Source organism: Phyllobacterium sp. YR531, assembly GCF_000282595.1.
In the GTDB taxonomy this organism is placed as follows: Bacteria; Pseudomonadota; Alphaproteobacteria; order Rhizobiales; family Rhizobiaceae; genus Phyllobacterium.
This window is the reverse complement of sequence record NZ_AKIZ01000022.1, coordinates 345,845-461,187: the sequence shown is the minus strand read 5'-3', so window position 1 is coordinate 461,187 and position 115,343 is coordinate 345,845. Positions and strand designations below refer to the sequence as shown.

Annotated in this window: 102 protein-coding genes and 1 pseudogene (2 of these 103 running past the window's edge); 59 read left to right on the top strand and 44 right to left on the bottom strand. The window is 53.6% G+C overall.

The window, feature by feature from the left end; genetic code table 11:
* Window positions 1-276, bottom strand: partial view of a sigma-70 family RNA polymerase sigma factor gene (locus tag PMI41_RS15735; RefSeq protein ID WP_008126458.1) — the 5' portion only. It extends 237 nt beyond the left edge of the window; the window shows 276 of its 513 coding nt (coding positions 1-276); the start codon lies at window positions 274-276; the stop codon falls past the left edge of the window.
* 180 nt (window positions 277-456) lie between these two features.
* Window positions 457-4,209: an autotransporter domain-containing protein gene (locus tag PMI41_RS15730; protein ID WP_008126457.1), complete on the bottom strand. Its 3,753-nt coding sequence runs from the start codon at window positions 4,207-4,209 to the stop codon at window positions 457-459.
* A gap of 140 nt (window positions 4,210-4,349) precedes the next feature.
* On the opposite strand from PMI41_RS15730, the gene PMI41_RS15725 reads away from it, so the two are divergent.
* Window positions 4,350-5,132, top strand: a complete 783-nt coding sequence (locus PMI41_RS15725) for a DeoR/GlpR family DNA-binding transcription regulator (protein WP_348225804.1) — start codon at window positions 4,350-4,352, stop codon at window positions 5,130-5,132.
* 75 nt (window positions 5,133-5,207) lie between these two features.
* Here PMI41_RS15725 and PMI41_RS15720 read toward each other — a convergent pair whose 3' ends face one another.
* On the bottom strand, window positions 5,208-8,168 hold the full coding sequence (locus PMI41_RS15720; protein ID WP_008126455.1) for a type III effector HrpK domain-containing protein: 2,961 nt from the start codon (window positions 8,166-8,168) through the stop codon (window positions 5,208-5,210).
* A gap of 556 nt (window positions 8,169-8,724) precedes the next feature.
* On the opposite strand from PMI41_RS15720, the gene PMI41_RS15715 reads away from it, so the two are divergent.
* Window positions 8,725-9,699, top strand: a complete 975-nt coding sequence (locus tag PMI41_RS15715; RefSeq protein WP_008126454.1) for a DUF2971 domain-containing protein — start codon at window positions 8,725-8,727, stop codon at window positions 9,697-9,699.
* 356 nt (window positions 9,700-10,055) lie between these two features.
* Here PMI41_RS15715 and PMI41_RS15710 read toward each other — a convergent pair whose 3' ends face one another.
* Window positions 10,056-11,819 carry a DUF3857 domain-containing protein gene (locus PMI41_RS15710; protein WP_008126453.1) on the bottom strand — a complete coding sequence of 588 codons (1,764 nt, stop codon included), beginning with the start codon at window positions 11,817-11,819 and terminating at the stop codon, window positions 10,056-10,058.
* A 287-nt stretch (window positions 11,820-12,106) separates the two neighbouring features.
* Here PMI41_RS15710 and PMI41_RS15705 point away from each other — a divergent pair, with 287 nt between their 5' ends.
* From PMI41_RS15705 to PMI41_RS15700, 3 genes and pseudogenes are all read left to right on the top strand, one after another.
* Window positions 12,107-12,286, top strand: coding sequence for a hypothetical protein (locus PMI41_RS15705; protein ID WP_040855067.1), 180 nt, complete (start codon window positions 12,107-12,109; stop codon window positions 12,284-12,286).
* Window positions 12,202-12,471 (top strand): annotated as a pseudogene (locus PMI41_RS25450) (ABC transporter transmembrane domain-containing protein); the annotation flags it as partial. The gene PMI41_RS15705 and the pseudogene PMI41_RS25450, both read left to right, overlap by 85 nt.
* A 55-nt stretch (window positions 12,472-12,526) precedes the next feature.
* Window positions 12,527-12,703 (top strand): hypothetical protein, encoded by a 177-nt coding sequence (locus PMI41_RS15700; RefSeq protein WP_008126452.1) that lies wholly within the window; start codon window positions 12,527-12,529, stop codon window positions 12,701-12,703.
* Window positions 12,704-12,760: 57 nt separating this feature from the next.
* Here PMI41_RS15700 and PMI41_RS15695 read toward each other — a convergent pair whose 3' ends face one another.
* The gene (locus PMI41_RS15695) at window positions 12,761-13,639 is read right to left on the bottom strand and encodes a LysR substrate-binding domain-containing protein (RefSeq protein WP_008126451.1); all 879 of its coding nucleotides are present in this window, start codon (window positions 13,637-13,639) and stop codon (window positions 12,761-12,763) included.
* A gap of 120 nt (window positions 13,640-13,759) precedes the next feature.
* Between PMI41_RS15695 and PMI41_RS15690 the strand changes: the two genes are divergently transcribed.
* The 4 genes from PMI41_RS15690 to PMI41_RS15675 all read left to right on the top strand — a co-directional run bounded on the left by PMI41_RS15690 (window position 13,760) and on the right by PMI41_RS15675 (window position 17,391).
* Window positions 13,760-14,464, top strand: coding sequence for an SDR family oxidoreductase (locus tag PMI41_RS15690; RefSeq protein ID WP_008126449.1), 705 nt, complete (start codon window positions 13,760-13,762; stop codon window positions 14,462-14,464).
* A gap of 130 nt (window positions 14,465-14,594) precedes the next feature.
* Entirely contained in the window at window positions 14,595-15,086 is a 492-nt protein-coding gene (locus PMI41_RS15685; protein ID WP_244423959.1) for a ribonuclease H, read from the top strand.
* 47 nt (window positions 15,087-15,133) lie between these two features.
* Complete coding sequence (locus PMI41_RS15680) at window positions 15,134-16,123, top strand: AraC family transcriptional regulator (protein WP_008126445.1); 990 nt, start codon at window positions 15,134-15,136, stop codon at window positions 16,121-16,123.
* Between the two features lie 59 nt (window positions 16,124-16,182).
* Window positions 16,183-17,391, top strand: a complete 1,209-nt coding sequence (locus PMI41_RS15675) for an MFS transporter (protein ID WP_008126444.1) — start codon at window positions 16,183-16,185, stop codon at window positions 17,389-17,391.
* An 82-nt stretch (window positions 17,392-17,473) separates the two neighbouring features.
* Here the strand turns inward: PMI41_RS15675 and PMI41_RS15670 are convergent, their stop codons facing one another.
* Genes PMI41_RS15670 through PMI41_RS15660 form a run of 3 tightly spaced genes read right to left on the bottom strand, consistent with a single transcriptional unit; the run spans window position 17,474 to window position 21,203 of the window.
* Window positions 17,474-18,520, bottom strand: a complete 1,047-nt coding sequence (locus tag PMI41_RS15670; RefSeq protein WP_008126441.1) for a glutathione synthase — start codon at window positions 18,518-18,520, stop codon at window positions 17,474-17,476.
* Window positions 18,521-18,534: 14 nt separating this feature from the next.
* A complete protein-coding gene (locus tag PMI41_RS15665; protein WP_008126439.1) occupies window positions 18,535-20,409 on the bottom strand; it encodes a flavohemoglobin expression-modulating QEGLA motif protein in 1,875 nt (624 codons plus the stop codon).
* A complete protein-coding gene (locus PMI41_RS15660) occupies window positions 20,406-21,203 on the bottom strand; it encodes an N-formylglutamate amidohydrolase (RefSeq protein ID WP_008126437.1) in 798 nt (265 codons plus the stop codon). Before PMI41_RS15660 ends, PMI41_RS15665 begins: the two co-directional genes overlap by 4 nt.
* Window positions 21,204-21,397: 194 nt before the next feature.
* Between PMI41_RS15660 and PMI41_RS15655 the strand changes: the two genes are divergently transcribed.
* Window positions 21,398-22,597, top strand: coding sequence for an LCP family protein (locus PMI41_RS15655; RefSeq protein WP_008126435.1), 1,200 nt, complete (start codon window positions 21,398-21,400; stop codon window positions 22,595-22,597).
* A gap of 50 nt (window positions 22,598-22,647) precedes the next feature.
* Here the strand turns inward: PMI41_RS15655 and PMI41_RS15650 are convergent, their stop codons facing one another.
* The 4 genes from PMI41_RS15650 to PMI41_RS15635 all read right to left on the bottom strand — a co-directional run bounded on the left by PMI41_RS15650 (window position 22,648) and on the right by PMI41_RS15635 (window position 26,468).
* Complete coding sequence (locus PMI41_RS15650) at window positions 22,648-24,126, bottom strand: sodium:solute symporter family protein (RefSeq protein ID WP_008126433.1); 1,479 nt, start codon at window positions 24,124-24,126, stop codon at window positions 22,648-22,650.
* On the bottom strand, window positions 24,116-24,325 hold the full coding sequence (locus PMI41_RS15645) for a DUF3311 domain-containing protein (RefSeq protein ID WP_008126432.1): 210 nt from the start codon (window positions 24,323-24,325) through the stop codon (window positions 24,116-24,118). The genes PMI41_RS15650 and PMI41_RS15645 overlap by 11 nt, the downstream gene beginning before the upstream one ends.
* Before the next feature lie 122 nt (window positions 24,326-24,447).
* Entirely contained in the window at window positions 24,448-25,092 is a 645-nt protein-coding gene (locus tag PMI41_RS15640) for a response regulator transcription factor (protein ID WP_008126430.1), read from the bottom strand.
* Window positions 25,089-26,468: a cache domain-containing protein gene (locus PMI41_RS15635; protein ID WP_008126428.1), complete on the bottom strand. Its 1,380-nt coding sequence runs from the start codon at window positions 26,466-26,468 to the stop codon at window positions 25,089-25,091. The genes PMI41_RS15640 and PMI41_RS15635 overlap by 4 nt, the downstream gene beginning before the upstream one ends.
* A gap of 148 nt (window positions 26,469-26,616) precedes the next feature.
* Between PMI41_RS15635 and PMI41_RS15630 the strand changes: the two genes are divergently transcribed.
* Entirely contained in the window at window positions 26,617-27,819 is a 1,203-nt protein-coding gene (locus tag PMI41_RS15630) for a calcium-binding protein (RefSeq protein ID WP_008126426.1), read from the top strand.
* Between the two features lie 83 nt (window positions 27,820-27,902).
* Here the strand turns inward: PMI41_RS15630 and PMI41_RS15625 are convergent, their stop codons facing one another.
* On the bottom strand, window positions 27,903-29,564 hold the full coding sequence (locus PMI41_RS15625) for a calcium-binding protein (protein WP_008126424.1): 1,662 nt from the start codon (window positions 29,562-29,564) through the stop codon (window positions 27,903-27,905).
* 242 nt (window positions 29,565-29,806) lie between these two features.
* Here PMI41_RS15625 and PMI41_RS15620 point away from each other — a divergent pair, with 242 nt between their 5' ends.
* Together PMI41_RS15620 and PMI41_RS15615 are read left to right on the top strand one after the other, a co-directional pair.
* Window positions 29,807-30,448, top strand: a complete 642-nt coding sequence (locus tag PMI41_RS15620; RefSeq protein ID WP_008126422.1) for a LysE family transporter — start codon at window positions 29,807-29,809, stop codon at window positions 30,446-30,448.
* Window positions 30,449-30,538: 90 nt separating this feature from the next.
* Complete coding sequence (locus tag PMI41_RS15615; protein ID WP_008126421.1) at window positions 30,539-31,009, top strand: hypothetical protein; 471 nt, start codon at window positions 30,539-30,541, stop codon at window positions 31,007-31,009.
* A gap of 30 nt (window positions 31,010-31,039) precedes the next feature.
* Here the strand turns inward: PMI41_RS15615 and PMI41_RS15610 are convergent, their stop codons facing one another.
* The 6 genes from PMI41_RS15610 to PMI41_RS15585 form a co-directional block, all read right to left on the bottom strand.
* The gene (locus PMI41_RS15610; RefSeq protein ID WP_052025918.1) at window positions 31,040-31,804 is read right to left on the bottom strand and encodes an ATP-binding cassette domain-containing protein; all 765 of its coding nucleotides are present in this window, start codon (window positions 31,802-31,804) and stop codon (window positions 31,040-31,042) included.
* A 105-nt stretch (window positions 31,805-31,909) separates the two neighbouring features.
* Window positions 31,910-32,758 (bottom strand): energy transducer TonB, encoded by an 849-nt coding sequence (locus PMI41_RS15605; RefSeq protein ID WP_008126417.1) that lies wholly within the window; start codon window positions 32,756-32,758, stop codon window positions 31,910-31,912.
* Entirely contained in the window at window positions 32,758-33,210 is a 453-nt protein-coding gene (gene exbD, locus PMI41_RS15600; protein ID WP_008126415.1) for a TonB system transport protein ExbD, read from the bottom strand. Before exbD ends, PMI41_RS15605 begins: the two co-directional genes overlap by 1 nt.
* A gap of 9 nt (window positions 33,211-33,219) precedes the next feature.
* Window positions 33,220-34,275, bottom strand: coding sequence for a tonB-system energizer ExbB (gene exbB, locus PMI41_RS15595; protein ID WP_244423958.1), 1,056 nt, complete (start codon window positions 34,273-34,275; stop codon window positions 33,220-33,222).
* Window positions 34,276-34,577: 302 nt separating this feature from the next.
* Complete coding sequence (locus PMI41_RS15590; protein ID WP_008126412.1) at window positions 34,578-35,771, bottom strand: RHE_PE00001 family protein; 1,194 nt, start codon at window positions 35,769-35,771, stop codon at window positions 34,578-34,580.
* 75 nt (window positions 35,772-35,846) lie between these two features.
* Window positions 35,847-36,587 (bottom strand): L,D-transpeptidase, encoded by a 741-nt coding sequence (locus PMI41_RS15585; RefSeq protein WP_008126410.1) that lies wholly within the window; start codon window positions 36,585-36,587, stop codon window positions 35,847-35,849.
* A gap of 285 nt (window positions 36,588-36,872) precedes the next feature.
* Between PMI41_RS15585 and PMI41_RS15580 the strand changes: the two genes are divergently transcribed.
* Complete coding sequence (locus tag PMI41_RS15580; RefSeq protein ID WP_008126409.1) at window positions 36,873-37,307, top strand: helix-turn-helix domain-containing protein; 435 nt, start codon at window positions 36,873-36,875, stop codon at window positions 37,305-37,307.
* Here the strand turns inward: PMI41_RS15580 and PMI41_RS15575 are convergent, their stop codons facing one another.
* The 12 genes from PMI41_RS15575 to hutI all read right to left on the bottom strand — a co-directional run bounded on the left by PMI41_RS15575 (window position 37,308) and on the right by hutI (window position 49,884).
* On the bottom strand, window positions 37,308-38,081 hold the full coding sequence (locus tag PMI41_RS15575; protein ID WP_008126408.1) for a phosphodiesterase: 774 nt from the start codon (window positions 38,079-38,081) through the stop codon (window positions 37,308-37,310).
* A 12-nt stretch (window positions 38,082-38,093) separates the two neighbouring features.
* Window positions 38,094-39,140 (bottom strand): LacI family DNA-binding transcriptional regulator, encoded by a 1,047-nt coding sequence (locus tag PMI41_RS15570; protein WP_008126406.1) that lies wholly within the window; start codon window positions 39,138-39,140, stop codon window positions 38,094-38,096.
* 2 nt (window positions 39,141-39,142) lie between these two features.
* Window positions 39,143-39,955, bottom strand: coding sequence for an ABC transporter permease subunit (locus PMI41_RS15565; protein ID WP_008126403.1), 813 nt, complete (start codon window positions 39,953-39,955; stop codon window positions 39,143-39,145).
* Window positions 39,952-40,773: an ABC transporter permease subunit gene (locus tag PMI41_RS15560; protein ID WP_008126402.1), complete on the bottom strand. Its 822-nt coding sequence runs from the start codon at window positions 40,771-40,773 to the stop codon at window positions 39,952-39,954. The genes PMI41_RS15565 and PMI41_RS15560 overlap by 4 nt, the downstream gene beginning before the upstream one ends.
* A 64-nt stretch (window positions 40,774-40,837) precedes the next feature.
* Window positions 40,838-41,974 (bottom strand): extracellular solute-binding protein, encoded by a 1,137-nt coding sequence (locus tag PMI41_RS15555; protein WP_008126400.1) that lies wholly within the window; start codon window positions 41,972-41,974, stop codon window positions 40,838-40,840.
* Window positions 41,975-42,049: 75 nt separating this feature from the next.
* Window positions 42,050-43,153 (bottom strand): ABC transporter ATP-binding protein, encoded by a 1,104-nt coding sequence (locus PMI41_RS15550; protein ID WP_008126397.1) that lies wholly within the window; start codon window positions 43,151-43,153, stop codon window positions 42,050-42,052.
* Between the two features lie 124 nt (window positions 43,154-43,277).
* Window positions 43,278-43,976: a histidine utilization repressor gene (hutC, locus tag PMI41_RS15545; protein WP_040855358.1), complete on the bottom strand. Its 699-nt coding sequence runs from the start codon at window positions 43,974-43,976 to the stop codon at window positions 43,278-43,280.
* A 64-nt stretch (window positions 43,977-44,040) separates the two neighbouring features.
* Window positions 44,041-44,622, bottom strand: coding sequence for a HutD family protein (locus PMI41_RS15540; RefSeq protein WP_008126394.1), 582 nt, complete (start codon window positions 44,620-44,622; stop codon window positions 44,041-44,043).
* The gene (hutU, locus tag PMI41_RS15535) at window positions 44,622-46,292 is read right to left on the bottom strand and encodes a urocanate hydratase (protein WP_008126392.1); all 1,671 of its coding nucleotides are present in this window, start codon (window positions 46,290-46,292) and stop codon (window positions 44,622-44,624) included. Before hutU ends, PMI41_RS15540 begins: the two co-directional genes overlap by 1 nt.
* Window positions 46,273-47,094: an N-formylglutamate deformylase gene (gene hutG, locus PMI41_RS15530; RefSeq protein WP_008126389.1), complete on the bottom strand. Its 822-nt coding sequence runs from the start codon at window positions 47,092-47,094 to the stop codon at window positions 46,273-46,275. Before hutG ends, hutU begins: the two co-directional genes overlap by 20 nt.
* A 10-nt stretch (window positions 47,095-47,104) precedes the next feature.
* Window positions 47,105-48,646 (bottom strand): histidine ammonia-lyase, encoded by a 1,542-nt coding sequence (gene hutH, locus PMI41_RS15525; RefSeq protein ID WP_008126388.1) that lies wholly within the window; start codon window positions 48,644-48,646, stop codon window positions 47,105-47,107.
* Window positions 48,643-49,884, bottom strand: a complete 1,242-nt coding sequence (gene hutI / locus PMI41_RS15520; RefSeq protein WP_008126387.1) for an imidazolonepropionase — start codon at window positions 49,882-49,884, stop codon at window positions 48,643-48,645. The genes hutH and hutI overlap by 4 nt, the downstream gene beginning before the upstream one ends.
* A 92-nt stretch (window positions 49,885-49,976) precedes the next feature.
* Between hutI and PMI41_RS15515 the strand changes: the two genes are divergently transcribed.
* From PMI41_RS15515 to PMI41_RS15485, 7 genes are all read left to right on the top strand, one after another.
* Window positions 49,977-51,329 carry a formimidoylglutamate deiminase gene (locus PMI41_RS15515; protein WP_008126384.1) on the top strand — a complete coding sequence of 451 codons (1,353 nt, stop codon included), beginning with the start codon at window positions 49,977-49,979 and terminating at the stop codon, window positions 51,327-51,329.
* 119 nt (window positions 51,330-51,448) lie between these two features.
* Window positions 51,449-52,465, top strand: a complete 1,017-nt coding sequence (locus tag PMI41_RS15510) for a LacI family DNA-binding transcriptional regulator (protein ID WP_040855051.1) — start codon at window positions 51,449-51,451, stop codon at window positions 52,463-52,465.
* Window positions 52,466-52,494: 29 nt separating this feature from the next.
* The gene (locus PMI41_RS15505) at window positions 52,495-53,550 is read left to right on the top strand and encodes a sugar phosphate isomerase/epimerase (RefSeq protein ID WP_008126382.1); all 1,056 of its coding nucleotides are present in this window, start codon (window positions 52,495-52,497) and stop codon (window positions 53,548-53,550) included.
* A gap of 12 nt (window positions 53,551-53,562) precedes the next feature.
* Window positions 53,563-54,735: a Gfo/Idh/MocA family oxidoreductase gene (locus PMI41_RS15500; RefSeq protein WP_008126380.1), complete on the top strand. Its 1,173-nt coding sequence runs from the start codon at window positions 53,563-53,565 to the stop codon at window positions 54,733-54,735.
* Window positions 54,735-56,285 (top strand): sugar ABC transporter ATP-binding protein, encoded by a 1,551-nt coding sequence (locus PMI41_RS15495; protein WP_008126379.1) that lies wholly within the window; start codon window positions 54,735-54,737, stop codon window positions 56,283-56,285. Before PMI41_RS15500 ends, PMI41_RS15495 begins: the two co-directional genes overlap by 1 nt.
* Window positions 56,282-57,292, top strand: a complete 1,011-nt coding sequence (locus PMI41_RS15490) for an ABC transporter permease (protein ID WP_008126378.1) — start codon at window positions 56,282-56,284, stop codon at window positions 57,290-57,292. Before PMI41_RS15495 ends, PMI41_RS15490 begins: the two co-directional genes overlap by 4 nt.
* Window positions 57,293-57,409: 117 nt before the next feature.
* Window positions 57,410-58,354 (top strand): substrate-binding domain-containing protein, encoded by a 945-nt coding sequence (locus PMI41_RS15485; protein ID WP_008126377.1) that lies wholly within the window; start codon window positions 57,410-57,412, stop codon window positions 58,352-58,354.
* 60 nt (window positions 58,355-58,414) lie between these two features.
* Here PMI41_RS15485 and PMI41_RS15480 read toward each other — a convergent pair whose 3' ends face one another.
* A complete protein-coding gene (locus PMI41_RS15480) occupies window positions 58,415-58,864 on the bottom strand; it encodes a hypothetical protein (protein ID WP_008126376.1) in 450 nt (149 codons plus the stop codon).
* Window positions 58,865-59,050: 186 nt separating this feature from the next.
* On the opposite strand from PMI41_RS15480, the gene hemP reads away from it, so the two are divergent.
* The 10 genes from hemP (at window position 59,051) to PMI41_RS15430 (ending at window position 70,233) form a co-directional block, all read left to right on the top strand.
* The gene (gene hemP / locus PMI41_RS15475) at window positions 59,051-59,260 is read left to right on the top strand and encodes a hemin uptake protein HemP (protein WP_008126374.1); all 210 of its coding nucleotides are present in this window, start codon (window positions 59,051-59,053) and stop codon (window positions 59,258-59,260) included.
* Window positions 59,261-59,281: 21 nt separating this feature from the next.
* The gene (locus PMI41_RS15470; RefSeq protein ID WP_008126373.1) at window positions 59,282-60,340 is read left to right on the top strand and encodes a hemin-degrading factor; all 1,059 of its coding nucleotides are present in this window, start codon (window positions 59,282-59,284) and stop codon (window positions 60,338-60,340) included.
* Window position 60,341: 1 nt separating this feature from the next.
* Complete coding sequence (locus tag PMI41_RS15465) at window positions 60,342-61,229, top strand: hemin ABC transporter substrate-binding protein (RefSeq protein WP_040855048.1); 888 nt, start codon at window positions 60,342-60,344, stop codon at window positions 61,227-61,229.
* A 14-nt stretch (window positions 61,230-61,243) separates the two neighbouring features.
* Window positions 61,244-62,347, top strand: coding sequence for an iron chelate uptake ABC transporter family permease subunit (locus PMI41_RS15460; protein WP_008126370.1), 1,104 nt, complete (start codon window positions 61,244-61,246; stop codon window positions 62,345-62,347).
* A 2-nt stretch (window positions 62,348-62,349) separates the two neighbouring features.
* Window positions 62,350-63,141, top strand: coding sequence for a heme ABC transporter ATP-binding protein (locus PMI41_RS15455; RefSeq protein WP_008126368.1), 792 nt, complete (start codon window positions 62,350-62,352; stop codon window positions 63,139-63,141).
* A 192-nt stretch (window positions 63,142-63,333) separates the two neighbouring features.
* Window positions 63,334-67,110 (top strand): methionine synthase, encoded by a 3,777-nt coding sequence (gene metH / locus PMI41_RS15450; RefSeq protein ID WP_008126366.1) that lies wholly within the window; start codon window positions 63,334-63,336, stop codon window positions 67,108-67,110.
* 84 nt (window positions 67,111-67,194) lie between these two features.
* Entirely contained in the window at window positions 67,195-67,677 is a 483-nt protein-coding gene (locus PMI41_RS15445; protein WP_157179404.1) for a hypothetical protein, read from the top strand.
* Window positions 67,655-68,587 (top strand): sterol desaturase family protein, encoded by a 933-nt coding sequence (locus PMI41_RS15440; RefSeq protein ID WP_008126362.1) that lies wholly within the window; start codon window positions 67,655-67,657, stop codon window positions 68,585-68,587. The genes PMI41_RS15445 and PMI41_RS15440 overlap by 23 nt, the downstream gene beginning before the upstream one ends.
* Window positions 68,588-68,604: 17 nt before the next feature.
* Complete coding sequence (locus PMI41_RS15435; protein ID WP_008126360.1) at window positions 68,605-69,282, top strand: lysoplasmalogenase; 678 nt, start codon at window positions 68,605-68,607, stop codon at window positions 69,280-69,282.
* 3 nt (window positions 69,283-69,285) lie between these two features.
* Complete coding sequence (locus tag PMI41_RS15430; protein WP_008126359.1) at window positions 69,286-70,233, top strand: NADP-dependent oxidoreductase; 948 nt, start codon at window positions 69,286-69,288, stop codon at window positions 70,231-70,233.
* 1 nt (window position 70,234) lies between these two features.
* On the opposite strand, the gene PMI41_RS15425 is transcribed toward PMI41_RS15430, so the two are convergent.
* Together PMI41_RS15425 and PMI41_RS15420 are read right to left on the bottom strand one after the other, a co-directional pair.
* Window positions 70,235-71,062, bottom strand: coding sequence for a helix-turn-helix transcriptional regulator (locus tag PMI41_RS15425; protein ID WP_008126358.1), 828 nt, complete (start codon window positions 71,060-71,062; stop codon window positions 70,235-70,237).
* A gap of 60 nt (window positions 71,063-71,122) precedes the next feature.
* Window positions 71,123-71,995 carry a bile acid:sodium symporter family protein gene (locus PMI41_RS15420; RefSeq protein WP_008126357.1) on the bottom strand — a complete coding sequence of 291 codons (873 nt, stop codon included), beginning with the start codon at window positions 71,993-71,995 and terminating at the stop codon, window positions 71,123-71,125.
* Between the two features lie 303 nt (window positions 71,996-72,298).
* Here PMI41_RS15420 and PMI41_RS15410 point away from each other — a divergent pair, with 303 nt between their 5' ends.
* From PMI41_RS15410 to PMI41_RS15400, 3 genes are all read left to right on the top strand, one after another.
* Window positions 72,299-73,519: an MFS transporter gene (locus PMI41_RS15410; protein ID WP_008126355.1), complete on the top strand. Its 1,221-nt coding sequence runs from the start codon at window positions 72,299-72,301 to the stop codon at window positions 73,517-73,519.
* A gap of 205 nt (window positions 73,520-73,724) precedes the next feature.
* Window positions 73,725-74,651 carry an ABC transporter ATP-binding protein gene (locus tag PMI41_RS15405; protein ID WP_008126354.1) on the top strand — a complete coding sequence of 309 codons (927 nt, stop codon included), beginning with the start codon at window positions 73,725-73,727 and terminating at the stop codon, window positions 74,649-74,651.
* Window positions 74,648-75,409: an ABC transporter permease gene (locus PMI41_RS15400; RefSeq protein WP_008126353.1), complete on the top strand. Its 762-nt coding sequence runs from the start codon at window positions 74,648-74,650 to the stop codon at window positions 75,407-75,409. The genes PMI41_RS15405 and PMI41_RS15400 overlap by 4 nt, the downstream gene beginning before the upstream one ends.
* Window position 75,410: 1 nt before the next feature.
* On the opposite strand, the gene PMI41_RS15395 is transcribed toward PMI41_RS15400, so the two are convergent.
* The 4 genes from PMI41_RS15395 to PMI41_RS15380 all read right to left on the bottom strand — a co-directional run bounded on the left by PMI41_RS15395 (window position 75,411) and on the right by PMI41_RS15380 (window position 79,383).
* Window positions 75,411-75,845 (bottom strand): TA system VapC family ribonuclease toxin, encoded by a 435-nt coding sequence (locus PMI41_RS15395; protein WP_008126351.1) that lies wholly within the window; start codon window positions 75,843-75,845, stop codon window positions 75,411-75,413.
* The gene (locus PMI41_RS15390) at window positions 75,845-76,072 is read right to left on the bottom strand and encodes a CopG family transcriptional regulator (protein WP_193372099.1); all 228 of its coding nucleotides are present in this window, start codon (window positions 76,070-76,072) and stop codon (window positions 75,845-75,847) included. Before PMI41_RS15390 ends, PMI41_RS15395 begins: the two co-directional genes overlap by 1 nt.
* Window positions 76,073-76,150: 78 nt before the next feature.
* Window positions 76,151-76,837, bottom strand: coding sequence for a ligase-associated DNA damage response endonuclease PdeM (gene pdeM / locus PMI41_RS15385; RefSeq protein ID WP_244423957.1), 687 nt, complete (start codon window positions 76,835-76,837; stop codon window positions 76,151-76,153).
* Between the two features lie 26 nt (window positions 76,838-76,863).
* Window positions 76,864-79,383, bottom strand: a complete 2,520-nt coding sequence (locus tag PMI41_RS15380; protein WP_040855340.1) for a ligase-associated DNA damage response DEXH box helicase — start codon at window positions 79,381-79,383, stop codon at window positions 76,864-76,866.
* Between the two features lie 356 nt (window positions 79,384-79,739).
* Between PMI41_RS15380 and PMI41_RS15375 the strand changes: the two genes are divergently transcribed.
* On the top strand, window positions 79,740-80,753 hold the full coding sequence (locus PMI41_RS15375) for a ligase-associated DNA damage response exonuclease (RefSeq protein ID WP_040855336.1): 1,014 nt from the start codon (window positions 79,740-79,742) through the stop codon (window positions 80,751-80,753).
* Window positions 80,753-82,378 (top strand): cisplatin damage response ATP-dependent DNA ligase, encoded by a 1,626-nt coding sequence (locus PMI41_RS15370; RefSeq protein WP_008126345.1) that lies wholly within the window; start codon window positions 80,753-80,755, stop codon window positions 82,376-82,378. The genes PMI41_RS15375 and PMI41_RS15370 overlap by 1 nt, the downstream gene beginning before the upstream one ends.
* Here the strand turns inward: PMI41_RS15370 and PMI41_RS24320 are convergent, their stop codons facing one another.
* Window positions 82,379-83,566: a TIGR02281 family clan AA aspartic protease gene (locus PMI41_RS24320; protein ID WP_008126343.1), complete on the bottom strand. Its 1,188-nt coding sequence runs from the start codon at window positions 83,564-83,566 to the stop codon at window positions 82,379-82,381.
* A gap of 168 nt (window positions 83,567-83,734) precedes the next feature.
* Here PMI41_RS24320 and PMI41_RS15360 point away from each other — a divergent pair, with 168 nt between their 5' ends.
* From PMI41_RS15360 to PMI41_RS15330, 7 genes are all read left to right on the top strand, one after another.
* Complete coding sequence (locus PMI41_RS15360; protein ID WP_008126340.1) at window positions 83,735-85,204, top strand: deoxyribodipyrimidine photo-lyase; 1,470 nt, start codon at window positions 83,735-83,737, stop codon at window positions 85,202-85,204.
* 231 nt (window positions 85,205-85,435) lie between these two features.
* On the top strand, window positions 85,436-87,034 hold the full coding sequence (locus PMI41_RS15355; RefSeq protein ID WP_008126338.1) for a peptide ABC transporter substrate-binding protein: 1,599 nt from the start codon (window positions 85,436-85,438) through the stop codon (window positions 87,032-87,034).
* Between the two features lie 202 nt (window positions 87,035-87,236).
* On the top strand, window positions 87,237-88,832 hold the full coding sequence (locus PMI41_RS15350; protein WP_008126336.1) for a peptide ABC transporter substrate-binding protein: 1,596 nt from the start codon (window positions 87,237-87,239) through the stop codon (window positions 88,830-88,832).
* A 57-nt stretch (window positions 88,833-88,889) separates the two neighbouring features.
* Window positions 88,890-90,488 (top strand): peptide ABC transporter substrate-binding protein, encoded by a 1,599-nt coding sequence (locus PMI41_RS15345; protein ID WP_040855044.1) that lies wholly within the window; start codon window positions 88,890-88,892, stop codon window positions 90,486-90,488.
* A 76-nt stretch (window positions 90,489-90,564) separates the two neighbouring features.
* Entirely contained in the window at window positions 90,565-91,488 is a 924-nt protein-coding gene (gene oppB / locus PMI41_RS15340; RefSeq protein ID WP_008126333.1) for an oligopeptide ABC transporter permease OppB, read from the top strand.
* Window positions 91,481-92,611: an ABC transporter permease subunit gene (locus PMI41_RS15335; RefSeq protein WP_008126331.1), complete on the top strand. Its 1,131-nt coding sequence runs from the start codon at window positions 91,481-91,483 to the stop codon at window positions 92,609-92,611. Before oppB ends, PMI41_RS15335 begins: the two co-directional genes overlap by 8 nt.
* 1 nt (window position 92,612) lies before the next feature.
* On the top strand, window positions 92,613-94,217 hold the full coding sequence (locus tag PMI41_RS15330; RefSeq protein ID WP_008126330.1) for an ABC transporter ATP-binding protein: 1,605 nt from the start codon (window positions 92,613-92,615) through the stop codon (window positions 94,215-94,217).
* Between the two features lie 1,116 nt (window positions 94,218-95,333).
* On the opposite strand, the gene PMI41_RS15320 is transcribed toward PMI41_RS15330, so the two are convergent.
* The gene (locus PMI41_RS15320) at window positions 95,334-95,624 is read right to left on the bottom strand and encodes a type II toxin-antitoxin system RelE/ParE family toxin (protein WP_008126329.1); all 291 of its coding nucleotides are present in this window, start codon (window positions 95,622-95,624) and stop codon (window positions 95,334-95,336) included.
* Window positions 95,621-95,866 carry a CopG family ribbon-helix-helix protein gene (locus PMI41_RS15315; protein ID WP_008126327.1) on the bottom strand — a complete coding sequence of 82 codons (246 nt, stop codon included), beginning with the start codon at window positions 95,864-95,866 and terminating at the stop codon, window positions 95,621-95,623. Before PMI41_RS15315 ends, PMI41_RS15320 begins: the two co-directional genes overlap by 4 nt.
* Before the next feature lie 979 nt (window positions 95,867-96,845).
* Between PMI41_RS15315 and PMI41_RS15310 the strand changes: the two genes are divergently transcribed.
* The 9 genes from PMI41_RS15310 to PMI41_RS15270 all read left to right on the top strand — a co-directional run bounded on the left by PMI41_RS15310 (window position 96,846) and on the right by PMI41_RS15270 (window position 105,685).
* Window positions 96,846-97,751 carry a FadR/GntR family transcriptional regulator gene (locus tag PMI41_RS15310; RefSeq protein ID WP_008126326.1) on the top strand — a complete coding sequence of 302 codons (906 nt, stop codon included), beginning with the start codon at window positions 96,846-96,848 and terminating at the stop codon, window positions 97,749-97,751.
* Between the two features lies 1 nt (window position 97,752).
* Window positions 97,753-98,940 carry a PLP-dependent transferase gene (locus PMI41_RS15305; RefSeq protein WP_008126325.1) on the top strand — a complete coding sequence of 396 codons (1,188 nt, stop codon included), beginning with the start codon at window positions 97,753-97,755 and terminating at the stop codon, window positions 98,938-98,940.
* Window positions 98,941-98,977: 37 nt separating this feature from the next.
* Window positions 98,978-100,249 (top strand): sugar ABC transporter substrate-binding protein, encoded by a 1,272-nt coding sequence (locus tag PMI41_RS15300; protein ID WP_040855329.1) that lies wholly within the window; start codon window positions 98,978-98,980, stop codon window positions 100,247-100,249.
* 71 nt (window positions 100,250-100,320) lie between these two features.
* The gene (locus tag PMI41_RS15295) at window positions 100,321-101,247 is read left to right on the top strand and encodes a sugar ABC transporter permease (protein WP_086003533.1); all 927 of its coding nucleotides are present in this window, start codon (window positions 100,321-100,323) and stop codon (window positions 101,245-101,247) included.
* A complete protein-coding gene (locus PMI41_RS15290) occupies window positions 101,247-102,095 on the top strand; it encodes a carbohydrate ABC transporter permease (RefSeq protein WP_008126319.1) in 849 nt (282 codons plus the stop codon). Before PMI41_RS15295 ends, PMI41_RS15290 begins: the two co-directional genes overlap by 1 nt.
* 15 nt (window positions 102,096-102,110) lie before the next feature.
* Entirely contained in the window at window positions 102,111-103,181 is a 1,071-nt protein-coding gene (gene ugpC, locus PMI41_RS15285) for a sn-glycerol-3-phosphate ABC transporter ATP-binding protein UgpC (protein WP_008126317.1), read from the top strand.
* Between the two features lie 197 nt (window positions 103,182-103,378).
* Window positions 103,379-104,149, top strand: coding sequence for an amino acid ABC transporter substrate-binding protein (locus PMI41_RS15280; protein WP_008126315.1), 771 nt, complete (start codon window positions 103,379-103,381; stop codon window positions 104,147-104,149).
* A gap of 85 nt (window positions 104,150-104,234) precedes the next feature.
* On the top strand, window positions 104,235-104,915 hold the full coding sequence (locus PMI41_RS15275) for an amino acid ABC transporter permease (protein WP_008126314.1): 681 nt from the start codon (window positions 104,235-104,237) through the stop codon (window positions 104,913-104,915).
* Complete coding sequence (locus tag PMI41_RS15270; RefSeq protein ID WP_040855323.1) at window positions 104,915-105,685, top strand: amino acid ABC transporter ATP-binding protein; 771 nt, start codon at window positions 104,915-104,917, stop codon at window positions 105,683-105,685. The genes PMI41_RS15275 and PMI41_RS15270 overlap by 1 nt, the downstream gene beginning before the upstream one ends.
* A gap of 11 nt (window positions 105,686-105,696) precedes the next feature.
* Here PMI41_RS15270 and PMI41_RS15265 read toward each other — a convergent pair whose 3' ends face one another.
* The 3 genes from PMI41_RS15265 to PMI41_RS15255 form a co-directional block, all read right to left on the bottom strand.
* The gene (locus PMI41_RS15265; RefSeq protein WP_008126312.1) at window positions 105,697-106,782 is read right to left on the bottom strand and encodes a diguanylate cyclase; all 1,086 of its coding nucleotides are present in this window, start codon (window positions 106,780-106,782) and stop codon (window positions 105,697-105,699) included.
* A gap of 292 nt (window positions 106,783-107,074) precedes the next feature.
* Window positions 107,075-107,659, bottom strand: coding sequence for a glutathione S-transferase C-terminal domain-containing protein (locus PMI41_RS15260; RefSeq protein WP_008126311.1), 585 nt, complete (start codon window positions 107,657-107,659; stop codon window positions 107,075-107,077).
* 2 nt (window positions 107,660-107,661) lie between these two features.
* Entirely contained in the window at window positions 107,662-108,153 is a 492-nt protein-coding gene (locus PMI41_RS15255; protein ID WP_008126308.1) for an SRPBCC domain-containing protein, read from the bottom strand.
* Between the two features lie 172 nt (window positions 108,154-108,325).
* Between PMI41_RS15255 and PMI41_RS15250 the strand changes: the two genes are divergently transcribed.
* The 7 genes from PMI41_RS15250 to PMI41_RS25570 all read left to right on the top strand — a co-directional run.
* Window positions 108,326-109,303 (top strand): helix-turn-helix domain-containing protein, encoded by a 978-nt coding sequence (locus PMI41_RS15250; RefSeq protein ID WP_052025908.1) that lies wholly within the window; start codon window positions 108,326-108,328, stop codon window positions 109,301-109,303.
* Between the two features lie 107 nt (window positions 109,304-109,410).
* Window positions 109,411-110,712 (top strand): MFS transporter, encoded by a 1,302-nt coding sequence (locus PMI41_RS15245; protein WP_008126306.1) that lies wholly within the window; start codon window positions 109,411-109,413, stop codon window positions 110,710-110,712.
* A gap of 155 nt (window positions 110,713-110,867) precedes the next feature.
* Window positions 110,868-111,872: an LLM class flavin-dependent oxidoreductase gene (locus tag PMI41_RS15240; protein ID WP_008126305.1), complete on the top strand. Its 1,005-nt coding sequence runs from the start codon at window positions 110,868-110,870 to the stop codon at window positions 111,870-111,872.
* 15 nt (window positions 111,873-111,887) lie between these two features.
* Window positions 111,888-113,243 carry an LLM class flavin-dependent oxidoreductase gene (locus PMI41_RS15235; RefSeq protein ID WP_008126304.1) on the top strand — a complete coding sequence of 452 codons (1,356 nt, stop codon included), beginning with the start codon at window positions 111,888-111,890 and terminating at the stop codon, window positions 113,241-113,243.
* On the top strand, window positions 113,236-114,426 hold the full coding sequence (locus PMI41_RS15230) for a M20 aminoacylase family protein (RefSeq protein ID WP_040855039.1): 1,191 nt from the start codon (window positions 113,236-113,238) through the stop codon (window positions 114,424-114,426). Before PMI41_RS15235 ends, PMI41_RS15230 begins: the two co-directional genes overlap by 8 nt.
* Before the next feature lie 25 nt (window positions 114,427-114,451).
* Complete coding sequence (locus PMI41_RS15225; protein ID WP_008126302.1) at window positions 114,452-114,994, top strand: GNAT family N-acetyltransferase; 543 nt, start codon at window positions 114,452-114,454, stop codon at window positions 114,992-114,994.
* A 227-nt stretch (window positions 114,995-115,221) separates the two neighbouring features.
* A protein-coding gene (locus PMI41_RS25570) for an amino acid ABC transporter permease/ATP-binding protein (RefSeq protein WP_008126301.1) crosses the window boundary here: on the top strand, window positions 115,222-115,343 show its 5' end (the start). Its footprint extends 1,684 nt past the window's final position; the window shows 122 of its 1,806 coding nt (coding positions 1-122); it begins with the start codon at window positions 115,222-115,224; its stop codon lies beyond the right edge, outside the window.

Genomic DNA, 115,343 nt, shown 5'->3' with positions numbered 1-115,343 from the left:
CACCTGATCTGCAGGTTCGGCTGAACTGAAATAGCGTGCACGAGATGTTTCACTTCGCAGATGATCTATCGCGACATTGTTGGCGACGCGAAAAACATAAGCGCGTGCGCTGTGAACCTGTGTGTCAGAGGGTACATGTTGCAGGCGCAGATAGGTGTCTTGCACCGCATCCTTGGCGGATGCCGCATTGCCGAGTTTTCTCGTCAAGTGTCGAAGGAGCTCGCCATAATGCGACGTAAGAGCGCCGAGCAATGAATCTTTTGCGTCCACGACCATGTTAAACCCGGCGATACATTCAATGATGCCCGGCAACCAACTGCAAGTTGCGGACGATTGTTTCTAGGTGTCTTTGCAGGCCAAGTAAAGTCAGTTCGGGTGTGAAGGTTTTGTATGGCAATCCATCGACAGGCGTCATCACGACCGTCGATGGATTTGTGTTGCGGAGTTTGTAGCGACCTAGAATGCAATCCCCAATCTCGCATTGAAGCCATGCTGCTGGGCATCATTTCCTATCTGACCCTGATAGGAAATGCCAAGCTTGGTTGCGCTGCTGATATTCCAGTCGAAACCAGCCTCGACAAGTGCCGTGTCCTTGTCAATCGGAGCGCCGTCAACGGCAAAAGCTTCAGAACCGTTGAACGCATGCGCGGCCGTTGGTTCGACATCGCCAAATGCGTGCCGCCAGCCCAGCGTACCGTTCAGCGAGCCCGTCATATTGCCGAGTTCCACTGGGGTGGAGGCGCGGAGCCCCAGCGTCGTGTATGTGACATCTGACTTGTCCCTGTTGCCGTGCAGCCCGGCTATACCGTTTTCGTCGTATCCATCCGTACGGAGATTGACATAGGCAATCCCGGCAAATGGTTCGAACGACGCCTGTCCGGCATGGAATGTATAGCTTGCCTCGCCAAAAACCTGAAGTGATCGAGCGTCATAGGAAGATGAAGCATGATCGGCCAACCCGGTGAACTCAATATTCCTCGATACGTCAATGCTGTGCCAGCTATGAGCAACACCAAAACGCAAACCGAGGTCTCTGACCTTGGCACCGGCATATGCGGCAACAGTGTAGCTATCAATGTCAGCGGAGGATGAGCGTCCCTTGGCGTCGAACGACGAATTTCCATACCCGGCCAGAGCGCCAACGCGCCATATCTCGTTGATAGCCGCATCGCCGCCAATAAACAGACCACCGGCATCACGCTCAAGTTTTACCGAATTGTTGTTCCCGTCGGCGCTTCCCCAAGCGCCATATGCCCTTCCCCATACGGCAAACCTGTCCGTGTCTGCCTGGACTGATTGTGCTCCATCCGGCCCGTAAGACAGGACCGGAGCGGAAGGCGAGCCTGCATCGCCAAACGCAGCACGAATGCGATCATTGACCGCATCACGCGCAAAGTGACTTTCGTCGATAAGCGCACCTTTTAATGAAGCATGGATTTCACCTGAAAGCGCATCATACGCAGTGCGGGAGTCGCCTTCGTTGAGAACCAGCAATCTATTGTACAGAGCAAGCGATGAACCGGACTGATCAAGCGTGTCCAGCGCCCGTGCAGTGGCAATCTGGTTATCAGAAATTGCAGTTGCTTCAAAAACAACTGGCGTTTCCGGCTCGGGTTCCGGCTCAACAACAGGAGGTTCCGGCTCAGGCTCAACAACTGGCGGCTCGGGCTCGGGGTTCACTCCTTTGAGGCCGATGTTAAGTTTCACGTCTTTGCTGCCGTAAGTGAGATCAAGATCCAGAAAGGCAGATTGGGTTATCGCCCTGTTGAATGCACCATTCACACCGCCTTGGGCAGTCAGGATCGTATACTTTTTTCCATCCTGATAGCTGGTTTCCGGATCAAGCGCTGCCACAACAACATCACCGCCATTGATGTGTGCAATCCCACCAACCCGCGTAAGATCGCTCGTTCCATCTCCGGAAATTTCCAGCGCATAGCGCGAGCCACGCTCCATGAGCAGGTTGCCGGTAATGTCCAAGGTTCCTATTGAATTGCCCGGAGACAGGACTGCGCCAGAACCAACTGTCAAACCACCTAATGTACCGGAGCCGCCAAGCGTGGTGCCCTCATCCAGTGCGACATTACTTGCAAGGCTCGCCTCCGGGTGCTCGCTGTCACCAACGACCAAACTACCTTCCTTGACCAAAGTTGCGCCGCTGTAGCTGTTCTGACCATTGAGAACCAGACCGCCGGCACCCGACTTTATCAAGCCACCTGTGCCTTCAATCGCTCCATTATAGCGCGTATTGACGGCCTGATTTATTGTGAGCGATCCATCACCAAGATCGACTTTTCCGCCCTTGCCGGAGAACACGGAAGCCGTCAGATCAAATCCGTTCAGATCAAGCGTGCCACCATCGACCGAATAGATGGTGTTATCGATAAAGCCACCTTCAATTGCACTTTGAAGCACACCGTCTTCGACGAATGTTCCTCCGTCGTAACTATTAGCCGCCGAAAAAACCAGCGTACCGGCGCCTTTCTTGGTAAAACTACCAACGCCGCTGATCTCCTGATCGACAGACACGACATTGCCGGCATCCGCAATATCGATCCACCCGGCCTGGTCCAGCAAAATCCGCCGATCAATGCTGTCCATGGTCTGTCCTGCAACCTTCAATCCGCCGTTGGCAAGCCTCAGTGCTGCCTGACTTCCACCCAAAGCCGCATCCTCGTCAATAATGATTGTGCCACCGTCTTTCACGAGCGTTTCACCAATGAAAGAATGATCGTCGATACAGTAATCCTTGATGGCCTGTTGGAAACGCTCGTCGCTACTCTTGCAATCCAGTAGTGTCTGCTTTTCTTCTAGCGTCAGACCCGCCAATATCGGATTACCATCGGCATCGGCGATCTGTCCGAGATATATGTCGTTGCGATTGTTGTTACGCGTCAGGTGAAACTCTTTGTTACGCTCGGCGAATTTATAGGCGTCCTTTCCCCATACCAGGCGCGTCTTTTCCGCACCCTTGTCCTGATATGTCTGTAATTGAGGTCCAATCCAGCGTAGCTCCTGCGCGACAGGTTCGTGGTCAGAAAGTGATCCGCCGGACGGCAAGTGGGCATTGTCGGAAAGGTTGCCGGTGTAATCGCCACTGTCCGCAATTTCCGCCCACTTGGCAAAGGGGCGCGACATCATGATGTGATCAATGGTTACGCGATCCCAGCTTTTCCAGATGTTGGTTGCGTCTTCGCCATCGCTCGTCCATGTCGAGCGCCCGTCTCCAACTGTACTTGGTTGGAATTGTTCACGGTTCCGCTCAAGCTGGAAAAGCTGGTATTGCTTTTTCAAAATATTGAGAGTGACGGGTGTATTGCTGAGGACAGGATAGAGTTCGTCTTGCAGGCCTATATCTTTTCCAGATTTCAGGCCATTTTCCAAAGCCTGCCCCCATTGGGCCCAGGATAATGAATCAATATTTCTTCCCGGGAATTCGTCTTGAATTGCCTGCCGGTATTTATTTTCGTCTGCAAGTGCCAGATATTCATAAGCCAGTTTTCTGTATAACGGATTTTGGCCAACACCTTTAATCAGCAAGATTTGTTGATCGATGCTGTGCAAACCTCTTTCTGATACATCACCCGCATTGAAATCACCCAATATCACAGTGGGAATGGCACTTTCAGCACCAGCACTGACGAGCTCCCTCGCTTCGTTTATGCGATTATCCGGTTCGTCATAATAGTTCATATGAACGCTGTTTACGATTGTATCGGGAAAGCCATTGCCCGGCTTTATGCGGATTTCGTCACCGGGAAGATTGTCAAATGGCACTGAGGAGAAAATACTGCCGCTACCCTTTCCACCTTCGTCGGGATTCTTCTGGGCCGTTGTGAAACTTTGCTGTTTGCGGGGAATACTGTTGAGCACATCAAGCGTATTACTGGAAAACGCATCGGCAACATTCTGTCCTTTAAACAACTTGTCATTATTGTTGAGTTCAGGAAGAACCAACACATCCGGCGACACATCGCGAAGGAGTTTCTGCATTGCTTCGGAATAGACAAGTTTGCCTGCCTGCTTTTGCGCCTGATCCCATATTTTGGAGTTTTCCCCCAGGTTCCAGATATTGAATGCCATGAACTTTACGGAGTGGTTTGCTTCCTGCGAGGATGCAGGCGTGGCAAATGCCAGAAGGGATGCTGCGCTTACCCCCAACATTAACCTGCCAAGTGTCGAGTTCTTTTTCATGCCATATGCAATCATAACAGTCCCCTCTTTCACTCTAACGCCGATGGTCAAAATGTACGTTTTCATACATTAATGGATATATATGTCAGTTTGACAACATGGTTGTGTTAAGTTGCGTGCATTTGTTATAAAATTCAGCAGGTTTGGGGGTTTTCGTGGGCAATACGGACATGAATGAAGAGGGCAAAAAGCAGCGGCGTCAGGCCGCGCTCATTCATTACATTGAGCAGAACAACTATATTTCCGTGGAGGAAATCACCGAACTTTTTTCTGTAACCACTCAGACAGCTCGCCGCGACGTCATCGCATTGGAGGCGATCGGCAAGATAAGGCGGCTGCATGGCGGAGCAGCAAGCATAACGTCGATTGATCCTCTTACATATCGTGCAAGACGTGTGGAAAACGCGGCGCAAAAGGCCAGAATTGGTAAGATTGTCGCTGATATCATTCCGGATGGTGCTGCGCTTTTTATCGATACGGGCACGACATGTGAGGCAATCGCGACAGCCCTCGCGAGTCGGCGCGATTTGAGAATCGTCACCTATAGTCTGAGAGTTGCGACCATATTGTGCGAAAGCCCGACCTTTACGGTTGCTGTTCCAGGCGGCTTTGTGCGGTCAATTGATGGCGGCGTTTTTCGCGAAGATACCGCCCAGTATATCCGCAAGTTCAAATTCGACTATGCCGTCATATCCGTCAGCGGCATCGACAAGGACGGGGACATTTGTGATGACGACCATGCCGAAGTCGCGGCGGTATCGGCTGCATTATTGCAGTCCGAGCGCACAATTCTCGCAGTAGACAGCAGCAAGTTCGGAAAACGTGCACTGGTCAAGCTCGGAACCTTGGACGATGTGGATATTCTCGTGACAGATGCCCTGCCAAATGATGGGTCGGCGTCAAAATGGGCCAATAAGAGCTTGAAGATCCATACATAAAACCCGACTTCGATCTTCAATGCGCTTCTTACTTTCCTTCATTTGCCTATCTGGTCGGGAAAAAGTCCGCCTCATTCAAGAGGCGATCCCGCTATCGCTGTCAGGCCAGGCATCGTCTGGAACATCAAAAATATCCCCATTCGGAACGCCGTCGATCTCGTATTTTGTCAGATAACTGCCAAGCAGTTCACCAAAATTATCGGCTCGGGTTTGTTGTTTGCCTTCTTCGATCAGCCCCGGAAGCAGCATGGCTATGACGCCAACACCAGCGGCGGCCAACCCGAGGACACCCGCCGCGCCAGCAATCGGCAGCGCTCTAAGGACCCCGGGAGCAAATACGCCCAATCCACCTTCCACAGCTGAAGCAAGGCCCGCAAGCGCACCCAAGGAGCCGGAAGTGATGCTGATACCGCCGCCAACAGTATCACCTTTACGGATCGACTGAACTCCGTCGAATATGCCATAGGCACCGGCGACAATGCCTGCGAGACCGCCAATTCCCTTGGCGGCATTTTCCGCTTTGGTCCAATTATCCGTGAGACTTTTGAAATTCGTCTCTGACATTTTGCCGATTTTTTTACCAATCGCAGTGTCAGGATGTTTGTCGGCCACAGTTTTCAGATAATCTTTCCAGGCTTTTATGCCACCTTCGGTCAGAAGCGTTGCAGTCTGGATCGATCCCGTCGTTATGTCGACCTTCTGCCGCTCGGTGGGGTTTCCACCACTCTGAACACCTTTGGAGATTGTGATGCCGGCCATAAAGAGGCCGCTGACACCATGCAGGACGCCTTTATCGGCAGCCGCCTTGGCCGATGGATTCAACAATGTCGGGCCAAGTTCGGCGAGTGATTTGGTGCCTTGTCGCAATACGTCCCAACTGCCCCTGAAACCTGCCAGTATCTGGTCAGTTTTCGCCACTGTTCCGTTTTCATTGACGAGCAGCTCGGGATTATCCTTGTTGATTTGTTCGAGGTAAGATTTTACTTTTTCCTCATCCAGCCTATCGCCCCCATCTACGCCGAATGCCAGTTTCAGATCATCGAATGAAGCATTTTTGAATGCATTTTCTTTCGAGATATTAGAGAAATTCTCGTTCAGTTTACCGTCAAACTTCGCAGTAAATTCGGGATCAAGCGCCGCATTATAGAGTGCCACTTCGGTACTGAACGCGCTGGTCGCCTTATCGAAGGTGTTGTCCTTTAGCAATTCATTCAGGCGGTCCCCGGACGCGAGCGATTTTTCGTAGAAATTCTCAAAGTCACTCTTATGCTTGGAGTTGTTGACGGCGGTCTGTATTTCCCCCGGCTTCTCAAGTCCCAGCGTCTCCTGAAACATTTTTGCCGATCCATAGAATTCAGCAAGTGCTCCCTGCTGGTCGGTTTTGCCATCTTTGGTCTTTGTGTCCCAAAGCTTATCGAGAGCTTTTCCGGATTTGATCTCATCGTCGTAGGTTTTTTGTATTGCCTCCTTCAAACCCTTATTTCCATCCAGCAATTCCGTCATCTGCCTCGAGCTGTTTTCGTTGAGGTACTTTACCACCTCGGGATCTTTCTCAAGGATGCTGATATGATCATTAAGATCCTTCAGCACCTCTTGTGGATCTGGATGTGTTCGGGCGCGGTTGGCGATACTGACTTTCGAATAATCATCCTTCCACATGCCGGATTCAGCGCCCTTGATGATCAATTGCCGCGCGGAAAGCAGTTCTTGAAGGGCAGCAGCTTTTTCTTCCTTTGAGTGCTTGTCGGGGTTCTCGAACAAATCCTTGTTCAGCTTGCTGATGTCCGTGCCGTCCACTACATTCCCATTGGTGACGCCGGAAAGGAATGTAATGGCGGACGTGGCGTCCTTCGGAGCCTGTTTTGTAAGCCAGCTTTTCACATCTTCCCTGCTCAGATCACCATCTGGCTTGAACTTTAAAGGATCCTTTGCCGTTTCTATCTTGTCGAATGCGCCCGGTTGCGACCAGAAGTTAAGCGCTTCCTTGAATTCACTGCTGATCTGGGGATTTTCATCCTTGTACTTCTTCAAAGCGTCGGCGGTCAGCCGATCGCCCGAACCTGTTTTCCCCTTAATCGCATCGTAGTTTTCATCTAGAATGGCGGCATATTTGGCAATCGTCTTTGACGTTTCATCTGCGTCCGGATTTGCTTTCAGGAAATCCTTGTAGCTGCTGATGTCCTCGGGCTTTTTCAGATCTTTTAAAACTTCGAATCCGTACTTTCCGAAATCCTGAAGACGACCTGCTTCAGTCCCGTGTTTTGCTTCGCCGCTCTTTGTGAAACCATCAATGCTGGTGTTGGATACATCGTCTCCCGACAGGGTATTTCCCTTGTCGTCATACATTGTTATCCGATCAAGAATCTGGCTGGCCCGAAATGCGGCATTTGCATCTTTTTCAAAATCGCCAACGCGTTCCTTGAGCATATCCTTGACACCACTTTGGTTTCCCAAATTGGCGAGGAGCGGCGAATCCCCGATAATGTCCTGCGCTGAGCGCTTATCGTCTTGAGGCAACTCCCATTTGATACCCACTTTTTCTGCCTGTTCACGGGCTTCCTTGTTGTCACCCGCAGACGAAACGTCATGAAGTTCGCCTTTCAGATTTGAGAACCCGTATTTGCCGAAATCCTGCAGACGGCCTGCCTCGGTGCCATGCTTCGCATCACCACCCTTGGTGAAGCCATCAATGCGATCATTGTCCACATCTTTGCCGGCAATTCTTTTGCCATTCTCATCAAATCGCTCGACGTGCTCAAGAACCTGCACCGCCCGAAACGCAGCGTCAGCGTCCTTTTCTATGTCGCCACCAACCCTTTCTTCCAGCATGTCCCTGACCCCACTCTGGTTGCCAAGGTCCCGCAAAAGGCGCGTATCGTTGATAATGTCCTGCGCCGAACGGTTATCGCCCTTTGGCCTTTCCCACATGATGCCCGCGTCCTTCGCAGACTTCTGGGCCTCCTCCCATTTGCCGACGGTTTCAGGGTCTACGGTGGCCAGATTAGAACGGTTAACCGGTGCGTTGACTTTCGACATTTAACACGCCTTTCCTGCCGCTGTGACGGTCGATGCTGTATTTTGAGGATCGTGCCAAGCTTAGGCGCTCGTCTGTGAACTGCATGTGACATGCATCCACATTAGCGCCGCGCCTGCCTTAAAGTTGTTGTCAGATGGGAAGTAATTGCGTTTGGCAAAGATGCCATGTGGGATGACGCCGGGCAGCAAGACCGCCTCAAAATATACATACAAAATACTTCTAATTTAAAACTGGATTGCAATTACTCGCGAAATACACCTTGCTGTCGAATAATAAATCCATTCTTTTGTGATAATATATGTTGCAATACAGACAATGCTGATGACTATACCTTTTTTGTGCTTGAGCCTTATCGAGGAGGTCGGGATGTTTGAGCAGCAAGCTCTCAGCTGACAGTTTAACTCTAAAAATCCGAAATTTCTTTATGTATTGGCTGATCGAGTGCAGTCACCCCACCTCTTCGCGAACTTTATCTCAGGCAAGTACAGACCAGCGCCGTAAGACAGTTGTCGGTGTGCTGGCAATGATTATTGGAAGCCCTTTCAGGAGCCGTTAATGGAAAATTGGGACCCGGCAGTTGTCAAGTTGCTTAGCATTTTCATGCCAAGCGCTTTCAAAAGCCGAGCAGCGATCACGCAGGAGTCGCGGTTCGTTCACTACACAACGTCGACAAATTTGCTCAAAATTCTCGATCGTGGAGAAATTGAATTCCGTAACACCAGTGATATGAACGATCATCAAGATGTCGAAGTCGGGATTGAACGCCTCCACCAATGGATTACCCACCCCGACAGCAAGGCGCTGGTGAATGCAATCGATCATTGCGCACCGGGCGTCTGGGCCGAAGGCGTAAAGAAATTTGATGAATGGCTTCCGAAGCTGAAAAACGAGACCTACGTCGTGTCGGTCTCCCAACACAATCCCTCCGAGAACAATACCGGGCGTCTGTCCCTGTGGCGGGCGTTTGACAAAAATGCCGTGGGGGTTGCGGTCGTTGTGCATACATCGCCATTCATGCATGTGGCTGAGGCGTTGAAAGCCTACTCCAGCCCGGTTACCTATTGGACAAGACAAGAGTTCTTTGAAGAGTTTGAGGTTGTTGCGGCATCCGTACTGGCCAACAGGCATTTTCTTTCGCGGACAAACAGGGTTGTCTTGCGCGAAGTCATATTCCTTATGTTGCTCTTCGCAGCCATCTGTTCCAAGCACCCTGGTCTCCGGGACGAGCAGGAGTGGCGCGTTCTGACCAATCCCTTTTTATGGCCTACAGAACTGCTTTTTAAACAAACCACTGGTCTAAAGCGAGACGGTCGGGCCGTATACAATCTTGCTCTCAAAGACCGTCCTGCGGAAGGCATTGTCGGCTTGGAGTTCCCGCAGCTGATCTCGCGTATTATTATCGGCCCGGCACAGAACTCCGAGGCTGTCCGGCAAGAGATCATATCCAAGTTGACCGAAAAAGGCGTTTCCCAACCTGCAACCAAAGTGGTTTTGTCCAAATTGCCATGGCGTCACAAAGCCATGGGTTAAAGGCAATCGGGAATACCGCGGCATCGCGAAGATCGCGGCCCCTTTGGCTGACTGATCCACATATGAATATTGATCTAAGCCGCCTAAAGGACCTGCGAGTTAACGCGACGTAAGTTTGGTGATTATGAAAAGAACCAGCCATATCACAAATATGACGATAGCCGGATTGTAATCAAATTTCCAATTTGGGCTGACTGTAGAGCGTATCTTTCCGAACCGCTCACGTGCCCAGATGTAAAGTGTATTTTCGGATAGCTGCGTCACCACCTCATTATACGCTTTCGAATGGGCGGCGGGAACTGTCCAAGAGTCAATGATCAGTTCTTTAAAGTTTTTGATCGTTGTCCCTTCGATCTTCAGATCGTTGATGAATTTGATACCTGGAAGTTCAGTGACCTGATGCCGCCAGAGCCGCCCCAAGTTCGTGGCATATGCATGGTTAGCGCATATGTCACCTTGCGAGGGCGGCCGACATATATGTCGCATTGCCGTTGCAATCGGCTGATTGCATCTAGCTGTTGGTTTGTGAAGTGATCAACAATTTCAAACTTGAGATTCTCCATGTTTTCTACGTGTTTCCATACGTTTTGGACCTCGTAGATAAAGGTTACGGTAAGGCAATTGCCAATCTGATCGTCACTGATCGAAAGCGGCTCTTTTTCCACCATCGCAGGCCAGGTAGCCTGCAGTTCCTGCAACAGATTCTTGGCGTACTCGGTGGTCCCTTCGTTGGCGAAACGATAACGCAAAGAATTCGCCGCCCAATAAGAATAATCTATGACTCGCCGTAGCGTCATCGGCGATTCTGGCGTTTCACCAAACCGAACTTCTTCCTCACAATGCACAGAATGCAGGGGCCCGGGCGATGGGAGTGTTTCAAGTTGTAAAGCGTCAGATTTCAGCGGCAATGCAAATCCGATATGGGGCTGATGTATCTTCAGCAAACTGCCCGATTGGGCCGACATTGTTGGGTCAAGCCAGTAGCTCGTTCCGTCCAGATGCAGCCGCACGATACAATGATCGAACAGACCGGTATTGGGACTAACTGCATCAAGGAATGGTCCATAGTTCGTCGAAACAAGCGCAGCACAAGCGTCAAGTCCCAGTCGCTGCGCGCCAGCGATGAAGAGACGGGTTGCATCCTTGCAATCCCCGTAGCGACTGCTCCAGATCACATCGACGGGCCGTGGCAGGAGCCCTCCTTCACCAAGTGACAAGGCAAAATAACGCAAGTTGTTTTGAACAAAACGCAGCCACTCGGCCGCGCGTTCTGCCGGATCTGCAAAAGCCTCCGCCACTTTGGCGATTTCGTCGCCAAGCGTGTCGGGGATGTGGTGAGTTTCGTAGAACGGTGCAAATAGCTCAGCAACCTCATGCCAGCTTCCAAACTGGCTGACTTGCACGGATGGGCTAAGTAATTGCCATCCTGCTGTATGTTCTTCGGCTTCACGTTTCGCCTGCCCATGGATGTGCCAACGAGTATCCTCCATCCCCTTTTTTGTGATCGTCTTGGGCTTGGGCATTTCATTGAATGACCTGATATCAATCTCCGACTCTGCACGGCTCAATAATCTGTACCGATTCTCAAGCCACGGATTGAATGAATCGAATACTGCCCAGAAAGAGTGTTTCCCTGCCAGCGCGGGATTGCTGCCGTAGAAGGTGATGCTGATATCAACAATATCGCCCACCCGCACATCGGGAATCAGGAGTGATGCTGTCAAGCATCCATTAAGTGTGAGGCGTTCGATATTGGTTTCGCGGCGGAAAAACTGGAAGGCCGCAGAGCTTGCATGTTCAATAACGTCCTCGCCCCTCAACACACGGACATAGTGCACGTTGATCCGTTCATAAGAGGGGTCAAAATCAACGACGAAATGCGCTACGTCTTCAGCACCTGCACGCGTCCTGACGCGTTTGACCGTACGGGCATGTCGTGCCAGTTCAGGGCCGACCAGATTAACCTGGACATCCCGGAGAAGGCGGAAAACGCCATTGTCCATGAATGCATCTGTACTTTCAGCAGTTTCCAGTTGATATGGTTCATGCAACACCCAATCAGGTATCGCTGTACATAGAATCTTGTCCCTCGACTCTGTCGAGCTGAATTCGTGTTCCAATTTCGGTCCTTAACAATACTGCGAGCAGTCTAATAAATTACTGAACCTATACTACACAGCCGCAGGAGTTCAATGATCTAGAACTCACTTTTTACAAGAGAAACGAGAAACATAGTTTCGCAGTTAGAGAGCGACATGTTGCCTCCAGCGCCGCTACTTTAGACCTATCCTTCTTTGGTGGAATTGAATTGCCTTAGAACCGATGTTAGACCGACGACATCAAAATAATTCGCCAATACATTTAGACTTTAATTTGTTCATTTTCTTACAGCTCATCGGTTATTTACATGAATGACTATGCTATTGCCCCGGATAGTAATCCTGCCGAAGAAGCACCTGAAAAGACTCGTTTTGACACCGGACTGACAGCACTTGTGGCGCCGGGCAGACTGTCGCGCGTGCTCTTGAACTCGAAACGATACGAAACTTTCTCACAGGGCAAGGGCTGTTTTCCGGTCTCGATCTGATATTCACTGTGGTCTTCATCTCTGTGCTTTTCTGCTATTCGTCCAAGCTGGCGTAGATTGTTGTTGCCTCCATTCCTTTTTATCTCGCCATCGGGTTTCTTATTCGCCCTTTTCTGAAAGAGCGAATTGGAGAGAAGTTTAATAGTGGCGCTTATAGCCAGCAGTACGCCATCGCGAGTTTGATGTGGAGAGAGCGCTGGATGCCGCCTTACTGGCGCAAGGGCTATGAAGGTGCTTCTTATGCGGACCTACCACAGACCCGCTAAGCCGGATAAACTTGCTGCATTTCTCATGGCTGTGCTTGACGGCATGGCCGTGCAGGCTAAAGCCGGCCTCAACCGTGAGGTGCTAACAGCTGTCGCGAAACAAGCACTAACCAGCTGGCCTTCGGCTGATGTTGCGCATTCGACAAAATAACCTCAGATAAGAAACGCCTTCGCAACAACCTGACTGATTTTGATTTAATCAGCAAGCCTACGCTCCCCCGGTGATCCAGGCCCGCACTGCATCGAGGGCTTCCGACTTCCGGTATCGTGGCCACACGAGATAGAAGTCGAATGGACCGTATAGCGAGCCTTCCAAAGCCCTTATGAGACGGCCATCGGCTATGTCTCGCGCTACAAAATCGCGATTGGCAAGAACAATGCCCTGCCCCGCAATTGCAGCTTCAATCGCATGCGAGGTCTGGTTGAAACTGATACCCTTGAATATCGACTGTTCGCGATGACCAAACTGCTGTTCGACAAATTCGGGCCAGAAGTTGTGGGCATCGTGCAGGAGCACATAACTGGCCAGATGCTCGGCGGTTCGTGGCGCGCCCAATGCCGAAAGCAGGCTGGGACTGCAAACAGCGACGATCTCCTGCTCGAACAAAAGCTGATGAGCCAAGCCGGGGCCGAATGGCGGCCGGCCATAACGAACCGCCAGATCAACACCATCGACTTGAAAGTTTGATACACGGTCGGTCGCCAGAATATGCAGGTCGAGCCCCGGATACTGGGTCGTGAAATCCGGCAGTCTAGGGATCAGCCACTTTGAGGCAAAGGTTGGTGTCGTGCTGATTGTCAATTTTACCGGCTGCGGGCGAAGCTCTGTCGTTGCTTGCGAAATGATTTCGAACGCCCGCCGGATGTCGGCGATGTAGCGTCTGCCCTCGCCCGTCAAAACCAGCGTTCGCGGCAGGCGTTCAAACAATGAGACGCCAAGTTCAGCTTCCAGCCCCCTGATCTGTTGGGCCACCGCGCCCTGAGTCACACCGATTTCCTCCGCCGCAAGTCGGAAGTTAAGATGCCTCGCCGCCACTTCGAATACTTTGAGGCCGTTGAGGGGTGGAAGTTTTCCTATAGGATTCATATGCAATAGTTTTTCTACTGGAAAATGCGAGGATAACTCTCTCGTTTCTGTTTCTGGAGCCGGTATATTACCTATATTTACTCGGCAATAAAACTGCAAACGCAGAAAGAGAAACTGGAAATGTCTGTAGAAAAAGTAGCAATTATCACGGCAGGTGGCAGTGGAATGGGCGCCGCAGCGGCTCAACGCCTTGCAGCAGATGGTTTCAAGGTCGCAATTCTTTCCTCTTCTGGCAAAGGTGAAGCTCTTGCGAAGCAGCTGGGCGGCATTGGCGTCACCGGCTCGAACCAATCCAATGACGACCTCAAGCGCCTGGTTGATGCGGCGATGGAAAAGTGGGGAAGGATCGACGCACTGGTAAACAGCGCGGGACATGGCCCTCGTGCACCAATCACCGAGATTACCGATGAACAATGGCATACTGGTCTTGATGTTTATCTGATGAACGTTATCCGCCCCGTACGGCTGGTCACCCCCATTATGCAAGCACAGAAATCAGGTGCTATTGTCAATATTTCCACCGCATGGGCTTTTGAGCCTTCCTCCATGTTCCCGACCTCAGCGGTATTCCGGGCTGGTCTTGCATCCTATTCGAAGATCTATGCCGATACCTACGCGGGTGATGGTATCCGCATCAATAATGTTTTGCCCGGTTGGATTGACAGTCTACCCGCCACGGATGAGCGCCGCGACAGTGTTCCCATGGGGCGCTATGGTACCAGTGCTGAAGTCGCCGCGACAATCTCCTTCCTCGTTTCAGAAGGTGCAGGCTATATCACCGGTCAAAACCTTCGGGTCGATGGCGGTATCACCCGCGCCGTATAGTCATGGCAAAGATCACGCGGCGGTTCTTCTTGAAGCGCCGCTGGTGTTAGCGAGGGGCATCGCATAATAAAGTGTCATGCATGATTTGCCCGATCATTATTCTTTAACCGCGCATGACGCGTCGGAGCCGATGCTCCATCGCGGTTTTCATGTCTTCGTCGATGGATGTTTCAAGCCGGTTTCACAGAATGGCGGGTGGGCTTTCGTCGCTTACCGAGATTCTATGGAGATTGCGTGCGACTTTGGTGCTGTGGCCAATTCGTCCAACAATGCCACGGAAGCGGTTGCTGTCTTGCAGGCGATGCGCTGGATCAACGCCAATATCGCTGTAGAACCCGCTGTCATCTGGTCGGACTCCGTCTACGCCGTGACGGGTTGCAATTACTGGCTGCCCATCTGGAAAGCCAATGGCTGGAAGAAGCCTGCGCCAAATCCAAATCTCCGGCGTCGCACCATAGCCAATGATGTAATCTGGAAAGAAATCCATGGTGAGTTGAGCAGAAACCCACTGATCAGTATCGTCTGGTGTAAAGGCCATTCCGGCATCCCGGGCAATGAACGCGCCGATGCGCTGGCCGATGAAGGACGAAGATTTCGTGTTCCCGGCACGGCGGTTGCATAGAAAAACCGCCCCTTGCCTGCCGGACTTTAGGCATATATATTGGTCGGATGCTTAACTATTCGTCCCGGCCAACTTCTCCACCGCATATCCCGTTGGATTCGCTAAGCGAAGTCCTGCAGGACTTCCGCTTGAGTGGTGTTAATTATGGCCGTTGCGAACTGCATCACCCCTGGAGCATTGCCTTTCCGCAACAACAACTTCTTCGTTTTCACTTTGTTAGCCAAGGCCCTTGCTGGATTCATACTGAAGTGCAGGGCTGGCAGGAGTTGCGCGAGGGTGATCTCGTGCTGTTGCCGCAAGGCATCGCCCACAAGCTGGCCAGTGCACCGGATGTTGTAGGCGACTCACTCAAGGGTTGTCAGGTGACCAAATTGGGCAGCAATGTCTGCGAAGTGGTCCGGGAAGGTACAGGCGCGACCAGCACTTTGTTCTGCGGCTCCATGACCTTGGGCGCTTGTGCACTCAATCCGCTTATCACTTTGATGCCGCAAATCATCAAGGGCTGCGATGTGGCAGGCAACGACCCTATCGTCGGCCCATTGCTTACGGCTATGACGACTGAGGCTGCACAACCGCAGATGGGTAGTGCCACCATTCTGTCGCGCATGGCCGATCTGCTCGTGGCGCGGCTTATCCGCTGCTGGGTCAATTGCACGGGTGCCTCTACCACCGGTTGGCTGGCCGCCATCCGCGATCCCCATATCGGCCGCGTTTTGGCAGCCATGCACCGTGACCCCGGCCACAACTGGACCCTCGAAAGCCTCGCTAATCTCGCAGGTCAATCGCGGTCCATTTTCGCTGAACGCTTCAGTGCTGTTTTGGGGGAAGGTGCGGCTCACTATCTTGCGCGTCTGCGTATGCAGCTTGCACGTGAAATGTTGGGGCAGAACGGATTGTCGGTAGCAGAAGTGGCCACCCGTTTGGGCTATGAATCCGAAGCCTCTTTTGCCCGAGCCTTCAAACGCATCACCAGCGTGTCGCCCGGCGTTGTGCGCCGCACAATTTCCGGACGAACGGACATGCATTTCGGATTATAAGATACATATCATCCGAGAAGAGTCGTTTATTAGTGTCTCCAAACCTTGGAGACACTTCAATGACGGATACAACATTACAACTTGATAGCGCGGCGTTGGATATTGATACCGACGCCCCATCCGAATGGAGCGCGGCCACGTGGTTCGCCGTCCTTTCGATGGCGGCTGCCAGCTTCGCGCTGGTATCAGCCGAATTCCTTCCCGCGGGCCTATTGACACCAATGGCGCGCGATCTTGGCATCAGTGAGGGAACAGCCGGACAGGTCGTCACCGCCACCGCCTCGGTCGGCGCGGTCACAGCCCTGTTGAGCAATGTTCTCATTGGCCGCCTCAACCGCAAGGCTGTGCTGGTTGGTCTAAGTGGCCTGGCAATCGGCTCCAACATCCTCGCAGCATTTGCAACAGATTTCTGGCTGCTGTTATTAGGCCGTGCCGGTCTGGGCATCGCCCTCAGTGCGTTCTGGGCACTTTCAGTTGCCGTCGTGGCCAGACTTGTTGGAGCGAATGCAACTGGCCGGGGCATGGCGGTTGTTACTCTCGGCGTCTCGCTCGCTACCATTGCTGCGCCTTCGATGGGCGCGTTGATCAGTGACTGGATAGGCTGGCGCAGCGCCATGGCCATGACAGCAGGGCTTGCCGCGCTTGCAATGCTGATGCAGTTTCTAAGCCTGCCAAGCTTACCTGCAACCACGAGCAACAGTCTTGCAGATGTGTTCCGATTGTTACGTCGGCGCGGCATTCAGCTCGGCATGCTCGCCATACTGCTGCTCATGACAGGACATTTCGCCGGCTCAGTCTATGTCCGTCCCTTCCTCGAACAGGTAACGCTTCTAGCCACCGGTCCCATCGCCTTGGCTTTGCTTGGCTTCGGCATTGCAGCTGTGGTCGGTAATGTTGCCGGTGGCCGCATGGCCGACGCCAATATCCGCATCGCACTGGTTGTCACCGCTGCATTGATGGCCTTGGCAGCCCTCGCTCTTGTACTTTGGGGCGCGAATATGACTGTTGCTTTCGGCTTTGCTACACTTTGGGGCTTTGCCTTCGGCATGGCGCCGGTCGTGCTGCCAACCAATCTGTCCCGTGCAGCGCCTGACGCGCTGGAAGCTGCGGGCAGCCTGATGGTTGCATCTTTCCAGGTTGCCATCACCATCGGCGCGGTCGCTGGCGGTTATGTTGTGGACACTTACGGCGCTACCGGTCCTTTGACCCTCACTGCCGTCCTTGCCGCATCGACAATCGTTCTGGCGCTGCTGCAGCCTCGCAGCTGACCTCTTGCCGTATGCTGCAAAAACTCCATGGCAGGCGACTGCCATGGAGTTTTACTTATCTGAACGCCCAAGTATAATCCCGTCAAAGTGTTGCAAGGCGGCTGTTCGAGAGCGTAGCGGGATAGGCCGCGCGTATACGAATTTTGCTTTCAAGCGACATGATCACACTTTCGGCAAAATCGGTTTTGTACATTTGTGAAATGCTCCACAGCCCGCCCGGTGTGAATACATTTATCTCTAATATCTTGTCACCTACAATGTCGAGGCCAACAAGAAACATCCCGTCCTCTATAAGTTTTGGCCGTACCATCTCGGCGACTTCGAGCATCTTGCTCGTTATCTCGACCTTCTCGGGCGTGCCCGCAACGTGAATGTTGGAGCGCACCTCACCCTTTGCAGGAACGCGCCTGAGAGCGGCATATTTCCCATCACGCTCCAGCGGCTTTCCGTTCATGAGAAAAAGCCTGACATCCCCACTCTTGGCTTCCGGCAGATAGCCTTGTGCAATCAGATATCCTTCACCGCTGACGGCCTCGAATATCTGGTTCAGATTGGCATCTTTCGGCGACTCGATCTTGAAAACGTTTTTCCCGCCCGATCCCTGCAGTGGTTTAACAATCGCACCTTTCGGCTGCTCCTCAATGAAAGCACGTATTTCCTCAATGCTTTTCGAGATCAGGGTAACCGGACGCACCTGCTCCGGGAAATCCTGGAAATAAAGCTTGTTCTGGGCAAGGCTGAGCCCTGCCGGATCGTTGACCACCAGCACTCCCCGCTCCGATGCAAGACGGCCAAACATGGACCCGGCATGTGCCGCCCATGGGCGTTCTATCGCGTCCTGCGATGGATCATTTCGCAGGAAAATCACGTCAATCTCGCGGACATCGATTGTTCTTGCGGTCAGCTTTTCGCTAGCGAAGTCCTTGTGGAAGGTCTCCACTTTTTTATACTTGGCCGCAGGCAAGCCTTTGGCGCTGACCATCAGGCTGTCATCTGGGCGCAGCACGAAATCACCCGGCGTCAAATACAGAATTTCGTGACCTCGGCCTAGCGCAGCAAACGCCAACACCGTCGTGGTGAAATGCGGGGTTTCGGCCTCTATTGAGTTGACGAAAAAAGCGATACGCATAAAAATCCTTTTATTTAGGTCGAGATCATCTCGACGGGGGAAAGTCCGGCACGTGCCCTGTCCAGACCCTTCTTTGCATCTGGATGCGAAAGGAAGGCCGGACTTACAACTGGTGCTCTTAGGAGCCCTCGGGAGTTGAGCTCCTGCATCACGCCAAAATGAGATGCAGCAATCTTCCCCATCCAGAACGGGGTCAGGCTACCGCCATTTTTCAGATGGCCGAGAACCTCAAGCAGGCCGCGCAGATAAATCGCATCCTTGGCAAGACCGCCACCGCGATAAAGCCGGAGCGTCAGGCTGAATGCCCGCGCTTCGGTAAAGCCATACTTGTGAAGCAGCCTGTCGAATGTTTCGACGAAGGATGCGCCATCCAACATGTCGGCGCAAGCAGCAACGCGAGCCGCTATAAGTCTCATACGCGCCAGCGTCATGCCGCCTGCCAGATACTCAGCAAAAACGGCAAGCCCTTCCTGCAGTCCTTCATATCCCGCAAGGCCGGAGCGGAAAATTCTCAAGCCCTGCGCCGCACCATTGAAATAGGTCAACAGATGGACACCAATTTCGTGGCTAAGCAAAGCGTTGAGCCTGCCCCGCGCCATGATCGTACTGCGGGAGATCAACAGGCGCGGCCCTGAAACCATCAAACCGGCAGGAAGATCGTCACGCAGTTCGATTTCCACTTCAAATTCAGGGTGAAGCTGCTGATAAGCAGCTACCATGGCCTGTGCTGCTCTCTCGATCTCGTAGCAATCGGCGCTACCGGTTTCATCGGCAGCCGACTCTTCCATATTTGCGGTTTCCGCCAGTATATTCTCTGCCGCGATCCGCAATTCGGGTTCAACCCGGCCATATAGCGCCCTGCCAAGCTCGACAAAGCGTGGCGTTTCCCGCGCCGAAATCAATGACAGCTGCAGGTCAAGTTCCTGCTGTTTTTCGCGATAGAGATTCGACAACACCGGGTCTTCAAACCTGTCAAAAGGAATGGAAAACAGCCGTTTCTTTTCGACGTCGATTTCCACGCTCAAGGGGCGGTAGAGCAGGCGCGGAGCGCTCTGAAACCTGTCGGATTTGAATTGCTTCCAGGCTGCATCGGCATTGATCGGCGTCACGGCCAGCAGGAAATCGAATGTCGCGGCTATCTCATCAATCGTGCGGTCAGCCTTGGTAACAGGATCAATGAAAGCGCGCCGACCCAAGGCTCGGTAGCTTGGGACCTCCACAGTCCTGCTTGATTCGAGATAGGCAGCAATTGCCTGCAAACCGGCATCAAAAATGTTTGCCACCACCCTGTCCCGCAGGTCCGGATAAATTTCTTCCGATTCAGGTACCCTGTATATGGGCGCAAAACGCACAGTCAGGCACGGCACATCCGGCACTTTCCTCGCCAGAGCAGCATGCTCGTCTGCCACTGCCTCAAGTTTGACCAAACGCGGCACCCGGAACTTGGCGACCACGGCCTCCACCGCCGACCGAAAGCTTTTCAACGCTCCGGCAACCTCCGTATCGCGCGTACCTGACACGGTAATTTCGAAAGGCGGAAGATAGGGTGAATCCTCGTTGAACATCGTGTCCCGTTCAAGCTCTCCCACATCGAAAACAATGAAGGCCCCGAAGTGCTCTTTCAAAAACGCTCCTACGCTTTCAATGGCACGAACGGCCGATCCGAGATCAGGCGCAATAAGATAGGACGCATTTGCAGAAGCCACATCATGCGCTGCTCCCGCATCACGTCCCGTCAAAATGTGGATGCAAAGGAATGGCAAAGGCCGGTCAATATGGATACGCCCACCATTTTCAAGATCGAGGCGTACCGCCTTGCCAGCTTTCAATAATGCCACTGCTTCAGTGAATTCGGCACGGGTTGGGGAAGTTATCTTGATCTGGTTCATCTCACTGTCCGCAAGGCTTCTTCAAGTCCAGCTAATGTCGAAGCGACAAGCATGCGCAGCTCTTTCAATGCGTTCCCGTCCGGCAACCCTGTCCACTCATCCATGAAGATTTTTTTGAATTCTATGGCGATGGCACATCCACTTTCCGGAAAGGCCTCATGAATAAATCGCGTTTGCTCGCCTTTCCCCTGAAAGGATATGTTTTCGCGAACATCCAGAGAGCGTCCGCGGAATTTGAAAGCACGCAGCTTTTCAATGAATGGATCAATCAAAAACGCCCAGCGATCCCTGTCCATGGAGGACGTGCCGATATTTATCTCGGGCATTTCTTTAGGATCGCCATGGGGCGCGTTCGGGCCATCGCGGCGATGATTGTAGCTATGAACGTCGAGTACAACGAAACGGTTATGGCGCTTCTGGTGTTCGGTCAGGAATCCCCGCAACATGCTGTAATAGGCATCGTGCAGTTGCAGGGATTCCTCAATGATGGTTTTACCCGGCTTGTCCTTCCAGACATTTATACCCCAAGCCTGATCCGGCGTTACGTAAACGGCCTTTTCTCTTGCCCGGTTCAGGTCAATTTCAAATCGTGAACGATGGAAGATAATTCGATTGGGAACATCCCGAATGAAGAATCCCGTAAATGGATCTTCTTCGCGCAATCGCTCGGCCTTGGATATGGCCATGAGCTTTTCAGCGGCAGGTCGCACCAGATCGCCGTTATGGATGGCTGTTGCAATGATGGGTGAGGAACCACAATGGACAGACCACCAGTCGGACGCGCCGGGTTCCATCAATCTCTCCCTTGTTTGCTGCCCTACCACTTCCTGGCAATGAATGACGATGTGACGAAACGCATGGCATGCCTTCAGAGTTCCAAAGCTGCAGATATGAAGTCGATCGCCCAATACGCTGACTGATTTCGTTTACCCTTCGCGCATTTGAGACAGGTGCCGTCCGAATTGGGGATTACACGCGCAGCGACCCGATGTATCCTGATGATTGGGGCTATCGCTGGATCATCTGTCAGCGAATTATATGGGCAATGAATTTGATCGATGAGTCACTCAATCCGGAACCGAATCCGCCGAAACCTGTGCGGCGCTGGATATTCTGGTCAATCCTGATTGGAGCCATCATTGCGCTGTTGATTGCTATCGGTTTTGGCACCCTTTATGCGGTAATGATCTCCAATGTCAGGCACGTTGAAGTTACGGACAAAGAGCTGGGTGAAAACCGCCCTGCCAAAGCATCGTCAGCAGCAATGAACATACTGCTCGTCGGGTCTGACCGGCGGGAGGGCAAGGGTGCAGCCCGCCTTGGCGAACGCACTGATACAATCATGCTTGTGCACCTGCCAGCTGATCGCAGCGAACTGGCAGTCATCAGCTTTCCGAGGGATTTGCGGGTTCAATTGCCCAGATGCGTTTCAAAGGAAGGCTTTCCAGGACAACGGGCACAACGCGGCATTATCAACTCATCATATAGCGCGGGCGGTATCGGGTGTATCTGGAAAACCATTGAGACGCTAACCGGCATCCATATAGATCACTTTGTCATGGTTGACTTTACCGGTTTCAAGCAACTGGTAGATGCTGCAGGCGGTGTGGAGGTTTGCCTTCCCCAACCCATCCATGACAAGCTTGTGAAGCTTGACTTGCCTGCCGGAATTCAGGCTCTTCGCGGCGATCAGGCGCTTGCCTATGTCCGGATTCGTCATGGCCTGAGCAATGGAACCGATATAGGACGCATTCAGCGCCAGCAACAATTCCTGTCAGGCCTGTCGAAGAAAGTAATTGGCGGTGGCGTGCTTGCAAATCCCGGCAAGGTGATCAGCCTTTTGAGCGTGGCCAGCAAATCTGTCACGACAGATCCGGACCTTACGCCCGGCCTGATGATGGAACTGGCGCTCGCCGTGCGTGGAATATCCGCCGCGAATATACGCTTTCTCACGACACCCTGGCGAGATTCCAGCGACTATCCCGGGCGGTTGGAATTGCTGGATGGGCCTGCAAAGCGATTGTTCCGTTCGATTGCAGAGGAAGAGCCTTTCAACCGCAACGACCTCAAGAGGTCAGAGCCGGCAATACCTCTCCCAGCTGAGCGGGAGGCCGAACAGGAAAATACCGTTGTGGCACCGCCTTCAAACAGCAAAGCGCCAGCACCATTTCCCTGTCCGCTAATCTAGAACCTATTCGATGGGCAGCGGCGTAATGATGCGCCGCTTCCCAAAGATTATCAGGCTCTGGCAACGACGGTCTTTGCAGGAACCAGCGCGTTGATGATGCACGCGACTGCAATGTTCGCAGCCAATGCCAGCAGACCCGTGTAGATGGTAAACTGGGTGTCGCCAAAACCGATGACATGAAGTGGCTTCCAGTTCGCATCCCAGACCAGATATGTTCCACCGAAAAAGCCGACAAACCATCCTGCCAGAAGGCCAGAGGCACGGAACCAGTTGGTGTAGAGCCCGAACACCAGTGCAGGGAGCGTCTGCAAAATCCAGATACCACCCAAGAGCTGCAGGTCGAGCGCAAACTGGGTTGGCAAAAGCACGATGACAAGCAACGCACCAATTTTGACAAGCAGCGACGTTATCTTAGCAACCTTGGCCTCACCCTCATCAGTCACCTGCGGATTGATATAGGCTTTCCAGAAATTGCGGGTGAACAGATTGGCAGCGCCAATGCTCATGACGGCTGCTGGAACCAGCGCACCAATGGCGATAGCTGCAAAGGCAAAACCTGCAAACCAGCTGGGAAACAAATTCTGGAAAAGAGCCGGAACAACATCATTGGCACTATCGAGTTTCAGACCGGCAGCATGACCCATATAACCAAGCAGGGCGAGCAGACCGAGCAGAAGCGTATAGGCCGGAAGGAGCACGGCATTCTTGCGGATTGTATCGCCGCTGTTGGAAGCGAAAATACCTGTCAATGTGTGCGGATACATGAAGGCCGCAAGTGCTGAACCCAGAGCCAGCGTTGCATAGGCAACATACTGGTTACCGCCAAGAAGCAGGTTGCCGGAACCCTTGGCCTGAAACGCTGCTTCTGCCGATGCAAACACATTGGCATAGCCACCGAGTTTGGAAGGAATAAGCGCAACGGCTGCGATGACCACGATATAGATCATGATATCTTTGACGAATGCGATGAGTGCCGGTGCACGCAATCCCGCTGAATAGGTGTAAACTGCCAGAATGATAAAGGCGATGGCGAGTGGTATTTCGCCATGCAGACCGAGCGCTTTCAGGGCGGCTGTCATTCCAACGAGCTGCAACGCTATGTAAGGCATCGTAGCGATGACGCCGGTTGCCGCTACCGTCAGTTCAAGTGCGCGCGAACCATACTGACCGTGGACAACGTCGCCCGCCGTCACATAACCATGATCTTTGGCGCGCTTCCACAAAAGCGGCATGACAAGAAAGACCAGTGGGTAAACGATGATCGTATAGGGCAACGCGAAGAACCCATATGCACCGACCGTATAAACCAGCGCCGGAACAGCAATAACCGTATAGGCGGTGTAAAAATCTCCCCCAACGAGAAACCATGTGATCCATGTGCCGAACGAACGGCCACCAAGTCCCCATTCATCAATATGGGCAAGTGTTTTTGGCTTGCGCCAGCGCGATGCGACAAAGCCGAGAACAGTCACAAGAACGAAGAAGAACGTGAATACGGCAAGCGCCGTGGTGTCGATATTAGTCGTCATGGCGCACGCTCCTGTAAACGATCCAGGTCAGGAGCGCGGTGAGCGGTACCCAGGCGAGCTGATACCAGTAAAAGAATGGAAATCCGAAAAGCACCGGCTCCACGCGATTGTAGAACGGTACCCAAAGAAGCCCGATATAGGGCAGAATGAGCAGCCAGCGAATGGCCCTCACCCACGGTTTCGATAATAGCTGAGACATGCGTAATCCTCCCCAAAACCAACTGGCCAAGGTTTCTATGGAAGGTATTCTGACGTTACAAGATTGCCGGGCTTCTACCTGCTGCCATCTACCCAGAACTGGGTAAGCAAGCGGGCCAAATCTTATAAATCGCCCTCACTCATGCCATTATCGAGTGCGTAGCGGACCAGTCCGGCGGTGGTGGGAATATGCAGTTTTCGTTTCAGGTTCTTGCGATGTGTCTCGACTGTAGCATTGGAAATACCGAGTTCCGCAGCGATATCGCGGTTACTTTTGCCGGATGCGATCTGCATCAGGATGGACTTCTCACGACTTGTCAACGGCACTGCTTCGTATTTGATGTGTCGCTCAAGCAGCACATCCGGCACACCGGTGGAGAAGAATGTTCCACCTTCTGCAACCACGCTTATCGCCCTTGCGATCTCGTCCGTCGGAACATCTTTCAGCACATAGCCGGAAGCCCCACGCACCACTGAAGACGAGATATATTCGCGGCTATCATGCATCGACAACATGATGATCCGGCAGGTAAGACCTTCCTTGCGGAACATCTCTATCGCTTCGATACCACTGATATTCGGCATATTGATATCCAGCAGCACAACGTCCGGGGCGGTCCGCCGGGCGATCTCTATGGCGTCGTTGGCTGACCCGGCACTGCCGACAATATTAATATGATCATATGTTTGCAGAATTGCCCGAAGGCCATCGGCAACCAACGGATGATTGTCAACGAGTAGCACTTTGATAGCCACTTTTTGTGTCATGCTACGGCTGCCGCCTTCACTTTATAAACGGATGCAGATTTTGGCAGCAGCGCCGTCAGCACAGTTCTTCCCGGTTCGCTCCTTACCAGCAACAGGCCGCCGAAATGGGCCATGCGCTCCTGCATGTTGCGTAACCCAAGTCCACTGCTGTCATGGGCACTATCCTTGGCAAAGCCGACACCATCATCAGTGATAGACAACCGGGCACGGCCTTTCTCGCTCCATATCCTGACGCTCACTTTGCTGGCTTTGGCGTGCCGTTCGATATTGTTGAAGGCTTCCTGCGCCACGCGGTACAATGCTGTGCTGGCTTCCGGTTTCAGGTCATCCAGAAAGCCCGCAGCGGTCAGATCCGTATCTACCCCCGTCCGCCCGAGAAAGTTATTGCACAGGGCGGTAAGGGCAGCTGCCAAACCGAGATCATCGAGAACACGCGGGCGAAGGCCATGTGAAAGTCCGCGAACTTCCTTGATTGCGCTGTTCAGCGCTTCAATGCTGGAATCGATGGCAATTGCGGTCTGATCCGATCCCGTCGCTACTTTTCGTCTTGCCAGATCCATCGCATAGCGCACACCCACCAGGTTTTGTGAAATCCCGTCATGCAGTTCACGCGATATGCGAGCCCTTTCCTCCTCCTGCGTATCAATGACCCTCTGTGTCAACCGTTTGAGTTTGGTATCGGCCAGACGGCGCTCGCGAAGTGTGATCAGCATGCAGGTTGAGAATACGATGATGGTCGCAGGCACAGCGACCAGCGCAACAATCAGGAAAGTGTTACCGATACTCTGGCGCAATTCCGCCTTGGCCGCTGCAGTTTGTGCAAACACATCATCAAGATAGGCACCGGTTCCCAGAACCCATTTCCACTTATCAAGGCCGGTTACAAAGGACAGCTTGTCGGCCAGTTTCCCGGTGGAAGGCTTTTCCCACTTGTATTGATGCAGTCCGCCCCCTGCCTTCGCCGCCGCAATCAGGTTGGCGATGACGTGATCCCCATCCGGATCGGTGATATTGAGCCAATTATGCCCCGATCGGAATTCCTGGCGGGGATGGACAATGCTGTTTCCGTCGTAATCATACACGAAGAAATATCCATCCTGACCATAGTCGAGCCCTTTGAGAATTTCCGTCACTTTGCGCTTGGCATCTTCATCATCGGCACCTGCATTGAGATAGGTGGTGTTGATCGCCGACATGGCCAGTGTTGTCAGGTTGATGATCTCTGTTTCCTTCGATTTCAGCATGTTCTGCTCGAAGGTGTCGATGCTGCTCCTGACAAGGCTGGTGGATTGCCAGGTGATGAATATCGTTACGGACAAGATAGCGACAACCAGCGGTATGATCGCTAACGCAATGATTTGAAGCCGCAGATTCAAAACGCATCTCCTTCCCGCTTTTACGGCAGATCACCGGATACCCGATGAGATAGTTTTTATAGCCTGTTTACGAACCGGATGAGTAGACGCTAAATTCGGTGCCTTGTGCCGCTATAAAGCGCCCCGTCTGACAGCAGAGGAAACACCCATGCCGCCCATCTATCTGACTGAAGAGGACGATATCTATAATCCCGCCGTTACGACGCCGCAGACCATTTACGGTTTGGGAGGCAATGACTCGATCGGGGGTGGCACGGCAGACGACGTTATCTATGGCGGCACCGGTCAGGATTTTCTCGTCGGTTATAGTGGCAACGACACGCTCTGGGGCGACGAAGGGAATGACCGGCTAATGGGCGATGAAGGCAATGATCTTCTCGACGGCGGAAACGGCACGGATATTCTTTACGGTGATCAGGGCGATGACACCCTGCTCGGCGGTGCTGACTATGACATCCTCGAAGGCGGCGAAGGCAATGACATACTGAACGGTGGTTCCGGCTTCGATGATCTGAAAGGTGGAAATGGCAATGACATCTATCACTTCGACCATGCCGATGACATTGCCAACGAAGAGAACACCAACGGAATAGATACGATCTACGCCTCTGTAACAGTTAGCCTGGCCGATGGCTCACGCGTCAGGGGACCTGTCGAAAACCTTACCCTGACCGGTTCCGGCAATATCAATGCCAGCGGCAATGCCCTTGCCAACGTCTTGATCGGCAATAGTGGAAACAATTCACTGAACGGCGGAGCAGGCGCGGACAGCATGAGTGGTGGTGCAGGTGCCGACAAATATTACGTCGATGACGCCGGTGACCGCGTATATGAAGGTAATGTGGCCGGCGTCGATATTGTATCGAGTTCCGTATCTTTCGCTGCCGGCGGTCAGTTTATAGAGAATATTCTGCTGACGGGTTCCGCCAGTATCAATGCTACCGGCAATGCCTTGAACAATTATCTGGTTGGCAACTCCGGTGCCAATATTATCAGTGGTGGCAATGGCAATGACCTGCTTACAGGTGGCGACGGTCGCGATGCGTTTGTTTTCAACACCGCTCCCAGCAGTGCCGCCAACCGTGACACGATCACCGATTTCAATGTCGTTGCAGATACGGTCTGGCTGGAAAATGCGATATTCACCGCGCTTGGCGCAACCGGAGCTTTGGTCGCCGCCGCATTCCATGTCGGAACGTCCGCAGCAGATGCGACTGACCGTATCATCTATAACTCGTCCACGGGTGCATTATATTATGATGCCGACGGCTCCGGTTCGGGTACGGCAGTGCAGTTGGCAAGTCTGACCAAAGGGCTCGCTCTGACAAATGCAGATTTTCTGGTCATTTGATTGTGTTGAAGACCAAAAGCCCAGGCATCTTGCGATTCCCGGGCTTTTCAGGGCTACATAAATCCGGCGATCGCTATTCCTTGTCACACGATGAGGAAATCCGCGCTGGTTAAAGCCAACCCTGCACTCAATTTGGCAAATTGCACAGAACCGCCGTTAAACGAGCCGTTCGTGTCATAATAAAGCGCACCTGTGGATGAATTGTAGATGATACGGTCGTTGGAATCTGCAGCCGCTTCGCCAATGTGAAATGCTCCTGTGGGAAGAGAGCCATTTCCCCATAGCGTAAAGATTGCCTTGTCGAGCCAGATCGTATCTGCCACCACGTTAAAATCAGTAATCGTATCGCAGTTGCTATTACTGTTGAGTGCTGTGTTGAATACGAAAGTATCGCTTCCCGTCCCACCGGCAAGAGTATCGTTGCCGCCGCCTCCGCTGATGATATTAGCACCCGAATTCCCGACGAGGTAATTGTTCAACGCATTCCCTGATGCGTTAATGTTACCCGTTCCTGTCAGAAGGATATTCTCGACGTGCTGTCCGCCGAGTGCGAAGGAAATTGAACTGGCAACCACATCTGTACCGGCGCCGTTATCTTCCAATATGATTGAGCCCGCATCATCGACATAGTATTTGTCGTTTCCTGCTCCTCCAGCCATGGTGTCTGTTCCAGCGCCGCCGCCCAGACTGTCGTCTCCATCGCCGCCCAGCAGTTCGTCGTCGCCTGCCCCTCCAACCAGCGTGTCATTACCGGCACCGCCGACAAGTTTGTCATCGCCACCTTCACCATGCAGGATATCAATGCCAGCGCCGCCATCTATGATATTTGAGCCTGAATTCCCGACCAGATAATTGTTCAAGGCATTGCCCGTAGCATTGATACTGGCTGAGCCCGTCAGCAGAATGTTTTCAATATGTTGCCCGCCGAGCGCGAAAGATATTGAACTTGAAACAACATCAATACCAACGACGCTGTCTTCAAATACGCGGTCACCAACATTGTCAACATAGTATTTGTCGTTGCCGACATTACCGGCCATCATGTCCGCGCCTGTGCCGCCATCATGGATGTCGTCACCCAATCCGCCCCACAATGTGTCGTCACCATCTCCGCCATAGAGGCCATCATTATCGACTCTACCGAACAGCGTATCGTTTCCCTCATTACCATTGAGGATGTCATTGCCATTACCACCGTCAAGCGAGTCGTTTCCCCCATTGCCGATCAGCGTGTCATTCCCGTTACCGCCTCTCAAATTGTCGACGAACGTATTACCCGTCATCACATTGTCCAGGTCGTTCCCGTAAACACTACCATTGGTACCGGGAAGAATGGTTACATTCTCAACTGCATTATTATAGCCCTTGTCAGAAAGGCTGAATGTCACCAAACCCAATCCATTGGGGTCAATGAAAACGGTGTCTATGCCACCCGATTTGTCCGTGCTTTCGTAAATCTCGATGCTTAAATTTTCAATCGCATCAAGCAGGTAGTATTGATCGTTTCCTGCACCTCCGGCGGCATAATTATTTTGAGAGACATGCAAAATGTCATTTCCGTCGCCCCCATCGAGATAATTTTTGCCATCCCCCCCATCCAGGATGTCATCCCCTGCGCCGCCGACGAGATAATCATCCCCGTCGCCACCATTGATGATATCATTTCCCCCGAGTCCATAGACGGTTTCCGGCGCTTCTGTGCCATTCCAAACGTCATCGCCCTCTGTCAGTATGATATCGGCCATCTCTTTCATCCCTTCGTAGAAAGCATTCGCTAAATGTGGACCTGTCAGTGTTACACATAACTGGCACCATCGCACCTAGTTCATCCGTGCGAACCGTCATAAGGGTTGCAGCCTCAACAACTTCGCGACCATGTTGTGACCGATAGCCGGGAGATATCGCTGGTGATTGGCTGATATCTTCATTGACAATCAGCCTCCTCACATCACTATGATGTGTCCACCATGACGCTGGAGGATGATCGATGGACGCGCTTGCAATTCTCGCCAGTATTGTCGCGGCAATGGCAATTGGTGCCATGAGCCCCGGTCCAAGCTTTGTTCTTGTTTCGCGCATTGCGCTGTCCAGCTCGCGTACCCATGGTCTGGCTTCCGCATTGGGCATGGGCGTGGGCGGATTGATCTTTGCTTCTTTGGCAGTGCTCGGGCTTACCGCGCTGTTGATGCAGTTCGAATGGCTCTATCTCGCCTTCAAGGTGATGGGCGGCCTTTACCTTGTATATATGGCTTACCGCATATGCCGGGGTGCTTCAGCGCCTTTGGACACAGGAAAATCCGTTCATGGTGCCAAGGAAATGACGGTGCAACGTGCATTTTTCGTCGGATTGATTACCCAGCTCAGCAATCCGAAAACCTCGATTTTCTATGCCAGTATTTTTGCCGCCGTCTTGCCTGCTGATCCTGTGAAATGGCTATTGTTTGCTATCCCGGCATCGCTCTTTCTGGTCGAAGCCGGATGGTACTCAATCGTCGCCCTGACATTTTCCGGATTCCGCATGCGCGCATTATATGGCCGCCTGAAGAAATGGCTCGATTACACCGCAGGAACAGTCATGGGCCTGTTAGGCACAAAGCTGATTATCGAAGCCTTCAATCGCAAGATCTGATTGAGCAACGCTTTGCGAAGATGACCGCCTAGCAATGTCTCACTAACGCTTTCGCACAGATTGTTGCGGTCCGGGCGTTGTGACACATTCATGGCCATGAAGCAGATCGCCCTCGCACTCATCCTCTGTATTACTGCCAGTTCTGCATCTTTTGCGCAGTTTGCGCTTGATGTTGACAAGGAAGAGGTTCGCAAGAAAGCCGGTATCCGCCTTTTGAGTGATTTGCCGGTCGGCGAAAAAGCAGTTGTAAGGTTCCCTACATATTGCGCAGACAATGGGCGTCTCATGATGCAGGCCAGCGCTGAACTGGACGATGATGCAGGCGTCACCTACTCCATTAACTGGATCGTCAAACGGGTCAGCGAAAAGTCAATCGTGATCGAAGCCGATACCACAGCGCGACAGAGGTCGCGGATAAAAAGCGATATTATGCGCCGGCTTTGGCGGGTCTATAATTGCCGTGATCCGAAAAAGCCCGAGGAAGAACCACCCTTGGTTTACGAGGTTCTTTCCATCGCCGGTGCCAAGAGCACATCCGAGGTTTTCGCACTCCCGGACTAAGCCGTGAATCGCCGCATCGAGGAAGTGGCCTTATCTTACAAAGCTGACAGGCACACCGGACGATGGATGGCGGATGACATCCATGTCGATACCATAGATGGCGCCAAGGCTTTCGGAGGTCATAATTTCGTCCGGAGTACCCCGTGCGATCAGCTTGCCCGAATGGAGCGCTATAATCTCGTCGCAGTAGCGGGCAGCCATGTTCACATCATGCAGGACCACCACGACGCCAAGTCCCTTCTGGCGTGACAGGCGGTGTACGAGCGATAGGATTTCAACCTGATGGGCTACATCCAGAGCCGAGATCGGCTCGTCGAGCAGCAACCATTCGGCGTCCTGCGCCACCAGCATTGCCAGCCAGACACGTTGGCGCTCGCCGCCGGAAAGCGTATCAACCAGCCGGTCGGCAAAACCGCCAATATCCGTCAGTTCAATGGCCTCTTCAACCTTTTCGCGGTCCTGCTTGCCAAAGCGACCAAGCGCACCATGCCAAGGGTAACGTCCCAATGCCACCAGTTCCTTGACCAACATGCCATCGGCTTGCGGTGTGTATTGCGGCAGATAGGCAACTTTGCGGGCGAAGGGTCTGGCGCCCCATTCCTCAATCGCCTTGCCCTCAAACCGCACAGTGCCGGAACTCGGCGGCTGCTGGCGGGCAAGGATTTTGACCAGTGTCGATTTCCCCGAGCCATTATGACCAATCAGGCCGGTGACGCGGCGCGATTGCAGTTTCAGCGAAAGCGGCTGCAATAATGTTCGTGACTCGATGGCAAAACTCACATCGCCCAGTTCCATCAAAGCATTGCTTGCCTCAAGATTGGATGACTGCATCTGGTTCTGTCCGGCGCTTTCGGTCATTGACCATTCCTTGGGGCGATAGTTGATTGTTGAGACCGTACCTTACTGAATACGGAAGGGTACGGTGAAGCTCTGTCGTGATACCGTAACTTCATCGGGAGCAGAAGGGACAGGTGAAGCATTGCGAACAGTGCTAAGCAATTTCTCGTCGATTTCACCCATTCCTGAACTGCCGACTATGCGTGCCGAGATAATGTCGCCCGAGCGCGCCACGATAAAGGTGACAGTCACTGTGCCCTTACTTCCAGAAGATCGGACATTCTTTGCCCGGCGAACCAGATAGGCTTGCACCCTCGAACTCCACTTTTGAGCCTGACGGGCAGACGCAGCACTTGGCGCTGCCTGCCGCTTTTCCTCGACCGGCTTGTCATTCTCGACCTTCGCGGTCACAGGTTTTTCAACCTTGCGGACGACCTTCTTTTCTACCGGTTTTTTCGGCTTTTCCTGCTGGGGCTTTACAACCGGCAAGGGCACTTCCACTTCCGGCAACTGGACCAGCTCTTCCGTCTGCTCTTCGAGCGGCTCTACCTCTTCAGGTTCCGGTTCAGCTTCAGCTACTTCCTCTACCGGTTCAATTTGCGGCTCCGGTTCCGGCACAGCTTCCGGCGTCGCAGCTTCCTGCTCTGCAACTTCCGGTTCAATCGGCTCCGGCTCGATTGCCGGCTCTTCCTTTACCGGCTGTGCAACAACTGGGGCCGGCATGGGCTCCATATCGAGCATGATCGGAGCGGCGATATCGCCGCCTTCGTCTTCCGGCTGATAAGCGTGGATTGCGAGCGCTGCACCGGCATGGACACCTACCACGACAACTCCGGCGATTGCCCAGCGTCCGACTTCCCGCCAATCCGGGTGCAGCAGTCCGCCATTGAGGCTATTTGGCCTGCCCGCCATTACTGGGCGCTTCCGCCGGGTGCAGCAAGCGGTGCGCTTTCAAGCCCGACAAGCGCGATCTTGAGATAGCCGTTTGAGCGCAGATTATTCATCAGGTCCATCAGCGCGCCATAATCGACAGCGCGGTCAGCCCGCAGGAAAACACGGGTTTCCTTGTCGCCCTTGGTCTGCTGGTCGATGAAGCTGCCAAGCGTATCGGCCGTTACCGTATTGTTGCCGATTGCAATGGTCTTGTCTTCCTTGAGCGTCAGATAAAGCGGCTGATCCGGGCGCGGCACCGGCGTTGCCGTGGAAGCGGGAAGATCAACATTGATATCGACTGTCGCCAGAGGAGCCGCGACCATGAAGATGATGAGCAGGACCAGCATGACATCGATAAACGGTGTCACGTTGATTTCGTGGTTTTCCTGCAATTCGTCGTCAGAAACATTGTGCCTGATACCGCCAGCCATTTTGCGATCCTACTCGGCTGCGGCAGGACGAACCTGCCTTGCTGCTGGAGCTGGAACGCGGGCAAAATCCACGTCGCGGCTGACGAGGCGTTCAACGCCTGCTGAAGCATCTGCCAGCAACTGGCGATAGCCGGTGATCGAGCGGGCAAAGACGTTATAGATGACAACAGCTGGAATAGCCGCGACCAGACCGATGGCCGTTGCCAGAAGCGCTTCAGCAATACCCGGCGCAACGATGGCGAGATTGGTCGTCTGCGATTGCGAGATGCCGATAAAGGAATTCATGATACCCCAGACCGTACCGAAAAGACCAACGAAAGGTGCCGTCGAACCGATGGTGGCGAGCACGCCTGTGCCACGGCTCATCCGGCGGCCAGCCTGCGCTTCGATGCGGGAGAGACGTGAAGCAACACGCTCTTTCAAACCGTCGGCGCTTGTGTGAGCCTGTGTCTCCTGCGAGAGCAGCACTTCTTCCTGTGCGGCGGTGACGAGCAAAGCGCCCGGCCCTCCCCTACCCTCAAGTGCGCGCTCGGCGTCCCTGAGGGTGCGCGCATTTCCGATTGCATTGAGTGCACGATAGGCACGCATTCTCGCGCCTGCAAGTTCAAGTGTCTTGGCAAGCCAGACAGTCCAAGTGACCAATGAGGCGAAAGCCAGGCCGATCATGACGCCCTTGACCACCCAGTCAGCTGCCATGAACATGCCCCATGGCGAAAGGTTATGCGGCAGTGTTGCCTTGGCTGTTTCTGCTGCTGGAGCAGCGGCGGCTGCGTTGGTTGCTCCAGGAGCGGTGGCTTCCGGTGCCGGAGGCGTCGCTGGCGTCGCGCTACCTGCAGGCGGTGTTGCCTGCATGGAAGGAGCAGCTTCCATTGCCTGGGGTGCTGAGGGTGGGGGTGTAGAAGGTTCTGCCGAAGGGTTGACCCGCTCCTGTGTAACCGGCGGCGTTGCCGGAGCCAGATTTTCCTGTGCGGTGGCGATTGATGAAACAAGACCGGCGGCGATCAGTGCCAGACCAAAAGCTCCTGCCTTCAAGCCATACAAATTTGAACCTGATGGTATACGCATCGTGGCCATTGCTCGCATCTTCTCGCTATCCTTGTTTTGTCTCTGCGCGGCTCGCCCAGGTTGCCGGACGGATTGTTTACGCTCGGAGCGCAGTCGCATGGGCGGCTTAATATTTATGACTTTAACAATCAAGTATTTTTTAAGGAAAATCAATCTGTGAGGAAAAGGATTGACTCCACATTCCTAAAACCAGCGATGGGGTGACAGAATTCCAGCAAATATCTTTGTAATGACAGCAAAATCATCGAATTTGCGAGTAAAAATGCAATCGCTACGAGTAATTTAGTTGTGTTGGGTAGAATTCAGATAATACCCCAAGCCCTGTAGCGGCCCCGACCTGTCATTTCACGCAGGCCAAGTTCCCCGATAAGATTGAGGGCTCCACGCTGCGATACTTTCAATTCCTTGGAAACCAGACCTGCTGAAATCATCGGCCGCGACAATGCAAGATCGATCATGCCCGGCAGACTGGAGGTGGATCGCCGGTCCTTCAACTTACGCTCCATCTGTATTCTCGCGAGCCCCAAACGCTCTATTTCCTTGAGGTTTGCAATGCTCGCTGCCTCTACCGCTCCCAGAAATGCGGCAAGCCTTATCCCGCGATCCTTGGCGCGGCGACGGTCCCGCGGAATGTTACGCAAGCCGGAATTGAACGCCGCCAAGTGCGATCTGGTTTTGCCCCGTTCCCTCAGCATTGCAGAAACCAGCATTGGTCCAAGCCAGTGCTGATGCTGAAGCGGCTCTATATCTTCCCACGCATCCCACAGTAGCGCCGCTGCCAGAAGTGGCGGCAGATCGCGCGTCATATCATGTACAACCAGCCATCGCCCGATACGTTCATCTTCATTCCAACCGGGATCATAAACCAAGGGGTCGCCATCGGAAGTCACATAATCGGAGGTTGGCTTTATCTCCAGCCTCCCCTCCACTCTCGGATGCGTAGCGCTTGCCGGTGTCAGCAATGTCTGACTTGTCCGGTCCAGTAGCGCATCAAAGCGCGCGAGTTCATCCTCAAAGGCGTTTTCTGCCTCGGTCTTGATCTCGGTTTCATAATCGGCATTTGCGACCGGCGAAGGAATGACCTCCGGTGTGACTGTCTCGGTTACCCATCGGCCTCGCAGGCTTGCGATGCCTTTGGCACTGAGCGCCCATGACGGTGGGTTTGCAGCGATCTGCCTGCGGACACGCAGGATATTATGCGCCCGCGTCAATTCATGGGTCGGCGCACGTATATCCATTCGAGCGTCGTGGAGAACCAGATCCTCCACATGCACAAGCTCACCAGCAAGCCACAAAGCGTTGCAGGCTTCCATGAAATGGGAGCGTGCAATCCAGCCCTCATTCTCGCGCATCAGACCGTCGCCGGAACGTCGAGAGATTTCGTTCAGATCGCTTTTGCGGGCAATTCTTTCATCCAGCCGAGCCAGCGCATCTTCTGCTGCGACGACTGGCCTGAACAGATCATTGATGGATAAGTCATTAGAATCATAAACCATTGTTATTATGGTAAATGATGAGGCAAACAGAAGATAGTGGGGCTTTAACTTCTCTTTCTGGTGGCTGTTTATCCCTTAAACAACCACAACCGTTGCCTTGCCCGGCACCCGATTATACAAATCAATTATATCCTGATTGATAAGACGTACGCAACCCGAAGACATGGATTGCCCAATCGACCACCACTCCGGCGAGCCGTGAATACGATAACCCGTATCCACCCCATCCTTGAAGATATAAAGGGCTCGTGCGCCCAATGGATTTTGCGGTCCCGGCTCTTGGCCATTCTGATATTTAATCAGCTCTGGCTTGCGCTCAATCATTTCACGTGGGGGCGTCCAACGCGGCCATTCCTTCTTGTACTGTATATTGGCTCGCCCATTCCAAAGGAAACCGGCCTTGCCAATACCAACACCATAGCGAATTGCGTCGCCACCCGGTTGGACGAGATAGAGAAAGCGCTGCTGCAGATGAACAACAATCGTCCCGGGTTGCTCACCCGTAGGATCAACAACCACCTGCCTGCGGAATTGTGCCGGCACTTTTTGATAAGGAACAGCAGGCAGACTGTAAGGCCCCTCCTGCACAGCTGCATACATTACATCGGGAACTGTAACCGTCCTGTCGATGCTGATCTGTGGCCGCACCCCGTTCGTCGACATGGGGTCGATATTCATTTCCGGCAGACCGAATGATGTTTGCGTACAACCTGACGCGCCAAGCACTGCTACGGAACCGAATCCCAATAGCAAATGACGCCGCGAAATGGCTGGAGTAGACAAATCGGTGAGAGCTGCCTTCGAACGCTGTGACAAGATCGTACTCGCTTACAATTAGTGGCAATGGCTCAAACTGTAAGGAAATGTGGTTTATAAAGGATGAACGCCAACTCCCTGGCCTTGCAAGTTGACAGCTGTCAACGCATAGCGCCCTCCCCTGAAGAGTTGTCAGCTGTCAACATCCCATCCAAATCCGCTAAGCCGAAGGTTCAATTTCAATTCAGCAGGGACTGCGCTAACGCTATACAATTATTGATTACATTGATTGCTATTTAACAACCATCAATTGCACCGCACCTAAACCATTTCAGGGATTTGCCTATGGCTTCAGAGGAACCATCCTATAGTGAAATCACACAGTTCGACACACCGTATCCGAACAATTCAAGCCATACAGTAAATGGCGACTATAACACTCTCGACATCGCAGAGGCCTTCATAAAGGCCAACATAACCAATCCAGTGGTCGCCTCAGATATCGCCGCCGCCGCCGGGGTAAATATTCGGGCGCTACAGCGTCTCTTTCGAAAAGCATACGCCTCAACGCCAACGCAGGTTCTGTTGAGCACACGAGTCGCAGTTGCCCGCGAGATGATCTTGCGGGGCGAAGCACGCTCCGTCAGGCAGATCGCGGCTACGTTGCAATTTTCAAACCCCAGCCGGTTTTCAAAACTATATCGAAAAATCTACGCGCATATACCTTCTCAGGAAATACGCGAACGCCAGACCGGTGATGATGGCACTATGCAGGATTGATCAGTAATACGCGGCAGTCGTGTCGAGAAAGTCGTGCGAGTGCACGATCACGGTTTCGCGGTCTATAAAGATGACCCCGTAAACCGGCGGTTCATGCGTAATCGCAACGCGGTGAGGATCGAAACCGAGTGCTGATTGATGGTTGGTACCGCGCAGCACACTAACCGGAATGCCGCGCCAACTTCCGGCAACCGGGCGATGAGCGTGACCTGCAAAGATATGCCGGACATTCCCGTGCTCCCGAAGAAGCGCAAAAAGCGCATCAGCGTCAATGAGGCCAATCGGGTCCAGATGAGGCATATGGATTGGAAAAGGCGGGTGGTGGGTGAAAACATATACCGGTTGACCCTGCGCAATATGCAACTGGTGTTTCAACCACGTCAGGCGTGCATCATCGAGCCGCCCTTCCACTTTGCCTGTCATCAGCGTATCGAGCAAAATGAACTTACCCTCTGGCGTATCCAATGCGCTTTGAACAAAGCCATCCTGCGGCACTATGGACGCAAATGTTTTTAGGAAAACATCTCTGTCGTCGTGGTTTCCCATCATCAAATGGTACGGCACGGCCAGTCTTTCCAATTCGGCCGCCAGAGCAACATAAGTATCTTCCGTTCCCGTATCGCTCAGGTCACCGGTAAAGATCACCATATCCGCATCTGCATGGTGCCTGTTGATGTCGTCAATACACTTTTGCAGTCTGGTCAAAGGGTTCAAGCCGCACAGGAGTTCGCCCGGCGTAACAAGATGCAAATCAGTAACCTGGATAATCTTCATCGTAATCTGCCCTTATGAACGGAGATTGGCGGGCAGGCGGGCGCTGCCACGCAGAACGAGGCTGGTGGCCAGTCTTTCATGTGCAGGCGGGCGATCCGGATCAGCCTCGCGCTTTTCCAGAAGGGAAACGGCGTGCTGCGCCATGATGGCGGCATCCTGCCGGAACGTTGTAAGGTTATAAGCGTCCCAGGCAGCTTCCGGAATATCGTCAAAACCAATAACCGAAAGATCTTCCGGTATGGACAGTTTGGTATTGCGCCGCACGTAATCGATCAACCCAAAAGCAACCAGGTCATTGGTGCAAAAAACCGCTTCTGGCGGAGTATCGCTGGTAAACAATTGCAGTGCGGCATCCTGACCACCATGATAATCGGAATTGCTGCCATTTCCGACAATGACGGTTGCGCCGTTTTTCTCGGCTTCATCACGAAAGCCAAATTCCCGTTCAATGGTCGTCGGTGTGCGGACAAGCGTCGCTGCGAAAGCCAGTCTCTTCAAACCATTGTCGAGGAAGAAACGTGCGGCCGTGCGGCCAGCGCCTTCATTATCAATATTGACGTCATCCGCGCCTGTTTCCGATCGTCCAAGCACGATAAGCGGCTGTCCATTGCGGCTAGCCAGTTCGACAAAGGAGGAGGGCGGCGATCCTGAAAGTATTATCGTCGCCTCGGCACGATAACCGAACAATGTTTTCTGTGCCGCAGTCAGCTCTTCTTCTGTACGCCCGGTGTTGATGACGATGGGAACACTGCCGCGGTGGATCAGAGCCTTGGTCAAGGCAGCAACGAGATGCGACCTGTAGCCAAGCTCTGGATTGGTAACAACGAGGCCAACCAGTCGGCTTTTTCGGGCCAGCAGACCGCGCGCCAGATCATTGACCTGATAGCCAAGTTCTTCCGCCGCCACCAAAATCTTTTCGCGTTTCTTAGCGGAAACACTGGCACCGGGCGTGAATGCTCGGGAGACGGCAGATCGTGAAACACCAGCGCGCTTGGCCACCTGCAAAGCACTGACATACTGGTTGCTTTCCTTGGCGGATGTTTTCTTCTTGGATGTCATTCTCAATGTCCAACTTTCGAAAGCACGTCGGCGCGCAAGAATCGCTCCACCACCAGCATGAAACCTATCGAAGGTATGAGCAACAGCAAGGCTGTTATGGAGGCAATCTGATAATTTCCACCTGAGCTTGCAGTATAAAGCAAGAGCGGCAGGGTATTAACATCCGGCGCACCTACAAAATAGCTGCCGGTGAATTCGTCCAGCGATTCAAGAAACACAAAAATCGCGCTCGCCAGAAGTCCCGGAGCGGCGAGGGGAAGCGTTATATCCCGGAAGGCCCGCAGTGGCCCGGCACCAATGGAACGCGCCGCTTCCTCAAGGTCAATCTGGACAGCCGAAAATGCGGCGGTAGCGATCCAGACCGCATAGACCAGTCCATGCGTCACATGCACCATGACAACACCTGCGACAGTGCCGTTCAATCCAATCTGATAGAAGAAACGGGCAATATTGACGTATACCGGCAGGTTCGGAAACGCTTGCGGAATAAGAAAAGCGAGGAGGATGAGACCTCTGAAGGGCAGTTTCAGTCGAGACAACGCATAGCCCGCCGGAACAGCGAGCGCCAATGAAACCACCACTGTCAGCGATGCAACCAGAATACTGGTCGCCAATGAACCCATGGCATTGCCGCGGGGTGAAAATACCCGCTCCCAAAAGCTGAAGCCATATTCCAGCGGCAGCATGTGCGGGAAATACCATTTCTCCGCAACGGTCCAGAGCAACAGGTTGGTTAGAGGGCCGAAAATTATGAATGCGAGCAGGCCAAGAATAAGGGCACGGGGCAACCACCAGAAGTCGAAGCGCCACATCATGAACGCTCCTTCATGGTTTGCCTCAGATATATCAGAGCAACCCCAGTCGTCAGGATGAGTGATATCATTCCGAGCGCATTCGCTACGCCATAGTCGCCATGGGCGTTGATTCGGAAAGCAATATCGGCCGTAAGCATGGTGGGTGATTGGGCATTGATCATCAGCGGGACAGAAAGCACCGACATCATGGTAACGAAAGACAGGATCAAGCCCACCAGCAGCGTGCCTGCGATTTGCGGCACAACGATTTCAATAAGAATACGAAGGCGCGAAGCACCGAGATTACGCGCGGCCTCAATGGTACTGCGGTCCAGAGATGCCATCGCACCGGCCACAAGTAACGTAACGAAGGGCGTCTGCTTCCAGACAAAGGCGATAACAATGCCTCGCCAGTCAAGAAAACCCACCGTTTGTAACGGAGTGAGCAGGCCGAGACTGACGAGGATATTGTTCATCAAACCGTTCTTGGCGAGAAATGTACGCAGGATCTGGCCAACAACGATGAACGGAATAAACATGGGCCAGCGATAGAGCCAACGCAGGATAGCGACAGCACGCGGATTTTCGCCAAGCGTCAAATATCCGCCGATAGCCACTGAAAACAGGCCGATAAGCGCCGTGGAGACAGTGACGATAACCACGGTGAATATCATGTCACTGGAATAGAGTTCGAAAGATTTGCGGAAATTACCCAAACCCCAGGCATCGCCAACCTCGAATGCACCGAGAATGGACGCAATCAACGGCACGATAAAAAACAGCACAATCATTACCAGCGCAGGCAAGACGAGCAGTATGGCCAGGAGCTTATTCCGCATGGGTATTCGCCTTCATAGGGAAGGGGAGGGGCCATCGCGAACGATGGCCCCGGTTTGCCGACAATCAGTTCGCTACGTTCTTCTCATAGGCCTCAAGAATGGCTGAGTTATACGGAGCGATCGGGAAAGGTTTGGCTTTGGTCGAAAGGTCATCGGGTGAAATATCGACGAACAGCTTGTCCCAGCTTGCTTTATCGAGTTCGGGTTGCACGAACTTAGCGTCAATGCCCGGATACCAGTTAAAACGCTTTACGATACCTTCAGCCTGAACCTTTGGACTGGTTGCGAGTGCAACAAACTTTTCAGCGAGTTCAGTATTGGGGCTCTTTGCTGGAATAACGTAGTGCATTGGCTGTCCCGGCATACCCGGCGCTGGCAGGAACAGTTTCATTTCTGGCGGCAGCTTGCCATCGGCCTGCCAGGAATAGAACATGTCCACCCAAACCGGACCCATGGCAATTTCACCGCGGCTCAGCATATCCAGCGTTCCGGCATTGCCCGGCGTAAGGGTCGCATTGGTGGTGAAATCCTTCAAGCTGGCAAATGCCTTGTCCCACTTCTTGGTTTCAGCCTCTTCAAATGGGCCATTCATGAGCTTCTTTGCGTCGCCATCCCCGAAGGCGTAAATCCAGCCCATGACAAAGCTCACGCCGGAAGCACCACCCTTTATACCGTTATAGCCAAACTGTTTGGGGTTCTCCTTTGCCCAGGTGACAAGCTCCTCATAGCTCTTCGGGGGCGTCGGTATGAGCGCGGGATTGTAAGCGATTGCAGTCTGGCTGGAAAACATCGGCATGACATAGCCATCGACGTTTGAACCCAGCGCCATCTTTGCCTTTTCACTCGTTACCATCTCTCCCGAGGCTATCTTGGACCGGTAGGACTCAAGATACCCGTCCTTGACCATAGGGCCGGCAAACTTCTCGTGGACAACTGCAACGTCAGCGTCCCACTTTTCAACATTGGCCTTGGATTGCGCATCGAAGCGCTCGACGATCTTCTGCGAACCCGCATCACCGGGGCCGGTGCCCACAACCCTGACAGTCGTGCCGGGGTTTTCCTTCTCGAAAAGCGGCCCCAGATAATCATTGATATAGTCAACCATATTCTGGTCGCCAGCGGTCAAAACGGTCAAATCTGCCGCAGCCGCCGGGCTCGCCGCTAATCCGAGTATGAGAGAAGCCTGTAGAAGCGTTTTCATGTGTAACTCCCTGAGCAAGTTGGTGTTTTGTTGGTATAAGATACAACAGAAGCTAAGCGATATTTCACTTCAGTTTTATGATGGTTTTGCCGTATTTGTTGAGGTATTGAAAATAAAGAGAGATTCCGCCGGTATGCGCACTTTTACCGTTTCGCCCTGATTAAAAGGCGCGTCCGCGTCCACAAGGATTTCGCGGTCTCCAAGCCGGACGGCATGACGCCAATGCCCGCCGGGATAACTTACGCTTACTATTTGGCCCCGCAGTTCGAGATGGCCGACCCCCTGCATTGCGGTGTCATGATTGCGGGCGAGCCGTGCCGCCTCCGCACGAAACCGCAGTTCCACCGGACCAGTTGCTAAAGGCCGCCCCGAACGAGCTGTGACCGATGTTTGGTTAAACTCGCCTTCGGCCAGTTCAATCTGATCGCCCTGCACGCGCGCTTGCATGGACAGCAGATTTTCAGCCCCCATGAAGGCGGCCACAAAAGGCGAGGCAGGTTTGTTATAAACTTCCTCGGGCGGTCCCTGCTGTTCGATCCGCCCAGCATTCATGATGACAATGCGGTCAGCCATAACCATTGCTTCTTCGCGGTCATGCGTAACGTGGACTGCCGTGATGCCAAGACGCTTTTGCAGCGAGCGGATTTCATGACGGACAGTCAGGCGGATACGCGCATCCAGATTTGAAAGCGGCTCATCAAGCAGGAGAATTTCCGGATCAATTGCAAGAGCCCTGCCGAGGGCAACGCGTTGACGCTGACCGCCCGAAAGCTGCGCGGGCTTGCGATTGCCCAGACCCGATAGGCCGAGCAGTTCCTGCATTTCATCAACGCGGCTATCAATCGTTTCGCGTGGCCGTTTTTGCAGCTTCAGACCATAGCCGATATTCTGGGAGACAGTCATGTGGGGCCATAGCGCGTAAGACTGAAATACAAGCGCCATGCCGCGCTTGTCAGGTGGCAGCTGGGTTACATCCCGCCCGGCAACTTCAATGCTCCCAGAGAATGGCTTTGCAAACCCGGCAATCGTGCGCAGCAAAGTTGTCTTGCCGCAGCCGGACGAGCCAAGGAGAGCAACAAACTCACCCTTTGCAATATCCAGATCGAGATTATCCAGAACAGTTGTCGAACCATAGCCGACACTCATCCCAGCCACTCTAAGGAAAGCCTGATCGTCCATTTTCATCCCCTATTGCACAGCTGCGCAATTTTTTCTTTGTACTGTCTGTTTATAACAGCGGGATGACAAGCAAAATTTTCAAGACGTCCAAAAACAGGCCAGGAACAGCGCTTTCAAGGCGTGTTCAATTGCCTTTGGGACTGAAGTGAGCCACCAGTCGATAGGTATCACCGGGATAATACATGCGGACTGCGGTAATGGGTTGTGCGCCCCGCCATGTGGAGCGTTCTACCTGCAGACAGGCAGCCCCTTCCTTGACGCCGAGATGGGCTGACAAAGCAGCATCAGCATTCAAGGCACTGATACGGTTCTCAGCTTCCGACCAGGGAACATGCTCACGCAGCCAGGTGCCGGGAGGGTCTTTTTCGAATGTCAGTTCAGCTGCGTCCGGAACGCTTACCAGATCAATCAGGCGATCTTCAAATGCGTGCACGCGCTTGCCCGCAAGATGGCGGCAAAGCACAGCCAGCACGGGGCGAGGCGTCTGTACATCAAGCCGCTTCATATCCGATGCCGTACTGGTACGCTGACGCCGCGAAAGAATTTCCAGCGAATAGGTCTGCCCGATAGCTTCCACTTCCGCTCTTACATCCGAAATCTCGATGACGGCAGACTGTACAAGCGGCTGGGAAACAAAACTGCCCGCACGGCGACGGCGCTCTATTAGACCCGATGCTGCAAGCGCCACCAGTGCCTTGTTCACAGTCATGCGCGCACAGTCGTAAGTTTCCATCAGCTCGCGTTCAATCGGGATACGATATCCCGGAGCCCATTCCCCTGAAAGTATGCGCCGCTCAATATCGCTGCGGATGCGAGCTGACAGCTGGCCTTTTGATTGGTCAGCTTCAACAGATGGGGGAGGGGTAACTTTATTCAAAACGGCCTCTTCAAATAACCGGCAGGTTTTGTGAAAGGCGGATGATTATAATGTCCGCAGAGCCCCCGACAGCCATCGTGCCCATATCATCCGCTTCGCCGACAAACAACGCATCATGTTTGCTGAGGGTGGCGTCCTGCGGGAGTTCAAGCGTTCCATCGCAGCAAAAAACGATACCGACCCCGGGACCGCTTCTCACAAAACAGGGCACGCTAACAGTCTGCCGCTCCACCGTTGCAAGCCACTGACCTCGCCGGGTCATGACATTCAGATCGACAATGGTGCCGGAAACGAGCTTTGCCGAGGTTGTCGCGTCCCCCGGAAATGCAAAAGGTGCGGAGGCGGCTGTTAGGCGAGTAGGCTCCATTCCCGCCACATCGAGATCCATTCCTGCACCTTCCAGAACCGTGAGGATGCGATCAATGTTTTCGAATGACGAGAAAGGTCCGTCTGATGCGACGGTCGCCATGCTGACACGCCAGTGAAACTCACCCGCATCTGCGCCTACAGGGGCGATGGCGATCTCTGTGGTGACACCGCCCCCGTTTTTCCAGGGCATCTGTTTGTGATCACTGGCGCGCAATATATGCATCAGCCCAATATTCCCGGAAGGTTGAGGCCTTTTTCCTTGGCGCAATCAATTGCGATCTCGTAGCCCGCATCAGCATGACGCATAACGCCCGTCGCCGGATCGTTCCACAGCACACGCTTGATACGGTCTGCCGCATCATCGGTGCCATCACAGCAGATGACCATGCCGGAATGCTGCGAGAAACCCATGCCTACGCCGCCGCCATGATGCAGCGATACCCAGGTTGCTCCAGATGCGGTGTTGAGAAGCGCATTCAACAGCGGCCAGTCGGACACGGCATCCGAGCCGTCTTTCATCGCTTCCGTTTCACGATTGGGGGATGCAACAGAACCTGAATCGAGATGATCGCGGCCAATCACGATCGGCGCTTTCAATTCACCCGTGCGCACCATCTCATTGAAGGCGAGACCAAGCCGGTCACGATCACCCAGACCGACCCAGCAGATGCGCGCTGGCAGACCCTGGAACGCGATGCGGTCGCGTGCCATATCCAGCCAGTTGTGCAAATGTGTATTGCCCGGCGTCAGTTCCTTGACCTTGGCATCTGTCTTGTAAATGTCTTCCGGGTCGCCTGAAAGTGCCGCCCAGCGGAATGGACCAACGCCCCGGCAAAACAGCGGGCGGATATAGGCAGGCACGAAGCCCGGGAAAGCAAAGGCGTTTTCAAGCCCTTCATCCTTGGCGACCTGGCGAATATTATTGCCGTAGTCGAGAGTAGGAATGCCCTGATCCCAGAATGCAATCATGGCTTCCACATGTTCGCGCATTGAAGCCCGTGCCGCCTTTTCGACAGCCTTCGGATCACTTTCACGCTTGGCCCGCCATTCGGCCATGGTCCAGCCCTTGGGCAGATAACCATTGATAGGGTCATGCGCCGATGTCTGGTCCGTAACGATATCGGGACGCACACCACGGCGTACCAGCTCAGGCAAGATTTCAGCGGCATTGCCAAGAAGACCAACTGACTTGGCTTCCCCCGCCTTGGTCCAGCGATCGATCATTTCGAGCGCTTCATCAAGCGTTTCAGCCTTGGCGTCCACATAACGGGTGCGCAGGCGGAAATCGATAGAGTCAGGATTGCATTCGACAGCAAGACAGCAGGCACCTGCCATGACAGCGGCAAGCGGCTGAGCGCCGCCCATGCCACCAAGACCCCCGGTCAAAATCCATTTGCCTTTGAGGCTGCCGCCATAATGTTGGCGACCGGCCTCGACAAAGGTTTCATATGTGCCTTGCACGATGCCTTGAGTGCCGATGTAAATCCACGAGCCGGCAGTCATTTGGCCATACATGGCCAAGCCCTTCTTATCCAGTTCATTGAAATGATCCCATGTCGCCCAATGCGGAACCAGATTGGAATTCGCGATCAATACGCGTGGTGCATTGGAATGCGTTTTGAAAACGCCGACAGGCTTGCCGGACTGCACGAGGAGCGTTTCATCCTCGTTCAGCGTTTTCAAAGTAGATACGATCTTGTCGAAATCATCCCACGTACGGGCGGCACGGCCAATACCGCCATAGACAACCAGCTCATTCGGGTTCTCGGCGACATCCGGGTCCAGATTGTTCATCAACATGCGCAAAGGCGCTTCGGTCATCCAGGATTTTGCATTGAGTTCGTTGCCGCGAGGGCTGCGTATCTCGCGGATATTATGCCTTGGGTTGTTCATATCTGCTCCCCAGTTTGATTGCAGTCTGTTCCAGAATTTCGAGAATATCTTTCAGGTGCCTGCGCAGCTTTTCCGCCTTTGCCTCATCATATTCGAAAGGCAGCGCCTCACTCGCCAGATGCGAGGATTGCGTCAGCTCCATCTGTATCGCGTGAATGTTTTTCTCAGGCTGTCCATAATGCCGGGTTGTCCACCCGCCTTTAAACCGCCCATTGATCACGGCGTCATAACCGGAAGCGGCAAATGCAATTCGCCCCACAGCCGAAGCAATCTCCGGCGAACAGCTCTTGCCCTCACTGGTTCCAATATTGAAGTCGGGCAGTTTGCCTTGGAACAGGAAAGGGATGTGCGAGCGTATGGAGTGGCAGTCGTAAAGAATGCACAGTCCGTGCATCTCTTGAACCCGCTTGATCTCTGCGGCCAAAGCATCGTGATAAGGACGATGAAACGTCTCCAGCCTCAGCTTGATATCGGCTGCGGTTGGTTTTTCCTTGTCGCGCCAGATGGGCTTGCCGTCAAAGTCCGTTTCAGGAACCAGTGTCGTCGTGTTCTGCCCGGGATAAAGGCTCTTGCCCTCCGGGTCGCGATTGGCATCGATCACATAACGATGAAACGTAGCGCGAACCGTAGTTACGTTCGGCAAAAGGCCATCATATAGCTGGTCGATATGCCAATCCGTATCCGCCAGCATCTGACCGTTCTCGTTAAGACGGGCAAAAATGTCTGGCGGCACGTCGGTTCCCGTATGCGGAAACCCGAGAATGATCGGGGATGTTCCCTGTTTTACTTCGACAACGCTCATTGGCCGATCCTCACAAGCTTGTATCAAGCGGTGGCAGGATATCGGATGAGATCGCAGCGTTCAGGGCGCCTGATGCAACAACATCTGAAACAGCTTTCAGATCAGGCGCCATATAGCGATCCTCTTCCAATGTGGGCACCGCTGCTCGGATAACGCCATGGGCGCGGCTGAGTTCCGGGCTGGTCTGGAGCGGCGCTCGCAGATCAATTCCCTGTGCTGCGGTCAGCGCCTCGATGCCAATGATCGAGAACAGATTATCCGTCATCTGCAGAAGACGTCGCGCACCATGGCAGGCCATCGAAACGTGATCTTCCTGATTGGCAGAGGTCGGCGTTGAATCAACAGATGCCGGATGCGACATCTGCTTGTTTTCCGACATCAGTGCAGCGGATGTCACCTCTGCAATCATCAGCCCCGAATTCAAACCGGGCTTGCGGGCAAGAAATGCCGGCAAGCCATAGCTCAGGGCAGGATCGACCAGCAAAGCAATACGGCGTTGGGCGATTGATCCGATCTCGCAGATTGCCAGCGCAATCTGATCAGCGGCAAATGCAACGGGCTCGGCATGGAAGTTGCCGCCGGAGACGACCGAGCCATCGCTGAGAACCAGCGGATTGTCAGTCACGGCATTGGCTTCTATTTCCAGCGTACGTGCCGCCATTCTCAACAGATCAAGACATGCTCCATCAACCTGCGGCTGGCAGCGGATGCAATAAGGGTCCTGTACGCGCTCATCGCCTTCAATATGACTTTCGCGGATCGGGGAGTTTTCCAGCAGACGCCGCAATGCGGCACCCGTATCAATCTGACCGCGATGGCCGCGAAGCGAATGTATGTCGGCATGGAAGGGAGCCGAAGAGCCCATAGCTGCATCCGTCGAAAGAGCACCTGTTATCAATGCCGATTGACCGGCGCGATGCGCGCGGAATAGTCCCGCCAATGCCAATGCCGTAGAAACCTGCGTGCCATTGATAAGCGCAAGGCCTTCCTTGGCTGCAAGCACGACCGGTTTGAGACCGGCTTTGGCAAGCCCATCGCCAGCAGGCAATTGCTTGCCATCGAATATGACATCGCCTTCGCCGATCATCGCCGCAGCCATATGCGCCAAGGGAGCCAGATCACCGGAAGCGCCGACCGAGCCTTTTTCGGGAATGACAGGGATAACACCTTTTTCGAGCATCGCCTCAATGAGCGTGATCAATTCAAACCGCACACCGGAAGCACCGCGACCAAGCGATATGAGCTTCAACGCCATAATCAGGCGAACAATGTTTTCTGGCAAAGCATTACCCACGCCGCAGCAGTGTGAGAGGATCAGATTGCGCTGCAATGTTCCAACATCGGCGGCGTCAATCCTGATAGACGCCAGCTTCCCAAACCCTGTATTGATACCGTAGACCGGGGCGTTCCCGGCGACGATTTCAGCAATGCGCCGTGCAGCAGCTTCAATTCCTGCGTGGTATGAAGGATCGAGCTTCACAGGCGTGCCTTGCCAGTAAATGGTTTCCAGAGTGCTCAGCGAAACTTTGCCCGGATGAAGTATAACGGTCATTGAGTAATCCTTTGTCCCCGGAATATGCGTGCGTGGAGAGGGTTGAAGCCGATGCGGTAAACAAGTTCAGCAGGGCTGGTTGCATTCCAGACTGCAAAGTCAGCCGACTTTCCCGCTTTGATCGTACCCGTTTCATTCAATATGCCAAGCGCACGCGCCGCCTCACGCGTTGTGCCGGAAAGCACTTCATCGACAGTCAGGCGGAAGAGTGTGCACGCCATATTCATTGTCAGAAGCAGCGAAGTAAGCGGCGATGTACCGGGATTGCAGTCCGTCGCGACAGCAATGTGAACGCCTGCATCACGCAGGACCCGTACGGGCGGAGCCTGCTCTTCGCGCAATGTATAAAAGGCACCCGGCAAAAGAACTGCAACAGTTCCTGCTGCCGCCATGGCTTTCGCCCCTTCTTCATCGAGATACTCAAGATGGTCGGCGGAGAGCGCACCATAGGACGCCGCAAGTTTGGCGCCGCCAAGATTGGACAGTTGCTCCGCATGCAGTTTGACGGGAATGCCGAGGGCTTTCGCCTTGTCAAAAACGCGGCTTATCTGAGCGGGTGAAAACGCGATCCCTTCACAGAACCCGTCCACCGCATCGACAAGCCCTTCTCTATGAGCTGCATTAAGTCCGGGCAGGACTACATCAGTAATGTAATCATCGGGGCGGCCGCGATACTCAACCGGCACTGCATGGGCGGCAAGATAGCTCGTATGAATGCGCACGGGGCGCAACGTTGCCAACCGGCGCGCGACCCGCAGCATTTTCAACTCGGCTTCAATGTTCAGCCCGTAGCCGGATTTGATCTCGATAGTGGATATCCCTTCGCTTAACAGCGTATCGAGCCGTGGCAGGCTCTGCGCGAGCAGATCGTCTTCACTTAGGGCGTTAGTGGCCTTAACGGATGAGACGATACCGCCACCTGCGCGCGCGACTTCTTCGTAAGTTGCCCCTTCAAGCCGCATTTCGAACTCGCGAGCCCGATTGCCGCCATAGACCAGATGGGTATGACAATCGACAAGTGCCGGAGTGACCAGCTTTCCCTCAAGGTCGACAGCTTCAATTGTCCGCGCTTCCTGAGGAAGTTCACTTTCAGCTCCTGCAAAGACAATCCGGCCGTCCTTTACGAGAATGGCCGCTTGCTCGATAATCGCAGTCGCGTTCTCTTCGCAGGTTACCAAACGCATGTTGCGCCATAGCTGAAAACCAACGCCATTGTCTGAGATTATATTTCCACCCATGAGCTTTACGCCTTTTCTTCTCCTGTTAATATGTATAGACATAATTGAGATCAACGCAAACAGTTTTTCTGTCACTTCGGGAGGATTCACAATTGACGCATGTTTTTGCACAGGCAGCCCTTACGCCTTCCGGCTGGCAGCAGGACGTTCGCATAAGCTTTGACGAAACCGGAATTACAGCCATGCAGCCGGGAGCCAGCGCGGCACCCGATGACGAGCGCCATACGATCATTCTTCCCGGCATGCCGAACCTGCATAGCCACGCTTTTCAGCGCGGCATGGCAGGACTGGCGGAAAGCCGTGGCCCCGGCTCTGACAGTTTCTGGAGCTGGCGCAATGTCATGTATCGCTTCGCCTTGACCATGTCGCCAGAACAAATGGAGGCTGTTGCCGCCCAGCTTTATATGGAAATGCTGGAGGCCGGCTTCATTCGCGTTGGCGAATTTCACTATCTCCACCATGATGTTGACGGGCAGCCCTACGCCAATATTGCGGAAATGGCCGAACGTATCGCAGCAGCGGCAAGCCAGACCGGTATTGGCCTGACTCTGCTTCCAGTCTTCTATGCGCACTCAACATTTGGAGGCGCTGCTCCTTCCGAAGGGCAGCGACGCTTTATAAACTCGCTGGACTCTTATGAGCGGATCCATGCCGGTTGCCTCAATTCCGTCAAGAGCCTGACTGGCGGTAATGTCGGCGTAGCGCCGCACAGTCTGCGGGCGGTTACCCCGGACGAACTTGCAGCCGTTACAGCCATTGCCGGTAGCAATCCGAAACATATCCATGTGGCGGAGCAGGTGAAGGAAGTTGAGGACTGTATTGCCTGGTCCGGTGCCCGCCCGGTTGAGTGGCTCCTGCAAAATGCCGATTTGGATGCCACCTGGTGCCTGATCCACGCAACCCATATGACGGATGATGAAACCAGTGGGATGGCACGCAGTGGCGCGGTTGCTGGGCTTTGCCCGATAACGGAGGCTAATCTTGGCGACGGTACATTTTCTGCGGATTTGTTTACCCAAACGGGAGGCAGGTTCGGCATTGGTTCAGATTCTAACGTTCTCATCGGAATAGCAGACGAGTTGCGTCAACTGGAATATTCTCAGCGTCTGGCACATCGTTCCCGCAACGTGCTCGCGCCAGCGGGGGGATCGACCGGCCGCACCATTTTCGACCATGCGGCTCATGGCGGCAGCGTCGCCCTTGGCAGCGAGACAGGTCTCGCAGTTGGCAGACCAGCAGACTTCATCAGCATCCAGCAGCAAACGGCTGGTATCTTCTCCGGCGACGTCGCACTCGACTCGTGGATATTTGCCAATGGTGCCAAAGTGGACAGCACTTGGGTATCCGGCATCAAGCAGGTTGAGGGTGGCCGCCACAAGCTCCGCGACCAGATCGAACAAAAGTTCGGGAAAGTGATGCAAGAACTGATGTCCGCCAGTTTCTAAAACAGCTTCCGATCAATCAGACTACCTGTCAAATTTCCCATCAGAAAAGCTCAAAAAGAGTTGCACACCTCATTTGGCTGAATTAGTATATCAGCCGGAGGAGAATTCTCGTGGTGAAAATGACGCTCGAAGACGTCGCCCGAGAAGCCGGTGTCAGTCTTGCAACGGTTGATCGCGTGGTGAACGGGAGAATAGGTGTGCATGCGCGCACCATTCAGCGCGTCAACGCGGCTATCAAACAGCTGGGTTTCCTGCCAGATCCGCACGCTTCCAGATTGGCTCGCGGCCGCGATTATGATTTCCGCATCATTCTCCCGACCGGCGAAAATGAATTCATGCAGGCTCTTGCTGCCGAGTTCCGCGCAACGCGCGAACGCCAGTTGCAGGAGCGGGTGCGCCTGACCATTCAGTATGTCGATACGTTTGATGGCGAGGCGTTGGCATCGGCCTTGGAAAAGCTTCCGAGCGGAATTGATGGTGTCGCAGTCGTTGCGCTAGATCATCCTGCCGTCACCGAAGCCATCAATGCACTTGCGGATTCCGGTGTCGTGGTTCTCACGCTGGTTTCGGACGTGCCAAACTCAAGGCGCGCACATTATGTTGGTATCGATAATTTCGCTGCGGGCCGCACTGCTGCGTCGCTGATCGGCCGCTTTGTCGGCTCACGCAAGGGTAAGGTTGGCATGATCGCCGGATCTCTGGCGCTGCGTGATCATGTCGAGCGGCAGTTTGGTTTCGAACAGGTTCTTGCACGTGAATATCCTAATTTGAATGTTCTTCCCGTCCGAGAAGCGCGTGACGAGAATGCGCGGGTCGAGGCAGTCACCAAATCCTTGTTGCAGGATCACCCTGATACGGTTGCGATCTACAATGCCGGAGGCGGGCAGGCGGGTGTCATTGCAGCATTGGAGGCCGCCAATCGCGGTTCCGACATGATTTTTGTAGCGCACGAGCTGACCCCCTCAACGCGCCGCCATCTCGTGCGCGGTACGATCGACGCGATCATAAATCAGGATGTGGGTCACATGGCGCGCAGCACCGCGCGCATTCTTACTGCGCTGAAAGAGGGCCGCCCGATTGTTTCGGGGCAGGAACACATTCGCATCGACATCTTTCTCAGGGACAACATGCCCTGACGGCTACAATTGGTATTGGGAGGAAACACATGAAGACGATCAAGGGACCAGCTATTTTCCTCGCACAGTTTGCGGGTGATGAAGCTCCGTTCAATACATTGGATGCAATGTGTGGATGGGCGGCAGGACTTGGCTATAAGGGCATTCAGATTCCGGCGTGGGATGCGCGTCTCATTGATCTGAAGAAAGCTTCCGACTCCAAAGATTATTGCGATGAGATCGCGGGGACAGCCGCAAAACATGGTCTGACAATCACCGAACTCGCGACCCATCTTCAGGGGCAGCTTGTCGCTGTTCATCCGGTCTATGATGAACTCATGGATGGTTTTGCAGCACCGGAAGTGCAAGGCAATCCGGCGGCACGTCAGGAATGGGCCGTCGATCAGTTGAAGCGTGCGGCACGGGCTTCAAAACATCTTGGTCTCAAAGTGGTGCCTACATTTTCGGGCGCACTTGCATGGCCATTTCTTTATCCTTTCCCGCAGCGGCCTGCAGGTCTGGCTGAAGCGGCTTTTGATGAGTTGGCAAAGCGTTGGACACCCATCCTCAATTACTTTGATGAGCAGGGTGTTGATGCGGCCTACGAAATCCATCCGGGCGAAGACCTTCATGACGGCATTACCTATGAAATGTTTCTGGAGCGCGTGAACAATCACTCCCGGGCAAACCTGCTGTATGATCCGTCTCATTTCGTGCTGCAGCAGCTCGATTATCTTGATTACATCGATATCTATCATGAGCGGATCAAAGCCTTCCACGTGAAGGATGCCGAATTCAATCCGACAGGACGCCAAGGTGTCTATGGCGGTTTCCAATCCTGGGTAGACCGCGCCGGTCGTTTCCGCTCCCTTGGTGACGGACAGGTTGATTTCGGGGCGATCTTCTCCAAACTGACCGCTTATGATTTCGATGGCTGGGCAGTGCTGGAATGGGAGTGCGCCTTGAAGCATCCGGAGGATGGCGCGCGCGAAGGTGCTCAATTCATTGATGCGCATCTGATCCGCGTTACCGAGCGGGCATTCGATGATTTTGCCGGGTCCGGCACGGACGACGCGGCCAACCGCCGTATTCTTGGTTTGAAGTAAGAGGGTAAAGCAATGGCCATTGGAGCATCGAAAGAAAAGTCTGCGAGCAACCGCATTCGTATCGGCATGGTCGGCGGCGGGCAGGGCGCATTCATCGGCGCGGTCCATCGTATCGCACTGCGCATGGATGACCAGTTTGAACTGGTGGCAGGTGCGCTCTCGTCAGACCCGGATCGTGCCAAGGCCTCAGCAAGAGAAATCGGCATTGCCGATGACCGCGCCTATACCTCCTTTGAAGAAATGGCCAAGGCTGAAGCCAAGCGCCCGGATGGCATTGAAGCAGTTTCAATTGTTACGCCAAACCATATGCATGCACCCGCTGCAAAAGCGTTTCTCAAGGCCGGTATTCATGTAATCTGCGACAAGCCCCTGACCACCACGGTCAAGGAAGCAAAGGAGCTTGTCTCTCTGGTCAACAAAACCGGCAAGCTGTTCGTGGTCACCCACAATTATACCGGCTATCCGATGATGCGGCAGGCACGGGCAATGGTGGAGAAAGGCCTACTCGGCACTATCCGCGTGGTGCAGGCCGAATATCCGCAGGATTGGATGACGGAAAGCACTGAGAAGTCCGGCTCGAAACAGGCTGAATGGCGCGTTGATCCAAAGCGTTCAGGCGCTGGCGGCGCTATCGGCGATATTGGCACGCACGCCTATAATCTCGCCTGTTTCGTATCCGGCCTGAAGCTCAAGCAGCTTTGCGCTGAACTGACCAGCTTTGGCGAAGGCCGCGTTCTTGACGACGACGTGCAGATTCTCATGCGTTTCGATGGCGGTGCCAAGGGCATGATCTGGGCAAGTCAGGTCGCGCCGGGCAATGAGAATGGTCTGAAGCTGCGGATATACGGAACCAAGGGCGGCCTTGAATGGACACAGGCCGATCCGAATTATCTCTGGCACACGCCGTTCGGTAAACCAAAGCAGTTGCTGACCCGCGGTGGTGCCGGTGCATCGCCCGAGTCTGCCCGCGTTACCCGCGTTCCCGGCGGTCATCCCGAAGGTTATCTTGAGGGCTTTGCCAATATCTATACGGAAGCCGCGCAGGCAATACTTGCTGCCCGCAACGGCAAGAAGCTGCCCAAGGATGTTATCTACCCAACCGTGCAGGACGGGCTTGCCGGAATGGAATTCATTGAAGCTGCGGTCAAGTCTTCCAAGGCTGGCGGCGTCTGGACGAAGGTGTGATGGCAACAAACCAACCTTTAAATGCCCCGAACGTGCCCGTGCTGGAAGCGCGCGGCATTGCCAAGGCATTCGGGCCGGTCGAGGTGCTGACCGATATCAGCCTGACCATCATGCCCGGCGAGGTCCATGCGATCATCGGCGAAAATGGTGCGGGCAAGTCGACACTGATGAAGCTGCTCAGCGGACACCTGAAGCCAACACGCGGTAGCGTCGCTATCGATAATGAGCCGGTCAGCTTTGCCGGGCCGGTCGATGCGGAACATCGCGGCCTGGTTCTGGTGCATCAGGAAATCCTTCTTGCGCCAGACCTGACCGTCGCCCAGAACATTTTCATGGGGCGTGAACTGAAGCGTGGCCTCATGGTCAATGACCGCGAAATGAACAGGCAATCAGCTGAAGCAGTCCGCAGTCTCGGCGCGGAGATTGACCCGACCACGCAAATAGCCCGGCTCTCCATCGCGCGACGTCAATTGGTGCAGATCGCCCGCGCATTGCAGGTGCCACATCGCGTTGTGATTTTCGACGAGCCGACTGCTTCGCTGACGCCGATTGAGACGGATGCGCTGCTCAAGGTTATCCGCGATCTGCGCGACAAGGGCGTGGCCATTCTTTACATCTCGCATCGCCTGCCGGAAGTTGCGGCCATTGCAGATCGCATAACAGTCTTGCGCGATGGTAAGCTCATTGCAACCCGCAACGCGTCCGAATTGCAGCCCGTTGACATGGCACGGTTGATGGTCGGGCGGGATATGTCAAAACTCTATCCCGAACGTGAGGACACCGCCGCGCATGAAACCGTGCTCGACGTCAAGAATTTCGATGTGCCAGGCTATGCCCGCGATGCATCTTTCTCTCTGCGTAAAGGTGAAATCCTCGGCTTTGCCGGTTTGATTGGCGCCGGTCGTACGGAACTGCTTGAAGGCATTGTCGGGCTTCGCACCGCTCATGGCCAGATAGTATTCAATGGCAAGCCCACCAAATTCAACACAGTGCGCGACAGCATGGCCGCAGGCATTGTCTATCTGAGTGAAGACCGAAAGGGTAAGGGTCTTTTGCTGGCACAGGATTTGCGAACCAACCTGACATTGGCGACCCTCGACAAGTTTTCCAAAGGGCCGCTGATCGAACGCAAGCGCGAAGATCAAAGCCTCGACAAAGCCATCAGCGATTTTGATATACGTGCGCGCCGTCGCGACCTTCTTGCCGGCCAGCTATCTGGCGGCAACCAGCAAAAGCTGCTGCTTGCCAAGATGATGCTGCTCGAACCGAGTATCGTCATTATCGACGAGCCGACGCGCGGTATCGATATCGGTACGAAAGAACAGATCTATAAATTCATTGCCGACCTCGCCAAGGCGGGGAAATCCGTCATCGTGATCTCGTCCGAGATGCAAGAACTCATCGGCATCTGTCACCGCATTCTTGTCATGCGTTCGTCCCGTATTGTTGGCGAGGTGACAGGAGATGCAATGACTGAAGAAGAAATCGTCGTCCACGCCACAGGCGTCAAAATCAACGAAGCAGAGCTTTACAGTGCGGGGAACGCATGAGCGACTCAACGACAAATACCGATACGCGCGGGTTCGCCCGCAAGCTGGCTGATCTCGACATGACAGCCGTTGCGCCATTCCTTGCGCTCGCTGCGCTATTCGTGCTTGGTGCACTCATCAACCCGAATTTCCTGTCCATCGACAATCTGCTCAATGTGCTCACGCGATCTTCTTTCATCGCGATCATTGCCGTTGGTGCAACATTCGTCATCTCCGCCGGCGGCCTTGATTTGTCAGTCGGCTCGATGGCGGCACTTGTTGCAGGCATCATGCTGCTGTTTCTCAACTCCGCAGCCATTGATGGCGATATGGCGATGCTGTGCGTGGGTGTCGTTGTTGCCATTGGCGTGGGCGCATTGGCTGGATTGCTCAATGGCGCTGTCATCACAATCGGCAGGATCGAACCCTTTATCGTAACGCTGGGAACCATGGCGATCTTCCGGTCGGTCACAATCTGGCTTGCAGATGGCGGTTCCATTGCCATGAAATCCACGTCAATGCGGGCGCTTTTCCGGCCCGTCTATACCGGCACATTTATCGGACTTCCGATCCCCGTATGGATCATCGCTGTTGTTGGTATTCTTGCTGCCTTCATTCTCTACAAGACCTCTTTCGGCAGGCATGTGATCGCCGTCGGCTCCAACGAAGACGTCGCTAAATATTCGGGCATCCACGTCAACCGCGTGCGCGCAATGACCTATGTCTTGCAAGGTATTTGCGTGGCGATTGCGGTCATTGTTTATATCCCGCGCCTCGGTGCAGCGACCACCACGACCGGGATGCTATGGGAGTTGCAGGCCATCACTGCCGTGGTGATCGGCGGCACTGCGCTGCGCGGTGGTGTTGGTCGCATATGGGGCACGATCTGCGGTGCCTTCATGCTGGAGATCGTCGGCAATATCATGGTGCTTTCGAACATCGTCAGTGAATATCTCATCGGTGCTGTTCAGGGCACGATCATTATCATTGCAATGCTTGTCCAACGGACGCTGCAAAAGAAGAAGTGACCGCCAGTGGTCACAAAGGAATAGGGGCGGGAGGCTGCCTCTTCTAACGGGACGGGGGAAAAGGGGCCACCCACCGAGCCGCAACCAAGGCCCGAACGAAAAATTGGGAGAGAACACATGCGTAAACTTATGATGGGTCTGGTTGGGGCGGCACTCGCTTCGACAATGACCTTCGCCTACGCTCAGGATAAACAGGTCAACATCGCCGTTTCGATTCCGGCTGCCGATCACGGTTGGACAGGCGGCGTCGTCTATCACGCGGAACGCGCGGCAAAGTTGCTCGAAAAGGCACATCCGGGCCTGAAGATCACTGTGAAGACTTCGCCGGACGGCGCTTCACAAGCCAATGCGCTGGAAGATCTGACCACCCAAGGCATGGACGCACTTGTAACCCTGCCGCACAATTCCGATGAACTGACCGATCCACTTCGTCAGGTCAAGGAAAAGGGAGTTTTCGTTACGGTTGTGGATCGTGCGCTGTCTGATCCGACAGTTCAGGACCTCTATGTTGCCGGCAACAACCCGGAGCTTGGCCGTGTTGCGGGTACATATCTCAAGGACACACTGAAGACCGGTGATGTTGTTGTTATTCGCGGTCTGCCAATCGTTATCGATGAAGAACGCCAGAAGGGTTTCGATGATGCGATTGCAGGCAGTGGCATCAAGGTTCTGGACAAGCAGTTCGGCAACTGGTCACGCGATGATGCTTTCAAGGTCATGCAGGACTATCTGACCAAGTTCCCGAAGATCGATGCGGTCTGGTGTCAGGATGACGATATGGCGGTTGGCGTTCTTGAAGCCATCAGCCAGGCGAAACGCACCGATATCAAGCTGGTTATCGGCGGTGCGGGCATGAAGGACATGATCAAGCGTGTTGCCGATGGCGATGCAATGACACCGATCAATGTGCTTTATCCGCCATCAATGATCGCGACAGCCATGGAACTGACAGTAGCCAACTTCTACGATCAGGTTCCTGTACGGGGCAGCTACATCCTTGATGCGACCCTTGTCACCAAGGACAATGCGGCTGAATTCTACTTCCCGGATTCACCCTTCTGATCCAATCGGCATCAGATATCAGAAATGCGAAGGGCCCACTAAGGGCCCTTCTTTTTTGGATCAGCTTCCAAACTGGATGCCGGACTTTGTCGTCGGGTTCAGCTGGCGGATACAGGCTTTCGGGTCAATGCCTGTGCCCGCGCACTCAGTCGAATCGTTGACGAGAACGCGCGTTACTTTCGTACAATCAAGCTCGCCAAGGTCGAAACGGCGCACTTTGGTTTTTCCCTGCGGCAGTTCCTTGAAGTCCAGCACCGTGATGCGATCGACAACCTGAGCCTGATTGAACAAGGCGATCTCAAATCCAACCTTGTCCAATGCCGCTTCCAGATTATTGGTCACGACAAAAGTGAGCCGGCAGCCTTTTTCTGATGGCTGCAATGCGTTCAGCTCCAATGTCAGCGTGGATTTTGCAGCATTTTCCTGTGCGGGTGCAATTCCGGTTGCGGCGAGGACCAGCAAAGCCGTGGCCGCGATCAGGCCATAACAATGGCGCGCTAGAAATCTCATGAATTCACCCTCTGTCTTTTGCACGATTACACCCGTTTTCTGATCACAGTTTCGTCAATTTTGAAACATGACTCATTGACTCTTATTTGGTTTGAGTAATAAAGATGAAACTTGTAGTCAAGTTTAAATGAGGGGGTGTTCGCTCACCCGATACCCTTGGAAAAAGGCACGAAAAGGCCCATTGCCATGTCGCGACGCCAAATCATCGATCTGCAGGTTCGCCTTCCCAATGTGTCACCCATCAGAGCAGACTACCGCCGCCCCGTACAATCAGATATTCGAGTGTTTGGCAGTGACATTTTATTCGACGGATCAAGCGAGGTCGGCATTGAACATGCTGGCTCGCTTTACCGTTTGAAGATCACGCGCCAAGGCAAACTCATATTGAATAAATGATTGAATAAAAAAGGTTTTGAGATGACACACGTTACAAAAATGACGGCGGAAGCGATTCGCCAGGCAAGAGCAGAGAATCCCAAGATGCGTGAGCGCGATCTGGCGCAGCAACTGGAAATCTCGGAAGCAGATTTCGTTGCAGCCTATTGCGGCATCAGTGCCATCCGCATCTCGCCGCGGATCGAGACTTTCCTGACGGAAATCGAGGCACTGGGCGAAGTCATGGCGCTTACACGCAACGAGAGTGCGGTTCACGAAAAGATCGGAGTCTACGACAAACCCATCGTCGGCAAGCATGCATCGATGATGCTTGGCGAGCAGATTGACCTGCGCCTGTTCCCCAACTCCTGGACCCATGCATTTGCCGTGGAAAAAGAAGATGGCGACGCCATCCGCCGCAGCCTGCAATTCTTCGATGCAGCAGGTGAGGCGATCCACAAAATTCACCTGCGTCCTTCATCCAATCTGGAAGCCTATGCGGCTCTGGTAGCAAAGCTGAGACTTGAAGATCAGTCCCAGTCCATCGAAACAACCGAGCTGCCAAAGCCTGAGCAGAAAAAGCACGAACTCGACGAACTTGATGCCGCCAGTCTCCGTGAGCGCTGGACACAGATGAAGGATGTTCACGAGTTTTTCGGCATTCTGAACTCTCTGGAAATGACCCGCCATCAGGCCGTTCAGGTCATTGGTCAGGACTATGCCTGGCAGTTGGACAACGATGCCCTGACGGCAATGTTGCACCATGCGGCACAGGAAGAACTGCCAATCATGTGCTTTGTCGGCAATCGCGGCTGCATTCAGATTCACTCCGGGCCGGTTGAAAACATCAAGCCCATGGGACCGTGGATCAATATTATGGATGAGACTTTCCATATGCATCTCAGGACCGATCATATTGCCGAGCTTTGGGCCGTACGCAAACCAACCAAGGATGGGCATGTGACATCGCTGGAAGCCTATGGTGCCGATGGCGACATGATTATCCAGTTCTTCGGCAAGCGCCATGAGGGCAATCACGAGCGTACCGATTGGCGCAATCTCGTCGAGAGCCTGCCTCGTTTGATGCGCGTGGCTGCATAAAATGAAAAAGCCTTTCAAATTTGCAGCATTGGCCGGACTCCTCGGAATGCTGGCTCTTGCCGGTCACGCAGTTGCCGAGGAAGTTTCCGGACCTCTCGCCGATACCAGCCGGGTCGTGTCCATAGGCGGCTCAATTACCGAGATCATCTTTGCACTTGGAGAACAAAGCCGCCTCGTAGGACGCGATACGACCAGCGTATATCCAAAGGAGGCTTTTGCGCTTCCTGATGTGGGCTACATGCGGGCTCTGTCGCCAGAGGGTGTCCTTTCGATCAACCCGACGGCCATCATCGCCGTTGAAGGCAGCGGACCTGAGCAGGCCATTGACCTGTTGAAGAAGGCGAGCGTGCCTTTCGTTTTTGTACCGGAAAACTACTCAGCCACCAGCGTTTCCGAAAAGATCAGGATTGTTGGTAAAGCGCTTGGCGTGGAAGACAAGGCAAACAAACTAGCCGAGAAGGTGGATGCGGATCTTGCCGCTGTTCAGGCGGAAACGAAAGACATCAAGACGCGCAAGCGCGTTCTGTTTGTCCTCAGCGTGCAAGGCGGGAAGATCATGGCTGCGGGCACGCAGACGGCGGCCAATGGCATTATCAAACTTGCAGGTGCCGAGAACGCTGTAGGAGGTTTTACCGGCTACAAGGCGCTGAGTGATGAAAGCATCCTGATCGCCAATCCGGATGTTATTCTCGTGATGAATCGTGGCGACAACCATGCCACTGCCGAGACCGAACTGCTGGCCAACAAGGCAGTTGCTGCTACACCTGCCGGTGCGAACAAGGCAATCATACGCATGGACGGCCAATATCTGCTGGGCTTTGGACCGCGCACGGCAAGTGCCGTGCACGATCTTTCCAAGTCATTCTACGGCGACAAAGCAATCCAATGAGCGAGGCCGTTCTTATGAAGCCTGCTGCCCTGCATTCAAAGCAGGACGGCAGGAAAGGTCGCGCCGATGGCGATCGCTCCTTTCTGGCAAAGATTGTCATTGCCATACTCGCGGTAGCATTTGCAGTAACATTCCTGTTCAGCCTGGCCGCCGGCGCTTCTGATGCATCGGTGATTTCCGTCATTGGATCGCTGCTACAGGAAACGCGCGGTGTTCCCGATGCCCTGTCAGTGCGCGACAGCATCATCATTTATGACATTCGTCTTCCGCGCGTCATTCTGGGAGCCTTGATTGGCGCATCGCTTGCAGTCTCCGGTGCAGTCATGCAGGGGCTGTTCCGTAACCCCTTGGCTGATCCGGGCATTGTCGGTGTTTCTGCCGGTGCGGGCCTCGGAGCACTGAGCATAATCGTACTGGGCGGCAGCGTGTTCGCTCCGGTTATTGCACTGCTGGGCCTTTATGCCTTGCCGCTTGCAGCATTCAGCAGTGCCCTGCTCTTCACCTTCATTTTGTATGGTGTGGCCACGCGACGGGGGCAGACTTCCATCGCAACCATGCTTTTGGCCGGCATTGCGCTTGGGGCAATGGCCATGGCCTATATGGGGCTGCTCACTTACATCGCCGATGATCGCCAGTTGCGTGACCTGACGTTCTGGCTCATGGGTTCGCTTGCCGGTGCCAGCTGGATGAAAATCGCCGCAACAAGTCCGTTCATTGTCATGGCCTTGCTCATTTCACCCTTTCTGGCTCGGGGTCTCAATGGGCTTGCATTGGGTGAAGCCACCGCCAGCCATCTTGGCATTCCCGTGCAGCGCTTCAAGATCATCGCCATCATTGCGGTCGCCGCAGCCACCGGCGCTTCCGTGGCTGTCAGTGGCGTCATTGGTTTTATCGGCGTCGTCGTTCCGCATCTGCTACGGCTCGCCATAGGGCCGGACCATCGCTATCTCCTGCCTGCTTCTGCTTTGCTTGGAGGAAGCCTCCTGCTTCTCGCCGATGCCGTCAGCCGCACAATCGTTGCGCCTGCAGAACTGCCGATAGGCATCGTCACGGCAGCTGTCGGTGCCCCGGTCTTCCTTTGGATATTGTTGCGCAAGCGCGGCATTCTGGACCTATGACCATGATTCACATCTCAGACCTCGGCGTCCATCTGGGCCGTTCTCAAATCGTGCATAATGCGGCTTTCGATGCTCTTGCCGGAGAGATAACAGTCATTGTCGGACCCAATGGCTCTGCCAAGACAACCCTCATGCGCGCTCTTTCCGGTGATCTGCCCTATACCGGAACAGTGTCCATCAATGGACATTCCGTAAAGCACCTGAAGCTCTGGCAGATGGCAGCAATGCGCGCCATCCTGCCCCAAGCCACATCACTGGCATTTCCGTTCACGGTACACGAGATCATAAAGCTCGGGCTGACCAGCGGACGCTCTCTCGGCTCGGCAAAGAACATCGCGCATCTGCCTGAAGAGGCTCTGGAGCTGGTTGATCTTGCCGGGTTCGGTGGCCGTTTCTATCAGGAATTGTCTGGCGGTGAGCAGCAACGTGTGCAACTGGCTCGTGTTCTATGCCAGGTTTGGCAGCCCGTGGTGGACAATCAGCCACGGTTCCTGTTTCTGGACGAACCCGTATCCAGTCTCGATATCAAGCATCAGCTGATCATTATGGAAATTGCTCGGTCCTTTGCAAAACGGGGCGGCGGTGTCATTGCAATTCTGCACGATCTCAACCTGACATCCATGTATGCGGATCGTGTTGTCGTTATGCATAAAGGGCGCGTGGATGCCGTGGGTGCTCCGCAGGAAATCCTTACGGACGAGCGCATTTTACGCGTCTATGAATGCGCGCTCAAAGTTGGCGTTCTGCCTGCTGCCCATGTGCCGTTTATCTTGCCGCAATCTGCGGTCACCTGATTACTGTCCGGGTTTTCATCCAACACATACTCATCGCATTACAACTCACGGCAATGGTCGCGCAGCAGTGCTCAACCTCTATATTCAGCTGCGACATAACATGCCGCATGCAGAATTGATTTGTTGACATAAACATATCTTTATGTGATCTTGAGACCTCACCCAAATATTGGTTTTGAGGCGTGTCGAGTTATGAATAATGCGGTTGATAATCTTTTTGGTCCCATGGGCGCTCCTCGGGATGGAAAAGAAGTTTTCGCGGCCCTGACCAAGGCTGCAAAAGAACGCATACTTATACTTGATGGTGCCATGGGCACACAGATTCAGGGGCTGAACCTTAACGAGCAGGATTTCCGCGGAGACCGCTTTGGAGACTGCTCGTGCCACCTGCAAGGCAATAACGACCTGCTGATTCTCACACAGCCGCAGGCGATTGAAGATATCCACTACGCCTATGCAATGGCGGGTGCGGATATTCTGGAAACCAATACGTTTTCATCGACCACAATTGCCCAGGCTGATTACAGCATGGAAGAGGTGGTTTATGAACTGAACCGGGATGGTGCGCGCCTTGCGCGGCGTGCGGCGATCAAAGCTGAGCAGAAGGATGGCCGCAGGCGCTTCGTCGCTGGTGCGCTTGGCCCGACAAATCGCACCGCCTCCATGTCCCCGGATGTCAACAACCCTGGCTACCGCGCTGTTACCTTCGATGATTTGCGCATTGCCTATGCCGATCAGGTTCGTGGTCTGATTGACGGCGGTGCCGATATCATCCTGATCGAAACCATCTTCGATACGCTCAATGCAAAGGCTGCAATCTTCGCAACCAACGAAGTTTTCGAGGAAAAGGGAATAGTCCTTCCGGTGATGATTTCCGGGACAATTACCGATTTGTCCGGGCGTACACTTTCCGGCCAGACACCGACTGCTTTCTGGAACTCGGTGCGCCATGCGCAGCCCTTTACGATCGGGCTGAATTGCGCATTGGGTGCAAACGCCATGCGCGCGCATCTTGCCGAAATTTCAAATGTTGCCGATACGTTCGTCTGCGCCTATCCGAATGCCGGTCTGCCTAACGAATTCGGTCAGTATGACGAAAGCCCTGAGGCCATGGCAGCTCAGCTTGAAGGCTTTGCCAGTGAAGGCCTTCTCAACATTGTCGGCGGCTGCTGTGGCTCGACGCCGGAACACATCAAGGCCATTGCCGAGGCTGTCGGAAAATACCCGCCGCGCGCGGTGCCCGATATTGCCATCCATATGCGGCTGTCGGGTCTGGAGCCTTTTACGCTCACCAAGGATATTCCGTTCGTGAATGTCGGTGAGCGTACAAACATCACCGGCTCTGCAAAATTCCGCAAGCTGATCACCGCGGGCGATTATGCGACGGCGCTGGATGTCGCCCGTGATCAGGTGGCCAATGGCGCGCAGATTATCGACATCAACATGGATGAAGGTCTGATCGACAGCGAAAAGGCGATGATCGAATTCCTTAACCTGATCGCAGCCGAGCCTGATATCGCGCGTGTTCCGGTGATGATCGATTCTTCCAAATGGGATGTCATCGAGGCGGGTTTGAAATGCGTTCAGGGCAAGCCCCTGGTCAACTCCATTTCCATGAAGGAAGGCGAAGAGGCATTCCTATATTACGCAAAGAGAGTGCGAGCCTATGGCGCCGCTGTTGTCGTCATGGCCTTCGATACGGAAGGGCAGGCGGATACACTGGAGCGCAAAGTTGAAATCTGCACCCGCGCCTACGAGCTGCTCACCAAAGAAGCCGGTTTCCCGCCGGAAGACATTATCTTTGATCCCAACGTCTTTGCTGTCGCCACCGGCATTGAAGAGCATAATGGCTATGGCGTTGCCTTTATCGAGGCAACGAAGCAGATCACAGAAACCTTGCCGCATGTTCACATCTCCGGCGGCATTTCCAATCTTTCCTTCTCGTTCCGTGGCAATGAGCCGGTGCGCGAAGCCATGCATGCTGTCTTCCTCTACCATGCCATTCAGGTCGGCATGGATATGGGTATTGTCAATGCAGGCCAGCTCGCAGTCTATGAATCGATCGATCCTGAGCTGCGTGAGGCGTGCGAAGATGTCGTGCTCAACCGGCGCGATGATGGGACCGAGCGTCTGCTTGACCTTGCAGAACGCTACAAGGGTTCAGCGGGCAAGGAGACACGCGAGCGTGACCTTGCATGGCGCGAATGGACTGTTGGCAAACGCATTGAACATGCGCTGGTCAATGGCATCACAGAATTCATCGACATCGATACGGATGAGGCCCGGCTTGAATCAGCCCGGCCCCTGCATGTCATTGAAGGGCCGCTGATGGCGGGCATGAATGTTGTCGGCGATCTTTTCGGTGCCGGTAAAATGTTCCTCCCTCAAGTGGTGAAATCCGCCCGCGTGATGAAACAGGCCGTGGCCGTGCTTCTGCCCCATATGGAAGCAGAAAAACTGGCCAATGGCGGTACGGGCGAGCGCGAAAGCGCTGGCAAGGTTTTGATGGCAACCGTGAAGGGCGATGTGCACGATATTGGCAAGAACATTGTTGGCGTCGTGCTTGCCTGCAACAATTACGAGATCATTGATCTTGGCGTCATGGTACCTGCAACCAAGATTCTGCAAACGGCTCGTGAGCAGAATGTGGATATTATCGGCCTTTCGGGACTGATCACGCCCTCTCTGGATGAGATGGTGCATGTAGCCGCTGAAATGGAACGGGAAGGCTTCGACATTCCGTTGCTGATCGGCGGGGCAACGACAAGCCGTGTGCATACGGCAGTCAAGATCAACCCCCGCTATAATCAGGGACAGACCATCTATGTAACGGATGCGAGCCGCGCCGTCGGCGTTGTCTCCAACCTTTTGTCGAAAGACATCAAACCCGGCTATGTAGAAACAATCCGCGCCGAATATGCAAAGGTTGCCGACGCCCATGCCCGCAATGAAGCCGATAAACAGCGGCTGCCGCTGGCAAAAGCCCGGGCCAATGCACACAAGATTGACTGGTCAGAGTACACACCACCCAAGCCGGGTTTTATCGGTACGCGCATCTTCGAGAATTATGATCTTCAAGAGATCGCCAATTACATCGATTGGACACCCTTCTTCCAGACGTGGGAATTGAAGGGACGCTATCCGGCTATTCTTGAAGATGAAAAGCAGGGCGCTGCAGCCCGTCAATTGTTCGACGATGCACAGGCAATGCTGACCAAGATCATTGCTGAAAAATGGTTCAATCCGAAAGCCGTCATTGGCCTTTGGCCTGCTGGTGCGGAAGGCGACGACATTCGCGTCTTCACCGATGAACAGCGCAGTGAAGAACTGGCGACCTTTTATACATTGCGCCAGCAGCTATCGAAGCGCGATGGCCGCCCGAATGTCGCGCTCAGCGACTTTGTTGCGCCGCTGGATAGCGGCAAGCAGGATTATATCGGCGCTTTTGTTGTTACGGCAGGCATTGAGGAAATCGCCATTGCCGAGCGTTTCGAGCGTGCCAATGACGATTATTCGTCAATCCTCGTCAAGGCTCTGGCTGACCGTTTTGCCGAGGCCTTTGCCGAGTTGATGCATGAGCGGGTGCGAAAGGAATATTGGGGCTATGCGCCCGATGAGCAGCTTGCGCCCGAAGAGCTGATTGGCGAGCCCTATCGCGGCATTCGTCCAGCTCCCGGCTATCCGGCACAGCCAGATCATACGGAAAAGGAGACGCTGTTCCGTATTCTCGATGCAGAAGCAAGGATTAATGTCCGCCTCACGGAAAGCTATGCCATGTGGCCGGGCTCATCCGTTTCCGGTATTTATCTTGCGCATCCGGAATCCTACTATTTCGGCGTTGCCAAGGTAGAGCGGGATCAGGTTGAAGATTATTCCGAGCGTAAATCCATGCCGGTTGAAGATGTCGAGCGCTGGCTTGGTCCTATTCTAAATTACGTCCCTCAACCGCGCATCTTAGCAGCGGAATAGAAGCTCCAAGGCCTCCCAAGCCTGTCGAACACCTCATATCCGTATTGACTTTTACGTAATATGGATATGAGGTGGCTGCGGGGAGTGACTATCCATATCGGGAGTAATGGATTGATGGGGCTGGGCACGCTGATCATCATGATCATGATTGGTTTGCCGGTGGCGATCCTTGCTACGCATTTTGCGGGTGGCAGCCGCCGCCCATCCCTTCAAACCGATGATCAGACGGCGTCTATTTTCCAGCAGGATTTCCCCGAAGAAACGATCAGCCGTATCATCTATTCATCTGATCGTCGTACAGCTTTCCTGTTGTTGACGAATGACCGTATTGGCATTGTCCATGGTTTTGGAAATCGCTTTCTGACCCGCGATTTTGCACGTGACGATATTCTTTCGGCAGAGCCGATAGGACAGGCTGGCCTGAAACTGACAATTCGCGATTTCACCTGGCCCGGCAGCACATTTTCTTTCAGCGATACAGCCAGCCGGGATGTTGCACTGGGCTGGCTTGCAACGAAATTTAACCCTGCGGAGGATATGGCACATGACCGAATCGCAGTTCTTTGATGTTACGAAACTCGCCGTTCCCTTTTATATCGTCGCGATTCTAATCGAGCTGGTGGCGATCCGTTATCTACGGCGCAAGGGCGATTTCGAAACAAAGGATACCGCCACCAGCCTTCTGATGGGCGTCGGCAGCGTGGTTGCGGCTCTTCTGCTCGGCTTTGTCTCTCTCACTGCCCTTTTATGGATTTGGCAGTTCCGATTCTATGATCTTGGCTTGAGCTGGTGGGTGCTGCTGCTCGCCTTCCTGCTTGATGATCTGCGCTATTACTGGGTGCACCGCATTGAGCATCGGATGCGCTGGGGGTGGGCCTCCCACGTCAATCATCATTCCAGCCAGCATTACAATCTTTCAACGGCCCTGCGCCAATCATGGACCGGTGAATTCACCGGCATGTTTATCCTGTCGATACCCTTGGTACTATTAGGGTTTCACCCCGCCGCCCTCGCTTTTGTGTTCGGCTTCAATCTTGTCTACCAGTTCTGGATTCACACCGAGACAATAGGAAAACTGTGGCGTCCAATTGAACTTGTCTTCAACACACCATCGCATCATCGCGTCCACCACGGCACGAACCCGCGTTATCTCGATGCCAATTATGCAGGCGTGCTGATCATATGGGACAGGATGTTCGGCACCTTCGTTGCAGAGCTGGAAGAAGACGCGCCTCGTTATGGCATTGTCCACAATGTTGCGACGTTCAACCCGTTGCGCGTCGCATTCCATGAGTGGGTTGGAATGTTCAAGGATGCGTTTTCACCCGGTCTCACATTGCGCCAGCGGCTGCTCTATCTGTTTGCGCCTCCCGGCTGGAGTCATGATGGCAGCCGCAAGACGTCCGAACATTTGAAGGCTGATTATGTCCGGCTTCACCCCGAAGAGGCGGGCAAGGCTGGCTTGCCAAAGCTTTAGGGTCAGGAGAAAATAATATGGCCGTTGAACTGCAGACGAAGCCCGGCACCTTCAAGAGCCTGAATATAGTGTTCGCGATTGTCGCTGTGACGGCAATTTTGACAAGAATAGCGGGCCCGGACTGGAGCTGGCTGCATTACATCGCAAAGCCGCTGGCAATTGTTCTGCTGCTGGTCATCGTTCTCACAGCATCCGCAGGGGTTCCGGCACGCTATAGATGGTCTATCCTTGCCGGATTGGCTTTTTCGCTATGCGGCGATGTTTTTCTGATGCTGCCGCAGGATTACTTCATACAGGGTCTCGTTTGCTTTCTCGTGGCGCATTGCTGCTATATTGCAGCATTCACCAGCGATGTCCGTTTTGGGGCACGCCAGCTGACTTTCCTTATCTGCCTCATCCTCGCAGTCGCCATGGTGAGCGGCCTTTGGTCTGTCCTGCCATCGAATATCAAGGCCCCGGTAGTGGTCTATGCCATCGTTCTGGCGTTGATGGCGGCTCAGGCAATTGCTCGAACGCAAATCCTGGCAAACAGCGCTTCGCGATCCGCCGCCACTGGTGCAATATTATTTATGATAAGCGATAGCATCCTTGCCTATGGCAAGTTCCGTTTTGATATTCCGCTGGAAGGACTTTGGGTTCTTTCCACCTATTTTGCCGCTCAATGGTTCATTGCGCGGTCATCAGTCTGGAGATGATCTATGCGTGCTGCAGCCGTCCCGTCATTTGGCGCGAAAGTGGAACTCATTGAGGTTACTAAACCTCAGCCCAAGAATGACCAGATACTCGTCAAGATACTCGTGGCCGCCATCAATCCGTTTGACTGGAAAGTGGCTGATGGAATTCTAGAGGGTAAGGCACCTCATGTCTTTCCTCTGGTGCTTGGCAATGATGCTGCCGGTATCGTTGAATCCTGCGGCGCGGACGTTACCAATTTTTCCGCTGGCGATACGATATTCGGCCAGTTCCTGCATATGCCGCTCGGCGAAGGCCCCTATGCGGAATATGCCCGCGTTCCCGCCTCCAATCTGTTGAAGAAATTGCCTGGCACCTTGGATATTCTTCAGGCCGCAGCACTTCCCACTGCCGGTATGACCGCACTCCAGATGATTGAACAACTGGAACTGCCAAAGGGATCGACCGTGCTGATCGTCGGCGCAACCGGCGGAGTGGGCTCCTTTGCAGTTCAGCTGGCCTCTACTTTGGGACTCAAGGTTATTGCAACGGCTCGCGCCGCCAAAGCCGCGCATATGAGTGAGTTTGGAGCGACTGCCACGATTGATCACACGTCCTCTGCCGTCTCAGAACAGCTGCGCCAACTTTACCCGGAAGGCATTGACGGGTTGATCGACCTGATGAGCGATGCAGCGGAATTCTCTGCTCTTGCCTCGCAGGTCAGGAAAGGCGGTACGGCTTTCACAACCGCGTTCGTCGCCAATGATTCCGAATTGCAGAAGCTTTCGCTGAAAGGCGGAAATTTTGAACTGTCAGCGGATCATGAACTTCTGGATCGTCTGGTGGATCATGTGGTGAAAGGCGGCGTCATTGTTCCTGTAGACAAGGTCATCTCTCTCGACGAGGTGCCCGAGACGGTTGAACAAAGCCGCAAGGGCCGCTCTGCAGGTAAAACCCTCATCAAGCTCGGCTGAATCAGGTACCCGCATAGAGATAGCTGCGCGGCGCGGTTCCCAGCATTCGTTTGAACATGGTGGTAAAGGCCGGAACACTATTGTAGCCGAGGTCAAGCGCAACACTGGTCACCTGCTCACCCTCGGTCAGGCGCGGCAAGGCCGCAAGCAGACATGCCTGCTGCCGCCATGTGGAAAGGCTTATGCCTGTTTCACGCCGGAACACTCTGGTGAAAGTGCGCCTGCTCATGCCAAGCTCATCGGCCCAATGATCTATATTCGTGTGCGGCGAGGGGGCTTTGAGAAAATCATGGCAAAGCGCCGCCAACCGGCGATCTGTCGGAAAGGGCAGTCCCAGAGGGCGTTCGGGCAGATTTGGTATCTCATGCAGCAACAACCCCATCACAAACGCCGCGCGCGTGTTGGCAGCAGCATTTGCTGGCAGGTTCACGGCTTCGCGGATAAGATTGTCCATGAGCGGTGTCAGGCCGACCACATGCAAGTGGTCCTTTAGCCCATCGACCGATTCCGGCCGCACATAGATTGAATGCATGGATACATCACCGAACATGTCGACAGCATGTTCAATGCCCGCTGGCAGCCACAGGGCATGATGCGGAGGCACCATCCATCGCCCGAACTTCGTCGTAACCATCACGACCCCGCACACTGCATGCAGCAACTGTGATTGATTGTGATGATGATGGGGAATGTGCTGCCCGGCGGGGTATGCGGTTGCCAGCGCGAGCACATCGCCTTCCGTCTGGTCCAGCCATGTCAGCCGCAACTGGTGGAGGTTCTCCAGCTCCAGTGCGGTAGAGGCTGTGCCCGGAAAAGTCTTGTAGCGCATGAATTTGGCTCACTCTCGTAAGAAATGAACCAAATCACGAAAGCTGACGCTACTCAATGTTTATATATGAGCTGCGCCCCTCGTCTTCAGCCAGTAGCCGAAGAGCGCTGCCGTAATAAAGGCGATCAGCCCGTAAATTGCTGCAGGCACCGCCATGGTCGGGTTGTTCAGCAGGAAGGGGCTGAGTGCAATGGCGATGGCAAGCGTACCATTGTGAATGCCTATCTCCATCCCGATTGCCGTGGCTTGCCGATTATCGATACCGACCGTCCTTGGCACAAAATAGCCGACAGCCAGACTGACCAGATTGAAGGCTAGAGCGGCAAGCCCGACGATTGGAGCCCAGATCCGCAATGTCTCCCATTCCTGTACGAGCGCTACAAGAACGACCAGCAACAGGAAGATAAGGGACAAAGTTTTGACGGGACGCTCCATCCTCTTGGCAAAATCCGGATAACGGTGGCGCAGCCACATGCCGATAATCACCGGCCCAAGCACAATGACGAATACCTGTATCACCTTGGAGAACTGCAGCGGGATTGCTTGTCCTTCAGAAAAGAAATGCGCCAGAGACCAATTTACAATCAACGGCAGCGTGATGATGGAAAGCGCGGAATTCACAGCTGTCAGAGAGATATTCAGTGCCACATCCCCACCCGCAAGATGGCTGTAGAGATTGGCGGAAGTACCGCCCGGGCTTGCCGCCAGCAACATCATCCCGACTGCGAGCGCTGGTTCAAGATTGAACAGGTAAACAAGACCAAGGCAGGCAAGCGGCAGAATGAATGTCTGGCAGAAAAGTGCCACAAGAACCGCTTTCGGCGCCTTGAGCACATTGTGAAAATCTTTTGATGTCAGGGCCAGTCCCAGCCCAAGCATGATGACACCCAGTGACACGGGCAAGAATATTGTCAGCGCCAGATTATCTTCCATGGTTCCCCCTCGAATACTTCCTCCCTTTACACGTCAGTACAGCGCGAAAGGATGCTCATCACTCCCCAATAAGCTGTAGCCACTCAACGTCATATCGGCTTCGAATACAACTTGTATCGGCGCGATGGCGGCATCTGATATCCCCCGCAAATCCTGGCCCGGAATACCGGGCAGAAGTGCATTTGGCCCACTCGCGAAAGAAATGGACCAAACCACGAAAGCAGGTGTCATACAACTTCTATATGAGGATTGGTTGAGGCGTCGGATAACTGCCTCTTGCTCGAATCTCGATGGACTGTTCCTATGACCGACACAGCTATGCCTGCGCAGCGTTCTTCCGCTGAAACAACCGTCTTTGCAATCATTTTTGCCGTCAGTTTCTGTCACCTGCTCAATGACATGATGCAGTCGCTTCTTGCGGCCATCTATCCGATGCTGAAAGAGAATTATGGCCTCAATTTCAAGCAGATCGGTTTTCTGACATTGACCTTTCAGGTCACGGCATCGCTGCTGCAACCAATCGTAGGTACTTATACCGACAAGCACCCCATGCCCTATTCGTTGCCTGTCGGGATGGCGTTTTCGCTGGTAGGTCTCGGCATTCTCTCCATAGCCACCCATTATGCGATGCTGCTTGCCGGTGCTGCGTTCATTGGCATTGGTTCTTCGATATTCCATCCGGAATCGTCGCGCGTTGCCCGTCTGGCATCAGGTGGACGGCATGGACTGGCCCAATCCTTCTTTCAGGTTGGCGGAAATTTCGGCACGGCGCTTGGTCCATTGCTGGCAGCATTCATCGTTTTGCCACGCGGTCAGCAAAGCATTGCCTGGTTTTCGGCCGCCGCTCTTGTCGGCATGATCATCCTTTATCAGGTCGGCAACTGGTATCAGCGTTACCGCGCCGCGAATGCGAACAAGCCAGCTGCGAGCCGGGTCTTGAAGCTGCCACGCGGCAAGGTCATCACATCGCTGATAATCCTCACCTTGCTGGTCTTCACCAAGAATATCTATCTGGCCAGTATCTCCAGCTATTACACCTTCTATGTCATCCACAAGTTCGCGATCACGGTACAGCAGTCGCAAATGATGTTGTTCCTGTTCCTCGGCGCGGCTGCCTTGGGCACAGTGCTCGGTGGACCCATTGGCGACAAGATCGGCACAAAGGCGGTGATCTGGTTCTCCATTCTTGGCGTCCTGCCATTTACCCTGATGATGCCCTATGCCAGCCTGTTCTGGACGGGCGTGCTGACAGTCATCATCGGCTTTATTCTCTCGTCCGCCTTTCCTGCCATCGTTGTGTTCGCTCAGGAACTGGTTCCGGGCCGGGTTGGAATGATTGCCGGTATTTTCTTCGGGTTTGCATTTGGCATGGCCGGCATTGCGGCAGCTGTTCTGGGTTTTGTTGCCGATATCAAGGGCATCGACTTTGTGTATGCTGTCTGCGCCTATTTGCCATTCCTCGGATTGCTGACGATTTTCCTGCCAAGTATGCGGGAAGTCCGGGGCGAGACCGCCAAGGCCTGAATGGACAGATCCTAGAGAGTGCGTGGTTCGCCCTTCGACAAGCTCAGGAGGGCGAACCTGACCTCCTGACGCCATTTGTCATGATGGTGGTTTGAATTTCCGCTTTTATCACCATATAAGGAACATCGTTCCTCAGATGCTCCGCATCGGGCGATCTGGTTTGCTTTGCAGAACAGATCGTACAAAGTTCTTTCCGGATAAAATCATGTCCTCAGCAATTTCCGTCACCAGCCTCAACAAGACCTATGAATCCGGTTTTCAGGCGCTGAAGAATATCAATCTTGATATACGTCACGGCGAGATATTCGCGCTGCTCGGCCCGAATGGCGCGGGCAAGACGACGCTGATCAGTATCATCTGCGGTATCGTCAACCCGACCTCGGGCACAATTCTGGCCGATGGCCATGACATCATCAAGGAATATCGGGCATCGCGCACCAAGATCGGCCTTGTCCCGCAAGAACTGACGACAGACTCTTTCGAGACCGTCTGGGCGACAGTCAGCTTCAGCCGGGGTCTCTTCGGCAAGCCTGCCAACCCGGCTCATATCGAAAAGATTCTCAAGGAATTGTCGCTTTGGGAGAAGAAGGATTCAAAGATCATGACCCTTTCCGGGGGCATGAAACGCCGCGTCATGATCGCCAAGGCATTGTCGCACGAACCTGAAATCCTGTTCCTTGACGAGCCCACAGCTGGCGTTGATGTCGAGTTGCGGCGCGATATGTGGAATGTGGTGCGGGCATTGCGGGAGTCTGGCGTCACAATCATCCTGACAACCCACTACATTGAAGAAGCTCAGCAGATGGCCGATCGTATCGGCGTCATCAATCACGGCGAAATCATCCTGATCGAAGAGAAGGATGAGCTGATGCGCTCGCTCGGCAAAAAGCAGCTACGCCTCAAGCTCTCTGAAACGCGGCAGGACATTCCTGAAGGACTGGCGAAATATGAGCTTGAACTGTCGCAAGATGGCGGCGAGCTGGTTTACACCTACGACACCCAGAAAGAGCGAACCGGCATAACATCCTTACTCAAGGATCTCGACAAGGCTGCAGTCCGCTTCAACGATATTCAGACCAAGGAAAGCTCGCTTGAAGAAATCTTCGTGAGCCTGGTGAGAGAACGCAAATGAATCTTTATGCGGTCAAGGCAATCTATCTTTTCGAAATGCACCGTACATGGCGCACGATCATGCAGAGCGTCATTTCACCTGTCATATCGACCAGTCTTTACTTTGTCGTGTTCGGCTCCGCCATCGGCGGAAGGATTCCGGAAATCAACGGCATCAGTTATGGCGCATTCATCGTCCCCGGTCTGATCATGCTGTCGCTTCTGACGCAAAGCATATCCAATGCTTCGTTCGGTATCTATTTCCCGAAATTTGTCGGCACAATTTACGAGCTGCTCTCGGCTCCGGTTTCCTATGTGGAAATTGTCATAGCCTATGTCGGCGCTGCGGCAACGAAGTCCATCATACTTGGGCTGATCATCCTCGCCACTGCTGCTCTGTTCGTGCCGCTGCGTATCGAACACCCGTTCATCATGCTGCTGTTTCTCGTTCTGACAGCGGTCACATTCAGCATGTTCGGCTTTATCATCGGCATATGGGCTGATGGTTTTGAAAAGCTGCAACTTGTGCCGCTCATGATCGTCACGCCACTGACATTCCTCGGAGGCAGTTTTTACTCAATCGACATGCTGCCGGATTTCTGGCGAACCGTTACGCTTTTCAACCCCGTTGTTTATCTCATCAGCGGTTTTCGCTGGAGCTTCTACGGCCAATCGGACGTCCACATCGGCACAAGCCTTGCGATGACAGCCGTGTTCCTCATCGCCTGCATGCTGATACTGCGGTGGATCTTCAAGACAGGTTATCGCCTGAAGAGCTGAGCTAGAGGCCAATCAAATGGAGGCTGTCTTTACCTCCCTGCACGCCGTCCGTAACAAGGCGACGATCGAATGTCGCTAGTTGTCCGCCATGGGTTTTAGCAAGCGCAAGCAGATAAGTATCCGTAATTTGGCTTGAGCTTAGGAGCCGCGTTGCATCTATCTGATCAGAGTTCACAAGGCTAATATCGTCTGGCCAGAAGATATGGCCGGGCAAAGATACCAGACCTGAAAGCAAGGTCATCACCGTCGCTGGTGTGCCGGGGGTATTTGGATAGCGCGGATTGCCAATAATCCTCAGCACTCCATTTTCAGTTAGCGGGCACGTTGCCCAAGACATCTTACCTACGCGGTCAAACCACTCGTGCGCAGCATCGTGGTGAACGTGTACGGGATCAAACAAGGCAATCAGCACATTGACGTCGAGTAGAAAGGTCATCAGGGAAGTTCATCGCGAAGCTGGTTTACGAGTTCCATCGTAACTGGCGTCGTGTCTTTTACACTCAATAAAGGCACGCCATTTCGCTTGCTTTTCCCTGAGCCCGGAGCCTGAAGCGATTGACGGGCGAGTGTCGAAATCACTTCTCCGACAGTCTTGTGCTGTCTCGCGGCCAACCCTTTCGCCGCAGCAAGCACATCATCATCTATAGCCAGTGTCGTTCGCATCTCGTCACCCACATCACGCATCAGTCATCACGCATCACATATAATGCAGGTGCTCTGTTTTTTCAATTATGCTGCTGATCAAATATAAAGAGTCTTGGCGGTCATGGGATAGACCCGCTTGCTGCCAAGCATATAGGCCATGATGGCCTGCGCGTCGAAAAGCCCGTGAAACGGCCGGCTGAGGATATTCATGCCGCCCGTATAAGCGCCGAAGGCTGGCATGATCATGCGTGTTTGGTCGCTGACAAAGCAGCGGCGTTGCACTGCCTGCCCGCGCCGGACGACTTTGGCAGCCGGATGCAGATGACCAGCAATTTCTCCTGAGCATGGCTTTTTCGATGGCTCGTGCCGGAAAACGAGATTGCCGAATGCAAGTTCGGTAAATGTTTCGCCCGGCAGGTCAGCGGGGTGCTCAGGGTCATGGTTGCCCGTAATCCATATCCATTCGCGGCCGGCCATCAACTGGCCAAGCGCTGACGCATATTGCTCCGGCAAACGCGCGGCAGCCTGACCATCATGGAAGCTGTCGCCAAGGCTGATCACGCTGGCGGGGTTGTAGCGCGCGATAACTCTTCCCAAGGCTGCAAGAGTGTTTGCCGTGTCATAGGGCGGCAGCAGCATGCCGCGCCGCGCAAAGGATGAGCCCTTTTCGAAATGCAGGTCCGAAACGACGAGTATACGGTCATCTTCCAGATACATGGCACCGGAAGGATCGCAAACGCATCTATGCCCGGCGACGACCATTTCCGCCGCGCCATGCAACATCGTTTTGGTTATTTGCGATACCAGATTCATGAATGGTCTGACATTTCTCTAGTCAACTCGTCGGCGATTTCTTCCAGCAGCGTTTCATGTGCTTCGCCGGGTACACGTTCCTTGCCAATTTCCATCATCACCGGAACGGCAAGCGGCGAAATCTGGTCCAGATCCTTGTGAACGATATGGCCTTTGATTCGGCTTAGCATATCGCTGAGACGGCGAATGTCCAGAAGTCCGGTCGCCGCATCGGCGCGCGTTGCCTGGATAAGAATGTGGTCCGGCTCGTGTTCACGCAGCACGTCGTAAATCAGATCGGTTGAAACCGTGACCTGCCGCCCGGTCTTTTCCTGTCCGGGGTGACGTTTTTCAACAAGGCCGGAAATCAGCGCGCAATTGCGAAAGGTACGCTTCAGCATGAAGCTTTCCGAAAGCCATGCCTCCAGATCATCACCAAGCATATCTTCGTCAAAAAGTTCCGAAAGCGGCAATTCCCCCTTTTTGAACATACGGCCCATATCGCGCAGGCCCCAGATCGACAGCGCATAGTCAGTCGCAATGAAGCCGAGTGGCCGCGCCTTCGCCCGCTCCAGCCGCCGCGTCAGCAGCATGCCCAGCGTCTGGTGTGCCAGCCTGCCTTCAAACGGATAGATGACCATGTAGGAGCGTTCGCCACGCGGGAAGGTTTCCACCAGAAGACTACCCGGTTGCGGCAATACCGATTTCTCTTTCTGGATGCGCAGCCAGTCGCTCACCTGGTCGGGCAGGGCGCCCCAGCGGGCCGGGTCGGCCAGCATGCTTCGCACCTGATCGGCCAGATAGGTGGTCAGCGGAAACTTTCCTCCCGCATAGGAGGGTATCTTGGCGTCAAAGCCTTCCGCGTTGGAAACGATGCATTCATTCTCGCGAATACCTTCAAAGCGCAGGACGCGCCCGGAAAAGAAAAACGTATCGCCGGGTGTAAGCGCTTCCAGGAAATGCTCTTCGACCTTGCCCAGAACCGGACCGCCACGGGCATTTGCACCCTTGCCGCGCTGCCGCGTCAGCCGCACATTCAGCGAGGGAGCTTCGATGATCGTGCCGACATTCAAGCGGTACTGCTGGGCAATACGCGGATGCGTAACCCGCCATGAACCATCTGCCGTCTGGCGTATTTTCGCAAACCGCTCATAGCTTTTCAGCGCGTATCCACCCGTCGCCACAAACTCGATGATACGGTCGAATGTATCGCGCGGCAAAGCGGCATAGGGCAGGGCGGTCCTCACTTCGGCGTAAAGATCATCTGCCTGAAATGGCTCGGCACAGGCCATGCCAAGCACATGCTGCGCCAGCACGTCCAGCGAACCTTCGCCCAATGGCGGGGTATCCTGCGCACCGATATAGTTTGCATCAAGCGCGGCCTGACATTCCATGACCTCGAAGCGATTGGCCGGAACGAGTATCGCACGCGATGGTTCATCCATGCGGTGATTGGAGCGTCCTATACGTTGCGCCAGACGGCTGGCACCCTTAGGCGCACCCACGTGTATGACAAGATCAACATCACCCCAGTCGATACCAAGGTCAAGTGTTGAGGTTGCAACCACCGCGCGCAAGGCATTTGCAGCCATGGCCTGCTCAACCTTGCGGCGCTTGCTGACATCAAGCGAGCCGTGATGCAGCGCAATCGCCAGATTATCATCATTCGCCATCCACAGATCGTGAAACAGCCGCTCCGCCTGACTGCGCGTGTTGACGAATATCAGCGTCGTAGCGTGACGTTTGATCGCTTCGTAAATACCCGGCAAGGCATAGACCGCCGAGTGCCCCGCCCACGGAACACGGTCTTCCGTTTCCAGAATCGTGATGTGCGGCTTGGCTCCACCTTCGACTTTGACAAGACTGGCCAAAGCGGAACCACCTGTTTGCGGCACAAGCCAGCCGCGCAGTTCATCAGGCTCGGCCACTGTGGCAGACAAGCCGATGGTTTGCACCCCCGGTTGCAGGCGGCGCAAGCGTGCCAAACCAAGAGAGAGGAGATAGCCGCGTTTTGATGTGACGAGTGAATGCAGCTCATCGAAAATGACAAAACGCAAATCTTCAAAAAAACGCCCTGCATCTTTGCTTGCAATCAACAGCGCCAATTGCTCCGGCGTTGTCAGCAATATATCCGGCGGTGCCAGCTTCTGCCGCTGCCGTTTATAGGCGGGCGTATCGCCTGTGCGCGTCTCAAGGGTTACATTGAGCCCCATTTCCTCAATTGGCTTGGCAAGGTTGCGCTGGATATCAACAGCAAGTGCTTTCAGCGGTGAAATATAAAGCGTGTGAATGCCCCGGCTTGGGGCGTTGCTTTTGCCGCGCTGGGCCAGATCGACCAAGGTGGGAAGAAAGCCCGCCAATGTTTTGCCCGCACCCGTAGGCGCGATCAAAAGGGCTGAATTTCCAGCCTGCGCTTGCTCAAGCAATTGCAGTTGGTGCGCGCGCGGCGACCAGCCCTTTGCCTGAAACCAGTTCAGAAAAAGCGGTGGTAAAAGAGTTGCGCCGGAATCGGCAATGGGTGCGTTGCTGATGCTCACTACGGTCAATGTAATGATCCATTGTAACCGCGCCAAGTTTTCTTTGATGCCAACTGACATTTACAAGGATTGCGTGGAGCCAAATGTGACCTATCTTCGTTCATGGTACGTGTTGCTTGTTGCACCGCGTTGGTGAGGGTGGTTTGCAATGCCCTCTGTGCGTGGTTCGACGGGGCTCACCATGAGGAAAATTGATGATTGCATGGAGCCACGGTGTACAGGGCGTCGGTACTGATGCAACTCTCTACCTTCCTCATGGTGAGCCCCGTCGAACCACGCACACAGTTGATGCAGTGGGCTAAAAATATTCACTGCACCGAGCATTTGATGAACACGGGAACGGAGAACGCAGTTTGTTGAAACGTCCGGAAGAGCTCTTGCGATCCACGCCTGCCGGTCTCTATTCGCCAGCGGGTGATTTCTACATTGATCCCATCCGCCCTGTTGACCGCGCGCTTATCACCCACGGCCACTCGGATCATGCGCGTTCCGGCCATCGCAAGGTCATGGCCACACAGCAGACGCTCGATATCATGGCGCTGCGCTATGGAGCCGACTTTGCCGAGGAGACCCAGACAGCGGAGCTTGGCAAATCAACAGAGGTTAATGGTGTCACCATCAGCTTTCATCCAGCCGGGCATGTGCTTGGCTCTGCCCAAATTGCCGTAGAAAAAGAAGGCATGCGCATCGTTGCGTCGGGTGATTACAAACGCCGCGCTGACCCGACATGCCTCGGCTTCGAACCCGTGGCCTGCGATGTCTTCATCACCGAAGCCACATTCGCCTTGCCGGTGTTTCGCCACCCAAACAGCCGCGATGAAATCGCCAAGCTGCTCAAATCAGTCGAGCAGTTTCCGGAGCGCTCGCATCTCGTCGGCGCTTATGCGCTCGGTAAGGCACAACGCGTCATACGCCTGCTGCGCGATGCCGGATATGACCGCACGATTTACATTCACGGTGCACTGGCAAAGCTCTGTGACTATTACGAAACGCAAGGCATAAAACTCGGTCCGCTGGCCCCGGCAACAATTGAAAAGGGCAGTGTGGCAGATTTTGCCGGCGCGATCGTGGTGGGTCCGCCTTCCGCCTTTCTCGACAGGTGGGCCCGGCGGTTCCCTGATCCCGTTTCATGTTTCGCTTCCGGCTGGATGCGTATTCGCCAGCGCGCACGCCAAGGCGGTGTCGAACTTCCGATCATACTTTCCGATCATTGCGACTGGGATGAACTGACAGACACCATCACCGAGCTTCATCCCTCGCAAGTCTGGGCCACGCATGGCCGCGAGGAAGCTCTTGTCCGCTGGTGTGATCTCAATGGATATGCGGCCCGTCCGCTGCATCTCGTCGGCTATGAAGATGAGGGCGATTGATGGAAGAGTTTGCCGCACTTCTCGACCGCCTTGTCCTGACGCCCGCTCGCAATGGAAAGCTGAAACTTCTGGCTGACTATTTCCGCGATACGCCCGATCCCGATCGCGGGCTGGCGCTCGCTGCAATTACCGGCGATCTGAATATTGCCAATGTCAAACCGGCCATGCTCCGCGCTCTTATCGCCGAACGCATGGATCAGCAGCTTTTCGCCTATTCCTATGATTATGTCGGCGATCTTGCCGAAACCATTTCGCTTGTCTGGTCAGCGGATGAGCCTTTGCGCTCCAACAGCGTGCCGACGCTTGGAGATGTGGTCACGGCGCTTGAGCGGGCCTCCCGCAGTGATGCCGTCAGAATGGTCGAAAAATGGCTGGATCAGCTTGATGCATCGGCGCGCTATGCTCTCTTGAAACTGGTGACCGGAGGCCTGCGCATTGGTGTATCGGCTCGGCTTGCAAAGCAGGCATTGGCACAGTTCGGCGAGGTGGATGTCACGGAAATTGAAGAACTGTGGCATGGTCTGACACCGCCCTATCAGCCACTCTTTGCATGGCTGGAAAAAACCGCGGAAAAGCCGGAAAGCCTCAGCCTCGCACCCTTCCGGCCAGTCATGCTTTCGACCCCGCTTGAGGAGCCGGACCATGCACGCATCAATGCGCAAGAATATGCCGCCGAATGGAAGTGGGATGGTATCAGGGTTCAGCTGACATCGGAGAAGGGCCAGCGCCGCATATATTCGCGAACGGGCGATGACATTTCCCACGCTTTTCCCGACATTGCCGATTTCATGACATTTGAAGGCACGCTGGACGGTGAATTGCTGGTAGCACGCAGCAATGATACCGAGATGGAAATAGGTGCATTTGGTGATCTCCAGCAACGGCTCAATCGCAAGACTGTCTCAGCCAAGCAACTGGAAAGTCATCCAGCCTTTGTTCGCGTTTACGATCTGCTGTTTGATGGTGCGGAAGACATTCGTGCACTGCCGTTTGGCGAACGCCGCAGGCGGCTGGAAGCTTTTGTGAAACAGCTTGAGCCCACGCGCTTTGACCTGTCACCCCTGATAGGTTTTGAAACCTTTGAAGACCTCGCCCGCTATCGCAAGAACCCTCCGCATCCCATCATCGAAGGGCTGATGCTGAAGCAATATACCTCCGCCTATGTGCCTGGACGACCAAAGGGTCCATGGTTCAAATGGAAGCGCGATCCCTTCATCATCGATGCGGTGCTCGTCTATGCGCAGCGTGGGCATGGCAAGCGCTCCAGCTATTATTCCGACTATACATTTGCAGTCTGGACAGGCCCCGAAACCGACCCGCACCTTGTACCGGTGGGCAAGGCCTATTTCGGCTTCACCGACGAAGAGCTGAAACAACTCGATGCCTTTGTGCGAAACAACACGACCGAGCGCTTCGGGCCTGTTCGCTCGGTAAGGGCGGAACCCAAGCATGGGCTGGTGCTTGAGGTAGCCTTCGAAGGGCTCAACCGTTCCAAACGGCACAAGTCCGGCGTTGCCATGCGCTTCCCGCGTATTTCACGTCTGCGTTGGGACAAACCCCCAATCGAAGCCGACCGGCTGGAAACGCTTGAAGCCCTGCTGCGTGATACGCAAAATCCGGAATAGTCATTGCTTGCTCTGGATTTCCCAGGCATCTGCACCGAAAATTACGTTGAATCTGGAAAGGAAGGAGCGGCCCAAAAGTCCGTCTATCTCGCTGCCCAGCGCTTTCTCGTCCGCCATGACAATCATTGCCACATCATTGGCTTCCACTTTACCGATCTTGACCTTGGATGCGGAACTGCGTTGAGCCCAGGAAACGCCGTTGGCAGTCTGCATGCGCACCGAATAATCCTCAGTAAGAGGTAATTTTATACGTGCAGCAAAATCCCTGCTTATAGACACAAAGCTGGCACCCGTATCGACGATGAAGTTTCCGGGAACACCATTTATGCTGACCTTGGCAGTAATGACATCCTTGCCCCGGCTGGGAAAGCGGTCATTGCCGGTTGCATAGCGTTGTTCACATTTGCCCTTCGAGGTATAGTCCTTGAGCATGGTCTGAGACCGCACCGTATCGTTCTTTGCGGGATCAATAGATATCCATGTCTGGATCGGGGTAATGGCGCCGCAATAATCGCCCAGTGCCGCATAGCTCAGCGAAATCTGGCGGAAGACTTCCCCGCTCATTGATGTCAGATCATCCGACAGGCCTATCGTGGATTCGTATGCGTTGATTGCTTCCTTGTGACGCTTTGCATCGCTTAATATTTGTGCCTTGAGATAGTAGGACTGCGCCAGATCAGGTGACATGACAAGCAAGTCATCCATCACCTTGAGTGCGCCGTCGAAATCGCTCAATCCGTACAGGGCATCTGCTGCATTATAGAGCGCAACATCGGATGGTCTGCATTTGTTTGAGTATGCCTGAAACACTTTGGCCGTGTCGCGGCTATATCCAGCCTTTTGCAGCGCTACAGCGAAATCATAGGTGACGTTCCAGTCACAAGGCTCGCGCTGAAGCTTTGTGATGTAGCCGGATATCGGGACTTTTTTGACCAATGTTGCCGGAAGCGCTTCCATTTCGTAACGCTCATATAATTTGGCAAGCAATGGATCAGGCGCTGTTTCGGGCAGTGCCGCCGGTGTGTTTTGGGTTAATTGTTGGAGTGCCGGAAGCATGTCCTTGCCCCAATAGAAAAACGCACCACCTGCAACAAAAAGGCCGATAATGAACGCGATTATCGCATATTCGCGCCAGGCACTGTAATGAGGGGGACCGCCATTGCGGTCTTCCATGTCAGCTTTAAGCATAAAAATCTCTTTAATATCAATATATTGGCAATTAACAGGCAACAAAAATCATGTTTGCTTGTTTATTACAAAGCGGATTGCCCGGCAATCAAAAACAATACACACAGAAAGAGAGCTGTTCGCACTGCGCTCAGTATATTGGCAGCTACCTCAATGAGGAAATATGTGATGACGACAATCGGCAAGGACGAAAACGATGCGAAGGAAAATCCTGTCATCGTCCTGTTCCGCCATGATTTGCGGCTCGCGGACAACAGGGCGCTTTATGCGGCCGCGCAAACCGGTAAGCCTGTCATCACCGTCTTTATCCGCGATGAGGAAACGAGCAAATCCGTGCGGCCACTTGGAGGTGCGCGTCAATGGTGGCTGCATCACTCACTGGTTTCACTCACCCGATCTCTCGCTAAATTGGACCAGAAGCTGATCCTGCGAAAAGGTGCAACGCAAGCCATCGTCAGAAACCTGCTAGATGATACCAAGGCCGACATGGTTCTATGGAACCGCAGATATGATCCTGCAGGCATCGAGGTGGATACCGCACTCAAAGCGGAACTGCTCGAACGAAAGATTACAGCAGAAAGTTTTGACGGGCATTTGTTGCACGAGCCCTATAAACTCAAGACCGGAGCAGGCGGGTACTACCGCGTTTTCACACCCTTCTGGCGGGCCTGTCTGAATGGTCCTGAACCACGCAACCCAGTTCCCGAACCGAAAAAGCTGAGAAACTGGTCAAGCGACATTACCTCTGACGAGCTGGACGATTGGGCGCTGCTGCCAACGAAGCCCGATTGGGCAAAAGGATTCGATGAGAACTGGACACCCGGCGAAGAGGGCGCGAGGGAAAAGCTTTCAGACTTCCTCGACGACAGGGTGCCATCCTATAAAAACGGTCGCGATATTCCCGGCACGGAAGCGACCTCGCGTCTGTCGCCACATCTTGCCCACGGCGAAATCACGCCATTCCAAATCTGGCATGCATCGAAATCCCCTGCCATAAAAGATCAGAATGGCGGTCTGGATACGTTCCTGAAAGAGGTTGGCTGGCGGGAGTTTTCCTATCACCTGCTTTTCAACAATCCGAAGCTTCACACGGAGAATTTCAACAAATCCTTTGACGGCTTTGAATGGAGCAGGAAGGTCTCACATTTCGATGCCTGGAAACAGGGCAATACGGGCTATCCCATTGTCGATGCCGGCATGCGTCAGCTTTGGCAGACTGGCTGGATGCATAATCGGGTGCGGATGATCGCGGCCTCGTTCCTGATCAAGCATCTGCTGATCGACTGGCGCAAAGGAGAAGAGTGGTTCTGGGACACGCTTGTCGATGCGGACCCGGCCAGCAATGCGGCAAGCTGGCAATGGGTGGCCGGATCTGGAGCCGATGCTGCTCCTTACTTCCGTGTATTCAACCCGATCATCCAGGGCGAAAAATTCGACCCCAACGGGCGGTATGTCAGGCAGTTCATCCCCATCCTTAAAGACCTGCCCGACAAGTATCTGCACAAACCGTGGACCGCCCCGGCAGCTACCTTGAAAGCTGCCAATATAGATCTGGGAAAGGACTATCCCGAACCTATCGTCGAGCATGGAACTGCCAGAAACCGGGCATTGGAGGCTTATTCGCGTATGCGGGATTGAGTTTTCCACAAAAACGCGAAAGATTATTTCGCGCGCTTTGTTGGCGCATCCACACCCAAAAGTGGCGTAAAATGGCCCCTGGGTCCATATAGTGCAATATTTTTTGACGTGGCCGTCAGCCATATTCCACTAAAATATTATATCGAAAGTGCCGGAGCCTCCTTGCCTTTGGGCAAATTTTGGCATTTGTTCAACCCTTCGCAATTCTCTTAGAGGGGAAGGAACAGAAAAATGACCCTAATGAAGCTTAATTTCCGCACCGCGCTATTGCTCGGTTCACTTATGCTGGGTGCAAGCCCGGCTCTGGCCGAGGCAGTGCTCCATCGCGGCAATAGCGGTGAGCCGCAAACGCTCGACCAGTCCCAGACATCGATCGATATCGAAGCGTTCATCGTCAAGGACCTTTATGAGGGTCTCACAGTATATGACGCCAATGGCAAAATTGTGCCGGGCGCAGCAGAAAGCTGGACTGTTTCCGATGATGGCCTCGTATACACATTCAAGATTCGTGCAGATGCAAAATGGTCCGATGGCTCGCCGGTAACGGCTGAAGACTTCGTATTCTCGATGCGACGCGTCGAAGACCCCAAGACTGCAGCTGGCTACGCCAATATTCTTTATCCGATCAAGAATGCGCAGAAGGTCAACAAGGGCGAAGCCAAGATTGAAGAACTGGGCGTAAAAGGCGTTGACGAAAAGACCCTTGAGATCACGCTTGAACAGCCAACTCCATTCTTCATCGAATTGCTGTCCCACCAGACTGCTCTGCCCATCAACAAGGCAAGCTTTGAGAAGAACGGCGCTGAGTTCGTCAAACCGGGCAAGCTGGTCGGCAACGGCGCATTCAAGCTCACCGAGCACGTTCCAAACGATCACCTGACCGTTGTGAAGAATGAAAACTATTGGGATGCGGCCAACGTCAAGCTCGACAAGGTAATCTTCTACCCGATCGACGATCAGGCTGCGAACGTCCGCCGCTACGAAGCTGGCGAACTCGATCTCGTCTACAACTTCTCGTCCGACCAGATCGATCGTCTTCGCGCGGCAAATCCAAAGCAGGTGCACGTTACTCCAGCGGCTGCGACCTATTACTACCCCTTCGATACGCGTACAGAGCCATTCAATGACGTGCGCGTCCGACGAGCGCTTTCCATGTCCGTGGATCGCGACTTCCTTGCCAACGACATTTATGACGGCACGAAGCTGCCGGTCTATTCACTCGTTCCTCCGGGTCTTGAGTCCTATGGCGAACCTTCCAAGGCGGATTTTGCCGGACTTTCGCAGCTTGACCGCGAAGACAAGGCTGTCGAGTTGATGAAGGAAGCCGGCTTTGGCGAAGGCGGCAAGAAGCTCAATATCGAAATCCGCTACAACACCAATCCGAACCATGAACGCGTTGCAACTGCTGTTGCCGATATGTGGAAGAAGACCTTTGGTGCCAATGTAACGCTGATGAATCTCGATATCTCGTCGCATTATGCTTACTTGCAGGAAGGCGGCAAATTCAACGTAGCACGTGCCGGCTGGACTGCCGACTATGCGGATGCTGAAAACTTCCTCAACCTCAATGTCAGCACCAACAAGACATTCAATTACGGACATTATGAAAATCCGGAATTTGATGCGTTGATGAAGAAGTCCTATGCGGAGCGTGACCCTGCGGCACGTTCCAAGATTCTGCACGAAGCGGAAGCGTTGATCATGCGTGATCAACCAATTGCACCTCTGATGAACGATGCCAATCTCTGGCTTGTTTCCGACAAGGTCAAAGGCTGGGGTGACAACCCCAACAACGAACATCTGAGCAAATATTTGAGCATCGCAGAATAAGGAAAGCTTGAATGCGGGTGACCCCTTCGGGTTGCCCGCATTCCGCTTACCGATTTCCCGTGCCACACTCGTCATTCGAAAATTTACGAGCTGCATACCCCCGAACACTGCCCCTTTAACGAGGCGGTGATCGCGGGATTTTGCCTATCCAATTGATTTGGTAGCCGTTGTCGAATGCGATCAGAATAGGAGCTAGTTCACGATGTTCTTTTCGAAGTTCACTCTATCAACCGCACTTGCCGGATCGCTCTTGCTGGGAGCTGCACCGGCATTTGCCGAAGCGGTCCTGCACCGGGGCAATAGCGGCGAACCGCAAACCCTCGATCCGTCCCAGACCTCGCTGGAAATCGAAGCCTTCATCCTCAAGGACCTTTATGAGGGTCTTACGTCCTATGACGCAGCAGGAAATATCGTTCCCGGTGCCGCCGAAAGCTGGACCCTGTCTGATGATGGTACGGTCTACACCTTCAAGATAAATGACAAGGCCAATTGGTCAGACGGTACGCCCGTTACCGCTGAGGATTTTGTCTTCTCCTTCCGCCGTGTTGAAGACCCGAAGACTGCTGCGGGCTACTCCAATATTCTTTACCCGATCAAAAATGCCGAGAAGGTGAACAAAGGCGAGGCCAAGCTTGAAGAGCTGGGCATGAAAGCCATTGACGCCAAGACCCTCGAAATAACTCTCGAACGCCCCACACCATTCTTCCTGCAATTGCTGGCGCATCAAACTGCTTTGCCGGTTAACAGGGTGAGCCTGGAAAAGAACGGCGCGGAATTCATCAAGCCCGGCAAGCTCGTCTCCAATGGCGCTTTCGAACTGGTTGAGCATGTACAGAACGATCACCTGACTGCGGTCAAAAACCCGGATTACTGGGACGCCGCCAATGTGAAGCTTGATAAGGTCATCTTCTATCCGGCCGAAGATCAGGCGGCCGCTGTACGCCGTTTTGAAGCTGGCGAGATACAGCTCGTCTATAATTTTTCCGCCGATCAGATCGAGCGCCTGCGTGCATCGCATGGCGATCAGGTTCACGTGAATCCTGCTCTCTCAACCTATTTCTATTCTTTCGATACGCGCGTTGAACCCTTCAGCGATGTGCGGGTGCGGCGCGCGCTTTCCATGGCGATCGACCGCGATTTCCTCTCACAGGAAATCTACAAGGGCGCACAGCTGCCGGCCTATTCATTGGTGCCGCTTGGCATCACCAATTATGGCAAGCCGGAAGAGCCGGATTTTGCCACGTGGACCCAGATTGATCGCGAAGACAAGGCGGTCGAGCTGATGAAGGAAGCCGGTTATGGCAAAGATGCCAAGCCGCTTGAAATTGAAATCAGGTACAATACCAACCCCAATCATGAAGCAGTGGCGACAGCTGTTGCGGATATGTGGAAGACCGTTTTCGGTGCCAAGGTCACCCTTTCGCAAATCGATATCAGCGCTCACTACGCCTATCTTAAAGAGGGTGGAAAATTCAACGTGGCACGCGCCGGTTGGACCGCGGATTACGCCGATGCGGAAAACTTCATGACGATCAACATGAAGAAGAATCCGACCTTCAATTACGGGCGCTATGACAATCCCGAATATGACGCTCTGGTAGAAAAGTCCTACACGGAGAAAGATCCGGCTGCTCGTTCCAAACTCCTGCATGAAGCAGAGGCAATGGTTTTGCGGGATCAGCCTATCGCCCCGATGATGAATTTCGGCCAGCTCTGGCTTGTGTCAAACAAGGTCAAGGGCTGGGTGGATAACGGGTCGAATGATCACCTCAGCAAGTATTTCAGCATTCAAGAGTAAATTGCCTGCCCGCTGCGCACCGCGCAACGTGTTCGTACAGGAACAGAAAGGACAATAATTATGTCTGCCAAATTCAATTTACGGGTCGCAGCACTCCTTGGCACGCTGATGCTTGCCGCAAGTCCAGCTCTTGCAGAAGCTGTTTTGCATCGCGGCAATAGCGGCGAACCCAATACGCTCGACCAATCCCAGACATCCATTGATATCGAGGCTTTCATCGTCAAGGACCTCTATGAGGGTCTGACAATCTACGATGCCAGCGGCAAAATTATTCCCGGCGCTGCAGAAAGCTGGAAAGTATCCGACGATGGCACGGTCTACACCTTCAAGCTACGTGACAAGGCAAACTGGTCCGACGGTACGCCGGTAACGGCAGAAGACTTTGCCTTCTCTTACCGCCGTATTGAGGACCCGAAAACGGCAGCCAAATATGCCAACCTGCTTTACCCCATCAAAAATGCCGAAAAGATCAACAAGGGTGAGTTGCCTGCTGACCAGCTTGGTGTAAAGGCCGTCGATGCCAAGACATTTGAAGTGACGCTCGAACGTTCAACCCCGTTCTTTCTGGAGCTTTTGGCGCATCAGACTGCGCTTCCAGTGAACAAGGCAAGCTTCGAGAAAAATGGTGCCGAGTTCGTCAAACCGGGCAAACTGGTCAGCAATGGCGCTTTCAAGCTGGTAGAACATGTTCCCAACGATCACCTGACTCTTGGGAAAAACCCCGAATATTGGGACGCTGCCAACGTCAAGCTGGACAAGGTGGTTTTCTACCCTCTGGAAGATATGGCAGCGGCAGTTCGGCGCTATGAAGCGCGTGAGCTTAATCTGATCTATGACTTCTCTGCCGACCAGATAGAGCGTTTGCGCAAATCCGTTGGCGATGAAGTGCATATTACGCCCAAACTCGGCACCTACTATTATGCCTTCGACTCGCGCAACGCACCATTCGATGATGTGCGCGTACGCAATGCGCTGTCCATGGCTATCGACCGGGATTTCCTTGCCAATAAAATCTACAATGGCGCGCAATTGCCGGGCTATTCGCTCGTTCCGCCCGGCATAGCCAGTTACGGCGAACCGTCCAAACCGGCCTATGCGGACTTGTCGCAGCTGGACCGCGAGGATCAGGCCATCAAGTTGATGGCTGAAGCCGGATATGGCCCGGGTGGCAAGCCGCTCAATATTGAAATCCGTTACAATACCAGTGCCAATCACGAACGCGTCGCCACAGCCGTTGCCGATATGTGGAAGAAAACGTTTGGTGCCAATACCAGTCTGGTCAATCTCGATGTCTCGTCCCACTACGCATATTTGCAGGAGGGCGGGAAATATAATGTTGCGCGGGCAGGATGGATCGCTGATTACGCCGATGCCGAAACGTTTCTGGCGCTGAATATCAGTACCAACAAGACATTCAATTACGGATACTACAACAATCCCGAATTTGATGCCCTGATGAAGAAATCCTATGATGAGCGCGATCCGGAAGCACGCTCGAAAATTCTGCATCAGGCAGAAGCCCTGCTGGCACGCGATACCCCTGTTGCACCGCTGATGACCAGCGCCAATCAGTGGCTTGTGTCGAGCAAAATCAAAGGTTGGGTTGATAATGCGCCCAACGAGCATCTGAGCAAATTTCTGAGCCTTGCGGAATGATTATGATGGAAGCAGCGGTTCAATAGAGTGAGTAGGTGCAGCTGCTGAAGCTGCACAGGAGAGAGAGTATATCTCAATGTTTCATTTTGTCCTTCGCCGACTGGCGAGTGCTGTGCCGACATTGTTTATTGTCGTCACGATTTCGTTTTTCCTGATGCGCTTTGCACCCGGAGGGCCTTTCAATCTTGAGCGACCATTGCCGCCGGCGACGATGGAAAACCTCATGAAGGCCTACCATCTGGATCAGCCCTTATGGAACCAGTATCTCAACTATCTGAAAAATGCCGTCACCGGCGATTTCGGACCGAGCTATATCTATAAGGACAATACAATTGCCGAGCTTATCGGCAAGGGTCTGCCCTATTCGGTCAAGCTGGGAAGTTTCGCACTTCTGTTCGCGCTCATTGGCGGCGTTCTGGTTGGAACCCTTGCAGCCTTGCGTCAGAATTCGTTCTTTGACTTTCTGACCATGTCTGTCGCAACCACCGGTGTCACCGTTCCAAACTTCGTTGTCGGGCCGGTACTTCTGCTGATCTTTTCACTGACATTTTCGCTTCTGCCCGGGGGAGGGTGGGGAGATGGCTCATGGCCGTTCCTCATACTGCCCGTCATAACGCTCGGGCTTCCGCAATTGGCGGTTTTTGCCAGGCTGACGCGCGGCTCGATGATTGAAGCCCTGCACGCGGATCATATCCGTACGGCCAAGGCCTACGGCTTGCCTTCACGTACTGTCGTGATCACCCATGCCATGCGCGGCGCTCTTCTACCGGTGGTTTCATATCTCGCACCATGCGCGGCAGCGTTGCTCACCGGTTCCGCCGTTGTTGAAAGCATTTTCACCATCCCCGGCGTCGGACGTTACTTCGTCCTCGGCGCCATTAATCGTGACTACACACTGGTCATGGGAACTGTTGTTCTCGTCGCCATTTTCGTCATCGTCTTCAACCTAGTGGTCGATATTCTCTACGGCCTTCTCGATCCGAGGGTTCGTCATGACTGATATTCCTGCAACGATCATTCCACCGGAAGAGTCCAAAGGGCGCAGCCTTTTTCAGCTTGCCGCCATCCGCTTCCGCCGCAACCGCGCAGCGATGACGGGGAGTGTGCTGCTCTTCCTGATCACGGTTTTCTCGTTCTTTGGCCCCTATGTGATCAGCCACACCTATGACCAGGTGTTCTCGTCCTATGTTGCCATTCCGCCAAGCATCGAACCGCTTCCCAAAGCCGACAGTCTCGGCGATGTCATGAAGGGCGTTGCTGACCGGGCAAGGGTTGAGCTGCGTGAGTTTGCCGTCGACGGCAATACTTTCACCGCAACAATCCATTCCGACAAACCCATTGATCCGCGTTCGACCCGTTACTTCGACCGCGCCAATGAATTCGACAACACGCAGGTTACAGCCACCGAAGAGGATGGTGCCACACTAAAACTGACCGGCACCGTCAATCGTGAGTATTTCCCATTCGGCACGGATAATAACGGCCGCGATATGCTCGCCCGCGTCATGCTGGGCGGCCAGATTTCGCTTGCAGTCGGCTTCCTCGCCAGTCTCGTTTCACTGGCGGTCGGCGTGACCTATGGTGCAATATCGGGTTACCTCGGCGGGCGTGTTGACAACGTGATGATGCGTCTCATCGAAATTCTCTATTCGCTGCCATTCGTGTTCCTCGTCGTCGTGCTCGTTGTGTTCTTCGGTCGAAGTTTCATACTGATCTTCCTTGTCATCGGTGCCGTGGAATGGCTGGATATGGCCCGTATCGTGCGTGGTCAGACACTGGCTTTGAAACGGCGGGAATTCATAGGCGCAGCGCAGGCATTGGGACTGACTGACTGGCAGATTATCCGTCGTCACATCATTCCCAATACGATTGGACCGGTCATCGTGTTCGTGACAGTGGTGGTGCCAAAGGTAATTCTGCTGGAAAGCTTTCTGTCGTTCCTTGGGCTTGGCGTCCAAGCGCCTTTGACAAGCTGGGGAGCATTGATCTCGGAAGGAGCAAACAAGATGCAATCTGCACCCTGGCTGCTGATTTTCCCCGCTGTCTTCTTTGTCGTCACACTGTTCTCGCTGAACTTCATCGGCGATGGACTGCGCGATGCACTCGATCCAAAGGACCGCTAAGATGACGGACAAGATTGAAACTGTACTGTCCGTACGCGGGCTTAAAGTAGACTTCACAACCCCTGACGGCGACGTGAACGCCGTAAAGGGTATCGATCTCGATGTGAAACCCGGTGAGACGCTGGCTGTTGTCGGGGAATCCGGGTCTGGCAAAAGCCAAACCATGATGGGCATTATGGGTCTGCTTGCTTCCAACGGCAAGGTAACCGGCTCTGCCGAATATCGTGGCAAGCAACTGATCGGGCTTCCGCTGAAAGCGCTCAATACTGTCCGCGGCTCAAAGATCACCATGATCTTTCAGGAGCCCATGACCTCGCTTGATCCTCTCTATACGATCGGGCGACAGATCGCCGAGCCCATCGTTCATCACAAAGGCACCAGCTTCAAGCAGGCAAAAGTGCGGGTGCTGGAACTGCTCAAACTGGTCGGCATTCCCGAACCGGAGCGGCGTATGAACAGCTATCCGCACGAGCTGTCTGGCGGTCAGCGTCAGCGTGTCATGATCGCCATGGCACTTGCCAACGAGCCGGATCTGCTGATTGCCGATGAGCCAACCACGGCGCTGGATGTGACCATTCAGGCTCAGATATTGGACTTGCTTCGCGACCTGCAAAAGCGCTTCGGCATGGCCATCGTCCTGATTACCCACGACCTTGGCGTGGTCAAACACTTTGCCGAACGTGTTGTCGTAATGCGTAAGGGCGAAGTGGTTGAAAAAGGCACTGTGGAAGATATTTTTGAGCGCCCGCAGGAAGACTACACAAAAATGCTGTTGGCCGCCGAACCAAGCGGCGGCAAGGAACCACCGGCCGATACTGCTCCAGTCGTGCTGGAAGGGCGCAATGTTTCAGTCGATTTTGCGATTGGCGGCGGGTTCTTCTCCAGTGCGCACACGCTTTTCCGCGCTGTCGATGGCGTCACCATCCGTTTGCAGGAAGGCCAGACTATCGGCATTGTAGGTGAGTCCGGTTCGGGCAAATCCACCTTGGGGCGGGCGCTCTTGCGTCTGTTACCGAGTAGCGGGCACTACCATTTCGCCGACAAGAACATTTCGAGTTTTGGCCGCTCTGCAATGCGCCCGTTGCGCAAACAATTGCAGCTCGTGTTTCAGGACCCCTATGGCTCGCTTTCACCGCGGCAGACTGTCGGTGAAATTATCACCGAAGGCCTGCTTATCCACGAACCGCAGCTGACTCGGGCAGACCGTGACAAGCGGGCGATTGCTGCCTTGAAAGAGGTGAACCTGGACCCTGCTTCCCGTAACCGTTATCCGCATGAGTTTTCAGGCGGACAACGGCAACGTATCGCGATTGCCCGTGCTGTCATTCTAAAGCCTAAAGTCATCATTCTCGATGAGCCGACATCCGCATTGGATCGCTCGGTGCAAGGACAGGTCATTGATCTGTTGCGTGATCTTCAGGCAAAGCATGGGTTGTCCTATATTTTCATCAGTCACGATCTGGCAGTCATCAAAGCCATGTCGGACTATGTGGTTGTGATGAAGAACGGCAAGATTGTTGAAGAGGGTCAGACGGACGACATATTCGATAATCCGCATCATGAATATACAAAGACATTGATCGGCGCCGCGTTCGATCTCGATTGATTGTTACATCAGTTAAGGGCGAGTCCTCCTTCGCGGGGCCTCGCCCTTTTTTTATTGCAGGCCTGACGCGCGCGCTATCCACAGCCGCTTAATAGTATAGTTTTCGCTCGCTGAGAAGTCCGGAGCCGTCAAGCATAATACACTTATAGCCTTGGCAACTCGATACTATTCAGCGCGCCCGATCATGGAAGCATCAAAGTGCCGGGATCTACAAAAACATTTCGCCAAAACGTCAAATCAGAAGCAAGCAGCGTGGTGTCAGGCATTAAACCGGCAAAGTGTAGCTGCGCAACGCTGCCATTCCCGGCAGGGTCAAAGTACAAATTGCTATGACCGCGCCGCACTTCGAGTGCAATAAAACAGAGCACCAAACGTAAGTGCTGTCGCCACATTTATTTGCCATGAAATAGCCCACACAGAAACTGGCACATCGTCTCTCATGAAATCAAATAAGATCGCTGTGGTACAGGTTTTGTTGCAGCAAATTTCCTAAGTTGCAGTCACATGATCTTCGTCATCATCCAGCGATCTCAGTATAACGACCAATCTTTCATCAAGCCCCTCTAATGCAGACATGGTATTTTGAAAACTGTCCATCGCCTCAAGTTCGTTACTGGCAATAGTACACCAGTACATGCTGCCTTGAACGTACCAATTAGATCGCGCAATTTATTGTCACGCACCCTCACCCACAACAAGGTAATCTTGATTGTGGCTGCAAGCGACCCTTCATTGATGTCGTCTGGCAACTTACTGCGATGCCATACGCCGGACTTTCGCGAATTGATGGTATCGTGATAATGAATCTGACCGTAGCTCGCCCTAGTTGCGGAATCGCCTCTCTCAGTTCCAAAAGCGTAGCACGTTGGAATTCAGCCCTCCGCAGACGATTGCATCACGACGTTGTTCACGTCGTGCCTTGCGCTCCCGTTCGCGGGTCCGACGATCTGTAAGTGCGTCGAATGCTCCTTTGAGGACCAAACCTAGAACAAGCGTGACTACCGGAAACCAAGTTTGAGACGATATATTGAAATCCATCATGCCGACCCATAATGATAAAGGGCAATCGGGTTCAATGATGAAACGACTACCTGGTTAAATTGAAACCGGACACGGTTAAAATGTCTGCGGCCAGCGCTGATGAGCATGCATGATGGTGAGAATCTCGATGTCCCGACTAATGCGATACGGGATGATGTAAGGAATATCCGCAAGAGCAATCTCGCGGGTGCCTTTGATGCGACCTGGCCGACCGCTTGCCGGAAATTCCGCGAGAATATCCACGGCCGCCACGATCCTTGCGACCACGCGAGCTGCCGCATCGGGATTGTCCTGCTCTATGTAACTGCCGATTTCATCGAGCCGTCTCAGCGCCCTCAACGTCCAGCGGATTCTCATCCCACTCATGATTGACGGGCAGACTTCACGTACTTCCTCACTACCTTCGCCAGATCTTCAGCGCTGGCGAATTCTCCATGATTGGCCTCGATCAATCCAGCTTCAATTTCAGCAAGCTGCCATTCTTCGCGGGCTATGTAGTCCTCGATGGCCTGCGCAGCCATGTATGAGCGTGAGCGGTCAAGTTTTTCCGCGAGCTGATCGAGTTTGGTCGCGGTCTCATCTGGTACGCGAACGGTGAAAGCAGTCATGAGAATAACCTCCTTGGTTCACTTAGATTATTGTGTAACCATTTTGGTTCGTCAAGGTTCTAGCCGCATATGGTTTCAGGCAATTATAGAAATGCCTCCCCAAAATAAGTCTCGACCTAAAGTGTTGTGGAGCTTCAATTCTGTGTCAGGTTGATAGGCGAGGAATTTGTAGTAACTACCAAATAACTGATCACTGCCTGCTCCACCGTATCAATTTCGGTTGGCAATCCGCGCGCGGAAGAACAGCTCAAGAGTGGAAATTTCGCTTACTCGCATCCGAAGTCTATATTTGCGTGAGCCATTGGATAACCCAGACCTTAGTCGAAGGCGCTCGCCATTTCCGATTGTCAGAGAGGTCTGCAATTGAACGCACCGCAAAGGCGTTCCGAATTCCGGCCAACAAAAGTTGCCGTGGTGGGTCGCGGTTCGACCCCAATCGCCCAACAATTTTCACATGCATAATCTGGTGTAAGCAACCCGACGAGGCCGGGGGGCATATTCCACCTTACGATAAAATTGAGCATCCGGGTGCAAGCCCGTTGTTGCATTGGATGGAGCGACCGATCGGGACCACTGCTTCTGGTTTGATCGGGCGTTGTGTCTCGATACCGAGGGCGTTCATTACCACACCTCAAGGTGCGGGTATCGCGCTGACACAACGGTCGGTTGTGGCCCACATGAAGTTTGCCTCCTATGGCGAGCCAAGAACAGATTTTTCGAGTTGGTTTCCCTCAATATTAAGATGGGTGCGAGCAAATGAACGGATTGGGGGAGCAAACAAGCCAAATTTGGAAGTAAAATTGTAATCTCAGGCTGTATTTTAGTTGTTGTGAGTTGCAAAACGACCCGTTTTTGCGCGTGTAGCGTTCAATTGCACTGATTGAGTCCCTGGTTTCAAGGAGTGTGTCGTCACTCAAAAATGACCTTCTGAATTTCCATATACGTCCTCTTGTTGTTAGCGCGGTCATGCGAAAAATTCATGAACCAGCCTCAGGAGGCCATTTCATTATCAACCACCCGGGTCAAGAAAAAAGACAATTTCCAACGCGGTTTAAATCAATATTGCCGTTTGACTCCCTGTTCGTTTCGTGTTGAATTGGCACAATGGTCCAACCAATTTAGAAAGCGTGTTCACTTGATCAGTCCGATCCTTTCTCCAGTGCATACACATTCGCGCGATGACGCGGTGCTGCAGGCGCTTGTGGGATTTGTGACGGATGAAGGGTTGGCTCCCGGCGACAGATTGCCGACTGAACGTGTCCTTGCCGAACGTCTGAAAGTAAGCAGAACCACCGTGCGCGAAGCTCTTACGCGCTGGCAGGAACTGGGCCTTGTGGAACGGCGGCAAGGCAGTGGCACTTACTTGAAAGCTGCCGTCACCCGCAACATGCTGCACATGCCTTTAACCTTGGCATCCGGCAATGATTTCAATAGCTTGATGCATACTCTGGAAATCCGCAGGGGTCTAGAGGCGGAGGCTGCGGCCCTGTCTGCCGAACGCGTCAGCGATAATGACATCGCGATGATCGAGCAGAAATTGATCAAGATGGAAGAAGCTTTTCACGAGCGGCATGGTATGTCCGCTGACGAAGATTGGGACTTCCACCTCGCTGTTTTTCGCACCTCTGGTAACCCACTGTTCGAGCAGATCATCGCTGCGATGTATGAGATGTTTCACCGGTTCTGGGAGCATCCGCTCGGCGTGCGCGACTTTGGTCACGCCAGCTTTCCTTATCATCGCACCTTGTACAATGCGATTGCGGCGCGCGATCCTATCGCGGCCCGCGCCGAAGCATTGAAGCTCATCGCCACGGTCGAAGACGATCTGAAGCGCGGTGCAGCCAACCTGAAAAAGCAAACCCAGAAAAGCCGAGTTCGAGTGTAGAATGAGCGATAATCCTTACTTCCACGATCAAGACATGATGGCGCAAGCTGCAACCCTTCTCGCGCATGATGATCCTTTTCCTGGTGGTTCGGTTGTACCGCCGATCTATCAGACCTCGCTTTTCACCTTTTCAAACTACGCCGAAATGGCCGACGCTTTTGCCGGTCGTAAAAAACAACCAATGTACTCCCGCGGCGATAATCCGACCGTTATGGAGTTTGAAAACAAGATTGCTGCGCTGGAAGGCGCTGAGGCTGCAAGGGCATTTTCCAGCGGCATGGGCGCTATCAGCGCAATGGTTTTAGCCTTTGTGGGAGCAGGGGATCGCATCGTTTCGGTCCGCAATTGTTACGGTGATGCCTACCGCCTGTTTGAGCGTTTATTGCCTCATCTTGGCATCAAGGTTGACTATGTGGATGGCTCCGACCCGGATGCGGTAGCGGCAGCTTTGCCGGGTGCCAAGCTGCTCTATCTTGAGAGCCCAAGCTCGATGATGTTTGAACTGCAAGACATCGCCCATTATGCGCGTCTTGCCAAACAGCATGGCGTTGTAACGACCATTGACAATTCTTGGGCAACGCCGCTTTTCCAGAAACCGATCAGCCATGGCATTGATCTTGTTATGCATTCCGCATCCAAATATCTTGGCGGTCATAGCGATACTGTTGCAGGTGTTGTTTCCGGCTCGCGCGAGATGATCGACCGTATCAATGGGCGCACCTACTCTTATCTCGGCGCAAAACTTTCGCCTTTTGAAGCCTGGCTGCTGCTGCGCGGTCTGCGTACGCTGACGTTGCGGCTGCCGCATCACATGAAGAGCGGCCTTACCATAGCAGAGCGGTTGAAGGCCCACGGCAATGTCGAGCGCGTCATGCATCCGGTCTATTCCAACCATCCCGGCAAAGCCACGCTCAGCGGTTATTCTGGACTGTTTTCATTCGAGGTTACAGACGATATCGACGTGCCCGCTTTCGTCGATACGCTCAAATTGTTCCGCATCGGCGTCAGCTGGGGCGGGCATGAAAGCCTTGTGGTTCCGGCGCTCGCTTCGTTGCAGCAGACGCCGGATGCAAACTCGATCGGGCGCTTTGGCGTAAGCCCCCGAACGATCCGCCTGCATGTCGGGCTTGAAAATGTTGAGGAGCTTTGGGCGGACCTCGCTAACGCATTCACCTCGGCAAAACGCTGAACTTAAAACAAAATGGGAGCATAAAATGCAAAAGAAAATGGGAACATTTCTGGCCAGTGCGATCGCCGCATTGTCCATGACCGTATCGGCAGCCTTTGCCGACACGACAATCAAGATGGTGGAGGTTATTACCAGCCCCCCACGTACGGAACTCTTGAAGAAACAGATTGCGAGCTTCGAACAGGCCAACCCTGGCACCAAGGTGGAACTCGTATCGCTTCCATGGGGGCAGGCTTTTGAAAAATTTCTGACCATGGTTCAGGCTGGTGACACGCCGGATATTGTCGAGATGCCGGAGCGCTGGATGGGCCTTTATGCCAATAACGCCCAGCTTGAAGATCTTGGGCCCTATCTCGCCAAGTGGAAAGATGCAGGAACGCTCGGCGATCGCGCCAAGCAGTTCGGCTCGGTTGTCGATAACAAGCAATATATGATCCCTTACGGCTATTATATTCGCGCCATGTTCTGGAACAAGAAGCTCTTCGCCGAGGCCGGACTTAAAGAAGCTCCGAAGACGCTCGACGAGTTCATGGAAGCCAACAAGAAGATTTCTGCAATCCAAGGCAAGTACGGTTATTGCCTTCGCGGAGGTCCGGGCGGCTTCAATGGCGTTCAGATGTTCATGAATATTGCGAATGGCAAGGGCGGTTATTTCAATGCCGACGGAACCGCCACGATCAACGAAGAAGGCTCTGTAAAAGGCCTTCAGATGCTGGCCGATATCTATAAAAACGGTTACGCCCCAAAAGACAGCGTAAGCTGGGGATTCAATGAAATTGTCACCGGTTTTTATTCCGGAACCTGCGCAATGCTTGATCAGGACCCCGATGCGCTCATCGGTATTGCTGAAAAGATGAAGGCGGAAGACTTCGGCGTTGCTCCTTTGCCAACCGGACCAAACGGCAAATCCTATCCAACACTGGGCTATGCGGGCTGGGCGATGTTCGCAGATTCGGAAGTCAAGGATGATGCCTGGAAGCTGATGGCCACCTTGCTTTCACCTGAGGACAATATCGAGTTTGCCAAGAACGTTGGCGTCCTGCCTATTCATAATGGTGCGGACAAGGACCCATATTTCGGCGCGGAAGCTTTCAAAGGATGGTTTGAAGAAATCAACGATCCGAAGACTTTCGAACTTGTTACGCCGCCAACCCATCTGGAAAACCTTGGCAATTTCTACGACTCCGTTTCAGTCAAGAATTTCCAGGAAGTTCTGTTGGGACAGAAAACCCCAAAAACTGTTGCTGACGAATGGGCCGCTTTCCTCACCGAACAGCAGCAAGCCTGGATGGCCAAAAACAAGAAATAATCTGAGTTAAATGAATGCTCCGGCGCACTGTGTCGGAGCATTTCCATTATTGAGGGGCCCTATACATGGTCATGCAATCAACAGCGGCAGGCTTGCCGCAGGGAAATGGCCGGGAAGTTGGCAAGCGCCGCTTCGCGACTGTTTTCGAACCATGGCTCTACCTGAGCCCCGCACTTGTTTTGCTTCTGCTTGTGCTCGTTGTCCCGCTGATATTCGGTATCAGCTATTCATTCCGCAAGTTTTCGGCGTTCAAGTCTGAGTTTGTCGGTCTCGGACAGTATGAGGCGCTTCTACACGATGCCAATCTTGGTCAGGCATTGATGAATACGCTGTGGTGGACAGTTGCCAGCCTCGTCCTGCAGTTCTTTCTCGGCCTTGGATTGGCGCTCCTGCTTGACCGGGATTTCTATGGCAAGAAAATCGTTCAGGCGATTGTATTTCTGCCATGGGCAGTGCCATCTTTCCTATCAGGTCTCACATGGGCATGGCTTTTCAATCCCATTGTCGGTCCATTGCCGCACTGGCTTGTTGCGTTGGGATTGAAGTCCGAACCCACCAATATCCTTGCCGATCCAGCTACCGCAATGTGGGGCCCAATCATCGCAAATGTCTGGTTCGGCGTGCCATTCTTCGCCATCACGTTGCTGGCTGCCTTGAAGTCCATTCCGGGAGAGTTGCACGAAGCAGCTGCTATCGATGGCGCAAGTCCATGGCAGCGCTTTATGAAAGTGACGCTCCCGTTCCTTGCGCCGACCATCGCCATTACGGTCATGCTGCGCACGATCTGGATCGCCACATTTGCCGACCTGATCTACGTCATGACTGAAGGCGGGCCTGCCGGGTCAACCAATACCGTCGCGACCTACATTTACGTCAGTGCTTTCAAGACGCTGGACAAGGGTTACGCGTCCGCCGTTGCAGTGCTTTTGCTTGCACTTCTCATCCTCTACGCGATCGTCTTGATCCGCATCCGCAAATCTCTCGTGAGGTATTCCTGATGATCGCCGGTCGCTCACGCAAAGCCAAGATTCTTGGCGGAATAGGTCTTTATGGTGCGGTCGCTGCCTATGTGATCTTTGCACTCTTTCCACTGTTCTGGACGCTTAAAATTTCGGTTACCCCGCAGTCTCTTCTCTATTCCGAAGGCATAACACTTTGGCCCTCTTCGGCAACATGGGAGAATTACACGACTGTTTTGCGCGCTACGGATTTTCCGCGCTATTTCGTCAACAGCGTAATCGTCTCTGTCATTACTGCAGTGCTTGTTACAATCATTGCCTCGGCAGCCGGCTATGCCATGTCACGCTTCTCTTTCCGCGGCAAAACAACTGTGGCTGTTACGCTGCTTCTGACGCAAACCTTTCCATTGGTCATGGTCATTCCACCCATCTATCGCATTATGGGCCAACTTGGGCTCACGAATAGCCTGACCGGTCTCATCATCATTTACACAGCCTTCAACATCGCCTTCGCAACATTCCTGATGCAGTCATTCTTCGATGGCATTCCAAAAGATCTGGAAGAAGCAGCGATGATCGATGGCTGCAACCGCAGTCAGGCTTTGCGCCGCGTCATCATTCCTCTCACCTTGCCGGGCATGGGTGCCACATTAGGGTTCGTTTTCACTGCCGCATGGAGCGAGTTGCTCTTCGCATTGATGCTTATCAGCAGTGACAGCCAGAAAACCTTTGCCGTGGGCCTGCTCACATTCATCGGCAAGTTCGCGGTGGACTGGGGTCAGATGATGGCTGCTTCGGTGCTCGCTTTAATACCCGCATGTATCTTCTTCGCCTTCCTGCAACGATACCTCGTCACAGGCCTCACGGCCGGTGCGGTGAAGGGCTAATAGGGACTTAACGATATGGCTTCTGTCACAATTACCAACGTTCAGAAAAGTTATGGAGCGATGAATGTGCTCTCGGCTGTCGATCTTGATATTCCCGATGGCGAGTTTGTCGTGCTCGTCGGCCCGTCCGGCTGCGGAAAATCAACCCTGCTGCGCATGATTGCCGGGCTTGAAGAAATCTCTGCAGGGGAGATCAAAATCGGTGACCGCGTCGTCAATGACGTTGCACCAAAGGATCGCGACATTGCAATGGTGTTTCAATCCTATGCGCTCTATCCGCATATGGATGTTGGTTCGAACATGGGCTTCAGCCTGATGCTGCGGAAGACCGCCAAGGAACTGGTTTTGGATCGTGTCAGCAGTGCGGCCAAACGGCTGGGGCTGGACGTGCTTTTACAGCGTCTTCCGCGCCAGCTTTCCGGCGGCCAGCGCCAGCGTGTTGCCATGGGCCGAGCCATTGTGCGCGATCCCAAAGTGTTTCTTTTTGATGAGCCACTATCCAATCTCGATGCAAAGCTTCGCGTCCATATGCGCACCGAAATCAAGGCTTTGCACCAGCAATTGAAAACGACTTCGGTCTATGTAACCCATGATCAGATCGAAGCAATGACCATGGCTGACCGGATAGTCGTCATGCATGACGGTGTCATCCAGCAAGTCGGAACTCCACTGGAATTGTATGACCACCCAGCCAATATTTTCGTAGCCGGGTTCATCGGCTCTCCGGGTATGAATTTCCTGCCGGCTGTTGTGCGTCGCCAAGGCGATAAAGCCTGGGCTGAACTGAGTGACGGCCAGACCATTGATTTGCTGCCTGAATTGAAAGTCGAAGACAGCGAACGGGTGACTATTGGAATTCGTCCGGAAAACATCGAGGTAGGCGGCGGTAACGGCCTGAAGGCACAGATAGAAGTGATCGAGCCACTGGGGCTATCGACACAATTCTATACGAAACTTTCTGGTCATCAGACTTGCATATTCGCAATGGGCAGAACAGATCGGGGGCCGGGAGATACAATTGGTCTTGGCATCAAGGCCGCAGATGCCCACCTTTTCCACGGTACTACGGGTCTGCGTATTGTTTAAAAGAACTTCCTCGTTCTAACGACTTCATGGGCAGAAATAATATTCCTGATATCACCTAAAATGTGGTATCAGTTTCGCATAAAGTTGAAATCAAGACGCATGAATGCCTATACAGGCGATCTCGAAAGTGACATTTTCCAATCATTAGCCTAAATGCGTACAACAAACGCATGGCATAGAAATCGGATGGAAACAAAATGAACTGGCTGAAATCAATCGTTGTCGTAGGCGCCCTCGCAATAGCACCTGCACACGCACTGGCAGGGTCGAACCTTGAAGAAATCAAATCGGCAGGCGTTCTCAAGATCGGTACCGAAGGCACCTATGCGCCATTCACCTATCATGACGCCGCCGGCAAACTTGTAGGCTTCGACGTGGAGATTGGCGAGGCCATCGCCAAGGACCTTGGTGTTAAGGCCGAGTTCCTCGAAGGCAAGTGGGACGGTTTGATTGCCGGTCTTGACGCAAAACGCTACGATACGGTTATTAATCAGGTCGGAATTACTGAAGCCCGCAAGGCAAAGTATGACTTCTCTGAGCCTTACATCGCCTCCAAGGCAGTGCTGATCGTGAAGAGTGACAATGAAGAAATCAAAGACTTTGCTGACCTGAAGGGCAAGAAATCCGCTCAGTCGCTTTCCAGCAACTTTGGCAAGATTGCCCAGAGCAATGGTGCAGAGCTCGTTGGCACAGATGGTTTTGACCAGTCCATTCAGCTTTTGCTCAGTGGCCGTGCAGACGCCACCGTCAATGACAGTCTTTCCTTCCTCGATTTCAAGAAGCACAAGCCGGATGCCAATGTAAAAATTGCAGCTGAGCAGAAGGATGCAGACTTCTCGGGCATCATCATCCGCAAGGGCGAGCCTGAATTGCTGGCGCAAATCAACAAATCGCTTGAGAAAATCAAGGCGGATGGCACTTACAAACAGATTGCCGACAAATATTTCGGTCAGGACGTTTCCAAGTAATCATCGTTTACGGCGAACGAAATTTACGCTCTAACAGGGCAGGGGTTTGTTCCCCTGCCTTTGTTTTTCAGGGGAGAGCAGGTCCGTGCCCGGTTGGCTGAATTTGATGCTTGAATCTTTGCCGTCGCTGTTATGGGCCGGCTTGATCTTCACTATTCCACTGACGCTTTTGTCCTTCGTGCTCGGGCTGACTGTGGGTCTTATCGCCGCGCTTGTCCGGCTTTTTGCGCCGGCGCCTTTTGCAGCCATCGTCAAGTTCTACGTCTGGATCATTCGCGGCACCCCGCTTCTGGTCCAGCTCTTCCTGATCTTTTACGGTCTGCCAAGTGGTGGGATCGTTCTGGATGCCTTTACCGCTGCATTGATCGGCTTCACGTTGAACATTGGCGCATATACCTCAGAAATTCTTCGCGCCGTCATTTCCTCCGTCCCAAAGGGACAGTGGGAAGCGGCCTATTCGATTGGCATGAACTGGTCGCAAGCCATGCGGCGAACGATCCTGCCACAAGCTGCCCGCGTTGCCGTGCCACCCTTGTCGAATACGTTTATATCGCTCGTGAAGGACACGTCTCTCGCTGCCGCAATTACCGTGCCCGAGCTTTTCCAAGCGGCACAGAGGATCGTGGCTACCACCTATGAGCCTCTTATTCTCTATATAGAAGCTGCAATCATCTATCTGATCCTGAGTTCCGTACTCTCATCGCTACAGGCGAGGCTGGAAACGCGTCTCAATCGCTATGGTGGCTTTCTGGAGGCCCGGTCATGATGATTCAACTGAAGAACATCGAAAAGAACTTCGGCGACCTTCAGGTCCTCAAGAGCGTTTCTTTAGATGTTGCGGAAGGCGCAGTAATGGCGCTCGTCGGCCCATCGGGAGGTGGCAAAAGCACCTTGCTCCGCTGCATCAATCTTCTCGAAATACCCACCGCAGGCAGTGTTGAAATTGCGGGAGACCGACTCGAATTCCAGGCGGGCAGCAGACCTGCCATGAAGCAAATTCAACTGTTGCGGCGTCATACGGGGATGGTGTTTCAAAACTTCCAGCTTTTTCCTCACCGGACAGTTATCGAAAACGTCACCGAGGGGCTGACAACCGTTCTCAAATGGCCAAAGGAAAAAGCGAGGGAGCGCGCAACAGCTCTTCTGGAAAAAGTCGGCCTTGCTCATAAAGCCGAGGTCTGGCCCTCAACGCTTTCCGGTGGACAGCAACAGCGCGTGGCAATTGCCCGCGCTTTGGCGCCATCGCCGAAAGTGCTTCTTTGTGACGAACCAACCTCAGCCCTTGACCCTGAGCTATCCGGTGAAGTGGTCGACGTGCTGGCCCAATTGGCACGGGAAGGCACGACGATGGTCATGGCCACGCATGATTTGCGCCTGGCGTCGCGCATTGCGAATGAAGTGATCGTACTTGATGGCGGGGTTATCGTTGAAACGGGCTCTTCGCGTGATATCTTCACTCAGCCGAAGCAGGAGCGCACCAAGCGTTTCATCGCAACATTGACCCATGAAGGGCACACGCATGGTGAGGGCATTTAGAGCCCTTTCGCTCAAGCTACTTCCACGCGATTTCGGCCACTCAATTTTGCGTGGTAGAGCGCCTTGTCGGCAGCCTTGAGCAAGGCTTCCATACTTGCATATTTATCACCGAGACTGGCTACACCCGCGCTTACGGTCACGTGAACGCTTTCCTGCCCAGTGAGGAAGTCCGTGTTTTCAATCTCGCTTCTCACACGTTCCGCCAGTTCATTGGCAACGTCCTGTTCTGTATCAGTGAGCAAGAGCAATATTTCCTCGCCGCCATAGCGCACGACGACGTCGGTAAGTCGTACATTCTTCTGGATTATAGCAGCAACATCGGCCAGTACCGTATCGCCCGTATAATGCCCCAGCCTGTCATTGATGGTTTTAAAATGGTCGATATCGATCATTATCAGCGAACAATGGGTCGAGTTTGCGCGGTTATCATTCATTGCCCTGAGCGCTGCTTTATCGAATGCCCGGCGGTTTTGCAGTTTGGTCAAGGGGTCAACCGAAGCTTCGTGCTCCAAGGCGCGAATTATTCTCAAGCGGGATTTTTCCCTCTCCAAGAAGTCGACGATGATGACGACATTGAGGATATTGGCCACGACGATCGCGATCAAAGGTGGTCCGATAATTGTTTCCACGACCTGCTCGGGCAGCAGAAGAACCGAAACTATCGAAATGGAGGCAGCAAGTCCGGTCAATACAGAGCGCCCAATGCCGATTGGAATCTTTCTGACCGGAATACGGGTCATTGCATAGCTGATGATGCAGAGGAGCGTGATTGAAGCCAGACCGGGCACTGCACCAATTCCGCCAAGCCATATGCGATAACCCGCTATCAAAACTGCGGCGATCACTGTCCCGATTGGTCCGCCGTAAGGATAGACAATCGCCAGCAGCGCTGTGCGTCCATCGAAGAACACGCCCGGCGCTATTGTTACCGGATCGTTCATCGACAAAATAGCACCGACAGCGAAAAGCACGCCAACCGCCGCGCCCTTTTTCCAACCTTTCGGAAAATTGCGAATGACTATCGAATAGGAAAGGATGACGAGCGCGGTTACCCCGAGTATCCGCACAATCCCCGTTGCCAGTATGCTTAGATCCATTTCATTCTCAACACGCACATAACCCGTAGCCGGTTTAACACCCGGTATTTGAAACCTCGTCAGCGGGACAAAAAAACAAACGTTCAAATGCCAACAAGAGTTTCATATCATCTTTGCCCGCAATCAAAACACCTGATTGGTTAAGGTTTTACCCGACAAAACCGACGATTTTGCCTATGATAGATATCATCCACAAAATCGTCAGCTATTGAAAAGAATTCTGATGAAACTTCTGTGAACTATGGCCTGACCTCTCATATCGGGTTTTAGAGAGGCCGGAACCACGATCTCATCAGGTAGCCAATCCTTCTTCCTGCAATGCCCGCTGTACCGAGGGCAATTGCTCAATTGTGTCCCGATACTCCAGAAGCCGAGTCGACACCTCCATGTTCACCATGCGGGCCCAGCGGAGCATCACATAGAGAAACGCGTCAGCCACACTAAAGTCATTGCCCAACAGGAATTTTTTGTCATGCACTTGGGTAAGATAGGCAAACCGTCCGGCGACCATTTCACTCAAGTCTTTTTTCGCTTCATCGCCGGGTAGAAAAAAGGAAAAGACAAACGGCTTTTGAATTTCACTCGATATGAAAGCCAACGTTTCCGTAAGCCTGTCATCGTCCGGTGGCGATTTTGAGAAGCGTTCTGAATTTTTAGAAATCCAACGAAGGATTGCAACGTTCTCTGTAAGTTTCCTGCCGTCGTCAAACTCCAGCAAAGGCACATAACCCTTGGGATTTACGTTATTGTAGTCCCCGGGCTCATTGATCGTTCTGGTGAAAACATCGACCTTGATAAGTTCCGGTTCATGACCTGCTTCGGCAAGGGCGATATGCCCGGCTAAAGCACAGGTGTCGGGAGAATAGAAATACCTCATTATTAAACCCTCTCCATTTGACGCGTTGCGCCCGCTTTAAGTTCAACATAAGCCGCGAGGCCATCAAGCATCGCTTCCCATCCGGCCTCGTGTCCCTCCGGCGTATCAGCGCCATCGAAGTAAAAGCCTGATTCAGTAAATTGCAACAGCGTTTCATGACCTTTGTCGTTAAGTGTGATGATCACGGTTCCAACAAAGATCAGTGCACCGGCATGCGAGATCGTCGCGGTGTAAACGATACGCTCATCGGTTCGAATGTCTTCATATCGAACGGTGTTAATGTAAGGCACTGTGCCGGTTACTCCGAAGGTGCAGATATCCGTATGTCCTGTCCGGAAATCGAACTCATCATAGGACATTTCCCACGCTTCGCCCGGGGCACTCCATTGCATAATGGCGTCCTTATCTGCCCAGGCCGCAAACACATTGTTGACATGTGCTCTAATGCGGCGTTCAGCTGTTACTGTGGCATAGGCTATGGTCTTGTCGAGCATCACGTCCTCCTTGATTAAGCACTGGCAGGAGGTTACGTGTTCGAGCTACCTCGGGTTAGAGGCGAGATGGACAAAACCGGGGCATTCATGCCATTTTGGCCTTATGTTTCCTAAAAGACTTCCCGCTGCGCCATTGACTGTCAGTATCCTCGTTTTGCCTGAAACAGCACCAATGGCTGTCTTCGGTCTGTTCGAAGTCCTGGGGTCTGTCGGCAATATCTGGCCGTTGCTGACCGGGGAAGTCACGGAAGTACGGTCAATAAAGCCGCAGATCGTCGCTCGCCAATCACAGGGCTTCACGTCGGCCATTGGCATCCCGATAACTCCACATGCGGTTATCGGACCAGACCACCGTCCGGACGTTATCATTGTCTGTGACATTGAGTTGCCGTTAAAGGGCGGCCCTGAGGGGCGTTGGCGGGGTGAAATCTTATGGGTACGTGAGCAGGTGAAACGGGGAGCCGTTGTCTGCTCGACATGCAGCGGTTCAGTTCTTCTGGCAGAGGCCGGGTTGCTGGACGGCCAGAATGCAACGTCGCATTGGAGCGCGTCCGAACTTTTCCGCGATCGCTACACTGCCGTGAAGTTCCGACCGGAGCGCATTCTATGTGACAGCGGTCACGATGGCCGGTTGATCACGACAGGTGGAGCTTCATCCTGGCAGGATCTCGCTCTCTATCTGATCGGCCGTTACTGCGGACCGGCTGAAGCAGTGCGGGCCTCAAAGATTTTCGTCATCGGCGACCGAAGCGATGGACAATTGCCGTTTGCGGCGATGACCCGCCCTCGACAACACGAAGACATGGCAATCGCGCAATGTCAGGTATGGATTGCAGATCATTACGCAGAGCCCGCGCCGGTCACACGTATGGTACAGCAAACCGGCTTGCCTGAACGCAGCTTCAAGCGACGCTTCAAAATCGCGACCGGATATACCCCTGTCGATTATGTTCAAGCGCTTCGCATAGAAGAGGCGAAACAGATGCTGGAGACAACCGACAAGGGCATCGAAGATATCGCAGCCGAAGTAGGTTATGAAGACCCTTCCTTTTTCCGGCGCATTTTCAAGCGTCAGGCCGGCCTGAGCCCGGCTCAATATAGAAGGCGGTTTGGCGTGATAGCAGCGGTTCATGGGGAAAACATTTCTTGAGGGGTGGACCAATCCAGAACTGGGGGATCAACTGATCCTTATGCGAGTCCCTGTGCGGACAGGCCACAACTTCCGTTGACGAGAAACACCCCCTGAAAGGATACATCATGCAGAATCCTCATAAAGTGCCGGTGCGTAACCTCGCGGCCGCCGTCATTGGCAACGCACTCGAATGGTACGACTTTCTCGTCTTCGCCTTTATGACACCCATCATTGCGCGTTTGTTTTTCCCGGTCGATCCATCTGCATCCAGCAGTGACCTTAACGCCATTCTCATGACAACCGCCATCTTTGGCGTCGGGTTTTTGATGCGTCCGGTCGGGGGCATTGTCCTTGGACTCTACGGTGACAAACATGGTCGCAAGGCCGCCATGGTGCTGATTACGTCGCTCATGGCCGTGTCGATGGCAATAATTACATTTGCTCCGACTTATCAGGCAGCCGGTGTTTTGGCACCACTGCTGATCCTCATTGCACGCCTGGTACAAGGCTTTTCGGCAGGGGGTGAGTTCGGCACGGCAACTGCACTACTCATCGAAATGGCACCTCGTGAAAAGCGTGGCTTTTACGGTTCGTGGCAAATGACCGGCCAGATGATCGGACTATTGATCGGTGCTGCAGCCGGAACCTTGATGACTGTCTATTTCAATCAGGAGCAAATCGAGGCTTGGGCCTGGCGCATTCCATTTTTTGTCGGCCTGATCATTATTCCCGTTGCCGTCTACATTCGCCAGCGCCTTGACGAGACAGAAGTATTTCGCAATGCCAAGCGCGAGGAGGCTGTCAAAGGCACGCACATCAGCATCGGTGAATTGTTGGCGAACTCGTGGCGTGAGACTATTCTTGGAATCGGACTTGTGGCCGCTGCTACGGTTACGGTTTACATCACTTTCACCTATCTGGTGACCTTTGCAACCAAGATACTCCTGTTACCACTTCAGAAAACTTTTGAGGTGCAGATGCTTGGCGCATTCTGGGTCGTCGTCCTGACGCCCTTGATGGGCATTCTCTCGGACAAGATCGGCCGCAGCAAGCTGCTTATTACTTCGCTGGCGCTGTACCTGGTCATATTGTTTCCGCTTTACTCATGGCTGACAGCCGCCCCCACGATCGGCAGACTGATCGTGGTTCAATTGGCAACGGGGCTGTGTGCAGCTGCATTCTTCGCCGTGTTCAGCACGGTTATGGCCGTGCTCTTTCCAACACGCGTAAGGTCTTTGGGGCTATCTATCTCCTACAACGTCGCCGTCATGCTTATTGGCGGCTTTGCGCAGTTTATTGTGACATGGTTGATCCAGAAAACCGGATCGCCCATGGCTCCAACCTATTACGTCATGTTCGGCGTGGCGCTTGGTCTGATTGCGGCAGTCGTCCTTGGTAAGCGGGCAGATAGCGACGAGCATTTCTGACAAATGCGGCAGAGATAGTAATTCTGTAGTTCATTGAATTTTTAGCAAGCTGTTCTTTGACGACTGGCTTGTTAAAGGAAAATCTGGGTGCCTCTGAAAACTGCAATCTTCCGAGCCGGAAGGTTGCCTTTATGCAATGGAGGCCATTTTCAAAAATGGGCTATGCACTCAGTCTGCTTGATAAAAGTCCGGTTTTTAATGGTGAGACAGCCCATGCTGCCTTGAAGCGCTCAGTCGCTTTGGCCAGACAGGCTGAAGAATGGGGATTTCACAGGTTCTGGGTTGCTGAACATCATGATACGCCCGACGTAGCCAGTTCTTCACCGGAAGTCCTCATTGCGTTCATTGCTGCGCATACTTCTACCATCCGTATCGGTTCGGGCGGCGTGATGCTGCAGCACTACAGCCCGTATAAGGTCGCAGAGAATTTCAATGTTCTGGCAAGCCTTGCACCGGGCCGTATTGATCTTGGTGTCGGCAAGGCACCCGGCGGTCTTCCTTTCTCCACACGAGCCTTACAGGGCTTGTTGCCGCGAGCAGAGAAGCAGGATTTTGCAGCGCAACTCGAACAGCTCGGCGCTTTTCTCGACGATGGCTTGCCGGTGAGTCATCCTTTGGCAAGCGTGCGGGCAACCCCGCTGCCTGCCGCTGCGGCGGAGAGGTTTCTGCTGGGAGCAAGCCCGGACAGTGCAATTCTTGCAGCCACGCAGGGTTGGAATTTTGTCTTTGCCAGTCATTTGAATGGCGACGAAGAAGTTCTCAAACAGACCCTGGATATCTACACTGGAAAATCGCAGGGGCAAAAACCACTGCTCGCCGTCGGCGTCGTTGCGGCAGAAACCGATAGTGAAGCTGAGCAGCTTGTTGGCGATATTCAGCATTTCAAAGTGCATGTGGAAGGCGGCCAGAGCGTAACTGTCGGCAGTGTCGAACAGGCAGAAGAATATGCGCGGCAGGCCGGTGCGAGCAGCTATCGGATCGAAAAGAAAACACCAAATGTCATCCGCGGTTCGGCGCGCAAGGTTCTCTGCGAGCTTGATCGACTGCACAAGCGTTTTGGTATTGGCGAGTTTGTCATAGACACACCGATCCGGGATGCCGCCAAGCGCCTTTCATCAATCCAGTTGCTGGCTCAAGCACAACATGCACTCGCCGCGTGACCGTGGAGAATTACAATGAGTAAAAAACCAATCCACTTTGGAATCATGCTGCAAGGCCCCGGCGGCCACATGAATTCATGGAAACACCCGAGCTCGCCGCCGGATGCCAGCATCAATTTCCCTTTCTATCTCGAACAGGCCCGGAAAGCCGAAAGTGCGGGCATTGCCTTCGCTTTCATCGCAGACGGGCTCTATATCAACGAAAAATCAATTCCGCATTTTCTCAATCGGTTCGAACCCATTGCCATTCTTTCAGCACTGGCAGCGACCACATCGAAACTTGGTCTCGTTGGCACATTGTCAACCTCTTACAGTGATCCATTTACCGTTGCGCGACAGTTCGGCTCCATTGACAAGATCAGTAACGGGCGCGCCGGCTGGAACGCGGTTACATCTCCACTGGAAGGGTCCGGAAAGAATTATGGACGCGATCATCCCGACCATGCCCTGCGCTACGAGATAGCTGAAGAGCATCTTGATGTGGTCAAGGGGCTATGGGATTCCTGGGATGATGATGCATTTACACGCGACCGGGTAAACGGACAGTTTTTCGACCCCGCCAAATTACACAAGTTGAACCATCACGGACGCTTCTTCAATTCGGAAGGACCATTGAACATTGGGCGTTCGCAACAGGGGCAGCCGGTTGTCTTTCAGGCCGGGGCTTCCGACGACGGCATCAAATTGGCTGGAAAACATGCGGATGGCGTTTTCACAAATCTTGTACCGATTGAGGATGCGCAAGTTCTTTACCGGCAGTTGAAAAAAAGTGCAGTCGCGAATGGCCGCAATGCTGATGAAATTCTGATTTTCCCCGGTATTGCTCCAATTGTCGGTTCCACCGAGGCCGAAGCTGAAGCGAAATATCGGGAGATCCGTGATCTTGTGACGATAGAGGAAGCGCTGGCCTATCTTGGCCGCTTTTTCGATCACCACGATTTCAGTGCGTATCCGCTCGACAAGCCATTCCCGGAACTCGGTGATATCGGAAAGAATAATTTCCGTTCAACCACCGACCGGATAAAGCGCGATGCCAAGGTAAAAGGTCAGACCTTGCGCGAGGTAGCACTCGAAGTCACCACGCCGCGCAATGGCTTCACAGGAACACCGGACAAGATTGCCGACGAGCTAATCCGCTGGATAGACAATGATGCGGCTGACGGCTTTATTCTGGGCTTCCAGATTCTCGCTGCAGGGCTTGATGATTTTGCCCGCGAAGTTCTGCCTATTCTGGAAGCTCGCGGCTATCACCGTCCCACCCTGCAGGGTACGACCTTGCGCGATAATCTTGGCCTGCCGTTCCGCGAAAGCCGTTACACCAAAGCCGCGGCAGGCCCATCCAATCGCTCGGTCGTAAAGGAAAATGCCTAGAATGACTGCAACTCCCGATACAGTTCAGGAGTCCATCGAGCGAACCCTCGGCGAGGCTGTGGCTTTACGCCATGATCTGCATCGCCATCCGGAACTCGCCTATGATGAACACCGTACCAGCGAGTTGGTGGCCGATAAACTCCGTGCTTGGGGCTACGATGTCACAACCGGTATAGGGGGTACCGGCGTTGTCGGGAAACTGCAGAATGGCAACGGACCAAAGAAGGTTGGCATCCGTGCTGACATGGACGCACTGCCGATTGAAGAAGCCACGGGCCTGCCCTATGCCAGTACGATAAAGGGCAAGATGCATGCTTGCGGCCATGACGGGCACACGACCATACTCCTTCACAGCGCCCGTCATCTGGCAGAAACACGTAACTTCTCTGGCACACTGAATGTCATTTTTCAGCCTGCCGAAGAAGGTGGCGCTGGCGCTCGCCGTATGATCAAAGATGGTTTGTTTGACCGTTTCCCCTGCGACGCCGTTTTTGGTCTTCACAATTGGCCAGGTGTCGCGGCAGGGCAGTTTGGCTTTATATCAGGGCCTGCCATGGCCTCGGTGGATCTGGTCAGAGTACGCATCACGGGTAAGGGTGGGCATGGCGCAAGGCCGCAGGAAACAATCGATCCCGTGGTCGCCAGCGCGTCGTTCATTCTCGCCCTGCAAAGTATCGTGTCGCGTAACATCGACCCACTCGACGCGGCGGTTATCACTGTCGGCACCATCCATGCAGGCATAGCGCCGAACGTGATCCCCGACAGCGTGCAGCTTGAGCTGACTGTGCGGACGTTTCGCTCTGAGGTGCGGGAAAAGATTAAAGAGCGAATCACGGCATTGGCACGATCACAGGCAGAAAGTTATGGCGCGTCTGCCGAAGTGGATTACCCGCGGGGCTACCCGGTTCTAGTCAACCATCCGGCGGAGACAGAGTTTGCCCGACAGACGGCAATCACCCATTTCGGTGCTGAAAAGGTTGAGAGCAACTTCCGCCCGATTTCGGCAAGCGAAGATTTTGCCTTCATGCTCGAAGCGCGACCCGGTAGCTATCTCTTCATCGGCAATGGCGACAGCGCCCCGCTTCACAGCCCGAACTACAACTTCAATGACGAGATTATCGGTCCGGCTTCCCGTTATTGGGTGAAGCTGACTGAAGATTATCTCGGCAAGAACCCATCCTGAATTTGCGAAAGGACGCGAACCAGGCATGACTGACGTGTTTGTTTATACCACTCCGGACGATGAACGTTCCCAGCCACTGATAGAAGCGCTCATTGAGGAATATGAAGGGCGCTATGGGGACTATTTCGGCGAACCCGCACGCAATGAACTCAGCCGCTATCCAGCTTCATATTTTGCGCAACCGGACGGGGCGTTTCTGCTGCTGATCCGAGATGGAGAGACGATTGGCGGAGGGGCTTTCAAGCGGTATGACGAACGCACAGCCGAGCTGAAGCGCATCTGGACTCACTCCCGCCTGCGCCAGCAGGGGTTGGCACGAAAGGTCGTCTATGAACTTGAAGCGCAGGCATTTCGGCAAGGCTATACGCGTATCTATCTCACAACCGGATTCCGGCAACCGGAAGCCACGCAGCTCTATTTGAGATCAGGCTACACAGCACTGTTTGATGTGAATGTCGATCCGGAAATCTATCGCCATCTCGCTTTTGAGAAAGACATCAGCCATCTGCTGACCGACGGTGTGCCGCTAGCCCGCGAGGAAGCCAATAACAAAACACAGGCGGCCTGACGGCAGTCCTGAGCCCCCGACCTGTGCGCGATACGATAATGGGATTTCATACTAAAGAAGCAGAAAACTTTGCAACAATGCTTCTCATTCGACACTCCATACGCAGCATCCATCTTTGACGAGGCTCTTTAAAAACTACTAAATCAGTCGAGTAAAATTACCTACATCAGAATATTATTTCTGGGTGTTGAAATTCGGCAAAGTGGTTTGAAGAGGAATGTAATCGTATGGCGATCGCGACAGACTATTCGAGCGCTCATTCACTGAAGGTAACTCCTAGTTCCAACGAGGATTACACTCATTACAAGATCGTCAAAGCGAAATATCCCACTCGTTTCTTTGGAACACT

Excerpts from the sequence above, each read along its gene's own strand:
- PMI41_RS15730 (WP_008126457.1), bottom strand. The coding sequence starts at position 4,209 with ATGATTGCATATGGCATGAAAAAGAACTCGACACTTGGCAGGTTAATG.
- PMI41_RS15720 (WP_008126455.1), bottom strand. The coding sequence starts at position 8,168 with ATGTCGAAAGTCAACGCACCGGTTAACCGTTCTAATCTGGCCACCGTA.
- PMI41_RS15715 (WP_008126454.1), top strand. The coding sequence starts at position 8,725 with ATGGAAAATTGGGACCCGGCAGTTGTCAAGTTGCTTAGCATTTTCATG.
- PMI41_RS15705 (WP_040855067.1), top strand. The coding sequence starts at position 12,107 with ATGAATGACTATGCTATTGCCCCGGATAGTAATCCTGCCGAAGAAGCA.
- PMI41_RS15700 (WP_008126452.1), top strand. The coding sequence starts at position 12,527 with ATGCGGACCTACCACAGACCCGCTAAGCCGGATAAACTTGCTGCATTT.
- PMI41_RS15695 (WP_008126451.1), bottom strand. The coding sequence starts at position 13,639 with ATGAATCCTATAGGAAAACTTCCACCCCTCAACGGCCTCAAAGTATTC.
- PMI41_RS15690 (WP_008126449.1), top strand. The coding sequence starts at position 13,760 with ATGTCTGTAGAAAAAGTAGCAATTATCACGGCAGGTGGCAGTGGAATG.
- PMI41_RS15685 (WP_244423959.1), top strand. The coding sequence starts at position 14,595 with ATGCTCCATCGCGGTTTTCATGTCTTCGTCGATGGATGTTTCAAGCCG.
- PMI41_RS15680 (WP_008126445.1), top strand. The coding sequence starts at position 15,134 with ATGCTTAACTATTCGTCCCGGCCAACTTCTCCACCGCATATCCCGTTG.
- PMI41_RS15675 (WP_008126444.1), top strand. The coding sequence starts at position 16,183 with ATGACGGATACAACATTACAACTTGATAGCGCGGCGTTGGATATTGAT.
- PMI41_RS15670 (WP_008126441.1), bottom strand. The coding sequence starts at position 18,520 with ATGCGTATCGCTTTTTTCGTCAACTCAATAGAGGCCGAAACCCCGCAT.
- PMI41_RS15665 (WP_008126439.1), bottom strand. The coding sequence starts at position 20,409 with ATGAACCAGATCAAGATAACTTCCCCAACCCGTGCCGAATTCACTGAA.
- PMI41_RS15660 (WP_008126437.1), bottom strand. The coding sequence starts at position 21,203 with ATGGAACCCGGCGCGTCCGACTGGTGGTCTGTCCATTGTGGTTCCTCA.
- PMI41_RS15655 (WP_008126435.1), top strand. The coding sequence starts at position 21,398 with ATGTATCCTGATGATTGGGGCTATCGCTGGATCATCTGTCAGCGAATT.
- PMI41_RS15650 (WP_008126433.1), bottom strand. The coding sequence starts at position 24,126 with ATGACGACTAATATCGACACCACGGCGCTTGCCGTATTCACGTTCTTC.
- PMI41_RS15645 (WP_008126432.1), bottom strand. The coding sequence starts at position 24,325 with ATGTCTCAGCTATTATCGAAACCGTGGGTGAGGGCCATTCGCTGGCTG.
- PMI41_RS15640 (WP_008126430.1), bottom strand. The coding sequence starts at position 25,092 with ATGACACAAAAAGTGGCTATCAAAGTGCTACTCGTTGACAATCATCCG.
- PMI41_RS15630 (WP_008126426.1), top strand. The coding sequence starts at position 26,617 with ATGCCGCCCATCTATCTGACTGAAGAGGACGATATCTATAATCCCGCC.
- PMI41_RS15625 (WP_008126424.1), bottom strand. The coding sequence starts at position 29,564 with ATGGCCGATATCATACTGACAGAGGGCGATGACGTTTGGAATGGCACA.
- PMI41_RS15620 (WP_008126422.1), top strand. The coding sequence starts at position 29,807 with ATGGACGCGCTTGCAATTCTCGCCAGTATTGTCGCGGCAATGGCAATT.
- PMI41_RS15615 (WP_008126421.1), top strand. The coding sequence starts at position 30,539 with ATGGCCATGAAGCAGATCGCCCTCGCACTCATCCTCTGTATTACTGCC.
- PMI41_RS15610 (WP_052025918.1), bottom strand. The coding sequence starts at position 31,804 with ATGGAACTGGGCGATGTGAGTTTTGCCATCGAGTCACGAACATTATTG.
- PMI41_RS15605 (WP_008126417.1), bottom strand. The coding sequence starts at position 32,758 with ATGGCGGGCAGGCCAAATAGCCTCAATGGCGGACTGCTGCACCCGGAT.
- exbD (WP_008126415.1), bottom strand. The coding sequence starts at position 33,210 with ATGGCTGGCGGTATCAGGCACAATGTTTCTGACGACGAATTGCAGGAA.
- exbB (WP_244423958.1), bottom strand. The coding sequence starts at position 34,275 with ATGCGTATACCATCAGGTTCAAATTTGTATGGCTTGAAGGCAGGAGCT.
- PMI41_RS15590 (WP_008126412.1), bottom strand. The coding sequence starts at position 35,771 with ATGGTTTATGATTCTAATGACTTATCCATCAATGATCTGTTCAGGCCA.
- PMI41_RS15580 (WP_008126409.1), top strand. The coding sequence starts at position 36,873 with ATGGCTTCAGAGGAACCATCCTATAGTGAAATCACACAGTTCGACACA.
- PMI41_RS15575 (WP_008126408.1), bottom strand. The coding sequence starts at position 38,081 with ATGAAGATTATCCAGGTTACTGATTTGCATCTTGTTACGCCGGGCGAA.
- PMI41_RS15570 (WP_008126406.1), bottom strand. The coding sequence starts at position 39,140 with ATGACATCCAAGAAGAAAACATCCGCCAAGGAAAGCAACCAGTATGTC.
- PMI41_RS15565 (WP_008126403.1), bottom strand. The coding sequence starts at position 39,955 with ATGATGTGGCGCTTCGACTTCTGGTGGTTGCCCCGTGCCCTTATTCTT.
- PMI41_RS15560 (WP_008126402.1), bottom strand. The coding sequence starts at position 40,773 with ATGCGGAATAAGCTCCTGGCCATACTGCTCGTCTTGCCTGCGCTGGTA.
- PMI41_RS15555 (WP_008126400.1), bottom strand. The coding sequence starts at position 41,974 with ATGAAAACGCTTCTACAGGCTTCTCTCATACTCGGATTAGCGGCGAGC.
- PMI41_RS15550 (WP_008126397.1), bottom strand. The coding sequence starts at position 43,153 with ATGGACGATCAGGCTTTCCTTAGAGTGGCTGGGATGAGTGTCGGCTAT.
- PMI41_RS15540 (WP_008126394.1), bottom strand. The coding sequence starts at position 44,622 with ATGCATATATTGCGCGCCAGTGATCACAAACAGATGCCCTGGAAAAAC.
- hutU (WP_008126392.1), bottom strand. The coding sequence starts at position 46,292 with ATGAACAACCCAAGGCATAATATCCGCGAGATACGCAGCCCTCGCGGC.
- hutG (WP_008126389.1), bottom strand. The coding sequence starts at position 47,094 with ATGAGCGTTGTCGAAGTAAAACAGGGAACATCCCCGATCATTCTCGGG.
- hutH (WP_008126388.1), bottom strand. The coding sequence starts at position 48,646 with ATGACCGTTATACTTCATCCGGGCAAAGTTTCGCTGAGCACTCTGGAA.
- hutI (WP_008126387.1), bottom strand. The coding sequence starts at position 49,884 with ATGGGTGGAAATATAATCTCAGACAATGGCGTTGGTTTTCAGCTATGG.
- PMI41_RS15510 (WP_040855051.1), top strand. The coding sequence starts at position 51,449 with ATGACGCTCGAAGACGTCGCCCGAGAAGCCGGTGTCAGTCTTGCAACG.
- PMI41_RS15505 (WP_008126382.1), top strand. The coding sequence starts at position 52,495 with ATGAAGACGATCAAGGGACCAGCTATTTTCCTCGCACAGTTTGCGGGT.
- PMI41_RS15500 (WP_008126380.1), top strand. The coding sequence starts at position 53,563 with ATGGCCATTGGAGCATCGAAAGAAAAGTCTGCGAGCAACCGCATTCGT.
- PMI41_RS15495 (WP_008126379.1), top strand. The coding sequence starts at position 54,735 with ATGGCAACAAACCAACCTTTAAATGCCCCGAACGTGCCCGTGCTGGAA.
- PMI41_RS15490 (WP_008126378.1), top strand. The coding sequence starts at position 56,282 with ATGAGCGACTCAACGACAAATACCGATACGCGCGGGTTCGCCCGCAAG.
- PMI41_RS15485 (WP_008126377.1), top strand. The coding sequence starts at position 57,410 with ATGCGTAAACTTATGATGGGTCTGGTTGGGGCGGCACTCGCTTCGACA.
- PMI41_RS15480 (WP_008126376.1), bottom strand. The coding sequence starts at position 58,864 with ATGAGATTTCTAGCGCGCCATTGTTATGGCCTGATCGCGGCCACGGCT.
- hemP (WP_008126374.1), top strand. The coding sequence starts at position 59,051 with ATGTCGCGACGCCAAATCATCGATCTGCAGGTTCGCCTTCCCAATGTG.
- PMI41_RS15470 (WP_008126373.1), top strand. The coding sequence starts at position 59,282 with ATGACACACGTTACAAAAATGACGGCGGAAGCGATTCGCCAGGCAAGA.
- PMI41_RS15465 (WP_040855048.1), top strand. The coding sequence starts at position 60,342 with ATGAAAAAGCCTTTCAAATTTGCAGCATTGGCCGGACTCCTCGGAATG.
- PMI41_RS15460 (WP_008126370.1), top strand. The coding sequence starts at position 61,244 with ATGAAGCCTGCTGCCCTGCATTCAAAGCAGGACGGCAGGAAAGGTCGC.
- PMI41_RS15455 (WP_008126368.1), top strand. The coding sequence starts at position 62,350 with ATGATTCACATCTCAGACCTCGGCGTCCATCTGGGCCGTTCTCAAATC.
- metH (WP_008126366.1), top strand. The coding sequence starts at position 63,334 with ATGAATAATGCGGTTGATAATCTTTTTGGTCCCATGGGCGCTCCTCGG.
- PMI41_RS15440 (WP_008126362.1), top strand. The coding sequence starts at position 67,655 with ATGACCGAATCGCAGTTCTTTGATGTTACGAAACTCGCCGTTCCCTTT.
- PMI41_RS15435 (WP_008126360.1), top strand. The coding sequence starts at position 68,605 with ATGGCCGTTGAACTGCAGACGAAGCCCGGCACCTTCAAGAGCCTGAAT.
- PMI41_RS15430 (WP_008126359.1), top strand. The coding sequence starts at position 69,286 with ATGCGTGCTGCAGCCGTCCCGTCATTTGGCGCGAAAGTGGAACTCATT.
- PMI41_RS15425 (WP_008126358.1), bottom strand. The coding sequence starts at position 71,062 with ATGCGCTACAAGACTTTTCCGGGCACAGCCTCTACCGCACTGGAGCTG.
- PMI41_RS15420 (WP_008126357.1), bottom strand. The coding sequence starts at position 71,995 with ATGGAAGATAATCTGGCGCTGACAATATTCTTGCCCGTGTCACTGGGT.
- PMI41_RS15410 (WP_008126355.1), top strand. The coding sequence starts at position 72,299 with ATGACCGACACAGCTATGCCTGCGCAGCGTTCTTCCGCTGAAACAACC.
- PMI41_RS15405 (WP_008126354.1), top strand. The coding sequence starts at position 73,725 with ATGTCCTCAGCAATTTCCGTCACCAGCCTCAACAAGACCTATGAATCC.
- PMI41_RS15400 (WP_008126353.1), top strand. The coding sequence starts at position 74,648 with ATGAATCTTTATGCGGTCAAGGCAATCTATCTTTTCGAAATGCACCGT.
- PMI41_RS15395 (WP_008126351.1), bottom strand. The coding sequence starts at position 75,845 with ATGACCTTTCTACTCGACGTCAATGTGCTGATTGCCTTGTTTGATCCC.
- PMI41_RS15390 (WP_193372099.1), bottom strand. The coding sequence starts at position 76,072 with ATGCGAACGACACTGGCTATAGATGATGATGTGCTTGCTGCGGCGAAA.
- pdeM (WP_244423957.1), bottom strand. The coding sequence starts at position 76,837 with ATGTTGCATGGCGCGGCGGAAATGGTCGTCGCCGGGCATAGATGCGTT.
- PMI41_RS15370 (WP_008126345.1), top strand. The coding sequence starts at position 80,753 with ATGGAAGAGTTTGCCGCACTTCTCGACCGCCTTGTCCTGACGCCCGCT.
- PMI41_RS24320 (WP_008126343.1), bottom strand. The coding sequence starts at position 83,566 with ATGCTTAAAGCTGACATGGAAGACCGCAATGGCGGTCCCCCTCATTAC.
- PMI41_RS15360 (WP_008126340.1), top strand. The coding sequence starts at position 83,735 with ATGACGACAATCGGCAAGGACGAAAACGATGCGAAGGAAAATCCTGTC.
- PMI41_RS15355 (WP_008126338.1), top strand. The coding sequence starts at position 85,436 with ATGACCCTAATGAAGCTTAATTTCCGCACCGCGCTATTGCTCGGTTCA.
- PMI41_RS15350 (WP_008126336.1), top strand. The coding sequence starts at position 87,237 with ATGTTCTTTTCGAAGTTCACTCTATCAACCGCACTTGCCGGATCGCTC.
- oppB (WP_008126333.1), top strand. The coding sequence starts at position 90,565 with ATGTTTCATTTTGTCCTTCGCCGACTGGCGAGTGCTGTGCCGACATTG.
- PMI41_RS15335 (WP_008126331.1), top strand. The coding sequence starts at position 91,481 with ATGACTGATATTCCTGCAACGATCATTCCACCGGAAGAGTCCAAAGGG.
- PMI41_RS15330 (WP_008126330.1), top strand. The coding sequence starts at position 92,613 with ATGACGGACAAGATTGAAACTGTACTGTCCGTACGCGGGCTTAAAGTA.
- PMI41_RS15320 (WP_008126329.1), bottom strand. The coding sequence starts at position 95,624 with ATGAGTGGGATGAGAATCCGCTGGACGTTGAGGGCGCTGAGACGGCTC.
- PMI41_RS15315 (WP_008126327.1), bottom strand. The coding sequence starts at position 95,866 with ATGACTGCTTTCACCGTTCGCGTACCAGATGAGACCGCGACCAAACTC.
- PMI41_RS15310 (WP_008126326.1), top strand. The coding sequence starts at position 96,846 with ATGAACCAGCCTCAGGAGGCCATTTCATTATCAACCACCCGGGTCAAG.
- PMI41_RS15305 (WP_008126325.1), top strand. The coding sequence starts at position 97,753 with ATGAGCGATAATCCTTACTTCCACGATCAAGACATGATGGCGCAAGCT.
- PMI41_RS15300 (WP_040855329.1), top strand. The coding sequence starts at position 98,978 with ATGGGAACATTTCTGGCCAGTGCGATCGCCGCATTGTCCATGACCGTA.
- PMI41_RS15295 (WP_086003533.1), top strand. The coding sequence starts at position 100,321 with ATGCAATCAACAGCGGCAGGCTTGCCGCAGGGAAATGGCCGGGAAGTT.
- PMI41_RS15290 (WP_008126319.1), top strand. The coding sequence starts at position 101,247 with ATGATCGCCGGTCGCTCACGCAAAGCCAAGATTCTTGGCGGAATAGGT.
- ugpC (WP_008126317.1), top strand. The coding sequence starts at position 102,111 with ATGGCTTCTGTCACAATTACCAACGTTCAGAAAAGTTATGGAGCGATG.
- PMI41_RS15280 (WP_008126315.1), top strand. The coding sequence starts at position 103,379 with ATGAACTGGCTGAAATCAATCGTTGTCGTAGGCGCCCTCGCAATAGCA.
- PMI41_RS15270 (WP_040855323.1), top strand. The coding sequence starts at position 104,915 with ATGATTCAACTGAAGAACATCGAAAAGAACTTCGGCGACCTTCAGGTC.
- PMI41_RS15265 (WP_008126312.1), bottom strand. The coding sequence starts at position 106,782 with ATGGATCTAAGCATACTGGCAACGGGGATTGTGCGGATACTCGGGGTA.
- PMI41_RS15260 (WP_008126311.1), bottom strand. The coding sequence starts at position 107,659 with ATGAGGTATTTCTATTCTCCCGACACCTGTGCTTTAGCCGGGCATATC.
- PMI41_RS15255 (WP_008126308.1), bottom strand. The coding sequence starts at position 108,153 with ATGCTCGACAAGACCATAGCCTATGCCACAGTAACAGCTGAACGCCGC.
- PMI41_RS15250 (WP_052025908.1), top strand. The coding sequence starts at position 108,326 with ATGGCTGTCTTCGGTCTGTTCGAAGTCCTGGGGTCTGTCGGCAATATC.
- PMI41_RS15245 (WP_008126306.1), top strand. The coding sequence starts at position 109,411 with ATGCAGAATCCTCATAAAGTGCCGGTGCGTAACCTCGCGGCCGCCGTC.
- PMI41_RS15240 (WP_008126305.1), top strand. The coding sequence starts at position 110,868 with ATGGGCTATGCACTCAGTCTGCTTGATAAAAGTCCGGTTTTTAATGGT.
- PMI41_RS15235 (WP_008126304.1), top strand. The coding sequence starts at position 111,888 with ATGAGTAAAAAACCAATCCACTTTGGAATCATGCTGCAAGGCCCCGGC.
- PMI41_RS15230 (WP_040855039.1), top strand. The coding sequence starts at position 113,236 with ATGCCTAGAATGACTGCAACTCCCGATACAGTTCAGGAGTCCATCGAG.
- PMI41_RS15225 (WP_008126302.1), top strand. The coding sequence starts at position 114,452 with ATGACTGACGTGTTTGTTTATACCACTCCGGACGATGAACGTTCCCAG.